This window comes from Bacillus sp. CH_48 (genome assembly GCF_038008465.1).
Taxonomy (GTDB): domain Bacteria; phylum Bacillota; class Bacilli; order Bacillales; family Bacillaceae_G; genus Bacillus_A; species Bacillus_A thuringiensis_S.
Genome location: NZ_JBBOZF010000001.1, coordinates 2,110,001 through 2,225,343 on the forward strand (window position 1 = coordinate 2,110,001; position 115,343 = coordinate 2,225,343).

A 115,343-nucleotide genomic window follows, 5' to 3' on the forward strand; every position below is an offset into this window, starting at 1 on the left:
ACAGCTCTCTGCGAAGCCGTAAGGCGAAGTATAGGGGGTGACACCTGCCCGGTGCTGGAAGGTTAAGGAGAGGGGTTAGCGTAAGCGAAGCTCTGAACTGAAGCCCCAGTAAACGGCGGCCGTAACTATAACGGTCCTAAGGTAGCGAAATTCCTTGTCGGGTAAGTTCCGACCCGCACGAAAGGTGTAACGATTTGGGCACTGTCTCAACCAGAGACTCGGTGAAATTATAGTACCTGTGAAGATGCAGGTTACCCGCGACAGGACGGAAAGACCCCGTGGAGCTTTACTGTAGCCTGATATTGAATTTTGGTACAGTTTGTACAGGATAGGCGGGAGCCATTGAAACCGGAGCGCTAGCTTCGGTGGAGGCGCTGGTGGGATACCGCCCTGACTGTATTGAAATTCTAACCTACGGGTCTTATCGACCCGGGAGACAGTGTCAGGTGGGCAGTTTGACTGGGGCGGTCGCCTCCTAAAGTGTAACGGAGGCGCCCAAAGGTTCCCTCAGAATGGTTGGAAATCATTCGTAGAGTGCAAAGGCATAAGGGAGCTTGACTGCGAGACCTACAAGTCGAGCAGGGACGAAAGTCGGGCTTAGTGATCCGGTGGTTCCGCATGGAAGGGCCATCGCTCAACGGATAAAAGCTACCCCGGGGATAACAGGCTTATCTCCCCCAAGAGTCCACATCGACGGGGAGGTTTGGCACCTCGATGTCGGCTCATCGCATCCTGGGGCTGTAGTCGGTCCCAAGGGTTGGGCTGTTCGCCCATTAAAGCGGTACGCGAGCTGGGTTCAGAACGTCGTGAGACAGTTCGGTCCCTATCCGTCGTGGGCGTAGGAAATTTGAGAGGAGCTGTCCTTAGTACGAGAGGACCGGGATGGACGCACCGCTGGTGTACCAGTTGTTCTGCCAAGGGCATAGCTGGGTAGCTATGTGCGGAAGGGATAAGTGCTGAAAGCATCTAAGCATGAAGCCCCCCTCAAGATGAGATTTCCCATAGCGTAAGCTAGTAAGATCCCTGAAAGATGATCAGGTTGATAGGTTCGAGGTGGAAGCATGGTGACATGTGGAGCTGACGAATACTAATAGATCGAGGACTTAACCATATAATATGAAGCGATGTTATCTAGTTTTGAAAGAATATAAAAAACTTGTTGACTTTAAAAGTTAAATGAGTTACAATGATTCTTGTCTTAAATGAATACAGTCTGGTAATGATGGCAGAGAGGTCACACCCGTTCCCATACCGAACACGGAAGTTAAGCTCTCTAGCGCCGATGGTAGTTGGGACCTTGTCCCTGTGAGAGTAGGACGTTGCCAGGCAAATGGAGGATTAGCTCAGCTGGGAGAGCACCTGCCTTACAAGCAGGGGGTCGGCGGTTCGATCCCGTCATCCTCCACCATTTAGCCGACTTAGCTCAATTGGTAGAGCAACTGACTTGTAATCAGTAGGTTGGGGGTTCAAGTCCTCTAGTCGGCACCAGAAAATCATGGCGGTTGTGGCGAAGTGGTTAACGCACCGGATTGTGGCTCCGGCATTCGTGGGTTCGATTCCCATCAGTCGCCCCATTTTTTCTTAAAATATTAATATGCGGGTGTGGCGGAATTGGCAGACGCACTAGACTTAGGATCTAGCGCCTTTGGCGTGGGGGTTCGACTCCCTTCACCCGCACTTTTAATAAAATATCTCAAACATGTCTTGCGGAAGTAGTTCAGTGGTAGAATACAACCTTGCCAAGGTTGGGGTCGCGGGTTCGAATCCCGTCTTCCGCTCCAATTTTCAATATGACATGCCGGGGTGGCGGAACAGGCAGACGCACAGGACTTAAAATCCTGCGGTGGGTGACCACCGTGCGGGTTCGACCCCCGCCCTCGGCACCATATGCGCCCGTAGCTCAATTGGATAGAGCGTTTGACTACGGATCAAGAGGTTAGGGGTTCGACTCCTCTCGGGCGCGCTTTTATTAACGGGAAGTGGCTCAGCTTGGTAGAGCACCTGGTTTGGGACCAGGGGGTCGCAGGTTCAAATCCTGTCTTCCCGATATTCCCAAAAACATGGGGCCTTAGCTCAGCTGGGAGAGCGCCTGCCTTGCACGCAGGAGGTCAGCGGTTCGATCCCGCTAGGCTCCACTTATTTTAATATCATTTATGGCGGTGTAGCTCAGCTGGCTAGAGCGTACGGTTCATACCCGTGAGGTCGGGGGTTCGATCCCCTCCGCCGCTACCATAAAGGACCTTTAGCTCAGCTGGTTAGAGCAGACGGCTCATAACCGTCCGGTCGTAGGTTCGAGTCCTACAAGGTCCACCACTAAAGGTTTATATCTCGGAGGTATACCCAAGTTCGGCTGAAGGGATCGGTCTTGAAAACCGACAGGCGGCGAGAGTCGCGCGGGGGTTCGAATCCCTCTACCTCCTCCATTTTTTCTTAAATTACATATTATATCATCGCGGGGTGGAGCAGTACGGTAGCTCGTCGGGCTCATAACCCGAAGGTCGCAGGTTCAAATCCTGTCCCCGCAACCAAATGGTCCCGTGGTGTAGTGGTTAACATGCCTGCCTGTCACGCAGGAGATCGCCGGTTCGACCCCGGTCGGGACCGCCATTTTAATAAGGCTCGGTAGCTCAGTCGGTAGAGCAGAGGACTGAAAATCCTCGTGTCGGCGGTTCGATTCCGTCCCGAGCCACCATTTTGAAGTCGCAAGCCGGCTTAGCTCAATTGGTAGAGCAACTGACTTGTAATCAGTAGGTTGGGGGTTCAAGTCCTCTAGCCGGCACCACTTTCAAAATGAGCCATTAGCTCAGTTGGTAGAGCATCTGACTTTTAATCAGAGGGTCGAAGGTTCGAATCCTTCATGGCTCACCATTTTCAATTTTATGCGGGTGTAGTTTAGTGGTAAAACAAGAGCCTTCCAAGCTCTGGTCGAGAGTTCGATTCTCTTCACCCGCTTTTCAATTATGGGCCTATAGCTCAGCTGGTTAGAGCGCACGCCTGATAAGCGTGAGGTCGATGGTTCGAGTCCATTTAGGCCCACCATAATTGTTCCGCAGTAGCTCAGTGGTAGAGCTATCGGCTGTTAACCGATCGGTCGTAGGTTCGAGTCCTACCTGCGGAGCCATATTTATAGAGAAGTACCCAAGTGGCTCAAGGGGCTCCCCTGCTAAGGGAGTAGATCGCGAACGCGGTGCGAGGGTTCGAATCCCTTCTTCTCTGCCAGAACTGGCCCGTTGGTCAAGTGGTTAAGACACCGCCCTTTCACGGCGGTAACACGGGTTCGAATCCCGTACGGGTCATACTAAAAGAGATAGCATAATCTGCTATCTCTTTTTTGTTGTGTATAGATATAGAAGAAGCTATGACAGATTATAAATAATAAGTTTAAAATAGGATTACCTTTTCTCATACATAAGAAAAGGCAATCCTATTTTTTGAATATGTTTTAACTTTCTATTGAATGTTCATCTTGTTTAATAACAACATGACTATATGCGGAGTGAAGAGTTTTGTAGCCTAAAAGTGCAATAGTTAAGGCAAGGCCTCCTGCTATAATAGCCACATTAAATCCTACATGGGCTCCAAAGTTATCAATAACTAAACCAGCTATCGCTGATCCTAGGGAGACTCCAATTCCAAGTCCTGTAATTGCCCAAGTCATTCCTTCGGTTATCTTTGATTCAGGTACGATTTTTTCCACAAGCCCCATAGTAATAATCATAGTAGGAGCGACAGATAGCCCTGCAAAGAAAACAATAACTACTAGCCAAGTAATACTGTTTACAAAAACTAGTGGCAGCATTGTTATCATGGAAAGTGTGACCGCTATTAAAAACTGATTATAGGGTGGGGTATTGAGTTTAAGAGTACCGAAAATAAGGCCTGCCAGGCATGAACCGATTGCATAGACAGAAAGTACAAAGCTAGCAGCTACTGTGTTTCCTTGCTGCTCAGCAAAAGCTACACTAACGACATCTATTGTGCCGAAGATAGTACCTATAGCAATGAGTGTGAATACTAGTACTCGCAAAGAACCAATTTTAAATACTGTTCCGTTGTTTGTAATGTCGCGAGGGTGTACAGGCGGTTCTGTGCTTTTTTGCATAGTAAATAGGCATACCCCGATTGTAAGAAAAACAGATGATAAAAGTGGCGCTGCTTCTGGGAAGAACATAACACTTAAACTGACAGATAATACAGGACCAATTATGAAGCAAATTTCGTCGACGACCGATTCGAAGGAAAATGCTGTATGCAATTTATGGGATCCGCGGTATAGTTTAGTCCAACGTGCACGTACCATAGCTGACATATTTGGCATACAACCTGCACATAAAGCGGATAGAAATAGCGTCCAATAAGGAGCTTCATATTTCGTACATAGAAGTAAGAGGATTGTAAAGAAAACGCTAATACCTGTAGTCGGAAGAAGTATGCGAGATTGCCCTAATTGATCAGCCATCCGAGAAATATGAGGAGCTAGTAAAGCTGATGATAATGTAAAGGTAGCTGCAACAGCTCCAGCAAGCCAATAGTCACCACTTACTTGAGATAACATGGTAACAATACCAATACCCATCATTGATATGGGCATACGAGCTATAAATCCTGCTAATGAGAATCCTTTTGTACCAGGAGCACTGAAAATCTCACGGTAGGAATTAAACATGATAATCACCACAATATTTGACGTGTACATATACATTCTTCATTCTTTTAACTCCTCCTCTGTTTCATTAATACCTTCTATAAAAAGGGACAGTGAGTCAATGTAGGGTATAGGTAAGAAGTTATATTATCTTGTAAGCTAGAAATAATTTACATACGCACCGTATGCCAATATCATATTAACATACGAAGCGTATGTCAATTGAAATGTTTTATCTCTGGATAGAGCCGATGTTTAAAGGAGTTATTCTTTTATATAGAGAACGATACTATAGTGCAATTCATTTTGAATAAAGAGAATGAATAGAAGTAGGAGGAAAAGATGATTAAAAAAACGAGAGCAGAAATGATTACTGAAACACGTGCTAAATTGCTGTGGGCAGCAAGAGAGGCTTTTGGTACAGTTGGATATGTAAATACGTCTATGGATGATTTTACAGCATCTGTCGGTTTAACACGTGGTGCAATTTATCATCATTTTGGTGATAAAAAAGGATTGTTAGAAGCAGTTGTAAAAGAAATTGATATGGAAATGGATAATAAATTAGGGAAAGTATCAGATGAAGCGGAAGGAAAATGGGAAGGGTTTGTTGGGCGTTGTCGTGCATATTTAACGATGGCACTTAATCCAGAAATTCAGCGAATCGTACTTCGAGATGCACCAGCAGTATTAGGAACTAGTTATTATCAATCATCACAGTCACAATGTTTAGTGACGATGGCTGAGATGCTTCAGCAATTAATGAAGGACTGTATTATTGAAAAGACGGACTGTGAAGCTTTAGCAAGATTTATAAATGGCGGACTAGTGGACCTTGCTTGTTGGATTGCGAATTCTGAAGATGCAGAGGCACGGTTGTCTAAAGCTTTGCATAGCCTATCACTTATATTGAATGGTTTATTATTAGAAAAGAATGCATAATTTTAACGGATATTTTTTAATATATAGTAATGATTAAAAGGGAGGTGATAAAGTATAGGCTAATTCATTTATTTAACCGTATTCTATATAAGCTAATTGACGTCCATCTTGTAAGGGAATGATGTGATCAGTCAGTTTAATCTTATAATGTGATTACATTTTTTGTGAATGTTAGGATTTTTATTATAGAAAGTGAATTTAGTTACAGTGAGTAATTGAATCATACATTTTTATTCACAATCTAAAGAAAACACCTAATTTGGTATGGATTCCACACCTGATCTAACAACTTTACACTCTATGTGAAAAAGTTCACAAATAGGTCATAAATTGTGAAGTAATTCACAATAATACGTGCTACAATATGAATGTAAAGAAGTTAAACAACATTAAATTAGTATTTTAATTAATTACTTAAACAATCATAAAAAAATATATGTGAACAATAGAGAGGGGAAATTACCATGAAAAAAGGTATCAATCGTGTAGTATTAGTAGGAACAGGAGCTGTAGGTTGTAGTTACGCTTACTCAATGATCAACCAAGGTGTAGCTGAAGAATTCGTATTAGTAGATGTTAATGAAGCAAAAGCAGAAGGGGAAGCAATGGACTTAAGCCATGCGGTACCATTCTCTCCATCACCAACAAAAGTTTGGAGCGGTAGCTATGCAGATTGTAAAGATGCAGATCTAGTTGTTATCACTGCTGGGTTACCACAAAAGCCAGGTGAAACTCGTTTAGACTTAGTTGAGAAAAATACAAAGATCTTTAAACAAATCGTTCGCGGCATTATGGATAGCGGATTCGATGGAATCTTCTTAATCGCAACTAACCCGGTTGATATTTTAACTTACGTAACTTGGAAAGAATCTGGTTTACCGAAAGAGCGCGTAATCGGTTCTGGTACTACTTTAGACTCTGCTCGTTTCCGTTACATGTTAGGTGACTACTTAGATGTAGATCCACGTAACGTTCATGCTTACATCGTTGGTGAGCACGGTGACACTGAACTTCCAGTATGGAGCCACGCTACTATCGGTGTACAAAAACTAGAAACAATCTTAGCTAACAACGAACAGTACAAACAAGAAGACTTAGATAAAATCTTCGAAAATGTACGTGATGCAGCTTACCATATCATCGAACGTAAAGGTGCAACTTACTACGGAATCGGTATGTCACTACTTCGTGTAACTAAAGCGATCTTAAACAACGAGAACAGCGTATTAACTGTATCTGCATACCTTGAAGGTCAATACGGTGAGAAAGATGCTTACGTAGGTGTTCCAGCTGTTATTAACCGCGAAGGTGTACGTGAAATCGTAGAACTTGAGCTAAATGAAGAAGAAAAAGCGAAATTCGCTCATTCTGTAAAAGTATTAAAAGAAACTATGGCACCAGTACTATAATTAATTGCTAAATAATCCGGAAGTGGGGACCTGCTTCTTACTTCTGGATTTATATATAATTCAATATAAATTCCTTTTCCGGTTTCCCTTGTATATCCCCAATATACCCCTTTTGCTGGATAAGGGTCATTTATAGAAAAGAGCACTCTATTTTATATAGAGTGCTCTTTATGATTATTTTTTAGGTGTTAATCCTAACTTCTTTAAAATATCTGTCAGTGTACCGCTTTTTGATTTTTCTACAGGTGTTTGTGATTTAGATGCATCTGGACCTTTTTTCAAGAAGTTCTTTTCAACGAAGCGAATATCTTTTTCGTCGACAATTCCATCTTTATTAAGATCTCCGTCTTTTACAGTTAGTCCTTTTTTAATGTAGTTGCTAGCGATAATTTCAGCATCTTTAATATCGATTACTTTATCACCATTTACATCGCCGGCAAGGTTTTCGTCAGGTCTTGCATAATAATATTGGCCAAGCAGCTTACCGTCTTTTTCAGTACCAAGTTTCGTTGTTAGGCGGCTTGAAATGAGTTACTCGATGTTTCTGAATCACTGAAATAGGCGAATACACCTCCGAATGTAAGGGATAAACCAAGTGAAGCGGTGACAACTCCCATTCCTACTTTTTGTTTTAATGACATAAGAAAGCCCTCCTAGTTAAATTTTCATAGTGACCGTTCGCAACAAGGATAAATAAGTAAACATAGTAGTCCACTATGAATTATAGTTACGGAAGATCTAAGTTCTTTATTGAGAGCGAGTATATGCTTATGAATTTTGCATTTCAATAAAATTGTGACAAAAAATGTTGAGAAACATTTTTTTATGACAGATTATTTTATTTTGATTTTGAATGAAAAATAGCATGAAAAATAGGATAAATCTAATAAAATAAAGGTTGAGAAAAAATAATAGGTAAAAATATAGAAGAATAATAAAGCGTTTTCAATGAATATTCGTCAAAATTCGATATTTTACACGGAAATGTGAAGAAAAACTAACATTTTTAAGAAAAAAACGAATGTTTTTTATAAATCAACAAGGATATTGCAGTTTTTCGCAGAAATAATTAAAGTATAAAAAATTCTGTCATCTAAGTGAGGTGAGCATATTGAGTGTAATAAATTGTGAAGAAGTGAAACGAGATGAGTTTCATACAGAAAAGTACTATGAAAGTTATAACATCTTTGGCGCACATGTTGTGACGGAAGATGAGATTCAAGGGGTACGATTTACAGTGTGGGCTCCTCATGCGAAAGCAATGAGTGTTGTTGGAGATTTTAATGAGTGGGATTATGAGCAACATAAGATGCTACAAGTGACAGAAGAAGGCATTTGGTCCTTATTTATACCGCATATTGAAGAAGGAGAAATATATAAATATGCGATTGAAACGTTGGCTGGTGACGTCATTTTAAAGGCAGATCCGTATGCTATATATGCAGAAGTAAGACCGAATACGGCATCTGTAGTTTTTGATATAAAAGGATATGAATGGAATGATAAAAACTGGAATCGTAAGAAAAAGAAAAAACCGATTTATAAAGAAGCGATGACAGTTTATGAATTACATTTTGGTTCTTGGAAAAAGAAAGAAGATGGAACGCTGTATTCTTACAGGGAAATGGTAGAAGAGCTCATCCCGTATGTGGTGGAACATCAATTTACACATATTGAAATTATGCCGCTTGTTGAGCATCCATATGATCGTTCTTGGGGATATCAAGGAACGGGATATTATGCAGCGACGAGTAGATTTGGTACGCCGCATGATTTAATGTATTTTGTCGACGAATGTCATAAATATGGAATCGGTGTCATTTTAGATTGGGTGCCGGGGCACTTTTGTAAAGATGCTCACGGTTTATATTTGTTTGATGGCACACCGACCTATGAATATAAAGATAAAGATGTACAAGAAAATCCAGTATGGGGAACTGTCAATTTTGATTTAGGGAAGAGAGAGGTACGTAATTTCTTAATTTCAAATGCGTTATTTTGGATGAGATATTTCCATATTGATGGTTTCAGAGTAGATGCAGTTGCGAACATGTTGTACTGGAATAAAGAAGGACAAGAGCAAAGTAATGAGCATGCTGTTTCATTTTTAAGAGAGTTAAATGAAGCAGTGTTTGCAGAGGATGAAGATTTTCTTATGACGGCAGAAGATTCAACAGCTTGGCCACTTGTAACAACTCCAACGTATGAAGGTGGGCTTGGGTTCAATTACAAATGGAACATGGGCTGGATGAATGATGTACTGAAATATATGGAGTGTGCGCCTGAATATAGGAAACACATTCATGAGAAAATGACGTTTTCTTTACTATATGCGTACTCTGAAAACTTCATATTACCACTTTCTCATGATGAAGTCGTTCATGGGAAAAAGTCGTTATTAAATAAAATGCCAGGTGATTACTGGGATAAGTTTGCTCAGCTTCGTTTATTATATGGATACTTCTTTACTCACCCAGGAAAGAAGTTACTTTTCATGGGAGGAGAATTCGGACAGTTTGATGAGTGGAAAGACCTTGAAGATTTAGATTGGAATTTACATGATTTTGAAATGCATCGTTATATGCATGATTACTTTAAAGAGCTCATAGCATTGTATAAGCGCTCAAAACCACTTTGGCAGCTTGACCATTCACCTGAAGGCTTTCAGTGGATTGATGCTAATAATAATGAGCAAAGTATTTTCTCTTTTATCCGCCAAGGGGATAAACAAGAAGATGCGTTAGTTGTCGTATGTAATTTTACGAAAGCTACATATGAAAACTATAAAGTAGGTGTACCAGATTTCGAGTATTATAACGAGATTTTAAACAGTGATGCTGAGCAATATGGCGGTTCGGGGCAAGTGAATAAGAAACGTCTTAAGACGATTCTAGAACCGTACCATAATCAAGCAGCACATGTAGAGATTACAATTCCACCATTTGGCGTATCCATATTACGACCAGTGAAGACGAGAAAGGGGAGCAAAAAACAAGATGGCTCAAAAACAAAAGTGCGTAGCAATGTTACTAGCAGGGGGAAAAGGTAGTCGTTTAAGTGCATTAACAAAAAATTTAGCCAAGCCAGCTGTTCCATTTGGTGGTAAATATCGCATTATTGATTTTACGCTAAGTAACTGTGCGAATTCTGGTATTGAAACGGTTGGGATTTTAACACAATATCAACCACTTGAACTTCATAATTATATCGGAATTGGAAATGCGTGGGATTTAGACCGAGTAAACGGTGGAGTCACAGTATTACCTCCTTATGCGGAGTCTTCAGGGGTGAAGTGGTATACAGGTACGGCAAGTGCCATTTATCAAAATTTAAACTATTTAAGTCAGTATGAACCGGAGTATGTTCTTATTTTATCAGGCGACCATATTTATAAAATGGATTACAGTAAGATGCTAGATTACCATATTGAGAAAGAATCGGACGTATCCATTTCTGTTATTGAAGTACCTTGGGATGAAGCGAGTCGCTTTGGCATTATGAATACAAATGAAGAGATGGAGATTGTTGAGTTTGAAGAGAAACCACAATTTCCAAGAAGTAATCTTGCATCAATGGGAATTTATATTTTTAACTGGGCAATTTTGAAAGAGTATTTAGAGATGGATGCAAGAAATCCTGAATCTAGTAATGATTTCGGAAAAGATGTACTTCCACTTTTATTAGATGAAGGGAAGAAGCTAATGGCGTATCCATTTGAAGGATATTGGAAAGATGTTGGAACGGTGAAAAGCTTATGGGAAGCGAATATGGATTTACTTCGCGATGAAACATCGCTGAATTTAAACGATCGTAATTGGCGTATTTATTCTGTGAATCCAAATGAGCCACCTCAATATATTGCAGAAAAGGCAAAAGTAGAAGAATCACTTATTAACGAAGGATGCGTCATTGAAGGGGACGTGAAGCATTCTGTGTTATTCCAAGGGGTGACGGTGGAAGAAGGTAGTATGGTTATTGATTCTGTCGTTATGCCAGGAGCAAAGATTGGTAAAAATGTTGTGATTGAAAGAGCGATCGTTGGTTCGGAAATGGTTATTGAAGATGGAACAATTATTCGTCCAGAAAAAAATGTCGACGATGTAGTACTCATTGCTGAAGGGAAATAGAAAAGGGGGATGAAATGAATGGGAGAAAAAATGTTAGGAATTATTAATGCAACGGGAAGTTTTCCTTCCTTAAAGAAAGTAACAGGGCATCGTTCATTAGCGGCGTTACCGTTTGGGGGCCGTTACCGACTCATTGATTTCATGCTTTCAAATATGGTGAATTCTAATATTCATAGTGTAGCGGTTTTTACAAGTCATAAAAATCGCTCACTAATGGACCATGTTGGTTCAGGAAAACAGTGGGATTTAGATAGAAAACGAGACGGACTATTTTTATTCCCGCCAAATTGCCAATGTGACCAAGATGAGTTTGGGTCTTTTGCACACTTTAGAAGACATATTGATTATTTTCTAAGAAGCAGAGAAGAGTACGTTGTTATTACGAATAGCCATCTCGTAACAGCATTAAATTTCCAGGCGGTGTTAGAGCGACATATACATACGGCAGCTGATATTACGGAAGTTTGCCATGAAGGGGTTTCGCTTCAAACATACGTGTTAAAGAAACAATTATTGTTAGATTTATTTGAGACATATAAAGATGTGGAGCAATACAGTTTATTTGATGTAGTGAGAGAAAAGCGCGGAAAATCACTGCATATTGCTACGTATGAGCATACAGGATATGTAGCTATTATTGATTCGATTGAAAGTTACTATAAACATAGCTTAGAAATTTTGCAGCCTGCTATTTGGAAGCAATTATTTAAGAAAGAAGCGCCGATCTTTACGAAAGTAAAAGATGAGCCGCCAACTCGTTATCTAAAGGGTGCAGTCGTGAAAAATACAATGATTGCAAATGGCAGTATTATTGAAGGGGAAGTCGAAAACAGTGTTGTTTCCCGTTCGGTTAAAATTGGAAAAGGTTCAATTATTCGTAACAGTATTATTATGCAAAAGAGCCAAATTGGAGATAACTGTATAATAGACGGTGTTATTATTGATAAAGACGTGAAAATTGGCGACGGTGTCGTATTAAAAGGAAACATCGATGAGCCATATGTTGTAGAAAAAGGAAGCGTACAAAACAGTACGATTAATAGTTATTCCTAAAGAATCAGTGGGGGCTTTTTCTCCCACTGATTAAAGTTTTAATTTAAATGAAAACTCGAAGGGAGGAAGCTGCAAGAGGAGTATAAAAACTTTTCGCGCAGTGGGACAACAAGTGAATATTTTATTTGCAGTATCAGAATGTGTACCGTTTGTGAAATCGGGAGGATTAGCTGATGTAGCGGGTGCGCTCCCAAAAGAGCTGAAAAAATTAGGAGTGGACGTTCGTATTATACTTCCGAATTATAGTCTCATTCCGCAAAAGTTAAGAGATGGATGTACGTTACATAAAGTAATTAACGTCCCGCTTGGGTGGAGAAATCAATATTGCGGAATTTTAAAAGGTGAGCAAGACGGAATTACGTATTACTTAATAGATAATGAATATTATTTTAAGAGAGATTCTCTGTATGGTCATTATGATGACGGGGAGCGTTTTTCTTATTTCTCAAAAGCAGTGTTAGAGTGTATTCCGCATCTTGATTTTGAAGTGGATGTTCTTCATAGCCACGATTGGCATACGGCTATGGTTAATTTCTTACTTCGTGAAAAGTATCAAGATAACCCGTTATATGAGCGTATTAAAACGGTATATACGATTCACAACTTGCAGTTCCAAGGAGTATTTCCTTCTGAAGTGATGTACGACTTGTTAGAGCTTGGTGATGAATATTTTCATAGTGAGCAGCTAGAGTTTTATGGAAACATAAACTTTATGAAAGGCGGTATTATCGCTTCGGATCAAATTACAGCGGTGAGCCCGACGTATAAAGAAGAAATTCAATATGAATTTTTCGGTGAGAAGTTAGATGGATTACTGAGAAAATATAATGATAAGCTTAGTGGCATTGTAAATGGTATTGATACGAGCGTATATAATCCAGAAACGGATTCATATATTAAGGCTCAGTATGATGCAGAGTCATTATATGAAAAGAGTGAAAATAAACGCGCTTTGCAGCGTTATTTTGGTTTGCCAGAAAAAGAGGATACACCAATTATTTCAATGGTAACGAGATTAACGAAGCAAAAAGGTCTTGATTTAGTACGCACTGTATTCCGCGAAATAATGGAAGAAGATGTACAATGTATTATTTTAGGTTCAGGTGATTCGGAATATGAGCAATTCTTTGAGTGGATGGCATATGAGTATCCGGAGAAGGTAAAAGTTTATATCGGATTTAATGAAGAATTAGCGCACCAAGTGTATGCGGGAAGCGATTTATTTTTAATGCCATCGCTGTTTGAACCGTGTGGACTTGGACAACTTATCGCATTGGCGTACGGTACGATTCCAATTGTAAGAGAAACAGGTGGATTAAACGATACGGTACATTCTTATGATGAAGAAACAGGCGAAGGAAATGGTTTCAGTTTCACGAACTTTAATGCACATGACATGCTGCATACGGTTCACCGTGCAATTGAATTTTATCACGATAAACCAGTGTGGGAGCAGCTTGTAAAACAAGCGATGACTGAAGATTATAGCTGGAGGCAATCGGCTCTTGCTTATAAGGAATTGTATAAAAGTCTCATGGAATAACATGTAGGTGGTGAAAAAATGTTTACTCATGTTGAAAGTTTTAAATCAACTTTTCTAGAAAAGTTAGAGACGATGTATGGGAAAAGTTTCAAAGATTCTACAAATCGTGATCAATATAATACGCTCGGCCATATGGTACGTGAGTATATGAATAGTCAATGGATTGCAACGAACGAGAGTTATCGATCAGGAGAGCAAAAGCAAATGTATTACTTGTCTATTGAGTTTTTGCTTGGACGTTTGCTTGGAAGTAACATCTTGAATTTAGGTATTAGAGATGTATGCGAGCAGGGGTTATCTGAACTAGGGATTTCGTTACAAGAGTTAGAAGAAGTGGAAGCAGATGCAGGCCTTGGTAACGGTGGACTTGGACGCTTAGCAGCCTGTTTTCTTGATTCACTTGCATCTTTAAACTTACCAGGACACGGCTGTGGAATTCGTTATAAACATGGTTTGTTTGATCAGAAAATTGTTGATGGTTATCAAGTTGAATTTCCAGAACAGTGGCTTCTTCATGAAAACGTATGGGAAGTAAGAAGACATGATCAAGCTGTAGAAGTAAGTTATTTTGGCAGTGTTGAACCGCTAGAAATTGACGGGCGTTTAGAGTTTAGGCATACAAATGCAGAAGTCATTATGGCGGTGCCATATGATGTGCCGGTAGTAGGCTATGAGACGAGTACTGTAAATACACTTAGACTTTGGAATGCTGAACCAGTTCCTTTCCCGCAAAACTGCAAAGATATTTTGAAATATAAGCGCGAAACAGAGGCTGTATCGGAGTTTTTATATCCAGATGATACGCATGATGAGGGAAAAATACTTCGTTTAAAACAACAGTATTTCCTCGTATCAGCAAGTTTGCAAAATATCGTTCGAATGCATAGAGAAAGATATGGTGACCTTCGTCAACTACATGAAAAAATTGCGATTCACATTAACGATACACATCCGGTTTTAGCAATTCCAGAACTGATGCGTATTTTACTAGACGAAGAAAAGTTAACATGGGAAGAAGCTTGGCACATAACGACGCAGACGATTTCTTATACGAATCATACGACGTTATCAGAAGCGCTCGAAAAGTGGCCAATTCACATTTTTAAACCATTATTACCGAGAATTTATATGATTATTGAAGAGATTAATGAACGTTTCTGTCATGAACTTTGGGAACGTTATCCTTATGAATGGCATCGCATTGAAGACATGGCAATTATTGCGCATGATCTTGTGAAAATGGCTCATTTAGCAATTGTCGGTAGCCATAGCGTAAACGGTGTAGCAAAAATTCATACGGAAATATTAAAGCAGCGGGAAATGCGATTGTTTTATGAATTTTATCCAGATAAGTTTAATAATAAGACGAATGGAATTGCTCATAGGCGTTGGCTTATGAAAGCAAATCCACAGTTAACAAATCTCATTTCAGAGGCGATTGGACCAGAATGGAAGAAAGAACCGATTAAGCTTCAATCGTTGCAAACAGTTCAATATGATGCTAGTTTCCAAGAGAAGTTTGCAGAGGTAAAACAAGAGCGTAAAGAGATTTTAGCGGAGCGCATTCAGAATACAATGGGGATTACGATTGATCCAAATTCTATTTTTGATGTGCAAGTGAAAAGATTACATGCTTACAAACGACAATTATTAAATGTTCTTCATATTTTATATTTGTATAACCGTTTGAAAGAGGATGCTAGTTTTACATTTTATCCGCGTACTTTTATTTTTGGAGCGAAAGCATCACCTGGTTATTATTACGCGAAAAAAATTATTAAATTAATAAATGAACTCGCAAGAAAAGTAAATAATGATCCGTATGTTAGTCAATATATGAAAGTTATCTTTCTAGAAAACTATCGAGTTTCTTTAGCTGAAGATATATTCCCGGCGGCGGATGTAAGTGAGCAAATTTCAACGGCGAGTAAAGAAGCATCGGGAACAGGCAATATGAAATTTATGATGAATGGTGCGATTACACTTGGAACGCTAGACGGAGCTAACGTTGAAATAAAAGACCGGGTCGGTGATGATAACTGTTTCATTTTCGGTTTAACAGCAGAAGAGGTTCTTCATTACCATCAAAATGGTGGATATCGTGCAAGTGACTATTATCACCACAATAGGCACATTAAAAAAATAGTAGATCAATTAACAAATGGTTTCTTTGCACAATCGGGTGCTGAATTTGAAGCGATCTATGATTCTCTCGTTATTCAAAATGATGAATATTTCGTTCTGCGAGATTTTGGTCCATATGCTGAAAGACAAGAAGCTGTTGGTAGAGCTTATGAGAACCGAACAAAGTGGCTAGAAATGTCGATTTTAAATATTGCACAGTCTGGTCATTTTGCGAGTGATCGAACGATTTTGCAGTACAGCAATGAAATTTGGGGTATTGGTAATGCAGTTAAACAGTTTTAAAGAGGTTGCTACGTTGGGGGATATATTATCGATTTACTAACAAAAATTGATATTAATAAATAAAACGAGCTTACTTTTTTAAGCTCGTTTTATTTATTTTGCTTAAGAAAGAAATGGAATAGTGGTATATATTATACCTGCCCCATCATACTCTCCTGTCGCAAAGTATGAAAATGTAAAGAAACCTGTGACCGTAAAAATTACAATAAGAAAAAGTGTGAAGATAAATTTTAACATGTAAGGTCCCCTCATCCAAAAATAACTTCATAGAGTATTATAGTATATGAATATTTTATTTCCAATTGTTTACTGGTTAAAAATGAGAAGTCAGACATGTTTTGTATGTTGTAATGGAATGATTATTTGTAATGGATTTTGTGTTTTTTGTAAATGTCATATTGTGATGGACGTGTGCATACTCCCAATCATGATCATTAAAATTTATGTTTCGGGGAGGGAGAAGTGGAACGACATCGAACAAGTTGACGAAACGAAAGCTACTAGCTACTTGTAGTTTATAATAATTTCGAAAAGCGATATCTCCTACTTTTGGGGAAGCGAATGAATAAAGTCCATACTGTGCGAAGGCAGTATTTATACGTGCATCTAATATGTGTAATGTGGCAAGCGCGCCACCTAGACTATGCCCAGTAGCTAGCAGTTTTTTATGTGCTGGCAATGATACGAGCATATCCATAATAGAATCACGGCAAGACTCATAAATAGAGAGAAAGCCGTTATGGACATTTCCACCATTTAAAGCATAAGGATAAGGTTTTTGATTGACAAGAGAGTCAATAATCCAATCTGGGTCTGTTTGAGTGCCCCTAAAGGCAACGATAATTGTATCCTCAGATTCTAATATAAATCCGAACCATTCTGTTGTTTGAATGGCCTTTCCTTGAAACCCTTGTACATATTGAAAACCATCTGGTATTTCGAAAATACCATTTTGTTTATATTGTTCATACGTTAACTCACAACAAGAAGCTAACAGTATGGCAGTGTCTTTATCAAAGGATAAAGGAGTACGCATTAAGGAAGCCCTCCTTAAGAAAAGGTATAGTTTAATATATGCAGTGAGGAACTTGATTCATTCTTTTGGAAAAAAGCTTGAACCTACAGTTACGTGAGGGAGTATGATTTTTGTAAACATATTGTTAGGAGGAGTGTAAGATGAGCAAAAAGGAAGGCTGTTCAATTGGTGAGTTTTCAAAGAGAACAGGCACATCAATACGGACACTACAATATTACGATGAAATTGGACTACTTAAACCTGAAAAGAACGTTAGCTCTGGTCACCGTGTGTACAAAGGAAAAGATATATTAGAGCTACAGAAAATAGTCAGTCTTAAAGTATTAGGATATAGTTTAGAAGAAATACGCGTCATGCTTACAATTCCAAGTTTGAATGTAAGTTTAAAAGAAACGTTGGAACAACAAAGAAAAGCCTTTGAAGAAAAGAAAAAACACATTGAAGTTTCGATAAAGGCGCTTGAACGAACAAGGGTATGTCTTGAGGAAGATGAAGAGTTGGATAGTGACATATTAATGAGTCTAATTAACAGCATTCAAAAAGAAAACGAACAAAGTTTATGGCTTGAAGGATATGTATCAAAAGAATTGGCTAATGGATTATATAATAAGCCGGAAGAAGAAGGCATAGCACTTGATAAAGAGTTTGTGCGTTTAGCAAAAGAAGTGAAAAGGTTATTTGGAAGAGAAATTGAGGATTCAGAAGTGCAAAAATTGGTTGATGAACATATGAAGGCGACTCTTAAGTATGTTGGTGAAGAGACAATGTATTCTTTAGGTAAATTAGAGAATGTAGAAGAACAATATAATAATATGATGCCATCTCCTTACACGGAAGAAGAAGAGGCATGGCTTAATGACGCGATGGAGTATTATATGATTCGAAATGGTATGTATAGCCCTCCGCAGTAAAAATAAAATGCCATATTCATAAACTTTAGAGAAATGCCTCCGATGTTTTTTGCATTGGAGGCATTTTTTACTCTTTTCCATCTAAAAGGCGAACAAGGCCACCTAATATACTACTTTCACCAGTACTTTATAATGCTGGGCTTGTAAGAGGTTTGAAAAAATAGCCTGTATATATTTGAAAGATGAATAAATCACCTATTTTCTTGTGTTTGTTCGTACTATATACAGAAAATTTCGGGAAACAAAACATATTATTTATCTGTTTGTTTTTGCTTCTTTTTCAAATACTCCGCACGCAATTGTTCAAGTTGCTGCTTTTTATCAAATTTGGCAGGCTTCTGTTTTTCATGAAACTTTGCCACAGCTACCTGACTTTTGGAATCTAATTGATATTTTCCCACTTTGTTCACCTACTTTTCTTGTCTTGAAAGAGAATCTATTCAATAAATATAATATACCTTATTTTACTGAAGTAAACCTTATTACTTTATTTCATCTGCTTTTTCTCGTTTGTAGACGTAAATTAAAACACCCTTTCACTGCATTACTGCAAGCAAGGGTGTTTAATTTTAGTATTATATTAGTGGATGGACAAGCCTGCATAAGGGCCCTTTTTACTCTTTCCCATCCAATAAACGACCAAGTCCACCTAATACACTACCTTCACCAGTACTTTGCGCTGCTGGGCTTGTAAGGCGTGCTGCTAATCGGCTAAGTGTTAAGGACTGAATCCAAACTGTTCCAGGACCTTCTAATGTTGCGAAGAATAAACCCTCACCGCCAAATAGAGCTGTTTTTACTTTTCCAACGAATTCGATATCATAGTTAATATCCTTTGTCATGGCAACGAGACAACCTGTATCAATGCGAAGTTTCTCACCAGGTTTTAATTCACGTTTATATACAGTTCCGCCTGCGTGCATGAAAGCGAGGCCGTCACCTTCAAGTTTCTGCATGATGAAACCTTCACCACCGAAGAAACCAGTTCCTATTTTTTTTGTAAATTCAATTCCAATAGAAACACCTTTTGCGGCACAAAGAAAGGCATCTTTTTGACAAACGATTTTCCCTTGGTATTCTGTTAAATCTACAGGAATAATTTTACCAGGATAAGGAGCAGCAAATGAGACGTGGCGTTTGCCGTGCCCTGTATTTGTAAATACAGTCATAAACATGCTTTCACCTGTAACGAGACGTTTACCTGCTCCCATTAATTTTCCGAATAGACCGTTAGATGGGCCAGAACCATCACCGAAGATTGTCTCCATTTCGATGTAGTCTTCCATCATCATCATTGCGCCCGCTTCTGCGACAACGCTTTCCTTTGGGTCTAATTCAATTTCAACAAATTGCATATCATCGCCATATAACTTATATTCGATTTCATGTGCTTGCATTTTTTCACCTCATAAATATGTAGTAATTATATTGTACAGAAGTTAAAAGAATTAGAACACTATAGTTTTGTTAATTTTCGAATAAAAGTAGAATGAAAATTTAAGGTTATACTAGGATTATAAAAAATGATGGAATGAAAGTGTTCTCATTTGACGTTTTCGACATAGCATGATATAGTGAAAACACTATTGAGCTACATAATGTGGTACGGAAATAAAGCACGTTGTATTAAAGGCTGTAAGCTTGTTATACATTCATGTCCTTTATATCCACCTTTTCATGTGGATTCATAGTTTCATTTTTATTTAGGAGGTACATGACATGCAAACAGGTAAAGTTAAATGGTTTAACGGCGAAAAAGGTTTTGGCTTCATCGAAGTTGAAGGCGGAGAAGACGTATTCGTACATTTCTCAGCTATCCAAGGCGACGGCTTCAAAACTTTAGAAGAAGGTCAAGAAGTTTCTTTCGAAATCGTTGAAGGAAACCGCGGACCACAAGCAGCTAACGTTACAAAAAACTAATTAGCTAGCGATAAAAAGCATTCCGATTTTCGGAATGCTTTTTTTTATTCTTTGGAACTAGATTCATTTGAAGATAATTCGCCCTTAAAGGTACGCTCTTCAAAGTCATCAAGCATTTGTTCATATTCTTCATGTTCCTCTGTAGCGAAAACTTGTGGGTTTTTCCCGTACATATCCGTACCGATAAAGTTTTCAAAATCCTCCACGTAGCCTACGTTTTCTTCACTATTTACATACATGCCATTATAGTTTTTTGAATCTTGTCTTTCTAAATCAGACGGCGTTTCAGATGTTCCGTAATTTGCGACATCTTGCCACGCATCTTCCGCATCGTACTCAACAGAATGGTCCTCATCATGCTTGTGGAAAGAAGGAGACAACACTTCTTCTTCAACTGGTCGTGTATTCATATTTAACTTATTTGTCGCGTGCTGGATGCATGTTGTAGCAGTCGGCATTGCTTCTAATCTTTCAAATGGAATTTCTTCGCCAGACACTTCGCAAATGCCGTACGTACCCGCTTCGATTTTTTGCAGTGCATGTTTTGTATCATCTAGTTGTTTATGCCAAAATTCGATGAGTCCGAAATCTTTTTCTCGTTCGTATAATTCTGTAGCCATATCACCTGGATGGTTGTCATAGCTAGACAGTTCTCCTACTGAATCGCGTTCAGAAGCACGATCTGTATTTTCATGAGTTTGTATCGTTTGCTCTAGTTCTTGTTTTTGTTTTTCTAAAATGGATTTAAATTGACCTATTTGTTGTGGAGTTAACATAGTCGTCCACCTTCCTACAATTCAGTTTCTTTACATAGTATGAGCGTTGAGAGTAGGAATTATGAGATGAATTTCAGATATGAAAAAGGAGCCGCATAAGCAGCTCCTTCTTACCCCGCTATTTGCCGGGCAGTAAAACTCCCACCTACAAATTCGGCTGGAGCAAAGAAGCTAGGTGAGAGATTAACTGCCCGTAAACGCCCGATTGGTGAGGGCTGATAATCAGTGGAAATGAACAACCCCTCCATTGATTAAAGTTTCACTTTATAGGAAATATCCAAGTAATAATCCGATTCCCATTAGGAAACCGAAGATTGTATTTGTTTTTGCTGTTGCAATCATCGCAGGTACCATTTCCATTGGAATGCTTTTGCCGATAAAGCCTTTCGTCGCTTTAAATGCTTTCGGTGCACTTAAAAATACGATAAGCATCCATGGTGATACGATGCCCACGATAATTAAAGCAATTGTCCAAATGTAGGAAACGATGAACATCGAAGCAAGTACACCAACAGCTCTTTCACGTCCAACGAGAATTGCTAACGTTTTACGACCGTTTTCTTTATCGCCATCCAAGTCACGAATATTATTAGCTAGTAAAATGGCACCAATTAAAATGGAGCTTGGAATAGATAGTAAAATGACTTCTGATGTTACAGTGCCAGTTTGAATAAAGAATGAAATCCCAATAATAATGACACCCATAAATAATCCGGCTGTCAACTCTCCAAATGGTGTATATGCAATTGGAAGTGGGCCACCTGTATAAAGGTAAGCAACGGCCATACAAACAAGACCGATTGCAGCAAGCCACCAACTAGAATTCATACAAATATAAACACCTAATAGTATTGCGATGCCGAAAAATCCAAATGCTAAGTTAAGCACTGTTTTTGGCTGAATGCCATCGCGAACGATAGCGCCGCCGATACCAACTGAACCTTCGTGATCAAGTCCTCTTTTATAATCAAAGTATTCATTAAACATGTTTGTTGCTGCTTGAATGAGAAGACAAGCAAGAAGCATCATAAGGAAAAGAGGAAGATGTATTTGATTTATACCTCCGACCTGCATCGAATATGCTGTTCCGATGAAAACAGGTACGAAAGCGGCTGTTAATGTATGGGGACGTAGTAAACTCCACCAGATGCGCCAGCCTGTTTGCTTACTTGGCTTTGGCGCCGTAGGAGAGGAATTCGTTTTGACGTTCATTTCCATGTTGAATCCTCCTTTGGTCACATATTGTACACAACTAAGTGTAGAAAAAGCATCATTTAGTGTCAACGTTTATTTTCTAGGAAGAGAAGGTGAATTTCTCAGAAATGCTAAACGTTGACAGGCCTTTCGTTTGAGGTGTATCTTAAAATCAAGCGTAATTATGACTATTTTTCGCCCATAGGGGGGAGACAATTGTGATTCAAACGAAACAAATAGGCTTGCAAGAAGCTCTTAGTGCAGCCATTAAGCGTGCAACTGATGAAAAAATATTGGTTAGCTTCGTAAAACAAATAGACTGGATGGATCCGCTTCTGTTTTATGCAGCAGGAAAAAGGATTGCATTCGAAAATAGATGTTATTTTGCAGACCCGGCTCAGCATGTAATATTTGCTGGAATTGGCTCTGTTTTCACTATAGCAACTGCTTCTCACAAACGCTTTCAAACTGCTCGTGACGAGTGGGATAAAGTAAAAGAGAAAGCATTTGTACAAAGAGAAAAATACGAATTTGGAACAGGTCCTCTTTTATTTGGTGGATTTTCATTTGACCAAGAAAAAGAGAAAACGGACTTATGGAAAGAATTTGATGATACGACATTTTCACTACCAGCATTTTTATTAACTGTAAAAAATGAAAAAGCATGGTTAACGATGAATACATTTGTCTCAGCAACAGATTGTGCAGAGACTCTTTCTAACGAAATGATTTCTTTAGAAGAGAAAATTTTTTGGGAGAGTAAATGTGCATTAGAAGGATCGAAATTAACAGTTACTTCTAAAGTAGAAGTGGATCCGAAAGGCTGGATGGAGGCCATTGAGAAAGTACAAGATGAAATGAAGCTGGGGAACGTGCAGAAGGTTGTATTAGCGAGGGAGTTAAAAGTAGAGATGGATCATCATATTGATTCTGCTCTTGTCTTAGAAGCACTTCGCATTGGGCAACCGGATTGTTACGTATTTTCTTTTGATTATAAAGGAGCATGCTTCTTAGGAGCGACGCCAGAGAGGTTAATTCGCAAAGAAGATGAGAAGTTTACTTCGATGTGTCTTGCTGGTTCAACTGGTCATGGTCAATCTATAGAAGAAAGTAAGCGAAATAGTAATGCGCTTCTTCATGATGAAAAGAATTTAGCTGAACACGGTTATGTTGTGAATATGATTAGGTCGGTATTAAATGAGCACTGCGAATCCGTTAATATTCCGGAAAGTCCGGGCTTATTAACAACGAAAAACTTAATTCATTTATATACGCCTGTAGAGGCAAAAGGCGATGCGAGTCTTTTAACAATGGTAGAAGAATTACATCCAACACCAGCTCTTGGCGGGACACCTCGTTTGGAAGCGATGAAACTGATTCGTGATGTTGAATTGTTAGACAGAGGATTATATGGCGCACCGATTGGCTGGATAGATGATGAAGGAAATGGTGAGTTTGCGGTTGCACTCCGCTGCGGGTTATTAAATGGCGAGAAAGCATCCTTATTTGCCGGTTGCGGGATTGTAATTGATTCTGTACCGCAACTTGAATATGAAGAAACAAGTTTGAAGTTTAGACCGATGCTTGGTGCTTTGGAGGAATTAATGAAATGAACAATCATATAGAAGCATTATCATATTATTTAGGCGCGTTCGTGGATGAACTGACGCGTCTAAATGTATGTGATGTTGTCATTAGTCCAGGCTCACGGTCAACGCCGATAGCTCTACTAATGGAACAACACGAAGGAATGAACACATATTTACATGTAGATGAAAGATCTGCAGGATTTTTTGCGCTCGGTATCGCAAAAGCGAAAAAACGTCCTGTTGCATTATTGTGTACATCAGGAACGGCAGCAGCTAATTACTATCCAGCTGTATGTGAAGCTTTTCATTCACGAGTGCCGCTTATCGTCTTAACGGCAGATAGACCGCATGAATTAAGAGATGTCGGTGCACCACAAGCGATGAATCAATTCAATTTATACGGTACATTTGTGAAGCAATTTACAGAGATGGCTCTTCCAGAAGCGAGTGAAGCGATGTATCATTACGCTCGCATGACAACGCAGCGTATGATAGCGAATGCTTGTTTAGCGCCGCAAGGACCTGTTCATCTTAATTTTCCAGTACGCGAACCGCTTATCCCGGATTTCTCATTAGAAGGTTTATGGGATAAAGGACGCGGGGAATATACAGGAGTAGTTCAGCAAGGGAACGTGACGATGCCGAGTGAATATGTAGATTCGCTTGTAGGGCGCCTTTCACATATGGAGAAGGGGCTTATTATTTGTGGAGACGATAGTCATTCAGAACTCGCAGCATTTGCGGCAGAATTAGCTGAAAAAACTGGATATCCAATATTGGCAGATCCGCTTTCTAATATTCGTAGCGGACATCACGATAAAACGATGGTAATCGACTGTTATGATACATTTTTACGAAATGAACTGTTAAAAGAAACGTGGAAGCCAGAAGTTATGATTCGCTTTGGTGGTATGCCTGTTTCCAAATCATTAACGCAGTTCATAAAAAAACAAACGAAAGCAGTTCATATCGTTGTTGATGAATCTGGACAATGGAGAGATCCAGCTCTCGTTGCGACAGAAGTTGTCCAAGCAAATGATATTGTATTTTGCAGTGCATTAATAGAAAAAATGCCAGTTATGAAAAAGAATGATTGGTTCGGAATGTGGCAACATATAAACGAAAAAACGAAGGAAACGCTTCGTGAAATGGAAACATATGATACTGCATTTGAAGGGAAAGTTATTACGGATATTGTCCGCGTACTACCAGACGGGGCAACATTCTTTGCGAGTAATAGTATGCCAATTCGTGATACGGATTCATTCTTCTTCACATTGGATAAAAATATTCAAGTTATGGCAAACCGCGGTGTGAATGGGATTGATGGCATCATTTCGACAGCTTTAGGAGCGAGCATTATTTGCGATCCGCTCGTATTAGTGATCGGTGATTTATCCTTTTATCACGACTTAAATGGACTGTTAGCCGCGAAATTACATGAATTAAATATAACAATTGTCGTTGTAAATAATGACGGTGGCGGTATTTTCTCATTCTTACCACAGTATGAGAAAAAGGAACATTTCGAATCATTATTTGGAACACCAATTGGTCTTGATTATGAACACGTTGTTAAAATGTACGGTGGTTCATTTAGCCGTGTAAATGGTTGGGAAAGCTTCCGAGAAGAGGTACAAAAAGGAACGACTACAGAAGGTTTACACGTTGTGGAAATTTGTACGAACCGTGATGAAAACTTAATATTGCACCGGACATTATGGGCAAAAACGATGGACGTGATTACTACATCTTTACAAGGTGAATCGAAATGAACGTAACGCTGCAAGGTGTATCGTATGAATATGAAGTAGTCGGAAGTGGGGAACCACTTCTACTTCTTCATGGTTTTACGGGAAGCATGGAAACGTGGCGTTCTTTTATCCCTTCATGGAGCGAGCAGTTTCAAGTTATTGTAGTAGATCTTGTTGGGCATGGAAAAACAGAAAGTCCCGAAGATGTGAATCATTATGATATTCGAAATGCGGCATTGCAAATGAAAGAACTACTAGATTACCTTCATATTGAAAAAGCGCACGTACTTGGCTATTCAATGGGCGGTAGACTGGCGATTACTCTGGCATGTCTATATCCAGAGTATGTACATTCTCTTTTATTAGAAAATTGTACAGCTGGGCTTGAAAGTGAAGAGGACCAAAAAGAACGTTGTGAAAAGGATGAGCGACTTGCTGATAAAATTGAGCGAGAAGGCATCCGAAGTTTTGTATTAATGTGGGAAAATATTCCGCTATTTGAAACGCAAAAAAGTTTAGCAAAAAACGTACAAGAAGCAGTGCGAAAAGAACGACTTGCTAACAATCCAAAAGGACTTGCCAATAGCTTACGCGGCATGGGAACAGGGGCTCAGCCTTCATGGTGGGATGAGCTACACAACTTGAAAATGCCTGTTCTTTTAATGAACGGGGAGCATGATGAAAAGTTCTTTCGCATATTAAAAGATATCGAAAAATGCGTCTCTGACGCGAAATTTGTCAAAATTGATGGTGCTGGCCATGCAATTCATGTGGAACAACCGGAAAAGTTTGATACAATAGTAAAGGGATTTCTAAAAACTATGCAGTGATACTTTTTTCAGCAAGAAGGAAGCCACGCTTATAGATGAAATCAGAAATATACAAGGAGGTAGTTGTAATGGCTATTGAATGGGTAAAAGAAGGCAATTACGAAGATATTATTTATTCAACATACAATGGTATCGCAAAGATTTCGATTAACCGTCCTGAAGTACATAACGCATTCCGTCCAAAAACGGTAATGGAGTTAATCAACGCTTTTGCACACGCTCGTGATGATGCAAATGTTGGCGTTATCATTTTAACAGGTGAAGGTGGACGTGCATTCTGTTCTGGCGGCGACCAAAAAGTTCGCGGTCATGGTGGATATGTAGGTGACGACCAAATCCCTCGTTTAAACGTATTAGATTTACAACGTCTAATTCGTGCAATTCCTAAACCAGTTATCGCAATGGTAGCAGGTTATGCAATCGGTGGAGGACACGTACTTCATATCGTATGTGACTTAACAATCGCTGCAGACAACGCTGTATTCGGACAAACAGGTCCTAAAGTAGGAAGCTTTGACGGTGGATACGGAGCTGGTTACCTAGCTCGTATGGTAGGCCACAAGAAAGCTCGCGAAATTTGGTACCTATGCCGTCAATATAGTGCACAAGAAGCGCTTGATATGGGCTTAGTAAACACAGTAGTACCATTAGAAGAACTTGAAGCAGAAACAGTACAATGGGCACAAGAAATCTTAGCAAACAGCCCAATGGCACTTCGTTTCCTAAAAGCTGCATTCAACGCAGACACAGACGGTCTAGCTGGTATTCAACAACTAGCTGGAGATGCAACATTATTGTATTACACAACTGACGAAGCAAAAGAAGGTCGCGACGCGTTCAAAGAAAAACGCAGTCCGGACTTCGGTCAATTCCCTCGTTTCCCGTGATCAAACCAAAAGCAGAAGCGGCTTGCTTAGAACAAGAGGGCGTTGGAACTCCTGACATAGAGGCGCTTTTTGCCTCGTAGGAAGGCGTGAAACGACCGACTGTTCTAGCCGATGTAGCTGGATGAAATCAAAAGCGAAAGCAGCTCGTTCAGAATGTGAGGGGGATGGAGCTTCTGACGTAGAGGCGCTTTTTGCCTCGTAGGAAGAAGTGAAGCCACCGAACATTCTAGCTACTGTAGCTGGATGTTTTAAAAGCAGAGCCGACTGTTTAGCCTCGTAGGCTAAGGTTCTTTCGCACAGAAAGTGTACTTTACTTTCTCGTGCGGAAGGTTCTTAGACGGAAGGGGCTAGGAGGCGCAGCTAGATGAGATCAAACCGGAAACAAAACAACTAAGAGACTTGATGTCATATCAAGTCTCTTTCTTTCATGAAAGGAGAATGTATGATGGAGACGATGCCAAATTGGTTAAAGCAACGTGCATTTTTAACACCAGATCGCACTGCAATTGAAATAGAGGAAGAGAAAGTTACTTTCGTGCAGCTGCATGAAAAAGTAGTATCTGTTTGTGAACACCTCACGTATGTAGGAGTGAAGCGTGGGCAAAAGGTGGCTGTTCTGATGAAAAATGGTATGGAGATGATTACAGTTATTCACGCCCTATCTTATGTAGGGGCAGTAGCTGTACTTTTAAATACGCGTCTTTCAAGAGAAGAGCTACTTTGGCAAATGGAGGATGCTGAGGTTGTATGTTTAGTAACGGATCAAGATTTTGAAGCTAAAGATGTTCCTGTATATCCATTCGCCGAAGTGATGAATGGACCGAAGGCGGAAGCCTCTATACAAGAAGAATTCACTTTAGAAGAAGCGATGACAATTATTTATACGTCTGGGACGACTGGGAAACCGAAAGGCGTTATTTTAACGTACGGTAATCACTGGGCAAGCGCGGTAGGCTCTTCGCTTAATTTAGGGCTTCGTGATGATGATTGTTGGTTAGCCTGTATGCCGATGTTCCACGTTGGCGGGTTATCTCTTTTAATGAAAAATATTATGTACGGAATGCGCATTTTACTCGTTCCGAAATATGATGCTGACTTTATTCATAAAGCACTTCAAACGAGAGGCGTAACAATTATTTCTGTCGTTTCTAAAATGTTAACTGACTTATTAGAGAGACTTGGAGAAGAGACATATCCATCTTCTTTACGATGTATGTTACTTGGCGGAGGACCAGCGCCGAAACCGTTACTCGAAACATGTGTAGATAAAGGAATTCCTGTATATCAAACGTACGGTATGACAGAAACGTCGTCGCAAATTTGTACGTTATCCGCGGATTACATGTTAACGAAAGTAGGGTCTGCCGGGAAACCACTATTTCAGTGCCAACTTCGTATTGAAAAAGATGGTGTAGTAGTGCCGCCGTTAGTGGAAGGCGAGATCGTAGTAAAAGGACCGAACGTAACAGGCGGTTATTTTAACCGTGAAGATGCGACGCGCGAAACCATTCAAAATGGATGGCTTCATACTGGTGACCTCGGTTATTTAGACGAAGAAGGATTTTTATACGTATTAGATCGACGCAGTGATTTAATCATTTCTGGCGGAGAGAATATATATCCGGCCCAAATTGAAGAAGTGTTGCTTTCTCATCCGATGGTAGCGGAAGCAGGTGTCGTCGGTATGACTGACGATAAATGGGGACAAGTACCAGCTGCTTTTGTTGTAAAAAATGGGGAGGTAACAGAAGAAGAAATTATTCATTTTTGCGAGGAGAAATTAGCGAAATATAAAGTGCCGAAAAAAGCGTGTTTCTTAGAGGAATTACCACGAAATGCTTCGAAAAAATTGTTAAGACGAGAGCTAAGACAATTAGTGGAGGAGATGTAGTGGAAATAAAAAAAGCGACACTGTATATAACGGAAATGCCACTCGTAATCCCGTTTGCTGCGAGCTACGGGACTTACGAAAAGCGTGAGAGTATTGTTATTGAATTAGAGGATACAGACGGGTACATCGGATTTGGGGAAGTCGTTGCATTTTCTGAACCGTGGTATACGGAAGAAACGGTGAAGACAGCACTACATGTACTGCAAGACTTTTTGTTACCTGATTTATTAAAGGCTGAAATTTCTCATCCGAATGAGGTACCGGGTCTATTTCAACATATAAAAAGAAACCGAATGGCAAAAGCCGGAATAGAGGGGGCTATTTGGGATTTATATGCGAAGCGTCAAAAGAAATCGCTAGCGACAGTTCTTGGAGGAGCTAGCCCTGAAATTGAAGTCGGCGTTGTAATTGGGATCAATACGATTCCGGTTATGTTAAAACAAATCGAGAAGTACGCAGAAGAAGGGTACGAGCGTTTTAAAGTGAAAATAAAGCCAGAGCATGATTACGAATTATTGAAAGAGATTCGTAAAGAGTTCCCGCACATCCCGTTAATGGCTGATGCAAATTCAGCGTATACATTAGCGGATACAGAGAAACTGAAACGACTAGATGAATTTCAATTGATGATGATTGAGCAACCGCTAGCAGATTACGATTTTCTCGATCATGCACAGCTGCAGAAGAAGATTGAAACGCCAATTTGTCTAGACGAAAGTATCCATAGTTTAGAAGACGCACGCGTTGCGATTACACTTGGTAGTTGCCGCATCGTTAACATTAAACCAGGACGATTGGGTGGATTAACAGAGTCAATCCAAATCCATAATTATTGTATGGAGCATAATATACCAGTTTGGTGCGGCGGTATGGTAGAGATGGGGATTTCACGAGCGCAAAATGTGGCCCTTGCCTCATTGCCGAACTTTACGATTCCAGGCGACATATCTGCTTCTAGTAGACATTGGCAGAGGGATATTATTTCACCGGAAGTGACGCTTGAGGGCGGGAAAGTGATGGTGCCGCAAAGCGTTGATGCTGAGTATGAAGTAGATCGCGGAAGGCTGGCGGAAATCACGAAGCAGCGGATTGTGTTTGAACGGTAAATGGAAGTTTCATTAGGATGCCCGCAAGTAGCGAGAGGATTTTGTCGTTCATTGTCGGTAAGTCGATATATTTCAATAATCGCTGATATAATTTTATTTACCAAGGTTACTGTAACGAGTAGCCTTTTCGTATTGTACAAATTGGATAGACTAGTTTACAATCGAGCGTATAAAAATGGAATGAAAAAGGGGGAGTAAAATGAAGCGCATTTCAATTTTAATAGCTGATGATGAGGCGGAAATTGCTGACTTAATTGAGATACATTTAGAAAAAGAAGGGTACCATGTTGTGAAAGCAGGGGATGGAGAAGAGGCGGTTCATATTATTGAAACGCAGCCAATCGACTTAGTAGTTTTAGATATTATGATGCCGAAAATGGATGGTTATGAGGTGACGCGTCAAATTCGCGCGAAACATCATATGCCGATTATTTTTTTAAGCGCGAAAACTTCGGACTTTGATAAGGTGACAGGTCTTGTACTAGGTGCGGATGATTATATGACGAAGCCTTTCACACCAATAGAATTAGTTGCACGTGTAAATGCACAACTGCGTAGGTTTTTTACGTTAAATCAACCGAAAGTAGCGGAGAGTAAATCTGCTTTAGAAATAGGCGGAGTCGTAATTAATCCCGAGCGCAGGACGGTTGATGTGTATGGTGAGCAAATTGAATTAACGCCGAAAGAGTTCGATATTTTATATTTATTAGCGAGTCATCCGAAGAAAGTATACAATGTGGAAAATATTTTTCAGCACGTATGGGCAGACGATTATTATGAAGGTGGAAATACAGTAATGGTACATATTCGTACTTTGCGGAAGAAACTTGGAGAAGATAAAAGAAAGGATAAATTAATAAAAACAGTGTGGGGAGTAGGTTATACTTTCAATGGCTAATATGATGAAAAGTTTTCGATTTAAAATGATTGCCTTATTTGCGTTAAGTATGGTGCTTGCAGCAACTGTAACTTATATAATTTATAAAGGATTGCAGCTGTATTATAAAACGATGGTTCGCTACGAAGAGCCTTTAGCACAATTTAGGTCAATGGTAAGGGAATTTGGAGACATTAACTTCTTTTTAATTTTCTTTATTCCGTTGTCTATTATCTTTTTCTTCTTTTTGACAAAACCGTATTTAAAATACTTTGATGAAATTTCTAATGGGATTCATCATCTTGCGAACGGTAACTTTACGAATAAAGTTCAAGTTTCATCAAATGATGAGTTTGGAAATATCGCGCGTGAAATAAATGTTGCAAGTGAAAAGTTAAAAGAAGCTGTTGAAAGAGGAGATTTTGCTGAAAGTAGTAAAGATCAGCTTGTTGTAAATTTAGCTCATGATTTAAGAACGCCATTAACATCCGTGTTAGGATATTTAGATTTAATTCTTAAAGATGAAAATTTAACAAAAGAACAAATTAAACATTTCTCCACAATTGCATATACAAAATCGCAAAGACTGGAAAGTTTAATTGATGAGCTATTTGAAATTACACGTATGAATTATGGCATGCTAAAGCTGGATAAAAAGCCGATTGATATAAGTGAGTTACTTATACAGTTAGAGGAGGAATTGTATCCGTTATTAGAAAAACATCATTTAGAAGCTAGATTGAATGTGGACCCTCATTTACCGATGCACGGTGATGGAAAATTGTTAGCTAGAGTATTTGAAAACTTGTTAACAAATGCCGTTCGTTACGGATATGATGGGCAATTTGTTGATATGAATGGGTATGTTGATAATAGAGAAGTTGTCGTACAAATTATGAATTATGGAGATAGCATTCCAGAAGAAGATTTACCGTATCTTTTTGATATGTTTTACACAGGTGATAAAGCGAGAACTGAGAACCGTGGCGGGACAGGCCTTGGACTATTCATTGCGAAAAATATTGTCGAGCAGCATAATGGTACGATTTCTGCTGAAAGCAATGTAGTTAGAACGATATTTGAAGTACGATTGCCAAAAGACGAGAATGTAACAATTTAATAAAAATTTAAACTTTACCCCACTTTTTATTTTAATAGTTTTTTCTATTCTATACGTAAGTTACGTTAAGGAGGAACTAGAAATGAAAAAGTGGGTATTTATTTCTTTTTTTATAGCATGCACAGTATGTGTAGGCGTTTATATATCACCTTTATTTCAAAAGGAAATCGATGTTAAAATTGTCGGGAAAGATGAGCTAGTAAAGGCGGCAAACACTGAGAGGAAAGAGATTACGAAGGAACAAATTTATAAGGGTGATTTATTATTAGTTAACAGGGATTATCCAGTAAAAAAAGATAGTATTAGGTCTGATATTATAAATATAAATCATAATAGTGAATTAGTAAGAGGCTATGTAATATTTGATAGAAAACTTCGTTTATCAAAGGATGTTGTGAAAAAGTTTTTGAACGTTGTCGATGCGGCTGGAAAAGAAAGTGTTAACCATTTTTTGATTAGTAGTGGTTATAGAGATTTCCAAGAGCAAAAACAGCTATATGAAAAAATGGGATCTGATTATGCACTTCCAGCAGGATACAGTGAACATAATTTAGGATTATCACTGGACATTGGGTCTACTCAAAAAAAAATGGAGAAAGCGCCTGAAGGAAAATGGATTGAAGAGAACGTATGGAAGCATGGCTTTGTATTACGTTATCCGAAAAATAAAAGTAACATTACTGGAATTCAATATGAGCCATGGCATATCCGTTATGTCGGCCTACCTCATAGCGCAATTATGCAAAAAAAGAATTTTACACTAGAGGAATATTTAGAGTTTTTAAAAGAGGAAAAAGAGGTTTCAACTGAAGTAGAAGGTAAGAAATATACTGTTTCTTATTATAAAGTTTCTGAGAATACGAAAGTGAACGTTCCAGCAAACAAGCAGTATGAAATTTCCGGTAACAATATGGATGGGGTTATTGTGACGGTTCAGGAATAGAGAAAAAGGCTGTGCCATTTGGGACAGCCTTTTCTTATATAAGAAAGGAATTGACGTTTTTTGTCGGTAAATCGATATTCCTTGTCGAATCGTTGATATATTTTGAGTTACGATAGATATAATTAAAAAATCGTTGATATATTGTAAGTTATGATAGATATATTCGAAAAATCGTTGATATAATTTCCTGTACTATCAACATTTTGGAGGAGCATCTTTTTATTTACTTTTAAACATTATAACGTTATATTTACTTCTCCCTTTTTTTGTGTTACGCTAAGCGTGTGAAAGAGATATAAAAAATGAAACTTAAATGTAAGCGTATTCTTATGGCTTCTTATAGAAAAGGGTGGAAATACAATGACAGAACGATTCGTACTACGTAATGTGAAACGTGTGAACGGGGAAGAGATTGACATTGTAATTGAAAATAATAAAATCGCACAGGTGACGAAAGCTGGTGCTGGCGAGGGTGGAACGGTTCTTGATTACTCAGGTACTTACGTATCGAGTGGCTGGATTGATTTACATGTGCATGCTTTTCCAGAGTTTGATCCGTATGGCGATGAGGTGGATGAAATTGGCGTTAAGCAAGGGGTAACGACAATTGTTGATGCGGGTAGCTGCGGAGCTGATCGCATTGCAGATTTAGTAAAAAGTAGAGAACAGGCAAAAACGAATTTATTTGCCTTTTTAAATATTTCTCGCATCGGTTTAAAACGAATTGATGAATTATCCAATATGGAATGGATAGATAAGGAGAAAGTAATAGAAGCAGTAGAAAAGTATAAAGATGTAATCGTTGGGTTAAAGGCGAGAATGAGTAAAAGTGTCGTTTGTGATAGTGGAATTGAACCGCTTCATGTTGCACGCTCTTTATCTCGTGAAACATCATTACCGATTATGGTACATATCGGTTCAGCGCCTCCTCGTATTGAGGAAGTTGTACCTCTTTTAGAAAAAGATGATGTTATTACACATTACTTAAACGGGAAAGAAAATAATTTATTTGATGAAGAAGGCAAACCGCTACCTGTGTTATTAGATGCAGTGAATTGTGGTGTTCATTTAGATGTTGGTCACGGTAATGCTAGTTTTTCTTTTAAAGTAGCAGAGGCGGCGAAGCGTCACGATATTGCTTTTAATACAATTAGTACAGATATTTACCGGAAGAATCGTATACACGGTCCAGTGTATAGTATGGCTCACGTTCTTTCGAAATTCCTTTACTTAGGGTATCCGCTAGATGAAGTAATTGATGCGGTGACGAAAAATGCGGCAGAGTGGCTGAAAAAACCAGAGCTTGGCCGTATTCAAGAAGGCGATATTGCAAACTTAACTTTATTTACGGTGAAAGATGAGAAGGTTACGTTAATTGATTCCGAAGGGGATCAGCGCATTGCTGAAAGAAGAATTGATACGAAAGGGGTTGTAATCAATGGGTCATTCATTGAATGCTAAGTACGGATTAAAAAGAGTAATTAATGCGAGCGGTAGAATGAGTATTTTAGGTGTATCCGCTCCTACAGATACAGTTATGGATGCGATGAAGCATGGTGGACAAAATTATGTAGAAATTGCTGATTTAGTAGATAAAGCGGGAGACCATATTGCGAGAATTCTAGATTCAGAGGCAGCAGTCGTTGTGAATTCAGCATCGAGCGGAATTGCACTTTCTATCGCTGGTATCGTTACAGAAGGAAATCGCCGTAAAAGTGAAAGACTTCATCAAGAAGTGATTGCGAAAAACGAAGTGATTATGTTAAAAGGCCATAACGTTCAATACGGTGCTCCTGTTGAAACGATGATTTATTTAGGTGGCGGTAAACTTGTAGAAGTTGGCTACGCAAATGAAGGGAAAGCAGAGCATATTGAAGATGCGATTGGTGAAAATACAGCAGCGATTCTGTATGTGAAATCCCATCATGCCGTGCAAAAAAATATGATTTCTGTTGAAGAAGCATGGGAAGTTGCGCAGCGAAATAACGTACCACTGATCGTCGATGCAGCAGCTGAAGAAGATATTCAAAAATATGTGAAGTATTCAGACCTTGCCATTTATAGCGGATCAAAGGCGATTGAAGGACCGACTTCTGGTATTGTCGGTGGTAAACGAAAGTATATCGAATGGCTGAAAGTGCAATTACATTGCATTGGAAGAAGTATGAAAGTGGGGAAAGAAACAACTTTCGGCTTACTTCAAGCGCTTGATGAGTACGGAGTAAAAGAAGATAAAAGTGAGCAAGAAAAAGAGTTGTTACAAGTGCTTATGCCGCTTAAAGAATTAAACGGTGTCAATGTAACGATCGTTCAAGATGAAGCAGGAAGAGCGATCTTTAGAGCACGTATTCACATTAACGAGAACGAGTTAAATAAATCAGCAAAAGACGTCGTAACAGCATTACGCGAAGGCGAAATTGCCATTTACACACGTGATTACGGCGTAAGACAAGGATTCTTTGATATTGATCCACGTCCACTTCAAGGTGATGACATACATGTAATTGAAGAAAAAATGAGAGAAATTGTAGGGGGAAACTAAAATGACAAACATTCAAAAGCGTTTTTATAAAGGCCGCGTAGCATTAAATGTATTAGCGAACAATACCCGAAATGCGAAAGATATTTTTGAAGCAGCAGAAGGGTATGTAGTAGTGGGAGTGTTATCAAAAGACTATCCGACAGTAGAAGAAGCAGTAACTGCAATGAAAGCATACGGAAAAGAAATTGATGACGCTGTATCAATCGGGCTAGGGGCAGGAGATAATCGCCAAGCAGCAGTTGTAGCTGAAATTGCGAAGCATTATCCTGGTAGCCATATTAACCAAGTGTTCCCTTCAGTTGGAGCAACGCGAGCAAATCTCGGCGAAAAGGATAGCTGGATTAATAGTTTAGTATCACCAACAGGAAAAGTAGGTTACGTAAATATTTCTACTGGCCCAATTAGTGCGGCTGGAGAAGAAAAAGCAATCGTTCCAATTAAAACAGCGATCGCACTTGTACGTGATATGGGCGGAAATTCATTGAAATACTTCCCGATGAAAGGGCTAGCTCACGAAGAAGAATATCGCGCAGTTGCGAAAGCTTGTGCAGAAGAAGGATTCGCATTAGAGCCAACAGGTGGAATTGATAAAGAAAACTTTGAAACAATTGTACGTATTGCGCTTGAGGCAAATGTAGAGCAAGTTATCCCGCACGTATACTCTTCTATTATTGATAAAGAAACTGGTAATACGAAAGTAGAAGATGTTCGTGAATTATTAGCAGTCGTGAAAAAGCTAGTTGATCAATATGCGTAAGAAAATTGCAGCGTTCGGTGAAGTAATGATGCGCCTGCAAGTACCTGGATATGAATTGTTGTCGCAAGCTAACACGTTAAATTACTCATTTTCAGGTACAGGTGTGAACGTTGTAGCGGCACTTTCTCACTTAGGGCATGAAGGGCTTCTTATTTCAACTTTACCGGAAAATTCGGTTGGAGATGCAGCTGTATCTTACATTCAAAAGTTAGGGATTCAAACTTCTCTTGTTTCAAGAGGTGGTAAATATGTAGGTATGTATTTTTTAGAAAATGGATTCGGTGCACGTGCAAGCCGCGTTACATATTCGAATCGATTAGAAAGTAGCTTCAATACGGCATGTGAAGAAATGTATCAATTTGAAGAAATCGCAAAGGAAATTGATATCGTTCATTTTTGCGGTATTACACTTGCGATGAATGATACTGTGCGTCATCATATGAAATCTTTAGCGAGAGCAGTTAAAGAAAACGGAGGAACCGTCGTTTTTGATTGTAATTATCGTCCCTCACTTTGGGGAGAAGACGGATATGAACAGGCAAAACCGCATTATGAAGAAATGCTAGGGCTTGCTAATATCGTTATGATGAATGAAAAAGATGCGATGTTCGTTCTTGGGATGAAAACAGAAGAGATGGAGCGTGAGGCGCAGCTGCTGGATCTCATTCCAAAGGTAGCTGAAACGTATCATATTGCTACAATCGCTGGTACTCATCGCTCTATTAACAGTGATAATACACATTCGCTTCGCGGGTTTATATGTAAAGATGGATCGTTCACTTTTGCAAAAACACTTACGTTTTCTGTATATGATAGAATAGGTGCTGGAGATGCTTATACGAGCGGAATTATTCATGGCGAGATAAAAGAGTTCGCACCAGAGAAAGCTGTTTCATTTGCGTCAGCAGCTGGAATGCTAGCACATACAATCGTCGGTGATACGCCAATGTCATCAGAGAAAGATATACTTCGGGCAATGACGGCATCAGTAGGTGATGTAGAAAGGTAGTGGGTGTAACAGTGAACGTAACGAGGAAAAAAGGACCATTATATTTACAAATAAAAAATATTATTCGTGATCGCATATTACATGGTGTATATGCGATTCATACGAATATTCCTTCAGAACCGCAATTAGAGGAAGAGTTCAAAGTTAGCAAGATTACAGTACGAAATGCCATTAAAGAACTCGCTCAAGAAGGATACTTGGAAAAAAAAAGCGGTAAAGGAACGAAAGTAATTCGTAATACTTCGGCGACAAAGTTGTCAAAGGGTAAGAAATTTACAGAAGTGTTAGTGGAAGAAGGATATAAAGTACAGAAGAAATTGCTAAAAGCAGAAGTCGTACATAATGAGGAAGGAACAGTGCCATTTCGATTATTCGGGAAAGAGAGTTTCCGTATCGAACGTTTATATACGTTAAATGATACACCGTACATTCATTATACGCACTATTTCTCAGCACACATGGCAAGTACAGATTTATCGGACTTTGATTTACAATCGCTTTATGATTTAGTTGAAGACCGAGGTATACATTTAGAAAACTTCAGAGATGAATTCGCTGTTGGGCTTGCGCCTAGCTTCGTTGCAGAAGTGCTAGGTGAAAAAGAGGGGACAGCGTTATTAAAACGTATGCGCTATTCTTATGATGAAGTTGGCGAAGTAATTGAATATAGCGAAGGCTACTACAATACAGAAATGCAGCATTATGTAGTGAATTATGACGTATAAAAAGAGGGGATGTTCCCTCTTTTTTTATAAAGTAAAACTTTAATTAGTGGAGGAGGGCATCACCCACTAATTATTAGCCCACACCAATCGGGATAAAAGTAAGGAGAATGAGAGATGGATATATACTTATTAATCGTCACGTTACTTGCGATCACAATTGTTATTTTAGGGGTATCATGGTGGAAATGGCATGCATTTATTAGTTTAACAGTTGCGAGTTTGTTTTTAGCTATTATGTCTGGACTGAACTTAACGAAAATAGTGGCTGCCTATGAAACTGGTGTTGGTAGTGTACTAGGACATTTAGTTGGTATTTTGGCACTTGGAACTATATTAGGGAAAATGATGTCTGATTCAGGGGCAGGCATGCAAGTTGCAGATTTCTTTATTCGATTTTTCGGCGTAAAAAAATTACCTTGGGCTATGTTATTTGCAGGGTTTGTTATAGGGATTCCTGTCTTTTTTGAAGTAGGGATCGTCATTTTATTACCACTTGTTATTTCCATTCGAAAAACGACGAAGCAAAATATATTATTAATTGCGTTACCTGTTATTGCGGGATTATCTATCGTACATGGGCTAGTACCACCACATCCAGGTGCCATGACAGCAATCGGTATTTATAACGCGAACTTAGGAAAGGTACTTTTATATTCATTACTTATCGCGTTACCAACGGCTATTATAGCAGGGCCAATATTTGCAAAGTGGGTACATAAGAGGGTTATACCGGAAAATGAACCGGAGCTTGTTCGAGTTACGACAGTATCAACTGATTTGCCAAGTCGTAAAGTATCATTCTTTATTATTTTATTACCAGTTGTATTGATGATTTTATCAGTAGTTGCACCATATATTTCATTACCGGAAAAGTTAACTGAATTTTTTGTTTTTATAGGGAGTCCAGTAATCGCTTTACTTATTTCATGTTTCGCAGCATTTTATTTACTTGGAATAAGACAAGGAATTAATAAAAAGATAATTAAAAAATTAACGGATGAAAGTTTATTACCGGTCGGCTCCATTATCTTAATTATTGGTGCAGGCGGTGGATTCAAACAAATATTAATTGAAAGCGGCGTTGGAACGGCTATTGCACAAATGGCAGAACACATTTCGTTATCACCAATTGTATTAGCTTTCATGGTAGCTGGATTAATTCGAATTGCAACAGGTTCAGCGACAGTCGCACTAACGACAGCAGCAGGAATTGTTTCACCGGTTATTCAGCACATGTCTGGTGTGAATTTAGAGCTTCTCGTTATTGCAACCGGTGCAGGTTCATTAATGTTTTCTCACGTAAATGATGCAGGCTTCTGGCTTGTAAAAGAGTATTTAGGATTAACGGTGAAGGAAACATTTAAAACGTGGACGGTGCTGGAAACATTGTTGTCATTTATTGCATTCGGTTTTGCCCTTTTGTTGAATATGTTTCTTTAAAAGATACCTGAATAGGTATCTTTTTTTTGATTAAGCCCAATTGCTAAAACAAGCCCGTTTTTAGGTAAGCCAAGCTTCCTATTCGCCCTGAAAACATAATATAAATGGAATCCCCTCATTTAGAACAAGAGGAACTTGTTATGAATGATACTAAAGGAGGAATAGGGTAATGAGCGAAAAGTGTGAACACAGACATGATGATTGTAACCGCAGAAATGGTTGCGGAGGCGGTTTTGCGCTTCTAATCGTATTGTTTATTTTATTAATTATCATCGGTGCTAGCTGCTTCGGCGGAGGCGGCTCTTGTGGATACGGTGGTTACGGCGGTTATGCTGGCGGCTATGGTGGATATTGCTGCTAATTAAAAACTATTGAAAATGGCCTTGTGCAATACGCACAAGGCCATTTTATTCATATTTTTATATGCTGTGATAATTTATTAATGTACAGAGAACGGATTAAGAAGAAGAAAATGATCTCGATAATCCCGAAAAAGGTGAGTACGATACATGTCTCTTTTAGTAAGGAGAAAGAAAACATGCTTTGTAAAAACTTAACCGCAAATAACGTGTGAACACCAGCAACGATGTAAGGAACAAAAAATAAAATTCCTAATTGAATGGTTGCAGAGCGAAACATTTCTAATTCAGTTAAGCCAAGTTTTGTAATCGTAATATACTTTTGTCTTTCAGTTGTTAAGTCATTATACATACGGAAATATAAGACACTAGCCGCACCGATAAAGAAGATAAAACCAAGAAATGCCCAAATAAAGAATTGAGCAACTGCATTTCCTTTACCGTAAATGAGTTCATCCGTAGCCGTATGTATGAAGAAAGGAACTTGAGCGTTCTCTTCTGTATGCTTTTTGTAGAACTCACGTGCATCACCACTAATAACACGTAACATATTTCTGGTTGGAACTATTGCATTTTCCCAGTTTTCTACGAAGTAGTTATAGATTACGGTTGTTTCAATATGAGGAATCATATTATCAAATACATAATCTTGTACGACAGTTAAATGTGGGAATGCAAAGGATGGTTCTATTCCCTTATTAATAAACCCTTTAATATAAAATTCTTTTTTATTAGATCCGAGTGTAATCGCATTTTGCTTTGCAAATGGATTAGATACGAGATCGAGAAGTTCTGGTGAGTGGCGAGAAATAATATACACTTCTGTAGAATCGATTGTTATTTCCGGTCTTTTCAATTGTTGAGCGATTGCGTTATAATCGCTCATCTTCATAAGCATAATATCTTCTTTTGAAGCTATATCTTTTAAGACTGTAAACTTATATTTTTTGTACTGAAAATTACTAGTTGTAAGCTCCGTTTCAATTGTAGAAATATGCTTTTGTTCAAGGGAATTGTCACCTTCTGATGTATAAGTGAAGGGGATGGGATATCGCTCTAGTACTGATGCCTTCGTATTGTTATTAGCAGCGAATAACCCAATAATAATTGTAAATGCAAGTGCAGATAGCATAGAAACGATAAAGAGTACGTTAATATTACTACGGGTACGAGCAACTAAGTCCGAAATCCATAACATATTTATTTGTTTCAAATAAAACTTTCTACGCTTCTTTAAAATATAGATAAAAAGAAGAAATGTTTGTGAAAAGAATAAATATGTCCCAACTACTACGAGCGGTAAAATAGATAACATAATAAAAAAGACAGATCCATTTTGCACATTTTTTTCCGTTACGTAGCCTCGCGGATAACCAGCGATATAATAGCATAGCCCTAAACAAATTAAAGCAAATAAAGAGATGAGTATAGATGGTCTTTTTTCAGCTGGTATTTTCTTGTTCCCTTTAATAAGGTGGGCTGTTTTTCGAGTACGAATAAACATTGGTGTAAACGTAGAAACGATTAAAAATAAAATGATAAACGTTACGGTTGTCACGATAATCGCTTCTGTTGGCCAATATAAATAGAGACCTTTAGCACTTGTTAATTTCGAAGTGACTAATAAGAAAAAGTTAGAAAATACAAGGCCACCTTGAATGCCGATAAAGATAGACAATATCCCGATTATCATATTTTCAGTAAATAACAGTCTTTTTAATTGTCGCTGTGAGATACCGAGAATTGTGAGTATCCCGAATTGCTGCTTCCGTACATTTAAAAATGTTCCAATTGAATATAAGAGAAAGAAGAACGAGAACATAACAATCACAAGCTGTGCTGTACTAGCTAAGTTCATTAGAGGATCACGTTCTTGAAAGTTTTGTACACTCTGTAACCGCGGGTGATACGCGTATACAGTAAATGAAAAGAAAACCATGATAGAAAAGGCACTACTGACAAAGTAGGCGAAATATGCTTTCGAATTACGCGAGACATTTTTAAATGCAAATTGCCAAAATGTCATCCACGTCTTCCTCCTAATAACGCTAGAACATCTAATATTTCTTGATAAAATTTCTCGCGATATAATCCGCGGTGTAGTTCGTTGTAAAGCTCGCCATCTTTAATGAAAATGACGCGGTTACAATAACTTGCTGCAAACGGATCGTGCGTAACCATTAAAATCGTTGCATCTTCTTCTTTATTTAATTTCGTAAATAGCTCCATTACGTCAATTGCTGCTTTTGAATCTAAGTTCCCTGTTGGTTCATCAGCAAGTAGAAGTGAGGGATGATGGATAACAGCACGTGCTACTGCGGTACGCTGTGCTTGTCCTCCAGAAACTTCAAAAATACGTTTGTCCAAAATATGATCAATTCCAAGCTTTTTTGAAATGTTATCAAGCTTTTCATCCATTTCTTTTAACGGAACATTATCTAATGTTAAAGGTAGTACGATATTTTCACCGATTGTTAGTGTATCTAGTAGATTAAAATTTTGGAAAACAAATCCTAACTCTTGGCGGCGGAAAATGGCTAACTTCTCTCTACGAAATGTGTGCGGTTTTTTTCCATTAATAACGACATCACCAGAAGTAGGGGAATCAATTGTAGAAATAACGTTTAAAAACGTAGATTTACCGCTACCAGATGGCCCCATGATAGCAACAAATTCACCTTTATCTACGTGTAAATTTATATTTTTTAAAGCGGTATGAGGTACTTTTCCCTCATACACTTTTGAGACGTTTTTTATGTGTAATACTTCTTCCATAATAATCACCTTTCTATTCTCTAAAACTTAATGTGTTGTGATAATTTTTGCATATAGAAGGAACGAATTAAAAGGAAAAATAGAATTTCAACCGTTCCAAAAATCATAAGTACGACTGTAATCTCAGCGAAAAACGAGAGATGTAATATTTCTTGTAGCATCTTTGTCGCAAACATCGTATGGATCGATGACATAATGTAAGGCACGAAGAAAAGAATCGCAAGCTGAATTGTCGCTGAACGTTTCATTTCAGTCTCAGTTAAGCCAATTTTCGTAATCGTTATATATTTTTCTTGCTCATTTGTTAAATCTGTATACATTCGGAAGTAAAGAACACTGCCAGCACCGATAAAGAAAATAACCCCTAGGAAAGTACCAATTAAGAAGAACGAAGCGACATTTAGTTTTGTTTTATATAGAGAATCGCTCGCTTCACTTGCATGGAACGGTGGATGCTCTGCTTGAATCGCTGCATTGTCGTTATCGATTTTTGTTATAAACGCTGAACCGATATTATGTGCTTTCTCCCAATCTGTAACCTTGAAGTTATATACACTCATTTGTTTGGAAACGGTGGATAAGGCTTCTACATTTTCATCAGATAGTATGAGTACTTGGTATATTAAGCTGTTTGGGAATGGGTTATAACTTTTATATTCTTTCACTTGTAGTTGTAAATTGTTTTGAGTAAGTGTAAGAGTATTTTTCTTGTCTTTATTGTGAAGTGTTCCAATAACTTGATCATCTAAGTCTTTCATAAGGATATAAGATTCATTCTTATTCACCGTGAGTTTTTCCCAATTTAACGCCTTAGCAAGTACATTATAGTCACTTTGTTTAATTGCGTAATAGAGCTGTGTGTTATCTTCAGCTGAAGATACTTCATATATATCTGTTTTAAATTTTGTATAAGTAAAGTGCTCTTCATTAAATTTCTGCTCTAACCAGTTTAAATGTTCATCAGCTAATGTATTTTCAGTATGTGATAAATAAGTAAACGGGAAAGGGTTTTGTCTAATCGCATCAAACTTTGTAAATTTCCCGAATCCATATAAGAATGTAATCATTGTAAAAGCGAGCGTCGATAGCATCGCCACAATAAAGAGCATATTAATATTCGTACGAATGCGTGATGCTAAATCAGAAATCCAAAGCATATTAATTCGTTTCATATAAAACGTTCTTCGCATTTTTAAAATACGAATAAGTAAAAAACTAATTTGTGAAAAGAAAAAGTATGTTCCAGCTGCAATAAGCGATGGGATGACAAATATACTAGAGATGGCATATAAAAGCCCAATGATGTCACCTAGCGACATAAAATACAGCGGATTTGCGGCTAACGCATATCCACATATTAAACACATCGCACCAAATAGAGAGATGAGAACGGATGCTTTTCTTTCTTTTTGTTTTGTTCCTTCTTTTAAAAGACGTACGGCTTTTCTCGTACGAATGAGCATGGGTGTAAAAGATGATACGAGAATGAAGAGCCCAAGAAAGATGATGATAGTTAAAACGATAGCACTTGTAGGCGGATATAAATATAAACCAGGTACGTGTGTAATTTTGGCGGTAACTAATAAAAAGAACTGTGAAAAGACGACTCCAAGTTGAATGCCAAAAAATATAGAAAGAGCACCAATTAACATATTTTCTATAAATATGAGTCGTTTTAATTGTTTTTGAGATATGCCAAGTACTGTTAAAATCCCGAACTGTTTTTTTCGTACTTTTAAAAACGTACCGATTGAATACAGTAAAAAGAAAAATGAAAAGAACACAATGACAACTTCTGAAATTGTCATTAATATGTTCAGAGAATAATTCACGTCTGTCATATGCAATTTAGGATGAAATAAATAAACTGCAAATGAGAAAAAGATTGCGATGGAGAACGCACTGCTTACAAAATAGGCGAAATAAGCTCTGGCGTTCCGCGTCACGTTTTTAAATGCAAACTGCCAAAATGTCATTCACCTAGCCTCCTAATGGGGTGAAGATGAGAAGAGCATAAGAAATACTCTTTTCATCAAGTTTGTTTTAAATATTTTGTCCACTCGTGTACTGTGATAATTTTTGCATATAAAGTGAACGAATAAATAAGAAAAATACGATTTCAACGAATCCAAAAATAATAAGAACGGCTGAAACTTCTTTGAACAGAGATAAACCAATTACATCTTGTAGCATTTTTGTTGCGAACATTGTATGAATGGATGCCATAATGTACGGAATGAAAAATAAAATACTAAGTTGAATGGTTGCAGATCGTTTCATCTCTGTATCTGTTACACCGATTTTAGAAATCGTTATATATTTCTCTTGTTCGTTCGTCAAATCCGTATACATTCTAAAGTAAAGAACGCTACCAGCTCCAATGAAGAAGATAACTCCTAAAAATGTCCCGATTAAGAAGAATGCGGCACTACCAGATGTTATTTTGTATAACGATCCTGCTGATTCAAAGGATCGAATAAGAGGTCCTTCATACTGGGATTTATTTCGATCTTTTTGCACCTTTTCTATAAAATTATCAGCAATTTCATATGTCTGTTCCCAGTTTTGAATTTTGTAATTGTATGCTGATATATGTTTTACGGTGTTAGGTAAGTTATTTACGATAATATCAGGCAACACTATCGTTTGATATGAAAAGTCAGATGGGATTGCGTTTACATGCTCATAGCCTTTCACTCGTAATTTCGTATTTGTACTAGAGAGTGTAATGTAATCTCTTTTGTAGCTTTGCTCAAATTCGTTGAATATGGTGATATAAGATGTCCCTGTTAGCACATATGCTTCGTTATCATCCATAAATAGTTGTTTCATTCGTAAAGAATCTGCAAGTTTGTTATAGTCACTTTGCTTAATTGCGTATACGTCATTATAAATGGCTATATCTTTATCTTCTTTTAGTGGTGTTTCATATATATCAGCTTCTATTTTTTGATAAGGGAAATGCTCTTTTTGTAATTGTTGCTCAAGCCAATTTAAATGCTCTGTAACAAAAGGGTTCGCATCATAAGAAAAATAAGAAATTGGAAAAGGAGAAGTTCTATTAACTTCTAGCTTAATAAATTTCCCGAATCCATATAGAAACGTAATCATTGTGAAAGCGATCGTAGATAGCATCGCTACAATAAAAAGCATATTAATATTCGTTCGAATACGGCTCGCTAAATCCGAAATCCAAAGCATATTAATCCGTTTCATATAAAACTTCCTTCTTTTCTTTAAAATATAAATCAGTAAGAAACTAATTTGTGAAAAGAAGAAATATGTTCCGATTGTAACAAGCATTGGGATAACGAAAATACTTGAAACCATATATATAACACCGATTTGCGGGCTTACTGATACGAAATATTTAGGATTTCCAGCTAACGCATAACCACCAAATAAACAAATCGCACCAAATAATGAAACAAGTATGGAGGGTTTTCTTTCTTTTTGTTTTCCACCATTTGTTTTTAAAAGGTGTACCGCTTTTTTTGTACGAATAAGCATTGGTGTGAATGCAGATACAATGATAAAAAGACTAAGGAAAACAATGGTTGTTAAAATAAACGCGTTAGTAGGACCGTATAAATATATTCCTGGAACATGCGTAAGTTTGGCTGTTACTAATAAAAAAAATTGAGAAAAAACAACTCCAAACTGCATGCCGAAAAAGATAGATAAAATCCCGATTAACATATTCTCCATAAAAACAAGACGATGTAATTGTTTTCTCGATATTCCTAAAATGGTCAAAATACCAAATTGTTTTTTTCTAACTTTAAAAAAAGTACCAATAGAATATAGTAAAAAGAAGAAAGAGAAAAATACAATTACTACTTCTGAAAATATCATTAATCCTGAAATTTCAGAGGTCATGCTAAAATTTTGTAATTTCGGATGAAACAAATAAACAGCAAATGAAAAGAACACAGCAATGGAAAAGGAACTACTTACAAAGTAAGCAAAATAAGCTCTTGAATTACGCGTTACATTTTTAAATGCAAATTGCCAAAATGTCATAGATTATACCTCCGGCTAGAAGATATAGAAGTAGTTGTATTGCAAAAAATGTATGAGATTGAGTTCTCATACATTTTGCTTGCATATGTTACGATCATGCTTCGGTCACCTTCTCCGTATGTTCTGCTTGATTATTTGCAGCGTTGTGGAAGATGATTTTAATCGTCGTTCCTTTACCAACTTCAGAATCTAGTTTGACAGAGTGACCTAAATAATCACAAATTTTACTTACAATATAAAGTCCCATACCAGTAGATTCTCCGAATGCGCGACCGTTTTTCCCAGTGTAAAACGGTTCAAATACTCTTCGAATATCTTCTTGCGGAATACCAACACCTTCATCACGAACTTCTAAAATAATATCTTTTCCGTTTCGATAAGCAGATAAGAAAACTTTCTTTCCGCGTTCACCAGAGTAACGAACAGCATTTGTCATTAACTGATAGATGATAAATTTTAGCCATTTCGCATCAGAAGCAACTTTTAAATCAGAATGGACTTCTAAAACAGGGAAGACACCATTACGAATGAATAGTTCTTTTAATCCGTTAATATTTTTTGTTACCGTATCTTTTAATGAAATCGTCTCGACATGGAAATCTTCATGGAAGTTATTTAACCTAGCCATGTATAAAGCCATATCAAGCCCTTGGTTTAGACGCTCTAATTCTTTTTTAAACTTTGGAATTAAATGCTCGTCTTCCATTTCTAGCACCATAAGCTGCATAACAGAAACAGGTGTCTTCATTTGATGTACCCAATGGTTAATAAATAATTGATGTTCTTGTTGTTTTACTTCATACGATTGTAGTTCTTTTTGGAAGAGGCGGTACTGCGTACGCACGAGTTCATTGACACCGTGAGGCATCGGAGCAGTCGCTCTTTCAATAAACGCATCTTCCATTTTTTCTGGTTGCTCACTTAATCTATGGTACATTCTACGATTGCGAACGTAACGATAAGCGAGGAAACAAATAAATAAGTATAAACTTAAAACAACGAAGTAAAATTTATTGTTTTGAAATCCATCTACTGCATCATAAAGAACGAAGATGATACCGAAGTTTAATACGTACAGTAGGAAAAATGCAAAATGATCACGTAAAAATAGCTTCATGCTTATTCACTCCAAGTTGCGTTAAAGCGATATCCAAGTCCACGTACTGTTTCAATAGAGTTCTCAATACCAAGCTCATTAAACTTTTTACGAAGACGCGTAATGTTTACGTTCAATGTATTTTCCTCAACGAAACTTTCATCATCCCAAAGCGCAGCTAATAAATCTTCACGGCTCGCTGTACGAGGGAATTTTGATAATAACATTTCTGCTAAAATAGCTTCTTTCTTCGTTAAAAGAACTTGTTCAGATCCAAAATGAATTTCTGGACGTTCTGGAAATAGTTTTAACCCTTCTACTTCAACGATACGTTCAGAAATATTTGGTGCATAATCACCGTAAATACGGCGTAATTGTCCTTTGATTTTCGCCATTACAACGTCGTAGTGGAACGGCTTTGTAATGTAATCATCCGCACCGCTTTCAATCGCCATAATTTGTTCCATCTCACCAGCACGCGCTGAAATGAAAATAATTGGACAAGTAGATTCATGACGAATTTGACGGCACCAGTAGAAACCATCGAATTTCGGTAAGTTTACATCAAGTAAAACAAGATGTGGTTTCACAGCGTTAAACGATTCCATAATATCATCGAAATTCTCCGCTACAACAGCCTCATAACCGTACTTCTGAATGTGAGATTGCAGTAATGATGAAATATTTGGATCGTCTTCAACGATTAAAATTTTATACATATGTATATTCCTCCTCAAAAAAAACAATTGTAGCTATAGTGTATCATGTGTTTCAAGTCTTTTCATTATGTTGAAAGATAAGCTAGTAAACAGTATAGGTTAAAAGTTAGAAAAGTAAAAAGTATTATAGGAATAATTCAATATATTTTCCTTTTAAATATATGAATGAATAAAAAGTATTATATTTTTTATGAAATTTGGAACTTTATTTTGCTTACCGTCCAATATATAGTGAGAACATCGTTAAGGAGGGGGCACTACTTGGCAAGTAATGAAGATATACATATTTGGATAGAGCGTTTACTAAAAGGTGACGAGGAGGCTTTTGAATTTATATTTAACTTAACGAGTCAGAGAGTCTATGAAACCGTCTTTGCTATAGTTAAAAATCGGCATGATACAAATGAAATCGTAAATGAAATCTACTTTCAACTTTGGAAATCTATTTCAACATATGATCAATCTAGACCGTTTCTATTTTGGTTGAATGGAATTGTTTACAAACAGATTAGTCAATGGAGAAAACACATATGGAAGAGGCTGCGCTTATTTGAAAAACAACAACTAAGTGATGAGACAGTTGTAGAAGTTCCAGAAAAAGTATTATTAAGAAAAGAAACAGAAGAGCTGCTTTCCTTTTTAACCTGCGTAATCTTTAGATTTTATTCAATATAGAGTAATTGGCGTAGGGTACAAAATAAAAAAGGGCGTATAGATGATTGACAATTAACTAAAATCATTTTAACATTTAGATAAATATCTAAATGTCTAATTAATGAGGGGAAGAAAGACATTGAATCAAGCATTCAAAGCATTAGCAGATCCAACAAGGCGAAAAATTTTAGATTTATTAAAAGAAGGCGATCTAACCGCTGGTGAGATCGCTGAACATTTCAATATGACAAAACCAAGTATTTCACACCACTTAAACGCACTTAAAAATGCTGAACTTATTCAAGATGAAAAGAAAGGGCAATTCGTTGTGTACTCTTTAAACACAACGGTCTTTCAAGATTTGTTGACTTGGGTGTTTACATTTACGAATAAGGGGGAAGAGGGGAAATGAAAAAACATCTTTTTGCAATCTTATTAATCGTTATAACTTGTTTAGCTTGGGCGTTTGCTTGGCCGCATTTGCCGGATACAATTGCGACACATTGGAGCGGCGGTAAGGTAGATGGCTATTCGTCTAAATTTTACGGAATGGTTTCTATGGTCGGAATTATGATTGCATTATATATATTTCTAAATGTGATACCAAAGATTGATCCAAGGAAAGCAAATTACGAGAAATTTTCTAAAGCCTTTATGATGATGAATAATGGGGTACTATTGCTACTATTTGTAGGAAATATAGATATTATTACAAGTGGATTAGGATATAACTTATTCATTAATCGGGTGCCTGAATTATTAGTTGGTGTTTTATTTTTAGTAATGGGTAATTATTTACCACAGTGTAAGCCAAACTTTTTTGTCGGGATGCGTAATCCATGGACGTTAAGTAATGAAGAAGTATGGCGGAAAACACATCGGTTTAGCGGAAAAGTATTTGTGGCGTTAGGAGTTATTATGATTATAAGTGTTTTCGCTCCGGCTGATTGGAGAACTTATATAATGCTTGGGATTATAGTAGTTGCTGTCATTATAACGAATTTATATTCTTACGTTTTGTATAAAAAAGAAATACAAATGTGAGTTATATTAGTCAAATTTTATATTTATAGTTTCTATGTGTTAAGGGATTTTAATACTCAGTGGGAATAATGAAAAGCTCACTGAGTAAATTTTTCGTTTTAAGGTCTGAAAATTCAATCGAAAAGGTGATTTGGGGGGGATTTACATGTTAGAAATTATAAATTTTAGCAAGACATATAAAGACGGTAAGAGAGCAGTTGATCATTTGAATATTGCTGTTAAAGCAGGGGATATCTTTGGATTTATTGGACATAACGGTGCGGGGAAAAGTACAACAATTAAGTCGTTAGTAGGAGTTATAGATTTTGAAGAGGGTGAAATTTTTATTGATGGACATTCAGTAAAAAAGGATCCGATTGCATGTAAGAGAGTAATGGCGTATATTCCTGATAATCCAGATTTATATGAGCAATTAACAGGAATTCAATATTTGAACTTTGTTGCGGATGTGTTTAAAGTGCCTGCGAGGGATCGGGAAGAACAGATACAGAAGTATGGGGATGCTTTTGAGATTACACCGTACTTAGGGGACTTAATATCTTCTTATTCACACGGTATGAAACAAAAAGTAGCGATTATATCGGCGGTTTTACATAAACCAAAATTATTAGTTTTAGATGAACCTTTCGTTGGTCTTGATCCAAAGGCAGCCGTAGTATTGAAAGGTATTATGAAAGAGCTTTGTGAAAAAGGAAGTGCGATTTTCTTTTCTACGCACGTTTTAGATGTAGCTGAGAAGTTATGTAATAAAGTAGCGATGATTAATAGAGGGAAATTAGCACTTTCAGGAGAAGTAAATTCTTTAATTAAGGAAGGCTCATTGGAAGAGCTCTTTATGAAGGAGCTTGCTAATGAATACTAATAGTTTAGGTCTTTTGAAAATTCGGTTGATAACGCAGCTCGGTTTAAACACCTTTAAATACGAAAAAGATAAGAAAAAGAAGCAGAATAAGATTTTGCTGACAGCATCTATTGCTCTAGTTGGTGTCATGTTAATGTTATATTGCGGAGCTTCGGCATATGGGTTGGTAAAACTAGGAATGAGTGAAATTATTCCCGTCTATGCACTAGTTATTAGCAGTGTATTAACGTTGTTTTTCACTATATTTAAGGCAAATGGAGAAATTTTTGCTTTTAAGGATTACGACTTTTTAATGTCATTGCCGATTCGCGTAAGTACTGTTATTGCAAGTAGATTTTTGTATTTATACCTGCTGAATACAATCTTTTCAATCATAATCATGCTACCAATGGGAGTTGTGTATTGTATACATGAAAATCCATCAGTTTCTTTTTACTTTATGTGGTTCATCAGTATGTTTATCGCATCTTTAATCCCAACAACAATCGCAGCAATCTTTGGAGCTTCGATTACGGCAATCGCTTCTAAATTTAAAAATACGAATAAAATAACTACGATTTTAAGTTTTATAGTAATTATTACATTCGGTTCCTTTATGCTAAAAAACGGAAATGCTCAATATAGCCTTAATGATATGAACGGAATTGGTGCAATTGTTTCGGAGCAATTAACTAAAGTGTATCCATTAGCTAACATGTTTCAAAAAGCAATTGTTAATGCTGATATGGTAGCTTTCATCTTATTTGTGGGGATATCAGTGATTTGGTATTATCTTTTTGTAAAAATACTTTCGTTAAAATATAAGCAAATAAACACAGGGATCACCACTTATCATATGCTTTCAAATTATGAGATTAATAGCATGAAAAAAGAGAGTGTATTGGTCGCATTGTATAAAAAAGAGCTGACACGTTTCTTCTCTTCTACAGTGTATGTTATAAATAGTGGAATGGGAGTCGTGATGGCGCTAGCTTTCTCGCTAGCTATAGTTGTAGTAGGACCAAGCCAATTAATAGCGTATCCTGGAATTGAGCCCCTGTTGCAAAAGATTGCCCCATTTGCTATTGCAGCAGCGATTTCGATGACATGTACAACATGTGTGTCATTGTCTTTAGAAGGAAAAAATGTATGGATTATTAAATCATTGCCTATAGCGCCAAAGGTGATTTATGATAGTAAAATTCTTATGAATCTTTCATTGAGTATACCTGCATCACTTATTAGTGCTGTATTACTAATAATCGGGTTAAAGCTAGATGTTTGGAGTTCTCTTTTCATCGTCATAACACCGATAATATATTCATTATTTTCAGCAGTATGGGGGATTTTCATTAATAATCGATTTGGTTATTATGATTGGGTATCAGAAACTCAAGTAGTAAAACAAAGTATAGGATCGTTTGTTGGTATGTTTGGTGGCTTAATTGTGGCGGTTATACCTGCCTTGTTAATTGGTACTGCTACTATCTCGAACTACAGAGTATTTACTTTTGCAGTTATTATAGTGCTTACGATTATTACTATTTTCTTGTATAAGAACGAGTCGAGAAGAAGTATAAAATAAAGGAGCTGCTTTTCCTTTAAAAAGGAAGAGTAGCTTCTTTATTTTGGAAAGGTTAGATTCTTATATTACTTTTTTAAAACAGGTACCCATATTTCACTTCTGAAATTCGGAGAGGATACGTCTTTACTTTCATTCCACAATATCTCTGGTCCTTCCGCTAGTTCATAGTTCGAAGAAGGGAACCATTCAGAATAAATACGTCCCCACACATTTTGTAATGCATCAGGAAATGGATCGACAGCTTCAAATATAGCCCATGTTGAAGCTGCGACTTCAAGTTGCGCGAATTGCTCTGGACAATCTTTCGTTGTGGCTACTCCAATATAGTGATCAAGTTCTCCTTTTTCCTCCATTCTCCCTTCAGAAAAATTAGTAGAGGCACTAATAATTCCAGTAGGTTCAATGTTTGAAAGGGACTTTAATGTTTGAATGGAGTCTGGGTTTAAACTTTTCCACATAGAAGCGATTTCTTCATTTACACCATTGAAAACGATTGATACTCGTTTTGTAATACCTATAATTCGAAATGGCTCTTTTTCTTCAATTCGATAATTCATTTCATTTCCTCCTTGAATGGATAACTGGAAGGTCATTGGTGAATAAGCCTTCAAAGAATGGCTACTATTTCGGGCCTCTGAAGGTGTTATACCGTGCAAGTTTTGAAATGCACGAGCGAATGAATCTGGTGAGTTGTAGCCATATTTTATAGCGACATCAATGACTTTTACATTGCTGTTTTTTAGTTCAAAGGCAGCGAGAGTAAGACGTCTACAGCGAATATAATCAGATAGTGATATGCCTGCTAAAAACGAAAACATTCTTTTAAAGTGATACTCAGAACAGAGAGCTAGCCTCGCAACTTCTTTAAAATCAATTTCATTCGTAAGGTTACCTTCAATATAGTGCATTGCATTATTCATATTTTTAAGTGAATCCATATTATGACCTCCTCTGTACATAGAATAACAGGAACGAAATAACCCCATCCGACATTTCGTGCACAACTTTGTAGGTGCATTTTTTACCTTACAAAATTGTAATGTTCCTGTAAGGAGAATGAATGGATGGTATGATATCCCAATGTTATAGTAGCAAAGTACTTTAATTCATTATGTTAACTTTTTGATGTCTTTACTTATGTGCCTTACATAACTGTCATGTTTGTGTAAGAAACATCGATAGTGGCAAGAGTAGAGAGTGTATATAGTTGAAAATAGAGAATAGAAGAAATGAGGGATGTCGAGATGAAAACAGTGTTAGAAGCAAAAAATATCGAAAAAGTGTATGACACGGGTGGTAATAAATTTGCAGCGTTAAAAGGTATTAACTTACAAGTAAAAGAAGGTGAATTCGTTGGAATTATGGGACCTTCTGGTTCTGGTAAGACGACTTTACTAAATGTTCTTTCTACAATTGATAATGCGACGAACGGTGAAATTTTAATTGATGGAAAAGATATTGTGAAGATGAATGATGATAAGTTAGCGTTATTCCGCCGCGATCATTTAGGTTTCATTTTCCAAGATTATAATTTATTAGATACGTTAACAGTGAAAGAGAATATCGCTTTACCACTTGCGTTATCAAAGGTGAAAGCGAGTGAGATTGATCGCCGCGTTCTTGAAATCTCAAAGAAATTCGGTATTGATCATATTTTAAGTCAGTTCCCATATCAAGTGTCGGGTGGACAGAAGCAGCGCTGCGCAGCATCACGTGCAATTGTTACGAATCCAAGTATGATTTTCGGAGACGAGCCAACTGGAGCGCTTGATTCTAAATCTGCAACAGATTTACTTGAAAGTATGAAGTCATTAAATGAATATGATAACTCAACAATTTTAATGGTAACGCATGATGCATTTGCAGCAAGTTATTGTAAACGAGTTATTTTCATTAAAGATGGTGAACTATATAAAGAATTGCACCGCGGTGAATCAACGCGTAAACAGTTCTTCCAAAAAGTCGTTGACGTAATGTCTTCTATTTCTGGAGGTATGGCCGATGACCTTATCTAGCATTGCCCTCCGCAACATACAGCGGAACTTTAAAGACTACTTTGTATATTTCGCATCTATGATTTTTAGTATTGTTATTTATTTTACATTTAAAGCACTGCAATATAATTCACAAATGGAAAAAGCAGCAGAAGCTTCTAAAAAGATTAGTGGTGCATTTCAAGTTTCCAGTGTGATGCTTATCATTTTCGTAGCAGTGTTTATTATATATTCGAACGGATTCTTTACACGTAAACGTAAAAAAGAAGTTGGCTTATATTCGTTATTAGGTATCCGTAAAAGACAAATTGGTAAAATGCTCTTTTATGAAAATATGTTAATGGGATTAATGTCATTAGTAATCGGGATTGCAATCGGTAGTGTCCTTTCAAAATTATTCCTTGAGTTATTAGTAAATATGATGGGATTAAATTTAAACGTTCATTTTGAAGTACCAATGGCAGCAATTATTGATACAGCAATTATTTTCTTTGTGATTATTTTATATACATCACTCCAAGGATATCGTTTAATTTATCGCTTTAAGTTAATTGAACTTTTCCGCGCAGAACGTGAAGGAGAAGCACTGCCAAAAGGATCTGTCATTATGGCGTTAATTTCAGTTTTCTTAATCGGCTCAGGTTATTTCTTAGCGTTAATGTTTATGAAAGCAGTTATGTATGCAAACTTTATGGCAGTCGCACTTTATATATTACTTGCGACAGTATTAGGTACGTATTTACTATTTATGTTCTTTACAGTATTCGTATTGAAACGTGCAAGAAATAATAAATCATCGTTTTATAACGGTATGAATATGGTAACGACGTCACAGTTACTATATCGTATTAAAGGAAATGCAAAGTCACTTGCGACGATTTCTATTTTAAGTGCGGTAACATTAACAGCGGTTGGTACGTCAGTTACGATGTATTACAACACATTTACACAATCAAAAGCAGCTATGCCATACAGTTATTCTTACGAGAAAAAAGATGCAGAGCTTGATAAGAAAGTAAATGCGATTTTTGCAGAAGAGAAGAAAGATCATCCGATCAAAGATCAAGTTGAAATTGAGACAGTTCCTGTAAAAGGGAAGTTTGAAGGAGATAAAGTTGATTTCATTCTTAATATGAATTACACGATTTCAGAGAAATATCAATTTATGTCTCAATCTGAATTTAACAAGCTTGCTAAAAAAATTGATGCGGAAACAGTGAATGTAGCTACTGGCGAAGCATTTATATATGATAGTTCTTATATGGAAGGGTATGAGTTTAGCCCCGAATATAAAGGAAATAAAGCGGTATTCCAAATTGAAAATGAAACGAAGACGTTGAAAATCCAAGGTGCAAATAATAATGCAATTACAAACTTAGGTGAACTAGTTGTTGTCGTTTCAGATGAAATGTATGAACAAGCGAAACAAGCATTTGGAACACGTATTGTAAAAAATATTGATGTAAAAGATGAAAGAAACAGTAAAGTGTTAACGGAAAAATTAGCAAAAGTGATGCCAACTGGTGTATCAGAAATGGCACCACCATTTAGAGACTTCTATACTGGTTTCCATATGGGACTGGAAGCAACTGGACTAATGATGTTCATCGGACTATTCTTAGGTTTAGTCTTCCTATTAGCGACAGGCTCAATCATTTACTTTAAGCAGCTTACAGAAGCAAGTGCTGACCGTGATCGTTACATTGTCCTTCATAAAGTCGGGGTAACGAAACAAGAAATGAAAAAAGCTATTGCAAAACAAGTGAGCTTTATCTTTGCAATTCCACTAGTAATCGGAATTCTGCACAGCTTGTTTGCATTAAAAGGTTTAGGGAACATACTGCCATTTGAAATTATGATTCCGCTTTTAATTAGTATTGGAGTATATAGTGTTATTTATATTGGATATTACTTCATCACAGTTCGTTCTTATTATAAAATCGTGAGTGCGAAGTAATAAAGGGACAGCTATCGTAATAGGGATAGCTGTTTTTTTATTCTTCATAAAATCTTAAGAAACTTCCTCAATTTTTATTAAGAAACGATAGTTATACTTAGAAACAAGTTAAAAACTATTGAACGAATGGGGAGAAGGTTACATGCAACTCATAACATTCTTACATGAATTTATTAAACATCCGAAACATACTGGTGCAATTGCGCCAAGTTCAAAAATATTAGCAAAGAAGATGGTAGATGTAATTGATTTTAATAGAGCGAAATGCATTGTAGAGCTAGGGCCGGGTACAGGAGCTTTTACGAAAGAAATTATGAAGAGAAAGAAGAAGGAGACATTATTTCTTCTTATTGAAATTAATGAAGTATTTTTCAAAGAGTTAAAGAGAAAATTTAAAGATGAGCAGAATGTGATTGTTATACATGGCTCAGCGGAAAATATAAAGAAGTATAGGGAACAATTGAATATAGAATGTATTGATTACATCTTATCAGGATTGCCTTTCACTTCTTTACCAGAAGAGGTTTCAAAGCGCATTTTAAACAGCGTAATGGAAACGATACATGAGAATGGAGAATTTATTACATTTCAATATTCACTTGTGAAAAAAGGATTTATACAGCATTTCTTCCCTGAAATTACACTAGAAAAAGTGTGGTTCAATTTCCCGCCAGCTTACGTCTTTAGCTGTAAAAAAGAGCTAAGGAGAGCATATGCATAATGGAGCTAAATGAATTAATGTCATACATTGAGCAGTATGGTTATTGGGCTTTATTTTTCTGTTTATGGTTAGGTATTATCGGTATGCCGATTCCAGATGAAATGATTGTAATGAGCGGTGGATTAGTATCATCGATGGGTATATTGGATTTGATTCCCGCCTTTTTACTAACGTATTTAGGCGTTGTATCCGGCCTTTCTTTAGGGTATATACTCGGGAAAATTTTTGGCATAAAAATACTTAATAAATTGATGAAAAAGAAAAAGACGAAGTATCTTTTAAAATCGCAAGAGATGATAGCAAAATATGGTCATTATACATTAGTTATAAGTTATTTTATACCTGTTGTGAGGCATATTGTACCGTATTTAGTAGGAATGAATAACATGTCTTTTAAAACGTATGCGATTTATTCATATGTAACAGGATTTGTATGGACGTTAGTTTATTTCTTACTAGGTTCTATATTTGGAAAGCATATAGAAGTAATAGTAACACTTGCGACCGAGTACGGTATATATTTTGGTGGCATTGTTATTGTAGTTTGTAGTATTTCTTATATGTATATGCATAAGAAGAATGCCGTAGTGAGTGAAATAAAGCAACATTCATAGTTTGGTAAATGATGCTGGAGGAGATTTTGTGAGTAAAGGAACGATACTTATCGTGGACGATGAGAAGGAAATTAGAAAACTTATCGCCAGATATTTAAAAGTGAAATCTAAATGGATTGAAAGTATGAAATAGGAAAAAGTACAAGATGAAGAAATACCCGCTAAAGCAAAAGAAAAAGTAACAATAAAACATGCTGATTTATAGAAATGATAAGTCGGATTTGATAGAAAAAGTAACGAGAAAAATTTGAATGTTTTGGGGTTTTGTGGTGATTTCTAAATTTTTTATAAAGAAGATAAAGTTTATCATAACTTTATTTAAACTGCATTTCTTCTGTGTACGATGACTAGTATTCTATAGTATGTAGATAAAAAATAGTAAGGAGTAGCAGGATAATTAAGCAGGTTTCTAAGAAGAAAATATTATTATTTCTTTCAATTATTCTTTTGGCTTTATTGGCGGTGTATGTATGTACAAATAATAAGCATGTCCAAAATATTGTTCATAATATAGAAGACATTTATAAAGTATATAAAGAGAATCAAGCATTGAAAGGGAAAATTGAACATCAAGAATCATTAAAGGGTAAAGTGCAAATGTTAAGTGAGGAGAAAGAAAATCTTACTAAACTTATCAATAAAACGAAAGAATTAAAGGAACAAGGAAAATACAATCTAATTCAAGCTACAGTAGTAAGGCGTGAAGCAGAAGATTGGTATGGAAAAATCTCTCTTGAGAGAGGGGCACAACATGGTGTAAAGGTTGGTATGGCTGTTATTACAGTGAACGGTTTTATTGGAAAGGTAGATAGTGTAGATCAATATACATCTGTTGTGAAATTAATTACGAGTGATGAACGAACGAATCGTTTAGCAATCACCCTTCAAAATAATTCATCCATTTTAGGATTTGTTACAGGGTATGATAAGAAAAAACAGGCCCTTCGAATTGATAATATCCCATCAGATAAAGTGAAAGAAATAAAAATAGGTGATAGCATTATTACCTCTGAATTGAGTCAGAAAATACCACCAGGTCTTGAAGTAGCAGAGGTACTAGAACAAGAACAAGATCAATATGGTCTTACTTATACTATTTATGCAAAACCAAAGGCGAATTTATATGATTTAGAATATGTTATTTTAATACAACCTAAATAATAGTTTTATATAGAGTCCATCAGAGGTGGATTAGAAACGAAGAGAATTAATGTAAAGTAAAGAGTGAGAGGGATAAGGAAAGGTAAAACGGTACTAAATTTAATAACATGTGGGTATATCTTTATATCGTTGTTATCTTATCTTTATCTCGGACAATTATAATGAAGAGGTAAACTGATGATAAGTGCAAAGTTATTAAGTATTACAGAGGGGCTTTTTTTGTCCATTTCTAATGTTAATGATTTATATAACTTTTTAAATAGACTAGAAAACCTATAAAATATCCTTCGAATTTATATTTATAAATATATTATTTAAGTGTGAGAATATTGATGTCATCTTCGTGAGAACAAAGTAAAGGTATATGAATCGGATTGTGAAACTAATAATATTAATATAATGATTTTCAGGTAGTATACATTACAAAAATGTAAGGATAATGTAAGAGGAATCAATATTGCTGTTTGTCGGGAAAAGATAAAATGATAGTTAGTGGCTATGAAAATAGCATGATCGTAGCACTAGCCACATGACAGGAGGCAATATGAAAGCTTTAATATTTGAAGAGAACGTTGTACAAAGAGGGGATAGTAAAAAGGTGAATGTAGTATACCACGCTGTAGAGAATCGTGGGTGTAAAGTGTGTTATTAAAACTTTCTATTTCCAGTATGAAAAAAATGATAAAGGATTACATCGTTTTACTAATAGGTCTTGTAATCTCAATTTCTATTTTTTATATGTTTCAAACGCTTGCGTTAAATAAAGAGTTTACAATGAATAACAGTATTATTGGTTCAATTGTATTTGTATTTCAAATAGGCTCTGTTTTGGTAGCGTTTATTACATTCTTTTATATTTTTTATGCAAACTCTTTTCTACTTTCACTCCGGCAGAAAGAGCTTGGTATGTACCTTGTATTAGGGGCGAAAAAGAGTAAAATTAGTCAACTTTTATTTTTTGAGACGTTCATTATGGGAATGATTTCACTAGTGCTAGGTAGTGTATTCGGAGCCATTCTTTCTAATTTCGTTAGCAAATTTCTAACGAAACAATTGGAAATTTCAGCGGAAGGTTATCAAGCATTTTATGGTCCTGCATTCAAAATAACATTTATATTCTTTAGTGTGTTATTTCTACTTACATCCGTTGTGAATGTGATTCGTATAGCACTTAAAACAGAACTAGATTTAATTCGTACAGAGGAGCAAACGGAGCGCATACGAATGAAAGGACCAGCCACAATATTGTTACTTTTATGTAGTTTGCTAGGACTAGGTGTAGGGTATTATTTCGTACTCTTCGTAGGAATAAAGGGCGCTGGAGCCATTATGCTTCCACTATTCACGATTACAATCGGGACATATCTTATATTTATTTCGTTCTTACCTATGATTGTTAACAGGTTAAAGAAAACGCGCTATTTAAATGAGAAGAAATTAAATGCATTTACATTTGCACAATTGCAGTTTCGTGTAAGTAGTTTGGCGAAAATATTAGGCACGGTAACGATGCTAATTGGACTGGGTGTGGGGGCAATGGCTGGTGGCATGTCTTTACAGAAAAACGTAATCCTTACAGCAGAAAGAATGTCAGGTTATGATATTACAATTCATGATCCAGAAGCAGAGGATTATAAAGCTATGGAAAAAATGAAAATTGTAGATAAAAAACAATATAAATATAAAGTTAATAATGAGGCTGTTTACTATTTAAAAGAAGAATTATTGGAGAACCCTCCACTGTTATTTGGAAAGAAAGAGACAACACATATTACTGAACAACTTCCATCTTCGAGCTATAGGATGTTTAAGAGGGAGGAAGTTGATCCATCTAGTTCTACGTTACCACTGAATTGGGATAAGAGTATGGATAGTGATTTTAGATCGAATATTTCTGTATATGATCGTAAACCTGTCTATATCGTCGATGAAAAACGTTATGAAGCGATCCAAGGGAATGAGCATACATTTTTTATTGCTAAAGTAGATAATATTTTAAGGTATAAAACAGAGTTAAAAGAGATGGATGATCGTCAAATCGAAAAAATAGCCGCTACTATTAATAAGCCTAAGGAAGATGTATATTTACCGACAAACTATAGTGATTATGAATCTATGCTTGCCTTTTCAAAAGGAACTTCCTTTATGGGATTCTTTTTAGGCCTTGCTTTTTTAGCTATGATGGCAAGTTGTTTAATGTTTAAGATCCTTTCTGGAGCTACGAAAGATATAGGGCGTTATGAGATGCTTCGGAAAATTGGGGTACGTAAAGAATTACTTATAAAATCTATGTATAAAGAATTAGGCATTGTATTTCTATTTCCAGCTATATTGGGTCTTATACACGTTTTGGTAGGAATGAATGTATTTACATTTGTTAAATTTTTTGTGAATCCATATGTGAATATTGGACTTCCGATTTGTATATTTTTAATTATTTACGTTGTTTACTATTTGATCACTATTCAATTATATAAGGGGATTGTCCTCCCAAAGAAAAAATAGAATATAGAATTCAAGGGTCTCAAACTTATTATAGTTTGGGACTTTTGAATATTATTAAGGAGAAATCAAGGAATCCCTCTACTATTTTTAAGGAAATACATCTATACATAGAGATTAGTGTAATTAATTACACTAATTGAATTTTTAAGTGAAATATATCGTATCTGCATCTTATATTTATATAGCTTGTTTAGTCTATAAATACCCCCAAGCTGGTATTTAAAAAAGTATACAGGGAGAAAATGAAATGAGAAAAAAATTTTACCAATTTGTGCGATGGCACTTTTATCAATAGGATATTCATCGTTAGCTAGCGCATCTACTGGAACAACGTCAAAGGGAGAGGTATCAGCACAAGCATTAGAAAAAAAGGAAGCAGAATTTCATGCTTGGCAAAAAGAGGCGTTAGAGAAGAAGAAAGCAGCAATGCAGGAGCAAAAAAAATCATTAGAACGAGCAGAAGCCGTGATTCAGGATCAACAAAAAGAAGTATTAGGGAAAAAGAAAGCAACGATTCAATCACAACAAAAGAATGATATAGAGAAAAAAGAAGTAGCGAAACAATGATGATACCAAGTGCATGTTTTGTGGCATTAGGATCTGTATTTGGATTTATTCGTCGTAAGATTAAAGTATAAAATTTGTATTAGCCTATAAAAAATGGATGAATTAAAAGTGAAACTTGTAAATTTTATTGGATTTCCTTTTATATTAATTTGGTTATTGAGCATATAGGTGAACAGTAATCATTTGGATAGGAACTATGGTTGGAATGAGTTTGAGATATTGAAAAAGCTTTGCGAGGATACGCAAAGCTTTTTGTATAGTTTATTTTCTTTCGATTCACATTGCAAATAAGGAGAAAGAGGATCCTCTATGTTTGAGTTTATAAAAGGTGAAGAGGAAAATTTATTATAACTTTTGTAATAAGCGTTCGCTGCTTTCCATATCTCCTTTACATAAAGGACATTGCGGCTCTTCTTCTAACGAAAAGTTTTTACGCATCCACCCACGGCAGTTTTCTTCTTGGCATTCCCATACAGCAATTGCTTCTGGTTCTTCTACAGGTTTATCATTTTTTCTCCAATACATGTGATCGCTCCCTTAAATTGAAAAGTTTTTCGGAAAAAACAAAAAAGGTTGTTAACGATTTTGTTAACAACCTTTTTATATTAGTTTATTATACTTTATTTTTTGAAAAAATGCGAAGTTTAGTAATTGTTAAAGTATAGCAAAATAAGGATTATAAATCACTGTTGAAAGCTTTGATAATAATTCAATTTGACACGGTGTATGCCCCGTCAACCTTCTCGATATTTTTCTAGCTCTTCTTCATGCTATTGTTTTGTTGACTTTGGAATTTCTATATCATCAATTAGGCGTCGCTGCTGTTGTGTCTTCCAGAATATGCTCGTTGTATGGAAGACTTTTTGTTTTGAAAACACTATGAAGTTTAATAAATTTATCCAGCATAAACGGGTAGTAGGGATCCCAGCTCAAAATTTGGTTGGAGCGAAGAAGTTAGGTGGAAATAAAGGTTTTGAATATACAGTTAAAGCTTATGATGAGAAGGGAGAAGAGAAAGAAGTAACAATTGATGGCGTAGATAAATTACAAAAAGGCTCGTACTGGCATGTCATTACAAGAGGGAAGTTTTTACATGATAAAGTAGAAATAGAAGTAGATAAAATTCCTGATGGTGCGAAGGCGAAGTTAGGATTATAAAGATAAAACCGATTCTCAATGTGGGAATCGGTTTTGTTATTTTATGGTAAAATATAGAAAGGGAGTGAGAGATATGCTACTCGTTGTTAGCCTTATATTAATTGGGGTTATGTGCAGTATGAGAATAGTATCCTTACATATGATAGAACGAGAAAAGATAGAAGAGAGAGATGTATATTGTCCAAAACGTAATGCGAAAATTTGAAGAGGAAATTCTGCTCCTTTTTGTTCGAAATGTAATTTAATATTTTAACTATAGGAAATCCGAAATCATTTTGTATGGTTTCGGATTTTTTATGCTGAAAATAGAAGAAATAAAGAGCGGAAAAAAGTTTGAACAAGGGATTGAGTATATGAATATTATTGAAGGATATCCCATTATTATGAAGTATTTCGTAGAGATGGATCGAGAAGTTTTGAGGGTTTTATTACCTGATGAAAGAGGGATTCTTCCTACGAGGCCAGAGTGTGATGAATGTTATAAGACTCAATTGGATGGTATTGAGGAGAGTTGATAAAAAAAGAGCTTGAAACTATTCAAGCTCTTTTTTATGACTATTTATGTCCTAAAATATGCTCAATCTCATGCAAACTTAATTTACTTGCCTTAGCAATCGTTTCAAGTGGTATACCAAGATCATACATATTTTTAATCATTTGAATTTTTCCCTGTTGGACTCCTTCTTTTCGACCTTTTTCAATGCCCTGTTGAATGCCTTTTTCAATGCCTTTTTCAATGCCTTTTTCAAGCCCTTTTTTTATCCCTTGTTCCATCCCTCTTTTTATTCCTTCTGTCTCTGCGTGGGCGAATTTTGCTGCTTCATCCATTAAAACTTTCTCCCTTGCGTCATAGGCTTGTCGGAAAGAAGAATCTTGACTCATACGTTCCCATTTATTTATCGCTTTTTGTAAAATAGGGTCTTGGTTCATAGCAATATCCTCCAATAGTTTAGTTAAGTGCTCATCCTCATTTGCTGAAAGCAATAAAAGCCAACGAACAAATGGATCTTTCCACGGATTTACTTTTTCTTCATACCATTGTTCAGTTAACTTTGGAATTTCTATAGTGTGGATTTCTATGTCGTCACTTAGGAGTTTTTTTGTTGTGTATTCCATAATATGCTCGTTGTATGGAAGGCTGGGTGTTCCGAAAACATTACGAAGTTTAGTAAGTTTATGGTGATGGTTTTGTGAAGTGCACTGTAGGGCATCCCTTTTTGTAGTTGAGATGTGTATAGTCTTCCCCAATAATATAAACTGCGTTTAACCATATCGTGATTATTATTGAGTTGTATTTCTACATTGACTTTTGTTCCTGTGTTTAATGTCGCTGAAATGTCTAAAATAGATAACTTATCCTCTTCATATTCCCTGTGTAAATGTGGATCTTCTAGTTGTAGAGAAGCAATGGGCGACTCTAAAGAATCTTGTAACATAGCGTTTAAAAATGCAATTAGAATATCTTCACTACCATTCGTACCAAACAATTGTTTAAATGCAAAATCAATGCGTAAATTAACTAACTGTTGGTTGAACAAAGTTTGTCCTCTCCCTTATATGAAGGTGCTTCTTTCCTTCATTGTACATAAAAAGAACTAGAGTATGCAAACTAGTCATTCTACTATTTTTTAGTAATATTATTAGAAAATGAAAGGTAAGTATGTTTATGGTATACTCTAGTGAAATTGTAAATAAGGATGCTAATACGAACTGGGAAAATTGGGTGGAGTTTGGTTGTGACTGAAAAAGATAGGAGAAAGAATAATAAATGAAAAGAAGAAGAAAATCTGGAGAAAAAGTACAAATGAGTCATTTTACACTTCCTTTATGCTACGGAAGTGAAGCACCATATTATTATTACGAGGTAGCGCCCCATGAAAGAGAGGGACGCTTCCATTTAACATCAGAACTTTGCGTAATGGACGATGAACATTACTTTATTAGAGGTTGTTTAGAGATTCCTATCATTGATTACCACGAAAATTTCATATGGACTGTGTGGGTATCGCTTAGTAAAGAAAGTTATGATGAAGTATTAGAAAAGTGGGATGAGAGAGGCCGAGAAAATAGTGATCCTTATTTTGGGTGGTTATCTGTAGAAATACCAGTTTATCCAGAAACATTAAATTTAAAAACAAATGTACATATAAGAGAAGTTGGAATGGCACCGTATGTTGAATTAGAGCCAACCGACCATCCTTTAGCGATCGAACAAAGAAATGGAATTACTTTAGACAGAGTTAAAGAAATAGAGGAAATTATTCAACGACATAACTAGATTAGAAGAGAAAAAACGAGTGCTAGCACTCGTTTTTTTCTTTACACAACCGCAGGATTATAAATCATCGTAAAGTGTCCTGGTAATAATTCAATGTGACAAGGTGTATGAAGCGAACTTTCTCCATCTGTATCTACTTCTTTTTCTTCCTCTGTTTCGATATGAATGGATTTCGCTTTTACGTGGAAGATGTCATTTTCATTTGAGTCTTCAAATAATTTCTTTCCGATGTAATCTTTAAATGCTTGAATCCCTGTTGATTTGACTACGAAAATATCAAGTGTTCCGTCATCACATTTTACGTTCGGAATAAAGGATGGAATACCACCAAGATATTCACCATTTCCAACCATGACAAGGACAGCTTCGTCTTCATATACTTGTCCGTCATAAGTAATTTTTACCGGGAATGTTTCAGCATTTTTTACAGTTCGAATTGTACTTAAATAGTAACCGATTTTACCAAGCTTTGCTTTTTCTTCTGCATCGATATTGTTTGATACTTCAGATACGAGACCAATCCCCCAGAAGTTTAAGAAATGTTGTCCATTTGCTTTTGCAACGTCAACTGGTTTTATATGTTCTTTTGTAATAAGTTTTGCCGCTTCTGCAATGTTTTGCGGAACACCAAGTGTGCGAGAGAAGTCATTGCAAGTTCCACCTGGAATAATTGCAAGTGTAGGTCTAGTTTCGAGAGGTGCTAAGCCATTTGTGCATTCAAATACTGTTCCATCACCACCAAAGACGATAATTAAATCTACTTTACTAGCAAACTCTTGGCAATATTTTGTTGCATCACCTTGTTTTTTCGTATGAAGGATATGTAGATCAGGAAAAGCTGCGGCAAGAGGTGGTACGATTTTTGTTAAATTTGTATGTAAGTCACCTTGACCAGCTTTCGGATTTACGATGAGGAGTACTTTTTCAAATTTTGTCTTTGTCATTTTTATTCTCTCCCTTTGTCTTTTACGAATCGTGATAGAAAATAAACTTCCATCAGTAACTGATGGAAGTTTATCCCGCATTAACGGGCATTAAGCCCCCCCACCTCAAAATTCAGCGGAAGCAAAGAAGTTAGGTGGGATCAACTGCCCGTAAAAGCCCGATTGATTCAACTAATAATCAGTGGGGGATGAACAAAACCCGCACTGATTAAAGTTTCACTTTATCCTATTATATTATTCCGTTACAACTGAAGCAATAAATGGTAAGTTACGATATTTTTCCGCACAGTCGATACCGTATCCAACGATGAATTCGTCTGGAATTTGGAAGCCAACATATTCAGCTGTTAAGTCTACTTTACGGCGTTCTGGCTTATCAAGTAATGTACAGAACTTGAGTGCCTTTGGTTTATGCATAAAGAAGTGGTCTTTTAGGAAATGAAGTGTTAAACCAGAATCGATAATATCTTCTACAACAATTACGTTTTTTCCAGTAATGTTTACGTCAATATCTTTTAGTAGTTTCACTTTTCCTGTTGTTTCTGTTTGATTTCCGTAGCTAGATGCAGAAATAAAGTCAATTGTTACATCATTTTTGATGTGACGAATTAAATCAGCAGCAAATACGAATGAACCTTTTAATACTGCGATAACTACGACTTCTTCTCCTTCAAAGTCACGTTCGATTTGAAGTGCTAATTCTTTCACTTTTGCTTGTAATTGTTCTTCAGAAATTAAAGTGTCTTTTATTTCAATATTCATTGTAATCCTCCTACAGTGTAAAACTTGCGAACATTTCGACTGTAAAGGATAGAATAGAAAAAGTCAAAGGAGATAGTAATTTTTTACAAAGATAAAGACAAAATCATCTGATGATATGATATACTAAGTACATTAAGAAAACGCTTCCAAAAAGGGTGAATATGATGAAGAAGAAACAGTACACAAGTGTAACATTTATAAAAGCATTACTTTTAACAATTGTTCTTGGCCTGTTGGCTTACGTAATTGATGTACCTGCGATTCGTATTTCATTAATTGGAATGACTTTAGTGTTAGGAGCAATTTCGCACGGTATGATGTCGCAGCTAAAAGAAGCTGGACTTGATGATATGAGAAATCATATAGATAAAAAGTAAGAAACCTTCATTATATAGAGTGAAGGTTTTTTGTTTCTTACAAAAATGTAAGGTAGTTGTAAGGCAAATCGATAGTTGCATAATAGCATTTTGGATAAACTATGGGTGTAAGGTAAAAGGCAAGCATATTTTAGGTAAATTAAGTTTTAGGCACTCTATATGTGAAAAAGGAGTAGGAGGGCATGGAGAAACGTTGGACGACCTTTTCTTTTTTAGCGACTAGTAATACCGTAATGCTAGATGGAAAAATGGATTTTTTGCACTTGTTTGATCGTGAAGATGATCATTCTTCTTCTAAATTTACAATGAAATGGAATAAATGGAGCGAAAGTTGTAGGTTTGAAGAAGAGGCCCCTAACGAAGAGCAAAAGATTATTTTGACAAACCCTATTAAAGCGTGGGTTGTTCAACGTCGTAAGTGTAACGTCAAAAATCACTTCAAGAAAACTGAGCCGAGACAATTAGTTATCGCTCCGGCCCGTTCTACTTCCAAATCGCGCGAAAGTAACATGTAAATATTGAGACACACACCCGAAAAAAACATCGTATATATTGCGATGTTTTTTTCTTTTTCTACAATGAAATCTTTAAATGAATTATATTTCATCTGCATCTTATATTTATATCTCTTGCTTATTCTAGTAATACATCCGATGCGAGTTGATGTGAATAAAATATAAGGAGAGAATGAAGATGAAAAAGAGACTATTACCAATTTGTGCAATGGCACTTTTAACAGTAGGATATTCTTCAGTAGCGAGTGCTTCAACAGGAACATTGACAAAGGAAGAAGCAGCGCAAATGCAGCAAGATAAAGCTAAAAAAGAAGAAGCAATTAAGGAACAGCAAAAAAGTGAAATAGAGAAAAAGGAAGCGGCACAAGTACAAGAAAAAAATGATATGGCTAAAGAAGAGGAAGCAATAAAAGCTGAGAAAAAAAGTGAAGAAGAGAAAAAGAGAATAGCGCAAGAAAAGTTAAAAAACGATATGGCCAAAAAAGAAGCAGCTATAGAAGCTGGGCAAAAGAATGAAGTAGCTAAAAAAGAAGTAGCCAAGCCAGTTGTACAAGGTGAAAAATTGCCAAACACGGCATCGAATAACGTGGTAATGATGGGATTAAGTGCAGCCCTTGTAGCACTAGGTACATTATTTGGTTTGAATCGTCGCAGTAAGTTTAAAGCGTAAATAAAATATTGTCCTATAAAGAATGGGATAATTTCATATATTAAAAATGGTAGGTTACTCCTACCATTTTTGGCATGGAGGGATGAAACATGAAGTTACTCAATTATATCGGTATCATATTGATGGCTATAGGGCTATTCATGGGATCCTATTACGCTGTGGAATGGTATAAAGGAAAGAGCTCTGCCGGGCAATTAACAGCAGAAGAAATAAAGAGCCTTAAAAATATACAAGATACTCAACTTTCTCATGAAACACCTGTAACCACTCAAGTGCCTTCTTCTCAAACAGAACATAAAGAAGGAGAAAAGGTAGCGATGTTAAACATACCGAAAATAAAGAAGAAGTTTTCTATATATTGGGGAGCGGATGATACGACTCTGAAAAAAGGAGTTGGTATGTTTGTTAGTGATTTAACGACAACTCCATCTGGAGGGGGACATACTGTACTGAGTGGACATCGAGATACTGTATTTACAGATTTAGGAGAGTTGAAAGAAAAGGATACCCTTGTTTTAGAGTATGATAATAAAACGTACACATATGAAATTCAAAAGACATGGATTACTCATGCGGATGATCGTACTGTTATTATAAAAAAAGAAGAACCGATATTAACACTGACAACTTGTTATCCATTTGATTATATAGGGGATGCACCAGATAGATATATTATCGAGGCGAAGTTAACTGGCAGTTATTCAAAATGAAATTATAGTTTCTGAAAGCAGGAGGGGGATATATAAGTTATGTCAAAAAACATTTTAATTGTTGAAGATGAAGATATATTACGTGAAATATTAAAAGATTATTTTTTAAGTGAACAATATGTAGTGTTTGAAGCGAGGGACGGGAAAGAGGCTTTAGTTGTATTTGAAGAAGAAGAAGTTGATTTAGTTATTTTAGATATTATGTTGCCAGAACTCGATGGATGGTCTGTTTGCCGAAGAATTAGGAAGACGTCCGAGGTGCCTATTATTATGCTGACGGCGCGCGTAGATGAAGATGATACGTTACTTGGTTTTGAACTTGGGGCAGATGACTATGTGACGAAGCCGTATAGTCCACCCATTCTATTAGCAAGAGCGAAACGATTATTAGAAAGTAGAAAGGCATCGAAGAAACCTTTAGAGAATGAAGATGATACGTTATCGATTCATGGCATCCAAGTTCATTTTCCGTCACGTACTGTTACTGTTGATGAGGCAGATGTTAGTTTAACGCATACGGAGTTTGAAATATTAGTGTATTTCATGAAAAACCAAGGAATTGTACTAACAAGGGAACAATTAATTTCAAGAATTTGGGGATATGAATTTGCTGGTGATGATCGAACGGTTAATAGTCATATTCGTAATTTAAGAAATAAATTAGGAGAGAAGGCAAAGTACATTACAACTGTAGTACGAACAGGTTATAAATTTGAGGGAAATGTATGAAGAAAGGAATTGTACTAAAATTATTTACTCTTACAACAGCATTATGTATGTTGATTTTAGCGACGATATTTATTGGACAAACGATATTTTTTAAACAATATTATGCGAATCGAAAAGTGGAAGATATTAAAGTGAATTTAAATTCCTTTGAGAAGAATTATCTAAACTACACAGGAAATGCAGAAGGAATTCAGAAACTTGAGCAAGACTTTTTTAGGGAAAATAATACGTGGATTACGACACTAGATCAGAATGGGAATTTAAAACATGTGGATGATTTTTATTTTGAGGTAACGATAGATCGTAGGCAACAAAAGAGCTTTGGACAACAACTATTCAAGATACCCTTATACAATCTCGTCAATATAGAGGAGATTGATAATAAATCATTAGAGCAGTTTTTAGGACAAGAGATTTATTTTTCTGGAGTGAGAAAAGAAGATAGTTTTATTCCATTCTCTTTTTCTTTATCTAAGCAGAATTTAAGTGGATCTAATAAACCGTTAGAAAAAGCATTTCAGGAGAAAATAAAATTAGATGAGGAGAAAAAGAGAGCGGCTGGGGAGCAACTTGCTAAGGAAAAGAAACCAGCCGTACAGGAAGAAGCTGCTCAGGAATTAGGCGTTTACATAGGAGGACGTGTTACAAAAGTACAGTTACCAGATGTAAACGGTCCTGTGAATCCAATTTATAAAAATAGCATATTTTTAGATAATATTAAGGGTTTTCAAACCGATTTATTATTAAAAGAAAGCAATAAAATACGATATACAACACAAACAATAGATTATGAAAAGAATGATATAAAATATAAATTATTAATTAAGCCAATAAAAGAAAAAGACGGATCAGTAGCATATATATATGCAATGGCTTCTTTACAGCCTGTAGATGAAGCTGTACAAATGGTGCAAGATTATTACATATACATCATTGCATTTGTAGTCGTTCTTATTTTTTTAGCTTCGTTTTATTATTCAAAGCAAATTGCCAAACCGTTATTAAAAATAAATGATACGACGAAGAAAATAGCGCATTTAGATTTTACAGAAAAAATACCGATTACTTCAAAAGATGAAATTGGTGATTTATCGAAAAATATTAATATACTTTCTAACAAATTAAATTCTCATATCGGACAGCTTGAACAAGATATTGAAAAGGAAAGAAAGTTAGAAAATACACGGAAAGAATTCATTTCTGGTGTTTCGCATGAATTGAAAACACCGCTGAGTATTATGAAAAGTTGTATTTCCATTTTAAAAGACGGGGTAGCTGAGCATAAAAAAGAGTATTATTTTCAGGCGATGGAGAGAGAAGTAGACAAAATGGATACTTTAATTTTGGATATGCTTGAGTTAGCTAAATTTGAATCTGGTACATATAAAATGAAAAAGTCTTCGTTTTATATTGATACAGTAATTGAAGATATATGTGAACATCTATCTGTGGAAATAGAGAAAAAAGAACTTCATGTTCATAAAAATATACGTTCATTTGAAGTGATTGCAAATCAAGGCCGAATTGAACAAGTCATTGTGAACTTCATTACGAATGCAATACGTTATACACCAAATAAAGAGGATATTATTATTTCGACAATAGATGATAAAGATCGTATAAAAGTGTGCATTGAAAATAAAGGTACTCACATTGAAGAAGAACAATTAGATAAAATTTGGGATCGCTTTTATCGCGTGGATGCAGCTCGGCAGCGTTCACAAGGTGGGACGGGACTTGGGCTTGCTATTTCTAAAAATATTTTAGAATTACACGATGCTGAATATGGAGTAAAGAATACAGGAGACGGTGTATTATTTTACTTTTACTTACCGAAAAAAGCGTAGATAATGCATGCTACGCTTTTTTTAATTTATTTTCATACTATCTTTACCTAATCTTTATTTTTAAACGATATAATCTGGTTAGAAAACGAGGTTATGTAAGGAGTCGATGAACCGTGCATAGCAATTGGCTAAGTATAATGGTATTTATTTTCTTTTGTGCATTTATTGTATTTTTAATTGATATTACGATATGAAAAAAGAGCGCTCATTAAGCGCCCTTTTTTTGTGTATTCATTTGATAAGCACTGATGCTTTTGAATAAACGTGGTGAAGTGATAAATAAAAATATAAGTAAAACGGTACATAGAATATAGGAACCAATCATTGTACTACCGTTAAATATTAAAGAATATAGAACTGCTGATTGTCCTTTTGGTGCATATTGTCCCCAGAAAATGATACCAGCGATAAAGTGACAGAAGTAACGAGCTAGACTACCGATAAAAGTAGCGACGATAATATATCCAATTACTTTCTTCCCTTGGTTTGGTTTTGATGAAGGTTTGTCTTTACGGCTACCTAAGTTTGATTGTTCTTCGTTATTTTCATTGGATGTTAAAAGCGCCTTTTGAATTGGACGATAGAATAAACCAGCAAACCCAATGAATGCGAAAGCAATGAAGTATTCAATTAATACTTGAATTGGTGTTACGATAATGGCATCGCCTACGACAATTTGTAATAATCCCCAAATTAAGCCTCCTAAGAAAGCCATTTTGAAACCCCAGCGATAAGCGATAATAAAAATAGGAATCATTGCAAAAGATATAGAACCGCCTGTAGCTGATATTTTTATTGAAAGTGGTAAAATGTCGATGACCATGGCGAAGGCTGCAAGAATAGCAGATTCAATCATCGCTTGTAAATTGGTGTTACGCATGTTGTCTCCCCCTAAATCCAAGTTGTACAAAAAAGAATAGATATCATAGGAGGATACGAAATACGTAAATGAAAAGAGGTATGTATTTCGGACGTTTGCACAATCCCTGCGTTAGCATTAACTAACAGGTTCGAAGGGTCGGAACGAAGTGTTCCCTCTCAGCGGCATGGCTCCCCCAGTGATAACGAGATTCTTTATTTGTTATTGTTTATTGTAAGCGAAATGGATGAGAATGGCAAACGAATCTGTTATGACAATTATTGAAATAGAATTGTAGCGAAATGTTAATAAATATGAAGCAAAAGGGTATAGTACAAGAGAAATAGAGTGTGCTATAATTCTTCTGAAAATAATTATCATTCTCTTCGGAGGGGGAAGGTTATGAGCTTAGTAGATATTAAAATCGGTGAGAAAGTGCTAGTGAAAAGTGTTCAGTCTTTAGATTATTTACTAAAGAGAAGATTGGCTGCTTTCGGTCTTTCTGAAGGAAGCGAACTTCGTATGAAGCAAAAGGCGATGTTCAAAGGTCCTTGTACATTGGAGTGTCGTGGACAGTTAATTAGTATTCGTCATTGTGACGCGAAAATGATAAAGGTGGAATTAGCGTGAATAAGGTTGCTTTGCTAGGGAATCCAAATACAGGAAAGACATCATTATTTAATGCACTTACTGGTTCTTATGAATACGTAGGAAACTGGAGCGGTGTAACAGTAGAAAAAAAGGTTGGTAAATTAAAAGATAGACAAGGAACATTAATTGATTTACCAGGTGTTTATGATTTAAATCCAGTTTCACGTGATGAAGGTGTTGTAACAAACTTTCTATTAACAGAAGAATTTCAGCATATGTTAAATATTGTGGATTCTTCGCAGTTTGAACGAAATATGCATTTAACGTTGCAGTTGCTCGAATTTGGCAAGCCAGTTTCAATTGGTCTAAATATGGTTGATGTGGCGAAGCAAAGAGGAATTGTGATCGATGTAAAACGTTTATCCGAATTATTAGGCGTAACAGTCGTTGCTGTCGTTGCAAGAAGTGGAAAAGGTTGTGAAGAACTACTTGCGACCCTTAAAGAAAATGACAAAAACGAGAAAAAACCATTCATTATTTCATATGGTGTACAAATGGATGAAGGAATTGAAGAGGTAATTTCTCTTTTAGAGAAAGCGAATTACGAGCATCCGAGATGGTTAGCACTTCAATTTTTAAGCAATAACGAAGTAGTAGAAAAAGAAATAAAAGCATTACCAATTTATAAGGAACTTGTAGCCATTCGATCTCGCCTAGAGGGAAAACTTGATTGTACGTTGGAAGAGCACATTTACAAAACTCGTGAAGCGTATATTGAAAAGTTAAAAACAAATGTTATGAAGCATGAGAAAGAAGGGAAAATTCCTTTTTCGGAAAAAATTGATAGACTAATTACGCATAAAATTTTAGGACTTCCAATCTTTTTAGCAGTTATGTTTTTTATTTTTCAGGTTACGTTTACGTGGATTGGGACACCTTTATCGGATATGTTAGATGAGTTTTTTGGTGGCCAGCTTACGGATTGGGTGACGGTTGGACTTACAAGTATTGGAGCTTCTCATTTTATTCAAGCGCTCGTTACAGAAGGTATTATTGCCGGTGTTGGTGCTGTATTAGTATTCGTACCACAAATCTTTGCACTATTCTTTTTTATTTCATTATTAGAAGACTCAGGATATATGGCGCGAATTGCAGTTGTTATGGATCGAATTATGGAGTTCTTCGGTTTAAACGGAAAAGCGTTTATTCCGATGATTATCGGTTTTGGATGTAACGTTCCAGGTATTATGGCAGCGAGAACGATTGAACAAGAAAAAGAACGTTTACTTACAGTTCTTGTAACACCATTTATGTCTTGTTCGGCACGTTTGCCTGTATACGCATTATTTGCGGGCGTATTCTTCCCTCATAGTCAGGCAACTGTTGTATTTTCTTTATATGTTGCAGGTATTGTTCTTGCATTACTAGTTACAAAAATTATGTCTCTTACAATTTTAAAAGCGGAAAAGTCTATTTTCGTAATTGAACTACCTCCTTACCGCGTGCCACAAGCGAAAACGTTATGGCTAAGCACGTGGGAGAAAGGGAAAGGATTTGTTCGTAAAGCAGGTACATTCATCTTTGGTGGTTCTGTTGTCATTTGGTTATTAAACTATGCAGGTCCATCAGGATTTGGTGTTGATATGGGAGACAGTTACTTAGCGATGATTGGTGGGTTTATCGCACCGTTATTTGCACCGCTCGGCTTCGGAACGTGGCAAGCTGCAGCATCCCTTTTAACAGGATTTTTAGCAAAAGAAGTTGTCGTTTCTACAATGGCAATTATTTATGCAGTTAAAGAAGATGTGCTTGGAAACGTAATGGGAGCACATTATACAGCATTATCAGCTTATGCATTTATGTTCTTTATTTTATTATATGTTCCATGTTTAGCGACGGTCGCTGTTATTAAACGTGAAACAGGATCAGCGAAATGGACGATTTTCTCAGTCGTTTATCCACTCGTTGTTGCTTATGTATTAACGCTTATTATATACCAAGTTGGATCTTTACTAGGATTCTAAAAGGAGATGTATAATGATGGTCAATATTATAATTGGAGCTATCATTTTTGGTTATGCAGCATACACTTTAGTTAATTTTGTAAAGAGAAGTAAAAAAGGAAAATGCGCAGCATGTTCTTTAAATAAGTCATGTCAGTCGAAAACTTGTAATCCGGATATGGAACAAATTGCTCATAATAAATAGAAAAAAGCTTTGCGAATTGCAAAGCTTTTTTGTTTTACTTTTTAATTTTTACAAGTTGAGAAGCTTCGACGCCTTTGTAACCAGGGAACTCTTTACTTGGGTCTTTATCAAATTTTAATACACCTACAGATTTTTCATCACCTTTTACACTGTTGTAAGTTGCGTCATCGACAATCGCATACATATCTGTATATGCACGGCCACTTCCGATAATTGTGTTGCCTTCATATTTTAATTTTGCCCCATCAAGTGTAGCATTTTCTACTTTTTCTTTTGCAAATAATAAACCTTGTTCTGTTGTTACAGCTGGTAATTTATCAAGTGGTTTCGTGTCGTCTTTTTCATCAACTTTGCTAAGTAACTCTTTTTTCACTAGTTCTTCACCAGTTTTCTTATCCATTACAAGAACTTTTTTACCATCTAATGTTGTCATTTTCATTTTATAGAAGTCTTTTTCTTTCACTTCTTTTTTGTTTTTATCTGTAATTTGCTGAACTTGTTCTTCTGAGCCGTACAGTACAAAACCGTTCGCTTTCTCTCCTAATAAAGAACAACCTGATAATGCACCAAATGAAATTGCTGCTGCTAATCCGATTCCTACTAATTTTTTCATGATGATTTCTCCTTTTATATGTTTTATAGTAAATACAATTTTTGTATTATTGCTTACATGTGAAGAAGCTTGTTTGTTGCTTCTGGTATTAGTGTATAAGAAATATCAGAATGCAACTATCGAGTTAGCTTACAGTAACATTACACTTATGTAATTTAGTGAAATCGCACAAAAGTAAGTTAATTTCAAAGAGGGATAATGAGAATATATTATAAATACAATATTGTATATAGAATGTCATATTATAATGGATGTATTTTGGAAATAACATGTAAGGACATATTAGTTTTGTTATAATAAACAAATAGGCTGTAAAATGAATATTCTTTACTGTAAAGGGAGATTTTTCAGTTTTCCAAGTAGTGAATTTGAAATATGAGGTTTATCATAGGAGGAATTTAGATGTCTGTATTTAAACGATTAAGAGATTTAACAATGTCAAATGTGTATTCATTAATTGAAAAAGCGGAAGATCCAGTTAAGATGACGGATCAATATTTACGCGATATGCAAGCCGATGTACAAGAAGCTGAGAAAAGTGTAGCAGCTCAAATCGCACTTGAGAAGAAATTCAAAATATTATTTGAAGAGCAAGAAGCACTTGTGAAAAAACGTGAAGAGCAAGCTCATATGGCTGTTCAAGCTAATAACTTAGATCTTGCGCGCCGTGCATTAGAAGAAAAACAAAATGCAGAGCAAAAAATGAATGAATATAAAGCAAGCTACGAGCAAAATAAAGCTGCTGCTGATAACCTGCGCCTTAAGCTAGAAGAAATGCGCAAGCAATTAACAGAGCTGAAAAATAAACGTGAAACACTTGTAGCACGTGTAAATGCAGCGAAAGCACAGAAAAATATTAATCAGGCAATGTCTGGATTTGATTCAAATTCAGCAAAAGCTGGTTTAAGCCGTATGGAAGAGAAAGCTCTTCAATTAGAGGCTGAAGCGGAAGCAAGCGGTGAAGTTTATAAGAAAGAAAAGTCATTAGATGATGAATTCGCAAGCTTAAACAAAAATTCTGCTGTTGACGATGAATTGGCTCGTATTATGAAGCAGTATGAGAAATAATATAGAATAAAGACAAATGAACCGACATGTCTAAACAAATTCATGTCGGTTTTCTATTACCCCGCTATTTGCGGGCAGTAAGACTCCCACCTCTACTTTTTGTGAAAGCAAGGAGGTGGGGGGAGAGCTACTGCCCGTAAATGCCCGATTGGTGGGGGCTAATAATCAGCGGGGAATGAACACCTCCCCACTGATTAAAGTTTCACTTTATATTTAGAGGAGGTTTTGCAATGACATGGATTAATGTAGTTGCCATGCTTGTATGGACTGGAGCGAGTGCAGTACTTTTATTTGCAATTATGTGGGTTGATTCAATTTTTACAAAATACAATGATTTAAAAGAAATCAAAAATGGAAATACAGCTGTAACAACTCGTTTTATTATGAAATTATTTGCACAAGGGTACATTTTATCTCAATCAATCACGAAAGCAAATGACTTATGGCAGGCGCTTCTTGCTTCAGCAGTTTCTTTCGTTATTTTATTAGTTGTAGAAATGTTTATCGAATTTGTGTTAAAGAAAATGTCTGGCTTAGATTTAGAAGAAGGTACGAAAGAAGGTAGCGTTGCACATGCGATGTTAGCTGGATCATTACATATTGTTGGTGCACTAATTTTAGGTGCTTGTTTATAAAGAGAAAAGGAGGGGTAGATCATGAGTTTATTTAAACGAATTAAAAATATAATGAAAAGCCCAGAGCCACCGAAGCCGGAAAAGAGTCTTTTAACGTTAGCTCCTGGCGATATGATTGAAGTTTCATTAGTTATGTACGAATTGACTGGGAAAACGAGTATGCATTCTCGTAAAGAAATTGTTTTAACACTGCAAGATGGAAAAGATATTCGTTATTTAAAAATTGAAGATCGTGAAAATATGTATTACAAATTATATACTCCAATTGATGGTCGCTTAGATTCAATTGATGAAATTCCGACGACAATTGAAATGGATGATACTGAGTACCATATGGAAGAACAATATAACGGACGTGTTGTTGTGATGGGGAAAACACCATTCTCAGCTTCAGAGGAACAGTACGTATGGGAATTCCAATCAGATAATCGAAAATTATTGCGTATTGAATGGCAAAATGGTCGCACAATGATGTATGAGGGAGAAGCAATCATTCCTGCTGATGTACAAATTATAAGAGCAACGTAAGGGGGCGTAATCATGTCAAACCGATTGTTTACCATGATTAAATCGTTTGTGATCCCTATACTTGCTATCGTTATATTACTTGTTGTTGCTGGTTATGCCTTATCAGGTTGTCAAGGCGGGCAGACAAAGTCGATTCAAGACCGTTATCCACTTGAGTCTGTCGCAAAGGAAGGTAAACAAGAATCTTACGTGTATAGGGCCGCCAATCGGTCAGTTCCTGAAGTAGCGAAGGAACTCATTAACGAAAGAGAACCGAAGCAAGCATCTAAAGAAGACGAAAATCAAATGTTCCTCGTTTATTCTGACAAGATTTATAACTTGCAAAAGGATAAAGAGAAACCATCGGATACGTTAATTGAAATAAGTAATAAAGAATTTGTCCGTCAAAATTATCAACCGTCCTTCTTGCAAGGATATATTATGGGTAGCATATTAAACGATATATTTGGTTCACGAAAATCATCATACGGTGATTATCGAGGATATAACGACAGACAAAATCATAAACCAGTCATTCCAGAGAGACCACCTACGAAAGAAGAAAAGAAAACCCCACCTCCAATTACGAAGGAAGGGAAAGGGTCTATTATTAAGCGAGGCGATAATGTAGATTCGAAACCATCAGTAGGTGATAAGGGAAGTATTACTGAAAAAGGAAGTAATACGACGCCCCCACCCTCTACTGGAAGCAAGGGTAAAATTACAAAAACACCAGGCGGTTCAAGCGGATCAGATGTGAAGCCGAAATCATCTATTAAAACTCCGCCAAGGAATACATCTCCCCCGAAAACGAGGGTCGGTGGTTCAGGAAAGATTACGAAGAGAAGATAGTGTAGAGACCGAAAAGTGTAAATTACTTTTTGGTCTTTTTTTGTTATGGGAATTAATTCCTTATAACTGGTACAATTGAAGTATAAGGAGGGGATAGTATGACTACGTATAAAAGATTTAGTGTAATTATGTTCCTTGTATTATTCCTCAGCTTGTTTATTAGCACGACAATGAAATTTCATTTTGTAGTAGGTATTCTATGGATACTGTGTACATGCACTTTATTTTTGTATATCCCGCTGCGTTTTCAACATGAAGTGACGGCTTTTCAAAAGTATGTAGCGTGGATTAAACGTGGGAGTCGGTGGGGCGAGTAAAAATATATCTACGTACTGAAAAAAACTGACAACTATAGCAATTTAATAATAAGAAGAGGGTGTGCCAAATTGTTGGCCCACCCTCTTTTTCATAATGATTAATGAATATCACGTTTCTTGAAATTACCGCCTTTTACTTCTGCTACGTCATAAACTGTAATAAAGGCGTGTGGATCGATTTCATTAATAAGTTCTTTCATTTTACTTTCTTCTAAACGGTTAATTACACAAGAAATTTCTTTGAATTTCTCTCTTGAATAACCACCGTATACTTCGTTATATGTTGCACTTCGGCCTAAACGATCGCGAATTGTTTCTACCATTAATTCAGGCTCTTTTGTGATAATTTTAAATGCTTTTGAACCACTTAAACCAACTTCAACGATATGAATCACTTTCGAAGCGATAAAGTAAGCAATTGCCGAAAGGATAGCTCCTTGAAGGCCGAATACCGTTGATACGAAAATAAATACGAACATGTTTAAGAATAAAATAAGGTCACTCGTTCCAAATGGTAACTTACGAGAAAGCAATACAGCTAGCATATCGATTCCATCTAATGCCCCACCGTTACGTAATGCTAGTCCCATACCAAAACCGATAATAATACCACCAACAACTGTAACTAATAATGTATCGCCTTCGATAATAGCTGGTATTCCGTGCATGACAACGGTACCTATTGCTAATGAAGCGATTCCAATAATAGAATAAATTGCAAAGCTTTTACCGATTTGCTTATATCCTAACCAAACGAAAGGAATGTTAATAACTGCGATTAGAGCTCCTAATGGCAATCCAAATAATCTTGAACTAACGATACTTAAACCAGTCACACCACCGTCTGATACGTTATTTGGAATTAATACTGCTTCTAATCCGTACGCTGTGATAAATGCCCCAATAATAATCATCAAAGCTTTCGAAGCAATTTTTAGCTTATTGGGCTTGTTTTTGATAATTTTCTCCATATAATTTCCTCGTTTCAAACTAGTTTCTTGTTTGTTACATAATTCACACCTAAATTTTATTTTAACATTTAATTTGAAAAAATTCTCCTTTAATGGATGTATGCAGGGAATATTATGACCATATTATTATTTTAAATACAACTGTAGAAGATTAGAGAGTGGTCATAATTTTAATATGAAAAAGTAGAATGAATAGTATGGATATATACATTTGGGGCACTAACCTTAGGGAGGGGGTTATGTGGGATACTGTACGAAATGTGGAAATGAAACGAACGAGGGCAACAAGTTTTGCGGGCAGTGCGGGGAGAGTCTTAGCTATAAAACGGTAGGGGGAAGTTTTCCGAATAGCAGTTCTAATAGTAGTATAGAAATTTTTTCTTTAGTCGGTTTCATCACTGGATTAATATCTTGGTTTATAAACTTATGGGGGCTTATTGGTAGTGTAGCTATCGTATTTTCTATATTGGGTTTAAACAAAAAAGTGACGGGTACGAGTAAAACATTTGCTATTGTTGGAGTGATTTCTGGAATAATTAATGTGTTGTATGCTGTTACGTTATTTATTTAAATTTGATGAACAAAAAGGTATAAAAAAGTCCCCTGTGCATAAAGCATTCAGAGGAATTTTTATTTGATAGCTATTAAGAAACAATAAAACTAATTACTGTTAGGAATAAAGCGAAGCCTAAAATAGTTCCACATATTTTCATATGGCGCTTACGTCCCATAACAACAATTGCGACATATTCACGAATCATTGCGTTAGGCCAGTAATAAAATGCAGTTTTTGATCCGATTCCTTGGCTATTAAGGCCAGCTTGTCTTGCATATATACCAGCGCGGAAAAGATGGAAATTATTCGTTGTAAAAATACTTCTATACTTACCTTCTGTTTTTAAAGAATCCATAATTTCTTTAGAGAACAACATATTTTGATATGTGTTTACAGAGCGATTTTCTTGCACTGTATGTTCAAGAGGAATTCCTTTTTCAACAGCATAATTTTGCATCGCTTCCGCTTCTGGAAGGCCTTCATCTGGACCTTGACCACCAGAGAAAATAATTGTTGGTGGTGTATTCACAGCTGCTTGTTTCCAATAAAAGTCGATAGCTTTATTAATACGACTTGCAAGTAAAGGTGGTACTTTATCATTAATTAAGCCGCTACCGAGAACGATGATGAAATCTTGATTACGTCTTGGTCTGTTGAATTGATATAAAAAATATGCGCTTAAGAAGTTAGATAAATGCACAAAGAAATACATAGTTATAAGAGAGATAGCAGCAAAGATAAATTGAAAATGCTCTGAGAATAAATTTGCTGGATTTATGATAGGGAGCATTATAAAGAATAAAATCCCTAAAGCAGCAATTAAAGTTAAAGAGTTTGTGAAGCGTCTTCCTTCACGTTGCATTAAAATTTTTGCATTAAGAAAGAGTCCGAACATTAAAGCGACTATAGCAAAAGGAATCATTACAAGTAGTGCTAACATGGGGATGATAACGATAAAATGTAAATCGTTATTACCAGACTCAAATGAGGCTATAGCGCAAAATAATAGAAATGAACAGATAAAGGCATTAAATAAAAAGCCGTTTATTATTTTCCGCGGATCTTTTAAATACGAGATAAGAAAAATAATAAACAATATAAGAGGAATAATTCCAAAATACAGCATAAATATAGTACACCTCAACTTGTATAAGAATTTGACATACCTTTTATATTACATGATTATATAAGTAAAAATGAAAGAAAAAGGATTTTGAATTTTCTCAATAAAATATATGGATACATATGTTACAATATATTCAAAGCGATATATTAAAAGTAAAATGGTTGAAGAGGCACTCAGTAGAGTGCTTTTTCTTTTTGTATGTAATTGTGCATATTATATTTTTTTTCAAATGAAGAGGATTACAATATAAGTTGTAGACAGACTTTATAAAGCAGAATTTAATACAAACATTTCCCTCGACTTTTTGTATCTAACAATCGTATAACAATAAAGAATTCTGTTTTATAGTGTCTGTTTTTGAAAGGTGTCTTCTTTGAAGGCGCCTTTTTGTTATTAGTATAGATAGTTTTCACTGTTAACATAGTGGAAACTATCTATACTAAACATTAGCAATCTTCCGTATAAATATTATCAATTTACTATATATTCCAGTGGTGTTAACCTACATATGAAAGGCTTTCTTTTTCAAAATATTACCCCTAATAAAATTTTGAAGAAGTCAACTGTCTCCAAACTTGTCTTTATGCTTAAGGAAAAAGCACTCAATTTGAGTGCTTTTTCTTATTAAAACATGCTATTTTTCTAGGCGATTTTCATAAAATAAAAGTAAAGAAATGAAAGTGGGTGACAAAATGCCAGCAGTTGTGGAAGGTGTTATTATTGAAAACTGCAATGGAACAATTAATGTAGGTGATAAATATAACGTACAGCCGATTGAAAAGACGAAAGCTTACAATGGATCGGGATCATCAAATACAGGAATGAAAGTACAAACGTTTAGCGGAATTAGTACAGCTGATGTATGGGATAATGATGTGAATGATCAGGGGATACAGTTTACTTTATAGCACAATATGTAAAATTGCATAAAATGATGAAGTTGCCCTATGATACAATCTAGCTGTGAGCTGTTAATGATTCTTCTGTATTATAGTTGTTAAATTAGAAATATAACATCTTATTAAAAATCATACGTATAAAAAAGACACTTCAACCGAAGTGTCTTTTTTTATTTTAGTGATACCCTTTAGCAGAGTCTTTATGAATTTTATTTTTAAAGATACTGTAGCTCCAAAGCTGATATCCAATAACGATTGGTACCATGACCATTGCAACGAAGAACATAATCTTTAAGTTTAATTGACTACCAGCTGCGTTGTATAACGTTGTACTGTATGCATCGTTAATACGAGATGGTAACATTCTTGGGAACATACCTGCAAAGCCAGTTGTCATAAACATTGCGATTGTTAGGCAAACGAATGTGAATGCAAGGCCAATTTTATGTTTGTACACCATAATAAGTGCGAGTACACTCATTAACATTGCAAGTACTGGAAGAATGAATAGTACCGGATATTCCGTAAAGTTTTGGAACAAGTTTGTCCGATTAGCAGTTGCTACATAGAAGATAGCTAAAATAATAGCTGCTGCCATTGAAAACGGTCTCGCGATTTTATAAGCACGGTCGGATACTTCACCAGTCGTTTTAATCATGACCCAAAGGGCACCGGATACGACAAATATAGCAGTGAAGAACAATCCTCCTAAAATACCGTAATGGTTTAATAAGCTAAGTAAATTTCCTTCATAACCATTTTTTTCGATTTGTAGTCCGTAATAAAGATTAGCGAACGTAACACCGAATAGGAAAGCAATTAAAAAACTCCCAATTGCAAATGCCCATTTACAAGTTTTTTGCCAAATCGGTGAATCATCTTTATGCATGAATTCCAGCCCAGCGGCACGAGCAAATAGTGCAAGTAATACTAAGAATAACGGTGTATAGAGATAACTAAACATATTTGCATATGTGACTGGGAAGGCAGCAAATGTTGCGCCACCAGCTGTAATTAACCATACTTCATTACCGCCCCAGAATGGACCAATTGCTTCTTGTAATTGATTTCGTTCTTGTCGATCTTTCGTAACGAAAGGGAAAATCATTCCGTTACCAAGTGCATACCCATCAAGAATGAAGTAAACTGTCCAAATCACGCCCCATAAACCAAACCAGATGATTGCAAGCATATCATGAGACATGAGCCACACCTCCCTCAGTAGCAGGTTCTTCTAATGCTGCAGGTCCTTTTTTCGCGAACTTCAGCATTAAGTATACGTCTGCAATTAAAAGTAAAGTGTAGAACAAAATTAAACTAATTAATGAGAACCAAATTTGTGGAACTGATATAGGCGATACAGATTCTGCTGTACGCATTAGTTTATATACTGTCCATGGTTGACGACCTACTTCAGCGACAATCCATCCTGCGTTAATCGCGATATAAGGAAGTAAGACAGACCATATTGTAATTTTTAAATAACGTTTTGAGTTTTCTAGTTTTCCTTTTCGGTTTAAATAGAAGCCGTACCAAGTTAATGCCATAAAGAACATACCAAGTGCAACCATTAAGCGGAAGCTATAATACACGAGGTTAACATTTGGACGTTCATCTTTCGGAATATCTTTTAAACCAACAATTTCGCCATCAAATGAGTTTGTATAGAAGAAGCTTCCGAGTTTTGGAATCGTAAGGAATTCAAAGTTCTTCTCATTTTTTACATCAGGAATTTGAACAATTGAGAAGCCTTGTCCTTTTCCAGTTTCCCAAACTGCTTCCATCGCAGCTCCTTTTGCTGGTTGATATTTAGCTGCTGATACACCAGATTGATGTCCCATAAACGGTGTAATTGTTGCGGCGAATAAACCTAGCATTAAACCAAACTTAAATGATTTTTTGAAGAATTCCACTTCGTTTTTACGTAATAAGTGATAGGCACTAATTGCCATAACGAAGAAAGCACCTACGATATAACAACCAATGACAGTATGGAAGAACATATTCCAAGCATATGGATTTGTAACGAGTGCCCAGAAGTCATTTAATTCAGCGCGGCCGTTACGTACTACGTAGCCAACAGGGTTTTGCATAAAGCCGTTTGCTGTAATAATCCAAAGTGCGGAAATATTTGTTCCAAGTGCAACCATCCACATACAGAAGGCACGGAACTTTGGTGAAATTTTGTCTTTACCGAATAACCATATTCCCATGAAAGTAGATTCTAAGAAGAAGGCAACAAGTGCTTCAATTGCGAGAGGTGATCCGAAAATATCTCCCATATATTTGGAGTACTCAGACCAGTTTGTTCCAAATTGGAATTCCATCGTAATCCCGGTTATAATCCCCATTACGAAGTTAATTGTAAATAATTTACCCCAGAAATTTGCCATTTTACGGTATGTTGGATTCAATGTGCGGGCGTATTGAGTTTCCATACATGCTACTAAAATGACAAGTCCGATTGTCAAAGGTACAAATAAAAAGTGATAAAAAATAGTAATTGCAAATTGAAAACGACTCAGTAACAGAACGTCGGACATAATGAATATTCACTCCTTTTTTACATTATCTACAATCAGTTTATAGTGAAAATACGTTTGAAATAGAGGTGACTTGTTACAAAGGTGTGTGTATATTTTGAAAGAATTATGTCGATTATCTGAAAATATCCTATTTTTACTATAAAGCGATATCCTTTTTGAGTTTTTCATATTTTGGTACACTATATAAGTAATGTAAATGAGAGAAAAGAGGGTTTTTTACTATGAAGTCATTAGAAGAGATTTTACAATACAATGAAAAATTTGTTGAAGAGAAAAGATACGAAGAGTATGAAACGGGAAAATTCCCGAATAAAAAAATGGTAATTATCTCTTGTATGGATACTCGTCTTGTTGAATTATTACCAAAAGCAATGAATATGCGTAACGGTGATGTGAAAATTATTAAAGTAGCAGGAGCTGTTATCTCACATCCATTCGGAAGTATTATGCGTAGTATTTTAGTTGCTGTATATGAACTTGGTGCTGATGAAGTTTGTGTAGTTGGTCACCACGATTGCGGTATGGCAAAAATTCAGGCAAGCAGTACAATTGAGAAGATGAAAGAGCGCGGTATAACAAATGAGAAATTAGATACACTCCGTTATTCTGGAATCGATTTAGAAAGATTCCTACAAGGGTTCTCTAGTGTAGAAGAAAGTGTAGAACATAGTGTATCAATACTTCGCAACCATCCATTACTTCCAGAAGAAGTACCTGTTCACGGTCTTGTTATAGATCCTGATACAGGAAAATTAGATTTAGTTGTGAATGGTTACGACAATTAAGAATTTACTTTGTCATCCTTTTTATCTGGGACAGGATCAAATCCTCCCGGGTGGAAAGGGTGACATTTTAATATACGCTTACAAGTAAGCCAAAAACCTTTGAGTGCACCATGTTTTTGAAACGCCTCTAATCCGTAATGAGAACAAGTTGGATAAAAGCGGCATGTTGGTGGTGTCATCGGAGAAATGAACTTTTGATAAAAGCGTATAATCCCAATAAAAATCTGTTTCATAATGGTCTCCTTTTCAGCATACTCTTAAAGTATTATAGCACGACTGTACATAATACTTTACTAATGTGCATTTCCGTTATATCATATTGGATATAACGGAATTAAATTAAAAGCGGGAGAGATGTTGTATGCCATCAGTAGAAAGCTTTGAATTAGATCATACGATTGTAAAGGCACCTTATGTAAGACATTGCGGAGTTCACAATGTAGGTAGTGACGGTATTGTAAATAAATTTGATATTCGTTTCTGCCAACCGAATAAACAAGCAATGAAACCAGATGTTATTCATACGTTAGAGCATTTATTAGCATTTAATTTACGTAAATATATTGATCGTTATCCGCATTTTGATATTATCGATATTTCACCGATGGGCTGCCAAACAGGATATTATCTTGTAGTGAGCGGAACACCGACAGTTCGAGAAATCATTGATTTATTAGAACTAACATTAAAAGATGCGGTTCAAATTACAGAAATTCCGGCTGCAAATGAAACGCAATGTGGTCAAGCGAAGCTTCATGACTTAGAAGGAGCACAACGCTTAATGAACTTCTGGCTAAGCCAAGATAAAGATGAACTTGAGAAAGTGTTTGGATAAAGAAAAACTGCCTGTTAAAGGGCAGTTTTTTTATTTGTAAAACAGGAGTTTTTTGTGTGAATGGAGTATTGACTTTAACGTATACGTCAAAGTTTATAGTGAAGATAAATAAGGCGTGAGGAGGAAACGATGGATAAGTATAGCATTGGTGAAATTTCAAAAGAAACGAATGTAACGACGAGAACACTTAGATATTATGAGGAAATTGGATTATTAAAACCGTCGTACGTTGCTGAGTCAGGATATCGTTACTATTCAAAAGATGATGTAATTACATTGCAACAAATAACAACGTTTAAAAAGCTTGGTTTTAAGCTTTCGGAAATAAAAAAAGTGTTAAAAGAGGAAAAGGGGAATTCAGAAGAAAGATGGAAAAGTGCAATTCAAAATGAAATTCAAACAATACAAGCGGAAGTAAAAAGATTAAAGGACTTAGAAAAACTATTATATACAGCATTTCATTCCATTGAATTAACAGGAGAGCTTAAAACAGAAGATTTAATGTTATTCATAAAATCAGTACAGGGAATTGAGCAGAGAGAAAATTTCCGACAAAAATATTTTACGGAGGAAGAACAGAAGGTTATAGAGGATTTACCAACACTTGAAGAAAACGATGAAAGAACAAAAGAATGGTTACAAGTATTAAGAGAAATTCGTCAGCGTATAAATGAACCAGTAGATTCACCGGAAATTCAAATGTTAGCGGAAAGGGTAGTGGCTTTTTCAATGCACGTATTTCATGAAGATGAACAATTAATAAATAAGTATTGGGATTTAATTAAACCTGAAGAGGGAGAGATTGCAAGAGTATACGGACTTGATTTAGAAACGATGAATTATATAGAAAAGATGATAGATTGTTATTTAAAAAAGGAGGAGGGTAAATGACTGGCGCGGGAAAAGAGAAGCTATATGGAATTAAGCATGCGCGGATGGAGAGGCAATATTTTTATAAGCATCTGGGGATTTTCATTTTTGCACAGATTCTATTTATTTTTATAGTAGGGCTTGTACCAGCTCAAGAGTTGCCAAGCGGTTCCTATTTCCTTCATATGAAAGAGTGGATTTTAAATAAACAAATTGGATTTTATAAAAATGAAACGATTAATACGATTACAAGTGTCTGGACATCAGTGCTTATTATTCATTTTATATGGGCGATGTCTTACATTCTTTTTCCGAAAAAGAAGCGTAATTCTTCGAAACAAGAAACAAGAGAAGAGATAAAAGAAGAAGTGAAAAAGAAAAAGGAGATTAGCATAAATAGGGCGTGGATGTATTTAGTATTTGGGGGCTTAATTGAAATATATTGGGCGACAGGATTAAAAACAAATTCAATGAGTATTTTGACACTCATTGCAATTTTAGTGAGCTTTCAACTACTAATTGAAGCAACTAAAAAAATTCCAATTGGTACGGCATATGCAGTATTTACTGGAATTGGTACAGTTGGAACGATATTGGTAGATATTTTATATTTCAAAGAACCATTTTCGCTCATCAAAATTTTCCTCGTTTGCTTATTGGCACTATTTATTATCGGATTGAAATTTAGTGGGAATAAGGAAGAGGTGAAATAAAGTGGCATGGATCTATTTAATTATAGCTGGGCTCTTTGAAATTGTCGGTGTAATTGGGATAAAGAAAGTAGCAAAAAATAATAGTTGGACGAATAATATTATTTTAATAGGTGGTTTTATTATTAGTTTTCAATTTTTAACGATGGCGCTTCAAGAAATTCAGTTATCGATCGCATATGCAGTTTGGACTGGAATCGGAACGCTCGGGGCAGCAGTTGTCGGTATTTTATTTTTTCAAGAACCTAAAAACGCTTTTCGGATTATTTGTATTGTTGGGATTATGGGGACGATTATTGGATTGAAAGTAGTGAGTTAAAGAAGAGCACACAAGCTCTTCTTTTTTATGGAAGTATGTCAGAAATCCCAACGAAGAAAGTGATTATCCCAACTATAAAACAAAAGATAGCTTTCGATTTTTGCTTTTGTTGTATTTCAGCAACTCCCGAAAGAATAAATGTGATGCTTAAAAGGATAAATACATAAGAGAAAAGAATAGAAATTCGTGTAAAAAGACTAAAAAAAGCAAGAATAAAAGCAATAGCAGATAGTAAGATTCGAAGGTTTGTTAGCATAGTATCCTCCAATTTATTAACTGTTTAAAAAATCCAAATTAGTGAGAGGTAATGGTCAGTAGGTGATTGGAAATTACATGTTATCTTTAGTGAAAGTAGTTCGATATTACAATGAAGAGCATAAGACTAGAAACGAAAAAATGCGAGATACCCATTGATTTTCTTCCGGATTTCAGTTCATTAATTCCTAGAAGAATAAAGAAACAACTGAGAGCAAATTGCATGTATGGGAGAAGTGTGAAGTTGTCGGTAGCAAGAGAATAAGTGCAAAGAGAGAGTGTGAGAAGCATGAAAAAATAGCGTAATCCAGTTAGCATTGTATACCTCCTTTAAAGGGACTATTTATCGAAATATTTCTGAGAAGCCAAGAAATAAAGCACCAGCTCCTGCTAACAGAGCAAGTATACTACCACCTTTTTGCTGCTTTAAGATTTCCTCTATACTAATAACGAAAGCCATCATCCCTAAAAAGATGAACATATAAGGCATAATTTCTCTATTACTAGTAAAGAAACTATAGATTGCTATACATAAAGCAATAAGTGATAAAGTAATCCGTACTCCTTTTAGCATGCATGTACCTCCTTTTATTTTATATAGCTAATGATGAGAACAATCCAAATGAAAGCACCGGAAATAATACAAATAAGCCCAGTTGCTGCCTCCTTTTTCTTTATTTGTTCAAATGCGATGAGAAACATTAAAGCCCCTAATAGAAATTGTGAAAGAGGTAGAAAATTATTTTGACCTGTATATAATCCAATTGCCGACATAACGAACACAGTGAGTGCGATTGTGATGCGGAGTATACGAAGCATATTAGGAATTCTCCTTATTCTTTTTTGTATAAGGATTATCTTCTAGTTTATCGACGTAATGTTTATAAGCATAGCCTTTATTAATTGTCATGATGGAGAGTACGAGGATGATTAGGACGATGATAATACCGATAATTAATATTTTGAACATAAAACCCCTCCTTTTCTTTATTTTACATAATTTTGTAATTGATGAAAACAATAGAAAATAAAAGGATGAAAGAAGGGTGTTACATGGAAACGAAAAAAACATATTATATATCAATAGGAAATGGTCAAATTTCACAAGTGAAGACGGCGGATACGTATAATTTTGAAATTTATGCAAATGATGAGGAAATTACGGAATTAAGAGAGCACTTCGATCAAGCATATGTAGAAGATTTAGGTTCATTTGTACGCTCCCACGTTCCATTTGTTGAGTATCATCACGATTCAAATAATGACCGATATGATGAACAACTACAAAAAGCATATAAAATGATTTACGATTTAGGAAATCATGAGACGAAAGAATTAGTCGCGCAAATGGGAATAATCAATGGATTGTAATTGGATAATATTATGCAGAAAAGCGAGAATATGCTACAATTTGTGGTAGGAAAAACTTGTAACCATCAATAGGGGAGTAATGGCATGTACAAATTTAAAGATTATTACCACAACACTGTACAATTATCGTTTGAACGTTATCCATTTTCTCCTGAGCCAAAGCATGTTTGGGTTGTATGCCGGTACGGGGATCAATGGTTATTAACACATCATTTACGTCGTGGTCTTGAATTTCCAGGTGGTAAAGTAGAACTAGGGGAAACACCGGAAGAAGCGGCAGTTCGAGAGGTTCATGAAGAAACTGGCGGCATAGTTTCTGATTTAACTTACTTAGGACAATATAAAGTATCTGGAAAAGACAAAATAATCATTAAAAACATTTATTTTGCAACAATTAGTGCGGTAGAAGAACATACGCATTACGAAGAAACGAAAGGGTCTGTTTTATTAAAAGACATTCCTGACAACATTAAAACGAACAGAAAATTTAGCTTTATAATGCGCGATGACGTATTAGCGCGTACGATGAAACATATAGAAGAAATCGGCTGTTTTACGAAGTAAAGTAGCCGGTTTCTTTTTTTGTATGTAATAATAAATGTAAATATATCTTTATGTTATTTTTGGGTATATTATACAATTTTGCGAAGATATACTTACATTTTAGGAGGGGGAAGATGGATAAAAGAAAAGAAACGACTGTTACTGTTTCGATGGTTAAATTAAACTTTTCTTTATTTTTTATAATAATTGCTTTGTCGTTTGGAATAGGTTATTTGCATATATTTCTTTCAGGTGGGGTTCAAGTTGAAGTTACATTATTAACGATGTTTCTGTTTATTATTGCAATGATTGTTCTCGTCTGTATTCATGAAGCGATACATTTAATAGGATTTCGCTATATCGGAGGTATTCCGTGGAGTGAACTAAAATGGGGCGTTAATTGGAAATTAGGTGTTGCATATGCTCATTCTAAACAGGCGGTTACAGTAAAGCAAATGAAGAAAGTGTTAATGCTTCCGTTTTTACCAACTGGAATTTTGCCAATTGTATTGGGATTAGCTATGAATCTGGAGCCACTCTCATTTTTAGGAATTCTACTAACAGCAGGTTGTATCGGTGACATTGCCTTATATCAAAAAGTTTCAAAGTTTCCAGATGATGCGCTAGTAAAAGATCATCCGAGTAAACCACAGTTTACAGTATATGAATAAAGAAAGAGGAGGCGTTTTTGAGCAACGGCCTCCTCTTATTATGGTCACTTTTTGTTGGTAAATCGCTGATATAATTTATTTGCTATTATTGTATTTTTATCTCTACCTCTAAAAATGAAAGAACCTCTAATAAATCATCTACGATACGTGAATGCTTAAAATCACCCCAAAACGAATCTTTTTTCCAAACACCAAGAATCCCTACTTGTTCAGAACCAAGCACATCGTTTTCTGGATGATCTCCAACATAAAGACATTCTTCTGCCTTAACATCTAGTCTTTGCAAAGCACGTTCGAAAATTTCAGGGTGAGGTTTTTTAATTCCTTCAGTTTCTGAAACGAGAATGGTGTTTGTATACGTATGTATATGTAGTGCTCGAAGGTTGCTCATCTGAAATTCAGTAAAACCATTTGTGATAATACCAATTTTAATGTTTCGCTGTTTTAACTGTTGAAGTAGTTCATGCGTGTTTTTGAAAGAAATACAATGATGTTGGAAGTTTGTAATATAGTCGTGTAGCAGTTGCTCTTGCGTTAAAGTAGTAATGTTGTATTCGGAAAGGAGAGTAGCATACACTTTACCCTTCCACGTATAGCCATTATTATCAAGTTCAAGAAATCGAGAACAATACTCGGATTTTTCTATGCCCATCAAATGTGAGGCGAAGCGATTATATTGGTCACAAATAAATTGTTCTAAAGATTGGCGCCGATCTAATAGTGTGCCATCTAAGTCGAATAAGATTGCACGAATCATGGGAAACCTCCTTGCAGTTTTTATAATTAATTATCGCATATTCACAAAAAAATGATTATGATATTTTGTAGAATGGAATAATGGGGGATTGTATGAAGAAACTGTATGGCAAGTTAATGTGTTGTATGATAGCAAGCAGTTTAGTTGCAGGATGCGATAGTGCTATTGAGGTTACGAAAGAAAAAGAAATTTGTAAAACAGAAGAAGAGTGCACGCAAATAGGAGATAAAACATTACAAAAAGTATATAAAAAGATAGAGGGACTTTCAGAACTTGAAAAAGTAGAGGATTATGACATAGAAGAGTATGAAAGTATGAATATGAAAGAGGCGGAACAGAAAAAAGAAGAGGATGACAATTATTTCTTTTTAGCTTCTTATTATATCGATGATGATGAAATTGTAGATCCTTATTTTGAGAAATTGGATCGTAAGAGATTGAATAAAGCTTTTGCAGATGACGAAGTAGCAAAAGATGATTTGTTAAGCCAGCGGCAAGATAGAGAGTATCATGAAACTTTATGGGACATGTATCGCACTCTCATTCCAGTGAAATATCGTGAGAATATAACAGGGTTTGATCTAATAACGGATGGTTATGATGGCGTTGTTGCTCATGTCATGCCAAGTATGGATGACCCGAGAGATTGGTTGCTTAGTTTAGACGTGCTCGATTCTGGGGTGAATATAGATGAAGTGATGAAAACATTAATTCATGAAACGGCTCACGTATTAACGATTGGGCATAAACAAGTACCAGTGGATAGGAAATATTTAGAGGCGTTTGATGAAGAGAAAGACATTTCATCATATCGAAATAAATGTAAAACGGTGTTCTTGAAAAATGGATGTGCGAGAAAAACTTCGTATATTAACCAATTTTATAATGAATTTTGGAAACCAATTGAACAAGAGTGGACAGAAAAGAAAGTAGAAGAAAGTGAAGAGGCACAAATTAAATTTTATAAAGAAAAGCATGATGAGTTTGTATCGCTGTATGGAACAACAAATGTAACGGAAGATATCGCAGATACATTTACAGCGTTCATTTTACAAGATTCAAAAAAAGTGAAAGAAGGAACAGAGTTAAAATATAAGAAAATTGCTTTCTTCCATCAGTTCCCTGAGCTTGTAAAAATGAGAGCGGAAGTGCTGTCAGGATTATATGATGTTTCGAAAACGATAGAACAACAAAGTGGAGACTAATGTGAGTTATGCGTTCGATATAGTTTCGTTAAAGTAAAGCGTGAAGAATTTTTAATTCTTTACGTTTTTTCATGTTGATAAAATTGAAAATTCTGTATTTTTATCGAAAAGAAGAAGGAACTGGCGGTATAAAATAGAATTAGTATAAAAATGTCACAATTTAGACACAATTATAATGCGCGTGTTGTAGGGACTATAAGTTTACTCTCGAGGAGGTAATGAAACGTATGAAAACGATTCTTGCTGTTGCTGGTCTCATTTGGGTAATGTCTCACGGTTTTTCGATTTTTGAAGGGGAGCAAATTCGTAGTGCTTTGAATGAAAAGTTTAATGATTATCATGTGATAGATCGAAAAGATAATGTCGTTACAGTACGTGTGAAAGAATGTTTCCATACAGTTACGGTTGCGGATGGAAACATTACAAATGAAACGAAAATGTGTGATAAAAGGTAAAAGAAAGAAGCTGACTATAGCGCACTGTTTTGAGTCAGCTTCTTTTTCTTTTTCCAATTAGAATTTTTTCAAATGCCTCGACAAATACATACATAAGAGTTGCGAGAACACATGTGAGTAGTACGCTAAGTAAGACGAGTGTGAAGTTAAAGACTTGGAATCCGTAGCTAATTAAGTAGCCAAGTCCTTGTTTGGAAACGAGAAGTTCTCCGAAAATAACACCGACCCAGGATAAACCAACGTTTACTTTTAACGTTGAGATAATTGCTGGAAAGGATGCAGGGAGAACGACTTGCTTATAACATTGCCATTTATTTGCGCCAAATGTGTCCATCACTTTTATATAGTTAGAATCGACTTCTTGAAACGCACTGTAAATAACGAGAATGGTAATGATGATGGAAATGATTACTCCCATTGCGATAGAAGATGAAATGTTTGGACCGAAAATAACGATGATGATTGGACCGAGTGCAACTTTTGGCATTGCATTTAGGACGACGAGATAAGGATCAAGTACGCGGGCTAGAAGTGGCATCCACCAAAGAAACGTTGCAATAATAGCACCAAATACTGTTCCGAGAATGAAGCCTACTCCCGTTTCCAGCAATGTCGTCCATATGTGGACCCAAAGTGAACCGTCGATCCATTTCGTTAAGAAGAGATCCCAAATACTTGAAGGAGAGCTAAAGAGTAAAGGATCAATCCATTCTCTTTTGCTAGATATTTCCCATAGTGCAAAGAAAAGAATAAGTAGTAAAAGTTGTAGAGAGCGAGCAATCCAAGCACGCCTACGTTCTTTCTTTCGAAATTGTTCATGTAGTTGTTTTATATTATCCAAGTCGTTCCAGCTCCTTCCATATATCTTGAAAGAGGGCTGGGAAATCGTAGTGATGGCGTGCTTCTAACGGTGATAAAGAACGGATACTTTCCGGGACGATAAAGGTTTTTGCGATTTTTCCAGGATTCGCTTGCAGTAAATAAATACGATCACTCATCGCGATCGCTTCTTCAATATCGTGAGTAACAAGTAGTGATGTTTTCTTATATTTATTTAGCAAGTTGAAAACGAGTTCTTCTAGTTTTAATTTCGTTTGATAATCGAGTGCGGAGAATGGTTCATCTAGTAATAAAATTTTTGGATCAGTCGCTAATGTTCGAACGAGAGCGGCACGTTGACGCATACCGCCGGATAGTTCACGAGGATATTGTCCTTCTACCCCATGTAGACCGACTTGTTTTAAAAGATTTAAAGTATGTTCTTTCATCTGTTCATCATAAATCTTTCGAATATGAAGTCCAAGCATAATATTTTCTTCAATCGTTTTCCAAGGGAATAAGTAATCTTGTTGCAACATATATCCCATAGATGAAGTTTTCGTTGTAATCGGTTCACCATCTAAAAAGACGATACCGTCAATTGGATCAAGTAGCCCAGCAATGATTGAGAGGAGTGTTGTTTTACCACAACCACTTGGACCGAGTATAGAAATAAATTCGCCTTCTTCCACTTGTAAGCTCATATCTTCGAGAATAAGTTTGGCATTCTCTTTTGCAAAAAAGCAGTGAGAAACGTTACGTATTTGTAAAAAACTCATACACTTCGCCTCTATTTCTTAATAACGCTTTCGGCAATTTTTGTATTGACGAGCGCTTCATGTGGAACTTCTTTTTGTAATTCGCCAGCGTCTTTCATAATAGTTTGGAGCTGTTTCCATTCTTCCGCATCTAGTAGTGGATTTGTCGCATAAGAATGCTGTTTTTTATACCGTTCAATTACTTGTATTGTTATGTCTTTTGAAGTGTCTTTAAATAGCGGAGAAACAGCATCAGCAATCTCTTCTGGGCTATGTGTATCAACCCATTGCTGTGCTTTATAGAGCGCACGTGTGAACTTTTCAGCAGCAGCTTTATCTTTCTTTAAGAAACTTTCTTTTGCCATGAACGTTGTATAAGGAACAGTACCAGATTCATTTCCGAATGAAGCGACGATATAACCTTTACCTTCTTTCTCAAGTATACTTGCAGTCGGTTCAAAGAGCTGCACAAACTCTCCAGTACCAGATGCGAAGGCATTTGCAATATTAGCAAACTCAATATTTTGAATTAAGTTTGTATCTTTATGAGGATCAATGCCATTTTTCTTTAAAACGTATTCCCCAACCATTTGCGGCATGCCGCCTTTACGCTGTCCTAAAAATGTAACACCTTTTACGTCATTCCAATTAAAAGAGTCTAGTTTTTTACGTGAAACTAAAAATGTCCCATCTGTTTGTGTAAGCTGTGCAAAGTTAATGATAGGGTCTTTCGCTCCTTGTTGATGAACGTAAATAGACGTTTCAGAACCGACGAGAGCAATATCAATTCCGCCAGATAATAGGGCGGTCATCGTTTTATCGCCACCGGCTGTTGTTTGTAGGTCAATATCTAGTCCTTCATCTTTAAAAAATCCTTTTTCAATCCCGACATATAACGGGGCGTAGAAGAGAGAATGGGTAACTTCGCCGACACGAATGTTTTGAGTTTGTTCTTTCGTACCTTCTTTTTTATTACTACAAGCAGCAAAAGTAAAAACAGCTAGTAACATGATGCAAAAAATCGCGATTAATTTTTTCACTATATAACACCTCCTAGAAGTCACTCTACAAGCATGATATGTAGGTAAGTGCCTATATGTGAGTGTAGATAGCAGGAATTTTTTGGATGGTAAAGAAGTACAAATATAAGGGGTGATAAAATGGAGTACGAATACGATGATAGCGTACATTTACATCTTGATTATTTTGGGACAGAATGTGACATGGGATCGATTGCTTATAAGAGGAAGAATGAAGACGTATGGGATGTGTATTTTAATTTTGGAGTATACGGTATTCAGAAAGACGATGTAGAGTTAGGGAGGTTTATGGACGAATATGCTGGTCATTACGTTTTTTCTGTACATGCTCGCGATCTTAGTTGGGAATTTGGAAGTGCCCAGTTTGAAGAGTGGGTTTTGAAAAATCGGATAGTAGAAAAAACGCTACAAAAATAGGAGGAATTTTGTGATTGGATTTCTCATCTTATTATTTATTTTTGTGGCCGGATTTTTTATCATGCAAATGCTTATTTACCGATTTGCCAAGAAAAACATTCATAAATATACGAAAATAAAATGGTTTCATATGTGGCTACATATGAATATGAAAAAAGGTCCGAGATTAGATTTTTTTGATTTTGTAGTTATAGTACTCGTATGTATCGTATGGAAAATATGGCTGCTTCCTTTTATATAATACACATGCTAATCATTTTCTCTTTTATCATAAAATAACGAAAAGAACCTGTCTTGTGGCAGGTTCTTTTCGTTATATTAATAGTTGTTAAAAACGTGCAACGCCTTTTTATTAATTCTTTCGTATTTTCATGTGAAATCTTGGATAGCATTAAGGATTTCTAAAAAATAGTTATTATATCATAAAGTGGAATGCTGAAATTAAGCTTTTCAAGAATGAGTAATTTGTATGCCACAATTTAACTATTGATTAAGGAAGTATTAAGGAAATATATTTATAGTAGAAGCAAGTTTGCAGACGAAATATAGGATATATGTTATTTTAATACAAATAGTTTTTTTGATGCGGGGTGAAATTAATACATAGAAAAGAGGGAATGAATTGAAGTATGGTTCTACACTTTTTCATCTTCCGAAAAGAAGTATATTAATTTCTAGCATTATAAGTAGTATGGTGACTTTATTAGTAATAACTATGCTGTTTATGATTTTAAAGGTTTTTAATTTAGACATGATGAAAGATCATTTAAATCAAAAGCTTGTTTTAAGTGTTATGATGATTTTCATATGGGGCATAACATTTTATATTACGCATTTCAATAAAAAAGAGATGTCTATACCTAGGGTATCCCTGCGAGTGCATTTTATATTATTTTTGCTAGCTCATGCAGTAGCATTATTTTATATTGTAATGCAAGTTAATATGAGTTTCATAGAGACAATGAATTGGATTTACATTTATAATATGCAGTTTATATTAAGTTTTGTAGTAATTTATGCAATATATATTCTTGTATATAATTTAATAGGTAAGGTTTTTCTAAGTATGGTTTTATCTAGCTGTACGTTAGTCATTTTAGGTATTGTGAATTATTTGAAGCTTATTTTCAGAGGGGATCCGTTATATCCTTCTGATTTCACACAAATTACGCATATGCAATCTGTTATACCGATGGTGATGGACTATTTTAGCTGGAGTTATATTTTAATCATTATTGTAAGTATCGTAGCTTGTATTGTAGCAGGGATATATATGAGAAGGTATATTCAAAATGTAAAGATTCATCTAGGAATAAGAGCCTTATTAGTAGTAGGATCTATTTTTGTTCTATATGCGTACGGTAATTTTGCGAATACATTTATGAATAAAGTATTTAAAAAATCAGGTGTAGATTTTGTTTTGTGGAATCAAAATGAGAACTATGCTTCAAATGGTTTTGTACTGGGGTTTATTAGCAATTTAGATACAACAGTTATGGAAAAACCAAAAAATTATTCTAAAGAAAATATGCTTCAAATAGCAAACGATATAAAAAAACAATATAGTGGAAATATAGGGAACGAAAAGAAAAAAGAGAAACCGAATATTATTTTTGTAATGAGTGAATCGTTTTGGGATCCGACGAAAGTAACCAACCTTTCTTTTAGTGAAGATCCTGTACCAAATTTACATCATTATATAGAAAACTTTCCTGGTGGACAAACTATTTCTCCTACATTTGGGGGAAACACGGCGAACGTTGAATTTGAGGCATTAACGAGTTATTCAATGAGTTTGTTAAAGCCAGGTTCTATACCATATCAGCAGGTTATTACAAATAAGAAAGAAATTCCATCAATCCCGACGGCTTTGAAAAAAGAAGGCTATTACACAAGTGCAATTCATTCATTTGGACGCACATTCTTTAAACGTGATGATGTATATAAGGTGTTAGGATTTGATAAGTTTAATGCAGAGGACACGATGGAAAATGTGGATATTGATGGAGATTATATTAGTGATTTAGCGATGAGTGAAGAGATAATTGCTGAGTTAGAGAAACAAAAACAACCTACATTTATTCATGCAGTTACGATGCAAAATCATTTTCCATTTACAGAGGGCCGATTTGGTGAAAATCTAATAGAAATTAGCGGGCTAGAAAATGAAGAATCAAAGGGAGAATTAGAGACGTATACAGAAGGGTTAAGACGTTCAGATGAGGCTCTTCAATATTTAATAGAGCAACTAGATAATTTAGATAGACCTACATTATTAGTATTCTTTGGAGATCACCTTCCATCATTAGGAACAAATAAATCTTTTTATAAAGAAAATGGGTATATAACGAATGAAAAAACACCGAGTGAACGTTTAGCAATGGCGCAAACGCCGCTATTAATGTATGCAAACTTTGATATGCCAAATGATAATTTAGGTTTAGTAAGCCCAATTCATTTTTCTAATCTTATTTTTGATTATGCAGGGTTAAATAAATCCTCATTTTATCAATTTTTATCGGGACTTTACAAGGAAATACCAGTGCTTAGAGATGAATTAAAAGTTGATAAAAATGGGGAAGTAATCAATGATTTAACAAAGAAACAAAAAGAAATGTTAGAGCAATATAAAATGCTTCAATATGATTTACTCGTTGGAAATCAATATAGCAAAGAAATCCTCTTTTAATAAAAGAAACAAAAAGAACTTGTATAACGATACAAGTTCTTTTTTCATAGTATTTAACGGGGTAACCAGACAAGCTGGGTTTAGGGAGTATTACTTGTACATTTAGTATATATGAAAATGTAATCGTTTTATTTGTATATTTGTGAGAAATGTGTGAATTTTATGTTTTGTAAAAAATCGATTATGTTAACTTTCAATCTTGTATTGCAGTTGTTATGCATGTAAAAATTTTATCAGTTCTTTATTTAATTCATCCGCTTGATCGATTGGTGAACCATGGCCACTATTTGTAAGAGCATGTAACTGAGAATTTTTAATTCGTTGTTGCGTAAGCTCAGCACTTTTGTAAGGAATTAGTTGGTCGTGAACGCCGTGGAAGATTTTTGTTGGGACGTTAATTTTATTTAAATCTTTCGTTACATCTTCATTTGCAGCTGCTTGTAAAATTTTGATAAGGGCATAAGAAGCGGACTGCATACCGAGATAAGAAAACCATTCAAGGGTTGCAGCTCCTAAGTTTCTATTGAAAAAGGATAAAGATACATCATTTAAAAATTTTGGTAAATTAGCATACATTTGATTAATGAGAGCATCTGCTTGTTCTTTCGGTACACCGTAAGGGGACTCTTGATTTTTAACGAAAGAGGGGGAGACAGCGTCAATTAATGCGAGCTTAGAAATGCGGCGCCCATTATAGCGAGACATATAGCGAATAGAAAGAGCACCACCAACTGAGAAACCGACTAATGTAGCGTTCTCTACTTCGAGTGCTTCTAGAACAATTGCGATATCATCGGCTAATCGATCATACGTGTAACCAGTCCATGGCTTATCAGATTGCCCATTCCCTCGTATATCCATGGCGATACAGCGAAAGCCATGCTCTGGTAAAACATTGAGTTGATATTGATACATTTGATGATTTAAAGGCCATCCGTGAACGAAGAAAACAGTCTTACTACCTGGACCAGGATTAACGTCTTGCACAAAAATATGCACATCTTTCTCGACAGTAACAAACATAAATGTCCCCCTATTTTATGAATATGCTCTATCCCAAAAGCGTTGTTTTGTCATAGCTTTAATAAATTCATTTGCTAGTCGCGTAGGGTCTTGTTCTATTAAAACACCAGGCTTTCCTTCTATATTTAAAGATTGAATAATAGAAGAGCCGTTTTGGAAGGAGCCAATCGGCTTAAAGTGATTATATGATTCTACGACAAAGGAACTTGCTTTGTTAAGAAAATGATCATCCATCTTTCCGCCGATAAGAAGTAATCCATCATAAAGGAGTGGTGAGCCTGTTAAGAAAGTATCATTTACTTCCCAATGTCCATTTGACGTCCCCTGCACTATGCCTAATCGTTCGGAAACGATCACTGGTTGAAGACCTACTTGTTTGAACTGATTTATTATATATTGTGCGCTTGGCCCATCATATCCATTTGCAACAATGACACCTACTCGTAATGTATTAGGACTAAAGGTCGTATTTGCCATACTGAGTGCTGGAGATGATTTTGTAACGTTGGATTCTTGCACATTTGGGACTTTTGCTCCGAGAGCTTCTGCAACTAAAGTAGCCAATTCTGTACTAATATGTCCAATCATATCAACGACTTGTTGGCGGACAGATTTACTTTTGACTTTTCCTAATTCAAAGGAGAAAGCTTGTATAATATGGATTTTTTCGACGTGACTCATACTATTCCAAAATAAACGAGCTTGAGAGAAGTGGTCTTTGAAGCTAGCAGCAGTTTCCCTTGTTTTATGACCAGATACAGTAGAAGGATATGTAACGAACCCCCCTTTTGTCCCAGGTACAGTATAAGGAGAATTATTTGCTAAGGAATTGTTATGGTAGGCAACGTTTCCTTTGTCGATTATATATTTAGACGCACCATCTCTTTGATTGTTATGAAATGGGCATATTGGACGGTTAATCGGTAGTTCTTGATAATTTGTACCAACGCGTGCTAATTGTGTGTCTGTATAAGAAAAGAGTCTACCTTGTAAGAGAGGGTCATTGGTAAAGTCAATACCACGAATGATACTTCCAGGGTGTAGTGCCACTTGTTCAGTTTCAGCGAATACATTATCTACATTGCGATTTAAGGTCATTTTCCCAATGATTTTAACGGGAAAATCTTCTTCAGGCCAAATTTTCGTTGCATCTAATATATCGAAGCCGTATTTAAATTCGTCCTCTTCTTCTAAAATTTGAATGCCAAGTTCGTACTCAGGATAGTTTCCAGCATTAATATTTTCCCACAAATCACGGCGATGGTAATCTGGATCAGCACCACCTAGTTTTTGTGCTTCATCCCAAATTAACGAATGAACGCCGAGCTTTGGCTTCCAGTGGAATTTCACGAATCGTGACTTTCCATTTTTATTAACGAAACGAAATGTATGAACGCCAAATCCTTGCATCATTCGAAAGCTTCTTGGAATTGTACGATCGGACATAATCCACATCATCATTGCAGCTGATTCTTGATTATTGGCGATGAAGTCCCAAAAAGTATCATGTGCTGTTTGTCCCTGTGGAATTTCATTATGCGGCTCTGGTTTAAGGGCGTGAATAAGATCAGGGAATTTAATGCCATCTTGAATAAAGAAAATGGGAATATTGTTTCCTACTAAATCAAAATTTCCTTCTTCTGTATAAAATTTAACGGCGAATCCTCTTACATCTCGATTCGTTTCATTTGCTCCTTTTGATCCAGCTACTTCAGAGAAACGAATGAAAAGCGGTGTTTTTTTTGAAGGGTCTTGTAGAAAATGGGCCATTGTTAGCTCTTCTAAAGATTCATATAACTCAAAAATGCCATGTGCTCCGTATCCTCGTGCGTGAACGACTCGTTCTGGAATTCGTTCACGGTCAAAGTGAGAAAGTTTTTCTCGCATAAGGAAATCTTCTAGAAGGGTAGGGCCACGATCTCCAGCTGTTAAAGAGTTTTCATCATTTGAAATTTTAACACCTGTATTTGTTGTCATCTCCTTTCCTTCATTTTCACGCGTGAAAGATTGGAGTTGTTCTATCTTTTTATTTTTTTTGCCGTCCATAAAAACACCTCCCATAATATACGTATTATTGTTTATGGTTTTTATGCTTGTATATAGCATGAAGATGTTGCATCGTTGGGATGATTTTCCTCAAATGTGCGATTTATCTTTGTTTGTCTATGAAAATCATTTATTATAATAAATGGTATTCTTTGAGATGTTATTTTGAAGGGGTGTTGAAGTGAAAGAAAGTTTTCTATCATATAAAGAAGAAGAAAGGAATGCAAAAATCCTTTTATGGGTGTTATATGTTATTGTTATTGTATATCAAATTTTCTATGCAATTGTATTAGACAATAAATCAATAATGGATAAGGGATACAACATAGTATGGCAAGTTATTTGCGGAGTAGCAATACTGTGCGTGAATATATATTTAATGAAAAAAGAGAAGGCAAACCTTGTTAAATATGCATGGATATTTGCATACATAGGGATAGAAATCGCTAATATATTTTCGTATATTTTTTATAATAAGGCGGCGTTTGATGCGACAAATATAATAGAAATTATTCTCATTTTCTTTGTACCCATATTTTTAAATAAAAAATTTTATGTAATCTTACTTTCTTCTATTGTAGGAAAATATTTAATTTATTTATTTGTATTAGAGGAAATAAAAGCATTTATGTTCCTTATTATGTGTACACTTATGTTAATAGCTGCATATATCATTTTAAACCGATTTTTACAATATCTTTCAGCTGTAAAGGAAAGTATTGCGATTGCTAGTGAATCACAAAAATTAGCAGTAATCGGAAAAATGGCAGCGACGGTTGGACATGAAATTAAAAATCCACTCGCTTCATTAAAAGGATTTACGCAATTACAAAGAGAGAAGCATGAAGAGGATCCTGTTTATAAACGTATGATCTTTGAAATAGAAAATATGAATAATATGATAAGTGAGTTGATGGAAGTTGCTACATGCAAGCCTTCTATTTATAAGAAACATGATCTGGGAAAAATTGTATTACAAGCAACAACAACTCTTCGCGAAAAAATGAATGAATTAAATGTGCAGCTTATTTCTAATGTGGGAGAACAAACAATAGAAGTTGAATGTGATGAACGAAGAATAAGAGGAGTCTTTCTATATACGATAAAAAATGCTTTAGAAGCAATGGAGCAAGGTGGCATATTACATTTACGGTTAGAAAATAAAGGGAAAGAGTATGTGATGATCAGCTTAATTGATAATGGTCATGGTATTAAGCAAGAAAACTTAGCCCGTGTTACAGAGGCCTTTTATACAACGAAACAAGATAAAATTGGTCTGGGTCTTACAGTAGCAAATCGAATTGTCGCCGAGCACCTTGGTGAGTTACATATTTCAAGTGAAAGAAATACTGGAACGAGAATAGACATTATTCTGCCAAGGAAGTGTGGAAATACTGAAATTCAAGTGGAAGAAAAGCTAGGAGTTACCATATGAATAAAGGCTATATATTTAAAAATGAAGAAATAAAGGCGTTGAAAGTATTTTTAAGTTTATTTTTTATTATATTTTTTGTGTATGATCTTGCCTATGAATTTATCGTACCTTTAATCGCGGGAGAGCAAGAAGGCGTAGGAAAGTTTGAAGATGGTTTAGGTTTATGGCTTTACTTTTTGATGGTAGTATTGTTTTGCATTGGAATATACTTTATGAAATGGAAGAATGTTTTTGCGGTAAAGTATATTATTCTAATTGGCTATAATGTATTAGATTGTATCCACAACATTATGATTTATTATGGTAGCGATGCGGAATTTGACGGTGGAAATATAGTAGAAGTATTTTTTATTTTGTTTGCACCAATCTTTGTGAATAAAAGATATTTCTGGTTAGTTCCAGCGATACTTGTCGGGAAGTACGCTTTTACAGGAATCATTATTCAATCTTCTCTCGTTTTAATCCCAATGGCATTATATAGTGTATTTACTATTATATGTTGGATTATATTTTTGAGGGTTCAGTCTTACGTTCGTACGCTTGAGATGATGGACAAAGAAATAAAACAAACAGAAAAACTAGCAGCTGTTGGAAAGATGGCAACGGTTATTGGTTATAAGATTAGAAGACCTTTAGCAAACTTAAAAAAACTTGTGAATAAACAAGCAGACAAGCATCCAGAGGATAAAATTTATAGTGATATTATGAAACAAGAAGTAGATCGGATTCATATAATTGCTACAGAACTTAGTGGATTTGAGAAATCTAAATCACTAGAATCAGAAACTCATAACATACAAGAAATTATCTCTTATGTTATTCGAGTTATGGAAAAGCCTGCTTTAAAACAAGGAGTCCACATACAAGGTATTTACAGTAAAGACTTACCATCAATTACATGTGATGAAAAACGATTAAAACAGGTCTTTTTTAATTTAATTAAAAATGCAATTGAAGCAATGTCAGTTGGCGGAACAATTACGATTAAAGTTACTGTAAAAGAAGGAATCATCGTTCAAGTGAAAGATGAGGGATGCGGCATTCCGAAAGATAAAATTCCAAAGTTAAACGAAGCCTTTTATACAACGAAAGAAACAGGAACTGGTCTAGGTTTAGTAGTTACAGAAAAAATTATTAAAGATCACAACGGTAAAATGAGTTTTGAAAGTGAAGTTGGGGTTGGAACGACGGTTGAGGTTATGTTACCACTGCATTAACTACAAAAAACATCACTTATTTGGAAGTGATGTTTTTTTATTTTATCCCGCTATTTGCCGGGTAGCCCGATTGGTGAGGGCTGATTAAAGTTTCACTTTATCTATAAAGAATATATGATGTGTTTCTAACATCAAAATGTTTTTTGAAAGTTTTCATTATGGATTTTCCGGGGGGAATTTAGACTATAAAAATTAATTATTTTTTTCTAAAAAAACTATTTTCTTTTTTGGGTTTTAATGGTATATTCAAAACACGATAAATAAATTCCTATATTTGGCACACTATTCGAAAGGATAGGTCGCAAAGCTAAGAGTCTAAAGTAATGAAAATTACTATGATAGTCTGGTTGCAGTTTGGATTTTCACACATAGTTGTATGTATGAAAATCGAAGAGGCAACTGGACTTTTTGTTTTCTCAAAAAAAAATAAATGGGCACACTGTTCGAAAGAATAGGTCGCAAAGCTAAGAGTCTAAAGTAATAAAAATTACTATGATAGTCTGGTTGCAGTTTGGATTTTCACACATAGTTGTATGTATGAAAATCGAAGAGGCAACTGGACTTTTTGTTTTCTCAAAAAAAAATAAATGGGCACACTGTTCGAAAGAATAGGTCGCAAAGCTAAGAGTCTAAGGTAATAAAAATTACTATGATAGTCTGGTTGCAGTTTGGATTTTCACACATAGTTGTGTGTATGAAAATCGAAGAGGCAACTGGACTTTTTGTTGTCTCAAAAAAAATAAATAGGCACACTGTTCGAAAGGATAGGTCGCAAAGCTAAGAGTCTAAGGTAATGAAAATTACTATGATGGTCTGGTTGCAGTTTGGATTTTCACACATAGTTGTGTGTATGAAAATCGAAGAGGCAACTGGACTTTTTGTTGTCTCAAAAAAAATAAATAGGCACACTGTTCGAAAGGATAGGTCGCAAAGCTAAGAGTCTAAGGTAATGAAAATTACTATGATGGTCTGGTTGCAGTTTGGATTTTCACACATGTTGTGATATATGAAAATCGAAAAGGCAACCAGGCTTTTTATTTTTTCAGAATACACATTATGATTGTAAATTTAGTCGATTAATACATTTAATGTTCTGAATATTCGGTACATAAAAAGCAAGGGAGGGAAGTACATTGCAAAATCAAATAGGGAAATTTGGGCGTATACTTCTCGCTGGAGGAATATTATTTACACAAGTTGGTGTGCTAGACTACTCTGCAACGAAAGTTTATGCGGTTACAAATGACGAGCAAGGACGTTTTATCGTTCATATGGATAAACAAGAAATAAAAGTTGATGAAAATGTAGTATTAAAGATTACAAATACAAATAAACAAGATGCTAATATCGAGCTGAAATTATCTAATGAGCAGCTCTTTAATGAAGAAGAAACGAAAAAAATGAATGAAAATAATAAAGCGATTCAAAACATTTCAGTAACAGAAGATTACATTGTAAAAATTGAAAAGAATGAACAAAGTAATTCTATCGGTGACGTATATGTAGTCATTCAAATGAAAAAAGCTGGAGAGTACAAATTTGAACCGATAGTGAAATTTGAAGGGAATGAAAAGAAAATTGAATCTCCTTCTCTACATGTTGTAGAGAAAAAAGAGGCTTTAAATGTAGCTATTTCTGATGAAAATCCAAAGGCTTCAGAGGAAGTTGTGAAAAAAGAAAAAAATGAAAAAGTAAAAGTATCGGAAGAAAATAAAAAACAAGAAATAAAGCCTACTAATGCTGAAGTTCCAAAAGAAACGAATACTTTAGAGAAAGAAAAGGTTAATGAAGAACTCGTATCAAAGGAAAATGAATTAAAAGAGAGCAATAAGGTAAACGAAAATAATCAGGAATTACCTGCTATTCAAGCTGAGAAGGTATTAAAGAGCCAATCTCTACTAGCTGCTAGTCCTGTTACAAGTATTCTTAGATATCCAAATGTAAAGGTAATAAATAATAGAACAGGTGAAGGGCCTTCTATCCCGGGTAAATATGCTTTTAGATTTGTTTGGAGCCCACAAGTAACATATGAGGTAAAGGGTAGTAGCAATGACAGAACTGGTCAAAGTCAATATACATTTAGAAATTCAAATAGAGAACAGTACGTATTAGTAAAAAAAGCTGGTGAATATCAAGGGAAATGGATTGATGTCCGTATTAATATTCACTCTATGACAGCTTCATCTGTAGATGTTAAAACACCAATAACTAAAGGTGATGCAAAAAACTTTTTACAATTATATGGGAACGGAAGGTCAGGACAAACTTATAATGCTTCCTTTGAATTTTATGAACACGGAACAAGTAAAAAAGTACCATTAACGGCAATGTGGAATTTCAAAAGGATAAATAGTTATAAAAATGTAACGTTACGTAATGATGGTAGTCATTTAACGAATTTATACGTGTATGATACGAGTTCAATTAGGTATCAAGACAAAGGGAATAATAAAATAGAGTTTTCTGGAACAGCAGGCCCAGTAGCTACTCCAGAAGCAGATATGACAATTACATTTGATAATTTAACAGAATTACCGCTAGAAGTTAGATTAAATGCTTCAGGTGTTAATGTATCATACGACCAATTAGCGATTGCACAAATTGAAATTCCAGCTCCAAGTGTAATAGGAGATATCGTGGAAGATAATTCCCGTCAACTTTCTTATAAGGTATATCAAAATATGCCTGCTCAATCGAAAGATATTCACTATGCGAAATCTTTTGTATTAGAAAGTGAAGTGAATAAGGATTTTACTGTGAATGATGTTTCCATTCAAGATGTGGAAAGTGGAGATGATGTAAGTAGCTTCTTTGATATTAGCAGGAAAAACAATAAGGTCACTGCGGTTGCGAAAGCAAATGCGCTAAAAACAGAAGAATTCAACGGGAAAATTTACGAGATGACAATTACAGGTTCTCCTGTAAAAGGTGCTGATGTAATGAAATATTATAAAGATGGTTATCTTGAAATACCGGTGTCAGCTAAAAACTATTTAGATGACGATAAGAATGGGCAAGATAGTAATCGAGATGGAATCGCAAAAATAAGGTATAAAGGTATTCCGACTGGGAAACCAGTCCCACAAAAAGTAGTGCAAGGAACAGATTTAACAAAAATGGATATTTCTAAATTTGTGACAGATTTATCTGTAGATACGAATTTGGATGTAGATAAACCAATATCAGTAATGAAGTTAATCAATATTCCGGATACAAAAACAATAGGGAATCATACTGTAACGGTTGTAATTGAAACGAAGCAAGGTGTACAAGCGGAGATTCAAGTACCGGTTACTGTCGTTGATGGGACTTTAAAGTTAGTAGACGTACCAAAAGAAATTACCTTTGGAGATGTAACAATTCCATCGAAAACAACGACATACACACCGAAGGCGATTTCAAATTCTTTAAAGGTAACCGATAATCGTGTTAAAAAGCAAAAATGGAGTGTATATGTAAAGGAAATTACACCATTAACTTCAGCGCAAAATGACACATTGACGGGAGCATTGATTTACAAACGAAATGGAAAGGATACACCTTTAAGTAATTCTAGTATAGAAGCATTCTCGTATACTTCTAAAAACGACGAGGAGGTTTCATTAAATTGGAAGGAAAACGAGGGAATTCATTTACAAGTAAAACCAGGGCCGAATGTCAAAGCAAATACAAAATATGCTGGACAGCTAGAATGGACATTAACCGATGCTCCTCTCTAAAAATATATGAAATATATAAATTTTAGAAAGGAGAGAGTAATGAAAAAAATAGTTGGTATTATCGTTTCCACAGTTATATGTGTGCCGTTTCTTATGGCAAATGTAGTAACGGCTACAAGTACGAATTCAAAAGCGGGTATTACATTTTCGAATAGCTATACACCAAATACATCAACTGATCCGACAAAGATAAATACAAAAAAAGAGACAGTTGATAAAAATAAAAATGGAGATAAATATTTACCGAAAACAGGAGGCCAGACACGGGACTTCAAACAATATATAGGATTGTTTTCGATTGTTTTATCTCTATATGTATTCAAAAGAATTAGGGGAAAGCAAGTGTATTCAAAATAAAAAATAGATGAAAACAGAGAAAAGGGGAAGGTACATATGAAACTAGCAAAATTAGCATTAATCGGTGCAGTATCATTAACATCAGTTGCAGCAGTAGGAACTTCAGCATTTGCGGAAGAGAAAGCAAATATGAAATCAAAAACCGATGTAACGTTTATTGAAGATACAAGCACAACAGATCCAAACAATCCAGAAAATCCAAATGAAAAAGTTACACCAGAGAACCCTGATGACCATGAAAAAGGAACAAAAGGTCCATTAAGTATTAACTACGTTTCTAACTTACACTTCGGCGAGCAAGTTATCTCTGGTAATGATCAAACGTACTTTGCAAAATTGGATAAAGTGAAACAAGGGAGCAAAACAGTTGAAGTACCTAACTTCGTATCTGTAACAGATAACCGTGGTACAAATGCAGGATGGAAATTGAAAGTAAAGCAAAATGCACAATTTAAAAGTGGTAATAGTGAGTTAACAAATGCAGCTTTAAGCTTAAGTAACCCAGCTGTAAATTCTGTAACTGATGCACAATATGCACCTACAACATTTAAAAATAAAGTAACGCTAGCTCCAGGTGGAGATGCGGTGGAAATTACTACTGCCGCAAAGAATAAAGGTATGGGTGATTGGACGACTGCATTTGGTAAAGGAACAGAACAAGGTAAACAGAGTGTGAGCTTATTCGTACCAGGTACGACGGCGAAAGAAAAAGGTGCGAAATATTCAGCTGAGTTAACTTGGACTTTAGAAGATACACCAAACTAAGCTTATACAAGATTGAAAATTAAGAATGACTAAATTTTAAAAAATGATTATAAAGGGGTATAAAACTATGAAACTAGCAAAAATAGCATTAATTGGAGCGGTAACATTATCATCAGTATCAGTAGGGACGTCTGCATTTGCAGCTGAGAAAGATGGCGGGAAATTAGACTCAAAAGCATTTATTAAATTCGAGAAAAATACAGATAAAATTGATGTTGTTAATCCAGAGAATCCAGATGAAACTGTAGATCCAGTTGATCCAGATAAAAAAGGTACAGATGGTCCACTAAGTATTGATTATGTATCTAACTTCAACTTTAAAACACAAAAAGCATCAGGGAATAACGAAATCTACTTTGCAGAATTAGATAAAGTAAAGAAAAAAGTAGACGGTTCTGTAATTGACGTGCCGAACTACGTTCAAGTAACAGATAATCGTGGTACAAATGCTGGATGGCATTTAACAGTAAAACAAAATGGTCAATTCAAAACTGCAGATGATAAAGCGTTGGATGGTGCAGCATTAACATTAAAAAATTCAGCTTTGAAATCAAACGCAGGTAGCGACGCACCAACAGCAGAACAATCTATCACATTAAATCCAAGTGGTGCAGCATCTGATTTAATCGATGCAAAAGAAAACCAAGGTATGGGTACATGGGTAAATACGTTTGGTAAAGATGCAACAGAAGCGAAACAAAGCGTAGAGTTATCTGTACCAGGTAAAACGAAAAAAGAACAAACACAATACACAACTTCACTAACTTGGGAACTAACAGACGCTCCTATGTAAGTAAGAGGAATTTTAAGATAAAAGAGGAAAATGAGAAGAGATAAGGGAATGGCTTTAACCTTATCTCTTTCTTGTCTATAAAATGGATATGAAGGGGACTACATAAGAGATGGTAAAAAAACTATTTACTAGCTTACTATTAATTACATTCTTCATAGTAAACGCTTTTTCAGTATATGCGGCTGAAATGAAATTCGCTGTGACAGCAGTTATACCAGAAAATCAAATTGATAAAAATCAAACGTATTTTGATTTGAAAATGCAACCTGGACAAAAGCAAACAATTCAAGTCCAAATGAAAAATGATACGAATAAAGAAGTTGTGGTAGAATCGTTTGCTAATACAGCAATTACGAATAGCAATGGTATTACAGATTATAGTACAGTAGAACCAAAAACGGATTCTACTTTGAAATATCCGTTTTCTAAAATTGCTAAAATGCCAAAAGAAACGAAAGTCCCAGCTAACAGCATAGTGACAGTTGATATAAACTTGGAAATGCCAAGTGAGTCGTTTGATGGTGTTATTTTAGGTGGTTTATACTTTAAAGAAAAAGAAGATGAGAATGCAAAGAAAAAAGATGAAGGTGTGCAAATTGAAAATAAATATGCATACGCAATTGGCGTTGTTTTAAAAGAGACGGATGCTGAAGTAAAACCAGACATGAAATTAAACGAAGTAAAGCCAACACAAATTAACGGGCGTAACGTTGTTACTGCAAATTTACAAAACGTAAAGCCAGCAATGTTAAAAAATTTAAGTGTTGATGCAAAGGTATATAAAGAAAAAGGTACAGACGTTTTATTTGAAGCGAAAAAAGAAAATTTAAGAATGGCGCCAAACTCAAACTTTGATTACGCTATTAGCTGGGAAAACAAAGCGTTTGATCCAGGAATGTACCGAGTAGAAGTGAAAGCCACTGATGGCGATCAAAAGTGGGAATGGACGAAGAAATTTACAATTGAAGGAAAGACAGCCGATAAGTTAAATGATACAGCGGTAGAAGCGAAAAAAGACTACACGCTATATTACATTATCGGCGGAGTACTACTGGTAATTATATTATTAGTTCTTGTGTTCTTCTTAGGTAGACGTTCTAAAAAAGAGGACGATAACGAAAAATAATATATTGATAGTGTAAAAAGAAAATAATGGATGTTTTACTATGAAAAATATATAATGGCTTTGTCTGTTATTTGTTGTAGTTCATTTATATTTCTATTTGTTGACCCGAATCTCGGGTCTTTTTTTATGGAATGAATTGCTATATATCAGTAATGAGAAAAACAGAGTATACAGCACTTGCAGTAATTCCAGGGGTAATATAAAGGGATATAGCATCTCCTCTGACAATTGGGTTTCCAGTTGTAATACTAGTCCAAGTTACAGTAGCGGGACCTACTGCTGGAGTAGGATTAAATACTTGAATTTGTCCTGCTCCGCTATCCGTTGGTTTAATAGAAAATACCATAGTTCCGGTAATTTTGTCAGTAGTAGTTAAGGTAATAGTAGATAGGATGTAGCTAGAAGTAGGGGATGTGAGGTTTGTTGGGACATTTCTGCAAATATTAATCGTATAAACAGCAGCAGGTAAATTATTTATATTTATAGACGCAGAAAAGCCAACTATACTACCGGCTCCAGCAGTGACATATGGGATAACATTGGAGTCAATTCCAGGAGAACCCGCTATACGTTGAAAACCAGCATTTGTTCCCTGAAAAACAATACTTTTTGCTGAAGCACTACCGGCAGATCCCATGGGTCCGGTGTTCCCCGTAGGTCCGGTACTACCGGTAGGTCCACTTTCTACTAATATGATATAATCCGGAGATACATTTGGAAATCCTTGAGGTGCATCCTTTTTTACAACATAGCCACTGCCCGTATAAGTGACAACTTGTCCTTTTTTATAGTTGGGGGCCGCTGCTAGACTGAAGGTGGTAGTACTTTGGAAACCAGCTCCGGAAGGTCCAGCACTACCAGTAGGTCCGGTAGCCCCAGTAGGCCCGGAAGGTCCAGTACTTCCGGTAGCCCCGGTGCTACCAGTGGGCCCAGTGTTTCCGTTAGAACCACCACTATTGCGTCTGCCATCGCAACTAAAACAATTACGTTGATACATGTACGTTCTCCTTTCTATATTTTGAAAATCTAGTTTTAAAAATAGAACTACTATATGTATATTACGGATTCTATATTTTTGTGTGGCTGATCGTATTTTGTGTCTAGATTTCAAAAATAGCGGTAGGAGAATTAAGTAGTGTTAGAGCCACCATTTCTCCTGAGGAAGCAAAATAACATCCACATCAAAATTCTCTTTAAACCAATCATACATCAATGTCTCTTTCACTAAATATTCAGAGGCAGAGTGTGACACCCCAATTAGAGACATATTTGTTTCTTTTACATAATCCATAATGAGCGAGTATTTATGTCGCCCGTAATCATTGTCGATATGGCAATGGATTTCTCCTGTAATATATGCTTCGGCACCTTTTTTTTCTGCTTCCTTCATTAAAGATACAACATCGCCACATCCAGCGATAATTGCGATTTTTTTGATGGAATCATGTCGTTTACCTTCGAAGTCTGTGTAAGGGATCTGGAAGAGTTGTTTTAGATGTTTTTGGAGTGCTTCTGTTGATGTTTCATCTATTTCACAAATAAGGCCAACTGGTTCTTGTTCTGGACCTCCATATGCAAAGTCGTTCACTACAGTAGCGTTTAATGCTTTTGCAATTGAAATACTCGTTCCATGCGTTTGATGAAAATCCATTGGTACGTGACATGTATATATAGAAAGTTGTTTTTCTTTTATTCCTTGCAAATATTTTTCAGGAATTGGTATGAAACCGCGGCCTGATCTTCCAATTGGATCACCGCACTCCATTACAAGGGGATGGTGCATAAAGAGTAAATCACCGGGTGTGGATTGTGAAATGAATGTTTCAAGAACGTCATCTGTAGGGAATACAGCTAAAAATACTTTGTTTACATTTTCAGATCCGTGCATCATAAGGCCGTTAAATAAATCTACAAAATTTGCTTCGAAAAATTGTTGCCAAGGAAATTTGATAGGATCATATACGGCTGGGATAAATCGACTAAAGGCACTATCTTTTCCGTATTTTTCAATTTGAAATAAGTGATCGAGTGATTGCTCTATTTTTTTTAAGGCTGGCATGTTTAATAATCCTCCTTAAGATGATTCTTGCTTTATGAGTTGTTTGTATTCTTCGTAGCGAAATAAGAAGCGGATAGGAAACAAATAAAGCCTAGAATCCAGCCGATAGAAGGAGAATAGGGAAGTACATGCTGTAATAGCATTCCGCTAGAAATGAAGAAACTACCAAATAGACTTGATAAAATAGGATATCGTTGTAGTTTGAACACGGATAGCAAACCTCCTTTCTCCTGCATGAACTACTCATAAAAGCTCGATTGCTGAAACTTTATCACATACATTGTATATTAGTCTTAATTTTCTGTATATAAATTTTAAGAAAAATGGTGATACAATATATGAATGATAAGAGAAGAGAGGATGAAGATTAACATATGTACGTTACTGTAACAGAAGCAGCATATAAAAAGATTATGGATACGATTCCAAGTGAAGCGAAATATATAAAGTTATTTTACGATAATGAGGGTTGCGGTTGTGTCATGAGCGGAATCATCG

General features: G+C 35.9%; 112 protein-coding genes, 22 tRNA genes, 2 rRNA genes, 6 pseudogenes and 6 riboswitches (2 of these 148 running past the window's edge). Of the genes and pseudogenes, 102 read left to right on the top strand and 40 right to left on the bottom strand.

All coding sequences use genetic code 11. The features are described 5' to 3' along the window. The 24 genes from N2V92_RS10390 to N2V92_RS10505 all read left to right on the top strand — a co-directional run. Positions 1-1,111 (top strand): 23S ribosomal RNA (locus tag N2V92_RS10390) (it extends 1,811 nt beyond the left edge of the window). 101 nt (positions 1,112-1,212) lie between these two features. Continuing rightward, a 5S ribosomal RNA gene (gene rrf, locus N2V92_RS10395) occupies positions 1,213-1,328 on the top strand. A gap of 4 nt (positions 1,329-1,332) precedes the next feature. Further along, positions 1,333-1,408 (top strand) — tRNA-Val (locus N2V92_RS10400). Between the two features lie 4 nt (positions 1,409-1,412). Further along, positions 1,413-1,488 (top strand) — tRNA-Thr (locus N2V92_RS10405). Between the two features lie 10 nt (positions 1,489-1,498). Continuing rightward, positions 1,499-1,574 (top strand) — tRNA-His (locus tag N2V92_RS10410). Between the two features lie 22 nt (positions 1,575-1,596). Beyond that, positions 1,597-1,677, top strand: a tRNA-Leu gene (locus N2V92_RS10415). Positions 1,678-1,706: 29 nt separating this feature from the next. After that, positions 1,707-1,781 (top strand) — tRNA-Gly (locus tag N2V92_RS10420). Positions 1,782-1,797: 16 nt separating this feature from the next. Beyond that, positions 1,798-1,886, top strand: a tRNA-Leu gene (locus N2V92_RS10425). 3 nt (positions 1,887-1,889) lie between these two features. Continuing rightward, positions 1,890-1,963, top strand: a tRNA-Arg gene (locus N2V92_RS10430). A gap of 10 nt (positions 1,964-1,973) precedes the next feature. Continuing rightward, positions 1,974-2,047, top strand: a tRNA-Pro gene (locus N2V92_RS10435). A 15-nt stretch (positions 2,048-2,062) separates the two neighbouring features. Continuing rightward, positions 2,063-2,135, top strand: a tRNA-Ala gene (locus N2V92_RS10440). A gap of 20 nt (positions 2,136-2,155) precedes the next feature. Continuing rightward, positions 2,156-2,232: transfer RNA gene (locus N2V92_RS10445), tRNA-Met, on the top strand. A gap of 4 nt (positions 2,233-2,236) precedes the next feature. After that, positions 2,237-2,313 (top strand) — tRNA-Ile (locus tag N2V92_RS10450). A 17-nt stretch (positions 2,314-2,330) separates the two neighbouring features. Further along, positions 2,331-2,423: transfer RNA gene (locus N2V92_RS10455), tRNA-Ser, on the top strand. A 28-nt stretch (positions 2,424-2,451) separates the two neighbouring features. Then, positions 2,452-2,528, top strand: a tRNA-Met gene (locus N2V92_RS10460). Positions 2,529-2,531: 3 nt separating this feature from the next. Continuing rightward, positions 2,532-2,607 (top strand) — tRNA-Asp (locus tag N2V92_RS10465). A gap of 9 nt (positions 2,608-2,616) precedes the next feature. Beyond that, positions 2,617-2,692 (top strand) — tRNA-Phe (locus tag N2V92_RS10470). A 14-nt stretch (positions 2,693-2,706) separates the two neighbouring features. Next, positions 2,707-2,782 (top strand) — tRNA-Thr (locus tag N2V92_RS10475). Positions 2,783-2,792: 10 nt separating this feature from the next. After that, positions 2,793-2,868 (top strand) — tRNA-Lys (locus N2V92_RS10480). A gap of 13 nt (positions 2,869-2,881) precedes the next feature. Further along, positions 2,882-2,952, top strand: a tRNA-Gly gene (locus N2V92_RS10485). 10 nt (positions 2,953-2,962) lie between these two features. After that, positions 2,963-3,039: transfer RNA gene (locus tag N2V92_RS10490), tRNA-Ile, on the top strand. A 7-nt stretch (positions 3,040-3,046) separates the two neighbouring features. Further along, positions 3,047-3,121 (top strand) — tRNA-Asn (locus N2V92_RS10495). Positions 3,122-3,128: 7 nt separating this feature from the next. Next, positions 3,129-3,219: transfer RNA gene (locus N2V92_RS10500), tRNA-Ser, on the top strand. 5 nt (positions 3,220-3,224) lie between these two features. Next, positions 3,225-3,296 (top strand) — tRNA-Glu (locus N2V92_RS10505). A 146-nt stretch (positions 3,297-3,442) separates the two neighbouring features. On the opposite strand, the gene N2V92_RS10510 is transcribed toward N2V92_RS10505, so the two are convergent. Further along, a complete protein-coding gene (locus N2V92_RS10510; RefSeq protein WP_015945917.1) occupies positions 3,443-4,666 on the bottom strand; it encodes an MFS transporter in 1,224 nt (407 codons plus the stop codon). 321 nt (positions 4,667-4,987) lie between these two features. On the opposite strand from N2V92_RS10510, the gene N2V92_RS10515 reads away from it, so the two are divergent. Together N2V92_RS10515 and N2V92_RS10520 are read left to right on the top strand one after the other, a co-directional pair. After that, positions 4,988-5,587, top strand: coding sequence for a TetR/AcrR family transcriptional regulator (locus tag N2V92_RS10515; RefSeq protein WP_000592777.1), 600 nt, complete (start codon positions 4,988-4,990; stop codon positions 5,585-5,587). A 464-nt stretch (positions 5,588-6,051) separates the two neighbouring features. Beyond that, a complete protein-coding gene (locus N2V92_RS10520) occupies positions 6,052-6,996 on the top strand; it encodes an L-lactate dehydrogenase (protein WP_000715339.1) in 945 nt (314 codons plus the stop codon). A 174-nt stretch (positions 6,997-7,170) separates the two neighbouring features. On the opposite strand, the pseudogene N2V92_RS10525 reads toward N2V92_RS10520, so the two are convergent. Together N2V92_RS10525 and N2V92_RS10530 are read right to left on the bottom strand one after the other, a co-directional pair. Next, positions 7,171-7,524 (bottom strand): annotated as a pseudogene (locus N2V92_RS10525) (dockerin type I domain-containing protein); the annotation flags it as partial. Then, positions 7,515-7,637: pseudogene (locus N2V92_RS10530) on the bottom strand (TasA family protein); the annotation flags it as partial. The pseudogenes N2V92_RS10525 and N2V92_RS10530, both read right to left, overlap by 10 nt. A 470-nt stretch (positions 7,638-8,107) precedes the next feature. On the opposite strand from N2V92_RS10530, the gene glgB reads away from it, so the two are divergent. The 5 genes from glgB (at position 8,108) to glgP (ending at position 16,146) form a co-directional block, all read left to right on the top strand. Beyond that, a complete protein-coding gene (gene glgB / locus N2V92_RS10535) occupies positions 8,108-10,045 on the top strand; it encodes a 1,4-alpha-glucan branching protein GlgB (RefSeq protein WP_000111399.1) in 1,938 nt (645 codons plus the stop codon). Beyond that, positions 9,993-11,123 (top strand): glucose-1-phosphate adenylyltransferase, encoded by a 1,131-nt coding sequence (gene glgC, locus N2V92_RS10540; RefSeq protein WP_000057602.1) that lies wholly within the window; start codon positions 9,993-9,995, stop codon positions 11,121-11,123. Before glgB ends, glgC begins: the two co-directional genes overlap by 53 nt. Before the next feature lie 18 nt (positions 11,124-11,141). Then, positions 11,142-12,176 (top strand): glucose-1-phosphate adenylyltransferase subunit GlgD, encoded by a 1,035-nt coding sequence (gene glgD / locus N2V92_RS10545; RefSeq protein ID WP_000504159.1) that lies wholly within the window; start codon positions 11,142-11,144, stop codon positions 12,174-12,176. A gap of 112 nt (positions 12,177-12,288) precedes the next feature. Beyond that, positions 12,289-13,719, top strand: a complete 1,431-nt coding sequence (gene glgA / locus N2V92_RS10550) for a glycogen synthase GlgA (protein ID WP_002081949.1) — start codon at positions 12,289-12,291, stop codon at positions 13,717-13,719. 18 nt (positions 13,720-13,737) lie between these two features. Beyond that, the gene (gene glgP / locus N2V92_RS10555; RefSeq protein WP_042596323.1) at positions 13,738-16,146 is read left to right on the top strand and encodes a glycogen phosphorylase; all 2,409 of its coding nucleotides are present in this window, start codon (positions 13,738-13,740) and stop codon (positions 16,144-16,146) included. 102 nt (positions 16,147-16,248) lie between these two features. Here glgP and N2V92_RS10560 read toward each other — a convergent pair whose 3' ends face one another. After that, positions 16,249-16,383 (bottom strand): hypothetical protein, encoded by a 135-nt coding sequence (locus N2V92_RS10560; protein WP_000911076.1) that lies wholly within the window; start codon positions 16,381-16,383, stop codon positions 16,249-16,251. Positions 16,384-16,459: 76 nt separating this feature from the next. Continuing rightward, entirely contained in the window at positions 16,460-17,182 is a 723-nt protein-coding gene (locus N2V92_RS10565) for a lipase family protein (protein ID WP_001260110.1), read from the bottom strand. Positions 17,183-17,322: 140 nt separating this feature from the next. On the opposite strand from N2V92_RS10565, the gene N2V92_RS10570 reads away from it, so the two are divergent. Beyond that, a complete protein-coding gene (locus N2V92_RS10570) occupies positions 17,323-18,093 on the top strand; it encodes a MerR family transcriptional regulator (RefSeq protein WP_000037218.1) in 771 nt (256 codons plus the stop codon). Between the two features lie 251 nt (positions 18,094-18,344). Here the strand turns inward: N2V92_RS10570 and N2V92_RS10575 are convergent, their stop codons facing one another. Next, positions 18,345-18,494 (bottom strand): hypothetical protein, encoded by a 150-nt coding sequence (locus N2V92_RS10575; RefSeq protein WP_000521642.1) that lies wholly within the window; start codon positions 18,492-18,494, stop codon positions 18,345-18,347. A gap of 213 nt (positions 18,495-18,707) precedes the next feature. Next, complete coding sequence (locus N2V92_RS10580; RefSeq protein WP_001147844.1) at positions 18,708-19,490, bottom strand: TIGR00266 family protein; 783 nt, start codon at positions 19,488-19,490, stop codon at positions 18,708-18,710. A gap of 322 nt (positions 19,491-19,812) precedes the next feature. Here N2V92_RS10580 and cspD point away from each other — a divergent pair, with 322 nt between their 5' ends. Then, positions 19,813-20,013, top strand: a complete 201-nt coding sequence (cspD, locus tag N2V92_RS10585; protein ID WP_001193052.1) for a cold-shock protein CspD — start codon at positions 19,813-19,815, stop codon at positions 20,011-20,013. Between the two features lie 44 nt (positions 20,014-20,057). Here the strand turns inward: cspD and N2V92_RS10590 are convergent, their stop codons facing one another. Together N2V92_RS10590 and N2V92_RS10595 are read right to left on the bottom strand one after the other, a co-directional pair. Continuing rightward, entirely contained in the window at positions 20,058-20,789 is a 732-nt protein-coding gene (locus N2V92_RS10590) for a yteA family sporulation protein (protein ID WP_000957354.1), read from the bottom strand. A gap of 264 nt (positions 20,790-21,053) precedes the next feature. Further along, entirely contained in the window at positions 21,054-22,007 is a 954-nt protein-coding gene (locus N2V92_RS10595) for a 1,4-dihydroxy-2-naphthoate polyprenyltransferase (protein ID WP_000425770.1), read from the bottom strand. A 194-nt stretch (positions 22,008-22,201) separates the two neighbouring features. Here N2V92_RS10595 and N2V92_RS10600 point away from each other — a divergent pair, with 194 nt between their 5' ends. The 16 genes from N2V92_RS10600 to N2V92_RS10675 all read left to right on the top strand — a co-directional run bounded on the left by N2V92_RS10600 (position 22,202) and on the right by N2V92_RS10675 (position 39,814). Next, a complete protein-coding gene (locus N2V92_RS10600; protein ID WP_000616702.1) occupies positions 22,202-23,596 on the top strand; it encodes an isochorismate synthase in 1,395 nt (464 codons plus the stop codon). Beyond that, positions 23,593-25,347, top strand: a complete 1,755-nt coding sequence (gene menD, locus N2V92_RS10605) for a 2-succinyl-5-enolpyruvyl-6-hydroxy-3-cyclohexene-1-carboxylic-acid synthase (protein ID WP_001059211.1) — start codon at positions 23,593-23,595, stop codon at positions 25,345-25,347. Before N2V92_RS10600 ends, menD begins: the two co-directional genes overlap by 4 nt. Then, positions 25,344-26,156 (top strand): 2-succinyl-6-hydroxy-2,4-cyclohexadiene-1-carboxylate synthase, encoded by an 813-nt coding sequence (menH, locus tag N2V92_RS10610; RefSeq protein ID WP_001103350.1) that lies wholly within the window; start codon positions 25,344-25,346, stop codon positions 26,154-26,156. Before menD ends, menH begins: the two co-directional genes overlap by 4 nt. Positions 26,157-26,224: 68 nt before the next feature. Further along, on the top strand, positions 26,225-27,043 hold the full coding sequence (menB, locus tag N2V92_RS10615) for a 1,4-dihydroxy-2-naphthoyl-CoA synthase (protein ID WP_000963888.1): 819 nt from the start codon (positions 26,225-26,227) through the stop codon (positions 27,041-27,043). Between the two features lie 445 nt (positions 27,044-27,488). Further along, positions 27,489-28,934: an o-succinylbenzoate--CoA ligase gene (locus N2V92_RS10620; protein WP_000449560.1), complete on the top strand. Its 1,446-nt coding sequence runs from the start codon at positions 27,489-27,491 to the stop codon at positions 28,932-28,934. After that, a complete protein-coding gene (gene menC, locus N2V92_RS10625) occupies positions 28,934-30,040 on the top strand; it encodes an o-succinylbenzoate synthase (RefSeq protein ID WP_016077165.1) in 1,107 nt (368 codons plus the stop codon). Before N2V92_RS10620 ends, menC begins: the two co-directional genes overlap by 1 nt. 199 nt (positions 30,041-30,239) lie before the next feature. Then, positions 30,240-30,938 carry a response regulator transcription factor gene (locus N2V92_RS10630; RefSeq protein ID WP_016077166.1) on the top strand — a complete coding sequence of 233 codons (699 nt, stop codon included), beginning with the start codon at positions 30,240-30,242 and terminating at the stop codon, positions 30,936-30,938. Continuing rightward, complete coding sequence (locus N2V92_RS10635; RefSeq protein WP_000002603.1) at positions 30,931-32,037, top strand: sensor histidine kinase; 1,107 nt, start codon at positions 30,931-30,933, stop codon at positions 32,035-32,037. Before N2V92_RS10630 ends, N2V92_RS10635 begins: the two co-directional genes overlap by 8 nt. Positions 32,038-32,119: 82 nt before the next feature. Then, a complete protein-coding gene (locus N2V92_RS10640) occupies positions 32,120-32,980 on the top strand; it encodes a D-Ala-D-Ala carboxypeptidase VanY (RefSeq protein ID WP_016077167.1) in 861 nt (286 codons plus the stop codon). Positions 32,981-33,340: 360 nt separating this feature from the next. Beyond that, positions 33,341-34,441, top strand: a complete 1,101-nt coding sequence (locus N2V92_RS10645) for an amidohydrolase/deacetylase family metallohydrolase (protein ID WP_016077168.1) — start codon at positions 33,341-33,343, stop codon at positions 34,439-34,441. After that, the gene (locus N2V92_RS10650) at positions 34,419-35,522 is read left to right on the top strand and encodes a DgaE family pyridoxal phosphate-dependent ammonia lyase (RefSeq protein WP_016077169.1); all 1,104 of its coding nucleotides are present in this window, start codon (positions 34,419-34,421) and stop codon (positions 35,520-35,522) included. Before N2V92_RS10645 ends, N2V92_RS10650 begins: the two co-directional genes overlap by 23 nt. Position 35,523: 1 nt before the next feature. After that, positions 35,524-36,279, top strand: coding sequence for a 2-dehydro-3-deoxy-phosphogluconate aldolase (gene dagF, locus N2V92_RS10655; RefSeq protein ID WP_000181937.1), 756 nt, complete (start codon positions 35,524-35,526; stop codon positions 36,277-36,279). Beyond that, a complete protein-coding gene (locus N2V92_RS10660; RefSeq protein WP_001227513.1) occupies positions 36,272-37,288 on the top strand; it encodes a sugar kinase in 1,017 nt (338 codons plus the stop codon). The genes dagF and N2V92_RS10660 overlap by 8 nt, the downstream gene beginning before the upstream one ends. Beyond that, positions 37,288-38,013: a GntR family transcriptional regulator gene (locus N2V92_RS10665; RefSeq protein ID WP_000539294.1), complete on the top strand. Its 726-nt coding sequence runs from the start codon at positions 37,288-37,290 to the stop codon at positions 38,011-38,013. The genes N2V92_RS10660 and N2V92_RS10665 overlap by 1 nt, the downstream gene beginning before the upstream one ends. Positions 38,014-38,127: 114 nt before the next feature. Continuing rightward, on the top strand, positions 38,128-39,453 hold the full coding sequence (gene gntP / locus N2V92_RS10670) for a gluconate permease GntP (RefSeq protein ID WP_000356190.1): 1,326 nt from the start codon (positions 38,128-38,130) through the stop codon (positions 39,451-39,453). 169 nt (positions 39,454-39,622) lie between these two features. Then, positions 39,623-39,814, top strand: a complete 192-nt coding sequence (locus N2V92_RS10675) for a YjcZ family sporulation protein (RefSeq protein WP_001290406.1) — start codon at positions 39,623-39,625, stop codon at positions 39,812-39,814. 50 nt (positions 39,815-39,864) lie between these two features. Here N2V92_RS10675 and N2V92_RS10680 read toward each other — a convergent pair whose 3' ends face one another. From N2V92_RS10680 to N2V92_RS10705, 6 genes are all read right to left on the bottom strand, one after another. Then, positions 39,865-41,838 (bottom strand): FtsX-like permease family protein, encoded by a 1,974-nt coding sequence (locus N2V92_RS10680; protein ID WP_042596312.1) that lies wholly within the window; start codon positions 41,836-41,838, stop codon positions 39,865-39,867. Next, the gene (locus N2V92_RS10685) at positions 41,835-42,587 is read right to left on the bottom strand and encodes an ABC transporter ATP-binding protein (protein WP_000393250.1); all 753 of its coding nucleotides are present in this window, start codon (positions 42,585-42,587) and stop codon (positions 41,835-41,837) included. The genes N2V92_RS10680 and N2V92_RS10685 overlap by 4 nt, the downstream gene beginning before the upstream one ends. Before the next feature lie 20 nt (positions 42,588-42,607). Then, positions 42,608-44,563: an FtsX-like permease family protein gene (locus N2V92_RS10690; RefSeq protein WP_000145001.1), complete on the bottom strand. Its 1,956-nt coding sequence runs from the start codon at positions 44,561-44,563 to the stop codon at positions 42,608-42,610. A 67-nt stretch (positions 44,564-44,630) separates the two neighbouring features. Continuing rightward, a complete protein-coding gene (locus N2V92_RS10695) occupies positions 44,631-46,610 on the bottom strand; it encodes an ABC transporter permease (RefSeq protein ID WP_000145076.1) in 1,980 nt (659 codons plus the stop codon). 94 nt (positions 46,611-46,704) lie between these two features. Continuing rightward, positions 46,705-47,727, bottom strand: a complete 1,023-nt coding sequence (locus N2V92_RS10700; protein WP_000765341.1) for a sensor histidine kinase — start codon at positions 47,725-47,727, stop codon at positions 46,705-46,707. Positions 47,728-47,729: 2 nt separating this feature from the next. Beyond that, positions 47,730-48,425, bottom strand: coding sequence for a response regulator transcription factor (locus N2V92_RS10705; protein ID WP_000276738.1), 696 nt, complete (start codon positions 48,423-48,425; stop codon positions 47,730-47,732). Positions 48,426-48,686: 261 nt separating this feature from the next. Between N2V92_RS10705 and N2V92_RS10710 the strand changes: the two genes are divergently transcribed. The 5 genes from N2V92_RS10710 to N2V92_RS10730 all read left to right on the top strand — a co-directional run bounded on the left by N2V92_RS10710 (position 48,687) and on the right by N2V92_RS10730 (position 52,549). Then, positions 48,687-49,100, top strand: a complete 414-nt coding sequence (locus tag N2V92_RS10710; protein WP_000157858.1) for a sigma factor — start codon at positions 48,687-48,689, stop codon at positions 49,098-49,100. Between the two features lie 118 nt (positions 49,101-49,218). Next, a complete protein-coding gene (locus N2V92_RS10715; RefSeq protein WP_001070526.1) occupies positions 49,219-49,491 on the top strand; it encodes an autorepressor SdpR family transcription factor in 273 nt (90 codons plus the stop codon). After that, positions 49,488-50,123 carry an SdpI family protein gene (locus tag N2V92_RS10720; RefSeq protein WP_000716351.1) on the top strand — a complete coding sequence of 212 codons (636 nt, stop codon included), beginning with the start codon at positions 49,488-49,490 and terminating at the stop codon, positions 50,121-50,123. The genes N2V92_RS10715 and N2V92_RS10720 overlap by 4 nt, the downstream gene beginning before the upstream one ends. 145 nt (positions 50,124-50,268) lie before the next feature. Further along, positions 50,269-50,985: an ABC transporter ATP-binding protein gene (locus N2V92_RS10725; RefSeq protein ID WP_042596308.1), complete on the top strand. Its 717-nt coding sequence runs from the start codon at positions 50,269-50,271 to the stop codon at positions 50,983-50,985. Further along, entirely contained in the window at positions 50,975-52,549 is a 1,575-nt protein-coding gene (locus tag N2V92_RS10730) for a hypothetical protein (RefSeq protein ID WP_042596306.1), read from the top strand. Before N2V92_RS10725 ends, N2V92_RS10730 begins: the two co-directional genes overlap by 11 nt. A gap of 65 nt (positions 52,550-52,614) precedes the next feature. On the opposite strand, the gene N2V92_RS10735 is transcribed toward N2V92_RS10730, so the two are convergent. Next, positions 52,615-53,487, bottom strand: a complete 873-nt coding sequence (locus tag N2V92_RS10735) for an AraC family transcriptional regulator (protein WP_042595996.1) — start codon at positions 53,485-53,487, stop codon at positions 52,615-52,617. Between the two features lie 306 nt (positions 53,488-53,793). Here N2V92_RS10735 and N2V92_RS10740 point away from each other — a divergent pair, with 306 nt between their 5' ends. From N2V92_RS10740 to N2V92_RS10770, 8 genes and pseudogenes are all read left to right on the top strand, one after another. Beyond that, positions 53,794-54,564: an ABC transporter ATP-binding protein gene (locus N2V92_RS10740; protein ID WP_000859656.1), complete on the top strand. Its 771-nt coding sequence runs from the start codon at positions 53,794-53,796 to the stop codon at positions 54,562-54,564. Beyond that, positions 54,551-56,500: an ABC transporter permease gene (locus N2V92_RS10745; protein ID WP_000176144.1), complete on the top strand. Its 1,950-nt coding sequence runs from the start codon at positions 54,551-54,553 to the stop codon at positions 56,498-56,500. The genes N2V92_RS10740 and N2V92_RS10745 overlap by 14 nt, the downstream gene beginning before the upstream one ends. Positions 56,501-56,642: 142 nt before the next feature. Then, positions 56,643-57,221 (top strand): class I SAM-dependent methyltransferase, encoded by a 579-nt coding sequence (locus N2V92_RS10750; RefSeq protein WP_001176071.1) that lies wholly within the window; start codon positions 56,643-56,645, stop codon positions 57,219-57,221. Next, a complete protein-coding gene (locus tag N2V92_RS10755; RefSeq protein WP_000422376.1) occupies positions 57,221-57,835 on the top strand; it encodes a DedA family protein in 615 nt (204 codons plus the stop codon). Before N2V92_RS10750 ends, N2V92_RS10755 begins: the two co-directional genes overlap by 1 nt. A gap of 28 nt (positions 57,836-57,863) precedes the next feature. Further along, positions 57,864-57,935 (top strand): annotated as a pseudogene (locus N2V92_RS30020) (DNA-binding response regulator); the annotation flags it as partial. 293 nt (positions 57,936-58,228) lie between these two features. Beyond that, entirely contained in the window at positions 58,229-58,996 is a 768-nt protein-coding gene (gene mreC, locus N2V92_RS10760) for a rod shape-determining protein MreC (protein ID WP_033668709.1), read from the top strand. Positions 58,997-59,638: 642 nt separating this feature from the next. Next, complete coding sequence (locus N2V92_RS10765) at positions 59,639-61,501, top strand: FtsX-like permease family protein (protein WP_042595993.1); 1,863 nt, start codon at positions 59,639-59,641, stop codon at positions 61,499-61,501. Positions 61,502-61,777: 276 nt separating this feature from the next. Further along, a pseudogene (locus tag N2V92_RS10770) lies at positions 61,778-62,139 on the top strand (cell surface protein). A 274-nt stretch (positions 62,140-62,413) separates the two neighbouring features. Here N2V92_RS10770 and N2V92_RS10775 read toward each other — a convergent pair. Beyond that, on the bottom strand, positions 62,414-62,593 hold the full coding sequence (locus N2V92_RS10775; protein WP_000289928.1) for a cold-inducible protein YdjO-related protein: 180 nt from the start codon (positions 62,591-62,593) through the stop codon (positions 62,414-62,416). A 423-nt stretch (positions 62,594-63,016) separates the two neighbouring features. Here N2V92_RS10775 and N2V92_RS10785 point away from each other — a divergent pair. Both N2V92_RS10785 and N2V92_RS10790 read left to right on the top strand, forming a co-directional pair. Then, a pseudogene (locus tag N2V92_RS10785) lies at positions 63,017-63,226 on the top strand (DUF1093 domain-containing protein); the annotation flags it as partial. A 296-nt stretch (positions 63,227-63,522) separates the two neighbouring features. After that, positions 63,523-63,741 (top strand): hypothetical protein, encoded by a 219-nt coding sequence (locus tag N2V92_RS10790; RefSeq protein WP_002081958.1) that lies wholly within the window; start codon positions 63,523-63,525, stop codon positions 63,739-63,741. Positions 63,742-63,781: 40 nt separating this feature from the next. On the opposite strand, the pseudogene N2V92_RS10795 reads toward N2V92_RS10790, so the two are convergent. Next, a pseudogene (locus N2V92_RS10795) lies at positions 63,782-64,764 on the bottom strand (Rpn family recombination-promoting nuclease/putative transposase). Between the two features lie 230 nt (positions 64,765-64,994). On the opposite strand from N2V92_RS10795, the gene N2V92_RS10800 reads away from it, so the two are divergent. After that, on the top strand, positions 64,995-65,504 hold the full coding sequence (locus N2V92_RS10800; RefSeq protein ID WP_000830226.1) for a DUF2199 domain-containing protein: 510 nt from the start codon (positions 64,995-64,997) through the stop codon (positions 65,502-65,504). A 41-nt stretch (positions 65,505-65,545) separates the two neighbouring features. Here N2V92_RS10800 and N2V92_RS10805 read toward each other — a convergent pair whose 3' ends face one another. Beyond that, on the bottom strand, positions 65,546-66,448 hold the full coding sequence (locus N2V92_RS10805; protein ID WP_000167900.1) for a diacylglycerol/lipid kinase family protein: 903 nt from the start codon (positions 66,446-66,448) through the stop codon (positions 65,546-65,548). Between the two features lie 234 nt (positions 66,449-66,682). Beyond that, positions 66,683-67,210, bottom strand: coding sequence for a hypoxanthine phosphoribosyltransferase (gene hpt / locus N2V92_RS10810; RefSeq protein ID WP_042595990.1), 528 nt, complete (start codon positions 67,208-67,210; stop codon positions 66,683-66,685). A gap of 161 nt (positions 67,211-67,371) precedes the next feature. Here hpt and N2V92_RS10815 point away from each other — a divergent pair, with 161 nt between their 5' ends. The 6 genes from N2V92_RS10815 to N2V92_RS10840 all read left to right on the top strand — a co-directional run bounded on the left by N2V92_RS10815 (position 67,372) and on the right by N2V92_RS10840 (position 72,058). After that, positions 67,372-67,587, top strand: coding sequence for a hypothetical protein (locus N2V92_RS10815; RefSeq protein ID WP_002081963.1), 216 nt, complete (start codon positions 67,372-67,374; stop codon positions 67,585-67,587). 182 nt (positions 67,588-67,769) lie between these two features. Further along, positions 67,770-68,102, top strand: coding sequence for a hypothetical protein (locus N2V92_RS10820; protein WP_000415613.1), 333 nt, complete (start codon positions 67,770-67,772; stop codon positions 68,100-68,102). A gap of 178 nt (positions 68,103-68,280) precedes the next feature. After that, on the top strand, positions 68,281-68,772 hold the full coding sequence (locus N2V92_RS10825) for an LPXTG cell wall anchor domain-containing protein (protein ID WP_016077175.1): 492 nt from the start codon (positions 68,281-68,283) through the stop codon (positions 68,770-68,772). Positions 68,773-68,861: 89 nt separating this feature from the next. Then, positions 68,862-69,482, top strand: a complete 621-nt coding sequence (locus N2V92_RS10830) for a class D sortase (protein WP_000771574.1) — start codon at positions 68,862-68,864, stop codon at positions 69,480-69,482. Positions 69,483-69,521: 39 nt separating this feature from the next. After that, a complete protein-coding gene (locus tag N2V92_RS10835) occupies positions 69,522-70,211 on the top strand; it encodes a response regulator transcription factor (protein ID WP_000041850.1) in 690 nt (229 codons plus the stop codon). Then, complete coding sequence (locus N2V92_RS10840; RefSeq protein ID WP_000715418.1) at positions 70,208-72,058, top strand: sensor histidine kinase; 1,851 nt, start codon at positions 70,208-70,210, stop codon at positions 72,056-72,058. Before N2V92_RS10835 ends, N2V92_RS10840 begins: the two co-directional genes overlap by 4 nt. Positions 72,059-72,266: 208 nt before the next feature. On the opposite strand, the gene thiT is transcribed toward N2V92_RS10840, so the two are convergent. After that, a complete protein-coding gene (thiT, locus tag N2V92_RS10845) occupies positions 72,267-72,938 on the bottom strand; it encodes an energy-coupled thiamine transporter ThiT (protein WP_001246589.1) in 672 nt (223 codons plus the stop codon). Positions 72,939-73,023: 85 nt separating this feature from the next. Next, a riboswitch (TPP riboswitch) is annotated at positions 73,024-73,125 on the bottom strand. Positions 73,126-73,319: 194 nt separating this feature from the next. Between thiT and N2V92_RS10850 the strand changes: the two genes are divergently transcribed. Genes N2V92_RS10850 through N2V92_RS10860 form a run of 3 tightly spaced genes read left to right on the top strand, consistent with a single transcriptional unit; the run spans position 73,320 to position 75,716 of the window. Then, positions 73,320-73,547, top strand: coding sequence for a FeoA family protein (locus N2V92_RS10850; RefSeq protein ID WP_000060521.1), 228 nt, complete (start codon positions 73,320-73,322; stop codon positions 73,545-73,547). After that, the gene (gene feoB / locus N2V92_RS10855; RefSeq protein ID WP_016077176.1) at positions 73,544-75,532 is read left to right on the top strand and encodes a ferrous iron transport protein B; all 1,989 of its coding nucleotides are present in this window, start codon (positions 73,544-73,546) and stop codon (positions 75,530-75,532) included. Before N2V92_RS10850 ends, feoB begins: the two co-directional genes overlap by 4 nt. Positions 75,533-75,545: 13 nt before the next feature. Next, a complete protein-coding gene (locus N2V92_RS10860; protein ID WP_000989591.1) occupies positions 75,546-75,716 on the top strand; it encodes a FeoB-associated Cys-rich membrane protein in 171 nt (56 codons plus the stop codon). Positions 75,717-75,750: 34 nt separating this feature from the next. Here N2V92_RS10860 and N2V92_RS10865 read toward each other — a convergent pair whose 3' ends face one another. Further along, complete coding sequence (locus N2V92_RS10865) at positions 75,751-76,329, bottom strand: lipoprotein BA_5634 family protein (RefSeq protein ID WP_042595987.1); 579 nt, start codon at positions 76,327-76,329, stop codon at positions 75,751-75,753. A gap of 402 nt (positions 76,330-76,731) precedes the next feature. Here N2V92_RS10865 and N2V92_RS10870 point away from each other — a divergent pair, with 402 nt between their 5' ends. The 5 genes from N2V92_RS10870 to N2V92_RS10890 all read left to right on the top strand — a co-directional run bounded on the left by N2V92_RS10870 (position 76,732) and on the right by N2V92_RS10890 (position 79,708). Then, positions 76,732-77,397 carry a PspA/IM30 family protein gene (locus tag N2V92_RS10870; RefSeq protein ID WP_000110281.1) on the top strand — a complete coding sequence of 222 codons (666 nt, stop codon included), beginning with the start codon at positions 76,732-76,734 and terminating at the stop codon, positions 77,395-77,397. Between the two features lie 230 nt (positions 77,398-77,627). Further along, positions 77,628-78,032 carry a DUF350 domain-containing protein gene (locus tag N2V92_RS10875; protein WP_042595985.1) on the top strand — a complete coding sequence of 135 codons (405 nt, stop codon included), beginning with the start codon at positions 77,628-77,630 and terminating at the stop codon, positions 78,030-78,032. Between the two features lie 21 nt (positions 78,033-78,053). Further along, the gene (locus N2V92_RS10880; RefSeq protein WP_000051747.1) at positions 78,054-78,560 is read left to right on the top strand and encodes a DUF4178 domain-containing protein; all 507 of its coding nucleotides are present in this window, start codon (positions 78,054-78,056) and stop codon (positions 78,558-78,560) included. A gap of 12 nt (positions 78,561-78,572) precedes the next feature. Further along, a complete protein-coding gene (locus tag N2V92_RS10885) occupies positions 78,573-79,391 on the top strand; it encodes a DUF4247 domain-containing protein (RefSeq protein WP_000071190.1) in 819 nt (272 codons plus the stop codon). Between the two features lie 98 nt (positions 79,392-79,489). Next, on the top strand, positions 79,490-79,708 hold the full coding sequence (locus N2V92_RS10890; RefSeq protein ID WP_000214757.1) for a hypothetical protein: 219 nt from the start codon (positions 79,490-79,492) through the stop codon (positions 79,706-79,708). 98 nt (positions 79,709-79,806) lie between these two features. Here N2V92_RS10890 and N2V92_RS10895 read toward each other — a convergent pair whose 3' ends face one another. Further along, on the bottom strand, positions 79,807-80,679 hold the full coding sequence (locus tag N2V92_RS10895) for a YitT family protein (RefSeq protein ID WP_000411240.1): 873 nt from the start codon (positions 80,677-80,679) through the stop codon (positions 79,807-79,809). 241 nt (positions 80,680-80,920) lie between these two features. On the opposite strand from N2V92_RS10895, the gene N2V92_RS10900 reads away from it, so the two are divergent. After that, positions 80,921-81,250 (top strand): zinc ribbon domain-containing protein, encoded by a 330-nt coding sequence (locus N2V92_RS10900; protein ID WP_000540175.1) that lies wholly within the window; start codon positions 80,921-80,923, stop codon positions 81,248-81,250. A gap of 73 nt (positions 81,251-81,323) precedes the next feature. Here N2V92_RS10900 and N2V92_RS10905 read toward each other — a convergent pair whose 3' ends face one another. Further along, positions 81,324-82,358 carry a YdcF family protein gene (locus N2V92_RS10905; RefSeq protein ID WP_057187512.1) on the bottom strand — a complete coding sequence of 345 codons (1,035 nt, stop codon included), beginning with the start codon at positions 82,356-82,358 and terminating at the stop codon, positions 81,324-81,326. 677 nt (positions 82,359-83,035) lie between these two features. On the opposite strand from N2V92_RS10905, the gene N2V92_RS10910 reads away from it, so the two are divergent. After that, positions 83,036-83,269, top strand: a complete 234-nt coding sequence (locus N2V92_RS10910) for a spore germination protein (RefSeq protein WP_002005871.1) — start codon at positions 83,036-83,038, stop codon at positions 83,267-83,269. 166 nt (positions 83,270-83,435) lie between these two features. Here N2V92_RS10910 and cydB read toward each other — a convergent pair whose 3' ends face one another. Both cydB and cydA read right to left on the bottom strand, forming a co-directional pair. Then, the gene (cydB, locus tag N2V92_RS10915) at positions 83,436-84,464 is read right to left on the bottom strand and encodes a cytochrome d ubiquinol oxidase subunit II (RefSeq protein ID WP_021728756.1); all 1,029 of its coding nucleotides are present in this window, start codon (positions 84,462-84,464) and stop codon (positions 83,436-83,438) included. Continuing rightward, the gene (cydA, locus tag N2V92_RS10920) at positions 84,454-85,803 is read right to left on the bottom strand and encodes a cytochrome ubiquinol oxidase subunit I (protein WP_001286166.1); all 1,350 of its coding nucleotides are present in this window, start codon (positions 85,801-85,803) and stop codon (positions 84,454-84,456) included. The genes cydB and cydA overlap by 11 nt, the downstream gene beginning before the upstream one ends. Positions 85,804-86,027: 224 nt before the next feature. On the opposite strand from cydA, the gene N2V92_RS10925 reads away from it, so the two are divergent. Further along, on the top strand, positions 86,028-86,591 hold the full coding sequence (locus N2V92_RS10925) for a beta-class carbonic anhydrase (RefSeq protein ID WP_000838173.1): 564 nt from the start codon (positions 86,028-86,030) through the stop codon (positions 86,589-86,591). On the opposite strand, the gene yidD is transcribed toward N2V92_RS10925, so the two are convergent. Beyond that, on the bottom strand, positions 86,588-86,824 hold the full coding sequence (gene yidD / locus N2V92_RS10930; protein ID WP_000809334.1) for a membrane protein insertion efficiency factor YidD: 237 nt from the start codon (positions 86,822-86,824) through the stop codon (positions 86,588-86,590). The genes N2V92_RS10925 and yidD overlap by 4 nt on opposite strands. A 128-nt stretch (positions 86,825-86,952) precedes the next feature. On the opposite strand from yidD, the gene luxS reads away from it, so the two are divergent. The 4 genes from luxS (at position 86,953) to N2V92_RS10950 (ending at position 89,325) form a co-directional block, all read left to right on the top strand. After that, positions 86,953-87,426, top strand: coding sequence for an S-ribosylhomocysteine lyase LuxS (luxS, locus tag N2V92_RS10935; RefSeq protein ID WP_001141371.1), 474 nt, complete (start codon positions 86,953-86,955; stop codon positions 87,424-87,426). A gap of 129 nt (positions 87,427-87,555) precedes the next feature. Beyond that, a complete protein-coding gene (locus N2V92_RS10940) occupies positions 87,556-88,317 on the top strand; it encodes a MerR family transcriptional regulator (RefSeq protein WP_000362242.1) in 762 nt (253 codons plus the stop codon). After that, positions 88,314-89,009 (top strand): DMT family transporter, encoded by a 696-nt coding sequence (locus tag N2V92_RS10945; protein ID WP_000145220.1) that lies wholly within the window; start codon positions 88,314-88,316, stop codon positions 89,007-89,009. Before N2V92_RS10940 ends, N2V92_RS10945 begins: the two co-directional genes overlap by 4 nt. Position 89,010: 1 nt before the next feature. Beyond that, complete coding sequence (locus N2V92_RS10950; protein ID WP_000312334.1) at positions 89,011-89,325, top strand: DMT family transporter; 315 nt, start codon at positions 89,011-89,013, stop codon at positions 89,323-89,325. A 25-nt stretch (positions 89,326-89,350) separates the two neighbouring features. On the opposite strand, the gene N2V92_RS10955 is transcribed toward N2V92_RS10950, so the two are convergent. The 4 genes from N2V92_RS10955 to ytzI all read right to left on the bottom strand — a co-directional run bounded on the left by N2V92_RS10955 (position 89,351) and on the right by ytzI (position 90,550). After that, the gene (locus N2V92_RS10955) at positions 89,351-89,581 is read right to left on the bottom strand and encodes a DUF3953 domain-containing protein (protein WP_000957185.1); all 231 of its coding nucleotides are present in this window, start codon (positions 89,579-89,581) and stop codon (positions 89,351-89,353) included. A gap of 342 nt (positions 89,582-89,923) precedes the next feature. Further along, entirely contained in the window at positions 89,924-90,154 is a 231-nt protein-coding gene (locus N2V92_RS10960; RefSeq protein WP_000912056.1) for a DUF3953 domain-containing protein, read from the bottom strand. A gap of 14 nt (positions 90,155-90,168) precedes the next feature. Then, on the bottom strand, positions 90,169-90,399 hold the full coding sequence (locus N2V92_RS10965; RefSeq protein WP_000944462.1) for a DUF3953 domain-containing protein: 231 nt from the start codon (positions 90,397-90,399) through the stop codon (positions 90,169-90,171). Position 90,400: 1 nt separating this feature from the next. Continuing rightward, positions 90,401-90,550, bottom strand: coding sequence for a YtzI protein (ytzI, locus tag N2V92_RS10970; protein WP_000472793.1), 150 nt, complete (start codon positions 90,548-90,550; stop codon positions 90,401-90,403). An 83-nt stretch (positions 90,551-90,633) separates the two neighbouring features. On the opposite strand from ytzI, the gene N2V92_RS10975 reads away from it, so the two are divergent. From N2V92_RS10975 to N2V92_RS10985, 3 genes are all read left to right on the top strand, one after another. Continuing rightward, on the top strand, positions 90,634-90,951 hold the full coding sequence (locus N2V92_RS10975; protein WP_000448411.1) for a hypothetical protein: 318 nt from the start codon (positions 90,634-90,636) through the stop codon (positions 90,949-90,951). A gap of 84 nt (positions 90,952-91,035) precedes the next feature. Beyond that, complete coding sequence (mutTA, locus tag N2V92_RS10980) at positions 91,036-91,515, top strand: antimutator 8-oxo-(dGTP/GTP)ase (protein ID WP_000276385.1); 480 nt, start codon at positions 91,036-91,038, stop codon at positions 91,513-91,515. Between the two features lie 113 nt (positions 91,516-91,628). Then, a complete protein-coding gene (locus tag N2V92_RS10985) occupies positions 91,629-92,165 on the top strand; it encodes a DUF3267 domain-containing protein (RefSeq protein WP_000361285.1) in 537 nt (178 codons plus the stop codon). 85 nt (positions 92,166-92,250) lie between these two features. Here the strand turns inward: N2V92_RS10985 and N2V92_RS10990 are convergent, their stop codons facing one another. Next, entirely contained in the window at positions 92,251-92,922 is a 672-nt protein-coding gene (locus tag N2V92_RS10990; RefSeq protein ID WP_000617247.1) for an HAD family hydrolase, read from the bottom strand. Between the two features lie 92 nt (positions 92,923-93,014). Here N2V92_RS10990 and N2V92_RS10995 point away from each other — a divergent pair, with 92 nt between their 5' ends. Further along, positions 93,015-94,127: a hypothetical protein gene (locus tag N2V92_RS10995; protein ID WP_000737815.1), complete on the top strand. Its 1,113-nt coding sequence runs from the start codon at positions 93,015-93,017 to the stop codon at positions 94,125-94,127. Between the two features lie 227 nt (positions 94,128-94,354). Next, positions 94,355-94,582: a hypothetical protein gene (locus tag N2V92_RS11000; RefSeq protein WP_042595975.1), complete on the top strand. Its 228-nt coding sequence runs from the start codon at positions 94,355-94,357 to the stop codon at positions 94,580-94,582. A 34-nt stretch (positions 94,583-94,616) separates the two neighbouring features. Here N2V92_RS11000 and N2V92_RS11005 read toward each other — a convergent pair whose 3' ends face one another. The 3 genes from N2V92_RS11005 to N2V92_RS11015 are packed head-to-tail and all read right to left on the bottom strand — an operon-like array spanning position 94,617 to position 97,199. Further along, positions 94,617-95,423, bottom strand: coding sequence for an ABC transporter permease (locus N2V92_RS11005; RefSeq protein WP_000368775.1), 807 nt, complete (start codon positions 95,421-95,423; stop codon positions 94,617-94,619). Continuing rightward, positions 95,416-96,180, bottom strand: a complete 765-nt coding sequence (locus N2V92_RS11010; protein WP_000009025.1) for an ABC transporter ATP-binding protein — start codon at positions 96,178-96,180, stop codon at positions 95,416-95,418. Before N2V92_RS11010 ends, N2V92_RS11005 begins: the two co-directional genes overlap by 8 nt. A gap of 11 nt (positions 96,181-96,191) precedes the next feature. Further along, positions 96,192-97,199 carry an ABC transporter substrate-binding protein gene (locus N2V92_RS11015; protein ID WP_000733138.1) on the bottom strand — a complete coding sequence of 336 codons (1,008 nt, stop codon included), beginning with the start codon at positions 97,197-97,199 and terminating at the stop codon, positions 96,192-96,194. Between the two features lie 120 nt (positions 97,200-97,319). Here N2V92_RS11015 and N2V92_RS11020 point away from each other — a divergent pair, with 120 nt between their 5' ends. From N2V92_RS11020 to N2V92_RS11030, 3 genes are all read left to right on the top strand, one after another. Beyond that, positions 97,320-97,616 carry a DUF3986 family protein gene (locus N2V92_RS11020; RefSeq protein WP_000455582.1) on the top strand — a complete coding sequence of 99 codons (297 nt, stop codon included), beginning with the start codon at positions 97,320-97,322 and terminating at the stop codon, positions 97,614-97,616. Between the two features lie 10 nt (positions 97,617-97,626). Continuing rightward, positions 97,627-97,857 carry a hypothetical protein gene (locus N2V92_RS11025; protein ID WP_000578981.1) on the top strand — a complete coding sequence of 77 codons (231 nt, stop codon included), beginning with the start codon at positions 97,627-97,629 and terminating at the stop codon, positions 97,855-97,857. A 381-nt stretch (positions 97,858-98,238) separates the two neighbouring features. Then, positions 98,239-100,305, top strand: coding sequence for an LTA synthase family protein (locus tag N2V92_RS11030; protein WP_000873641.1), 2,067 nt, complete (start codon positions 98,239-98,241; stop codon positions 100,303-100,305). Between the two features lie 213 nt (positions 100,306-100,518). Here the strand turns inward: N2V92_RS11030 and N2V92_RS11035 are convergent, their stop codons facing one another. Together N2V92_RS11035 and N2V92_RS11040 are read right to left on the bottom strand one after the other, a co-directional pair. Then, entirely contained in the window at positions 100,519-101,328 is an 810-nt protein-coding gene (locus N2V92_RS11035; protein ID WP_000498274.1) for an alpha/beta fold hydrolase, read from the bottom strand. A gap of 15 nt (positions 101,329-101,343) precedes the next feature. Continuing rightward, entirely contained in the window at positions 101,344-103,374 is a 2,031-nt protein-coding gene (locus tag N2V92_RS11040) for a catalase (protein WP_000348754.1), read from the bottom strand. A 181-nt stretch (positions 103,375-103,555) separates the two neighbouring features. Between N2V92_RS11040 and N2V92_RS11045 the strand changes: the two genes are divergently transcribed. From N2V92_RS11045 to N2V92_RS11075, 7 genes are all read left to right on the top strand, one after another. After that, positions 103,556-104,809, top strand: a complete 1,254-nt coding sequence (locus N2V92_RS11045; RefSeq protein ID WP_000664882.1) for an ATP-binding protein — start codon at positions 103,556-103,558, stop codon at positions 104,807-104,809. Beyond that, on the top strand, positions 104,806-106,026 hold the full coding sequence (locus N2V92_RS11050) for an ATP-binding protein (RefSeq protein ID WP_001032631.1): 1,221 nt from the start codon (positions 104,806-104,808) through the stop codon (positions 106,024-106,026). Before N2V92_RS11045 ends, N2V92_RS11050 begins: the two co-directional genes overlap by 4 nt. A 266-nt stretch (positions 106,027-106,292) precedes the next feature. Beyond that, positions 106,293-106,381: riboswitch (cyclic di-GMP riboswitch) on the top strand. Between the two features lie 68 nt (positions 106,382-106,449). After that, a riboswitch (cyclic di-GMP riboswitch) is annotated at positions 106,450-106,538 on the top strand. A 68-nt stretch (positions 106,539-106,606) separates the two neighbouring features. Continuing rightward, positions 106,607-106,695: riboswitch (cyclic di-GMP riboswitch) on the top strand. Between the two features lie 67 nt (positions 106,696-106,762). Continuing rightward, positions 106,763-106,851: riboswitch (cyclic di-GMP riboswitch) on the top strand. Positions 106,852-106,918: 67 nt separating this feature from the next. Then, positions 106,919-107,007: riboswitch (cyclic di-GMP riboswitch) on the top strand. A 152-nt stretch (positions 107,008-107,159) separates the two neighbouring features. Further along, entirely contained in the window at positions 107,160-109,745 is a 2,586-nt protein-coding gene (locus tag N2V92_RS11055; protein WP_016077179.1) for a WxL domain-containing protein, read from the top strand. 39 nt (positions 109,746-109,784) lie between these two features. Further along, on the top strand, positions 109,785-110,102 hold the full coding sequence (locus tag N2V92_RS11060; RefSeq protein ID WP_000724871.1) for a hypothetical protein: 318 nt from the start codon (positions 109,785-109,787) through the stop codon (positions 110,100-110,102). 36 nt (positions 110,103-110,138) lie between these two features. Then, entirely contained in the window at positions 110,139-110,867 is a 729-nt protein-coding gene (locus N2V92_RS11065) for a WxL domain-containing protein (protein ID WP_000761529.1), read from the top strand. 67 nt (positions 110,868-110,934) lie between these two features. Next, entirely contained in the window at positions 110,935-111,660 is a 726-nt protein-coding gene (locus tag N2V92_RS11070) for a WxL domain-containing protein (protein ID WP_000761506.1), read from the top strand. 109 nt (positions 111,661-111,769) lie between these two features. Next, positions 111,770-112,786, top strand: coding sequence for a DUF916 and DUF3324 domain-containing protein (locus N2V92_RS11075; protein WP_000239418.1), 1,017 nt, complete (start codon positions 111,770-111,772; stop codon positions 112,784-112,786). Positions 112,787-112,925: 139 nt separating this feature from the next. Here the strand turns inward: N2V92_RS11075 and N2V92_RS11080 are convergent, their stop codons facing one another. The 3 genes from N2V92_RS11080 to N2V92_RS11090 all read right to left on the bottom strand — a co-directional run bounded on the left by N2V92_RS11080 (position 112,926) and on the right by N2V92_RS11090 (position 115,054). Next, positions 112,926-113,783, bottom strand: coding sequence for a collagen-like protein (locus tag N2V92_RS11080; protein ID WP_000284871.1), 858 nt, complete (start codon positions 113,781-113,783; stop codon positions 112,926-112,928). A gap of 141 nt (positions 113,784-113,924) precedes the next feature. Then, complete coding sequence (locus tag N2V92_RS11085) at positions 113,925-114,845, bottom strand: Nif3-like dinuclear metal center hexameric protein (protein WP_042595972.1); 921 nt, start codon at positions 114,843-114,845, stop codon at positions 113,925-113,927. Between the two features lie 32 nt (positions 114,846-114,877). Continuing rightward, positions 114,878-115,054, bottom strand: a complete 177-nt coding sequence (locus N2V92_RS11090; protein ID WP_042595970.1) for a hypothetical protein — start codon at positions 115,052-115,054, stop codon at positions 114,878-114,880. A 165-nt stretch (positions 115,055-115,219) separates the two neighbouring features. Here N2V92_RS11090 and N2V92_RS11095 point away from each other — a divergent pair, with 165 nt between their 5' ends. Next, positions 115,220-115,343, top strand: the start of a protein-coding gene (locus N2V92_RS11095) for an iron-sulfur cluster biosynthesis family protein (protein WP_000289570.1). Its footprint extends 200 nt past the window's final position; only the first 124 of its 324 coding nucleotides appear in the window; it begins with the start codon at positions 115,220-115,222; its stop codon lies off the right edge, out of view.

Excerpts from the sequence above, each read along its gene's own strand:
- N2V92_RS10955 (WP_000957185.1), bottom strand. The coding sequence starts at position 89,581 with ATGCTAACAAACCTTCGAATCTTACTATCTGCTATTGCTTTTATTCTT.
- N2V92_RS10990 (WP_000617247.1), bottom strand. The coding sequence starts at position 92,922 with ATGATTCGTGCAATCTTATTCGACTTAGATGGCACACTATTAGATCGG.
- N2V92_RS10560 (WP_000911076.1), bottom strand. The coding sequence starts at position 16,383 with ATGTTAAAATTTATCTTCACACTTTTTCTTATTGTAATTTTTACGGTC.
- N2V92_RS10875 (WP_042595985.1), top strand. The coding sequence starts at position 77,628 with ATGACATGGATTAATGTAGTTGCCATGCTTGTATGGACTGGAGCGAGT.
- N2V92_RS10695 (WP_000145076.1), bottom strand. The coding sequence starts at position 46,610 with ATGACATTTTGGCAATTTGCATTTAAAAATGTAACGCGTAATTCAAGA.
- N2V92_RS10580 (WP_001147844.1), bottom strand. The coding sequence starts at position 19,490 with ATGCAAGCACATGAAATCGAATATAAGTTATATGGCGATGATATGCAA.
- N2V92_RS10645 (WP_016077168.1), top strand. The coding sequence starts at position 33,341 with ATGACAGAACGATTCGTACTACGTAATGTGAAACGTGTGAACGGGGAA.
- cspD (WP_001193052.1), top strand. The coding sequence starts at position 19,813 with ATGCAAACAGGTAAAGTTAAATGGTTTAACGGCGAAAAAGGTTTTGGC.
- N2V92_RS10890 (WP_000214757.1), top strand. The coding sequence starts at position 79,490 with ATGACTACGTATAAAAGATTTAGTGTAATTATGTTCCTTGTATTATTC.
- N2V92_RS10995 (WP_000737815.1), top strand. The coding sequence starts at position 93,015 with ATGAAGAAACTGTATGGCAAGTTAATGTGTTGTATGATAGCAAGCAGT.
- N2V92_RS10960 (WP_000912056.1), bottom strand. The coding sequence starts at position 90,154 with ATGCTAAAAGGAGTACGGATTACTTTATCACTTATTGCTTTATGTATA.
- N2V92_RS11040 (WP_000348754.1), bottom strand. The coding sequence starts at position 103,374 with ATGGACGGCAAAAAAAATAAAAAGATAGAACAACTCCAATCTTTCACG.
- N2V92_RS10630 (WP_016077166.1), top strand. The coding sequence starts at position 30,240 with ATGAAGCGCATTTCAATTTTAATAGCTGATGATGAGGCGGAAATTGCT.
- N2V92_RS10735 (WP_042595996.1), bottom strand. The coding sequence starts at position 53,487 with ATGGATTCACTTAAAAATATGAATAATGCAATGCACTATATTGAAGGT.
- N2V92_RS11060 (WP_000724871.1), top strand. The coding sequence starts at position 109,785 with ATGAAAAAAATAGTTGGTATTATCGTTTCCACAGTTATATGTGTGCCG.
- N2V92_RS10975 (WP_000448411.1), top strand. The coding sequence starts at position 90,634 with ATGGAAACGAAAAAAACATATTATATATCAATAGGAAATGGTCAAATT.
- N2V92_RS11085 (WP_042595972.1), bottom strand. The coding sequence starts at position 114,845 with ATGCCAGCCTTAAAAAAAATAGAGCAATCACTCGATCACTTATTTCAA.
- N2V92_RS10805 (WP_000167900.1), bottom strand. The coding sequence starts at position 66,448 with ATGACAAAGACAAAATTTGAAAAAGTACTCCTCATCGTAAATCCGAAA.
- N2V92_RS10635 (WP_000002603.1), top strand. The coding sequence starts at position 30,931 with ATGGCTAATATGATGAAAAGTTTTCGATTTAAAATGATTGCCTTATTT.
- N2V92_RS10750 (WP_001176071.1), top strand. The coding sequence starts at position 56,643 with ATGCAACTCATAACATTCTTACATGAATTTATTAAACATCCGAAACAT.
- N2V92_RS10620 (WP_000449560.1), top strand. The coding sequence starts at position 27,489 with ATGGAGACGATGCCAAATTGGTTAAAGCAACGTGCATTTTTAACACCA.
- N2V92_RS10830 (WP_000771574.1), top strand. The coding sequence starts at position 68,862 with ATGAAGTTACTCAATTATATCGGTATCATATTGATGGCTATAGGGCTA.
- N2V92_RS10705 (WP_000276738.1), bottom strand. The coding sequence starts at position 48,425 with ATGTATAAAATTTTAATCGTTGAAGACGATCCAAATATTTCATCATTA.
- N2V92_RS11080 (WP_000284871.1), bottom strand. The coding sequence starts at position 113,783 with ATGTATCAACGTAATTGTTTTAGTTGCGATGGCAGACGCAATAGTGGT.
- N2V92_RS10985 (WP_000361285.1), top strand. The coding sequence starts at position 91,629 with ATGGATAAAAGAAAAGAAACGACTGTTACTGTTTCGATGGTTAAATTA.
- N2V92_RS10515 (WP_000592777.1), top strand. The coding sequence starts at position 4,988 with ATGATTAAAAAAACGAGAGCAGAAATGATTACTGAAACACGTGCTAAA.
- N2V92_RS10835 (WP_000041850.1), top strand. The coding sequence starts at position 69,522 with ATGTCAAAAAACATTTTAATTGTTGAAGATGAAGATATATTACGTGAA.
- cydA (WP_001286166.1), bottom strand. The coding sequence starts at position 85,803 with ATGTCCGACGTTCTGTTACTGAGTCGTTTTCAATTTGCAATTACTATT.
- N2V92_RS10850 (WP_000060521.1), top strand. The coding sequence starts at position 73,320 with ATGAGCTTAGTAGATATTAAAATCGGTGAGAAAGTGCTAGTGAAAAGT.
- N2V92_RS10725 (WP_042596308.1), top strand. The coding sequence starts at position 50,269 with ATGTTAGAAATTATAAATTTTAGCAAGACATATAAAGACGGTAAGAGA.
- N2V92_RS10910 (WP_002005871.1), top strand. The coding sequence starts at position 83,036 with ATGAAAGTGGGTGACAAAATGCCAGCAGTTGTGGAAGGTGTTATTATT.
- N2V92_RS11070 (WP_000761506.1), top strand. The coding sequence starts at position 110,935 with ATGAAACTAGCAAAAATAGCATTAATTGGAGCGGTAACATTATCATCA.
- N2V92_RS10775 (WP_000289928.1), bottom strand. The coding sequence starts at position 62,593 with ATGTATTGGAGAAAAAATGATAAACCTGTAGAAGAACCAGAAGCAATT.
- N2V92_RS11020 (WP_000455582.1), top strand. The coding sequence starts at position 97,320 with ATGGAGTACGAATACGATGATAGCGTACATTTACATCTTGATTATTTT.
- N2V92_RS10510 (WP_015945917.1), bottom strand. The coding sequence starts at position 4,666 with ATGTTTAATTCCTACCGTGAGATTTTCAGTGCTCCTGGTACAAAAGGA.
- glgC (WP_000057602.1), top strand. The coding sequence starts at position 9,993 with ATGGCTCAAAAACAAAAGTGCGTAGCAATGTTACTAGCAGGGGGAAAA.
- N2V92_RS10940 (WP_000362242.1), top strand. The coding sequence starts at position 87,556 with ATGGATAAGTATAGCATTGGTGAAATTTCAAAAGAAACGAATGTAACG.
- hpt (WP_042595990.1), bottom strand. The coding sequence starts at position 67,210 with ATGAATATTGAAATAAAAGACACTTTAATTTCTGAAGAACAATTACAA.
- N2V92_RS10820 (WP_000415613.1), top strand. The coding sequence starts at position 67,770 with ATGGAGAAACGTTGGACGACCTTTTCTTTTTTAGCGACTAGTAATACC.
- N2V92_RS10680 (WP_042596312.1), bottom strand. The coding sequence starts at position 41,838 with ATGACATTTTGGCAATTTGCATTTAAAAATGTCTCGCGTAATTCGAAA.
- N2V92_RS10755 (WP_000422376.1), top strand. The coding sequence starts at position 57,221 with ATGGAGCTAAATGAATTAATGTCATACATTGAGCAGTATGGTTATTGG.
- N2V92_RS11065 (WP_000761529.1), top strand. The coding sequence starts at position 110,139 with ATGAAACTAGCAAAATTAGCATTAATCGGTGCAGTATCATTAACATCA.
- N2V92_RS10675 (WP_001290406.1), top strand. The coding sequence starts at position 39,623 with ATGAGCGAAAAGTGTGAACACAGACATGATGATTGTAACCGCAGAAAT.
- glgD (WP_000504159.1), top strand. The coding sequence starts at position 11,142 with ATGGGAGAAAAAATGTTAGGAATTATTAATGCAACGGGAAGTTTTCCT.
- N2V92_RS11075 (WP_000239418.1), top strand. The coding sequence starts at position 111,770 with ATGGTAAAAAAACTATTTACTAGCTTACTATTAATTACATTCTTCATA.
- N2V92_RS11010 (WP_000009025.1), bottom strand. The coding sequence starts at position 96,180 with ATGAGTTTTTTACAAATACGTAACGTTTCTCACTGCTTTTTTGCAAAA.
- N2V92_RS11050 (WP_001032631.1), top strand. The coding sequence starts at position 104,806 with ATGAATAAAGGCTATATATTTAAAAATGAAGAAATAAAGGCGTTGAAA.
- N2V92_RS10700 (WP_000765341.1), bottom strand. The coding sequence starts at position 47,727 with ATGAAGCTATTTTTACGTGATCATTTTGCATTTTTCCTACTGTACGTA.
- menD (WP_001059211.1), top strand. The coding sequence starts at position 23,593 with ATGAACAATCATATAGAAGCATTATCATATTATTTAGGCGCGTTCGTG.
- N2V92_RS10590 (WP_000957354.1), bottom strand. The coding sequence starts at position 20,789 with ATGTTAACTCCACAACAAATAGGTCAATTTAAATCCATTTTAGAAAAA.
- glgP (WP_042596323.1), top strand. The coding sequence starts at position 13,738 with ATGTTTACTCATGTTGAAAGTTTTAAATCAACTTTTCTAGAAAAGTTA.
- N2V92_RS10840 (WP_000715418.1), top strand. The coding sequence starts at position 70,208 with ATGAAGAAAGGAATTGTACTAAAATTATTTACTCTTACAACAGCATTA.
- luxS (WP_001141371.1), top strand. The coding sequence starts at position 86,953 with ATGCCATCAGTAGAAAGCTTTGAATTAGATCATACGATTGTAAAGGCA.
- N2V92_RS10690 (WP_000145001.1), bottom strand. The coding sequence starts at position 44,563 with ATGACATTTTGGCAGTTTGCATTTAAAAACGTGACGCGGAACGCCAGA.
- yidD (WP_000809334.1), bottom strand. The coding sequence starts at position 86,824 with ATGAAACAGATTTTTATTGGGATTATACGCTTTTATCAAAAGTTCATT.
- N2V92_RS10895 (WP_000411240.1), bottom strand. The coding sequence starts at position 80,679 with ATGGAGAAAATTATCAAAAACAAGCCCAATAAGCTAAAAATTGCTTCG.
- N2V92_RS10880 (WP_000051747.1), top strand. The coding sequence starts at position 78,054 with ATGAGTTTATTTAAACGAATTAAAAATATAATGAAAAGCCCAGAGCCA.
- N2V92_RS10800 (WP_000830226.1), top strand. The coding sequence starts at position 64,995 with ATGAAAAGAAGAAGAAAATCTGGAGAAAAAGTACAAATGAGTCATTTT.
- N2V92_RS10945 (WP_000145220.1), top strand. The coding sequence starts at position 88,314 with ATGACTGGCGCGGGAAAAGAGAAGCTATATGGAATTAAGCATGCGCGG.
- dagF (WP_000181937.1), top strand. The coding sequence starts at position 35,524 with ATGACAAACATTCAAAAGCGTTTTTATAAAGGCCGCGTAGCATTAAAT.
- ytzI (WP_000472793.1), bottom strand. The coding sequence starts at position 90,550 with ATGTTCAAAATATTAATTATCGGTATTATCATCGTCCTAATCATCCTC.
- N2V92_RS10860 (WP_000989591.1), top strand. The coding sequence starts at position 75,546 with ATGATGGTCAATATTATAATTGGAGCTATCATTTTTGGTTATGCAGCA.
- N2V92_RS10745 (WP_000176144.1), top strand. The coding sequence starts at position 54,551 with ATGACCTTATCTAGCATTGCCCTCCGCAACATACAGCGGAACTTTAAA.
- N2V92_RS10965 (WP_000944462.1), bottom strand. The coding sequence starts at position 90,399 with ATGCTTCGTATACTCCGCATCACAATCGCACTCACTGTGTTCGTTATG.
- N2V92_RS10870 (WP_000110281.1), top strand. The coding sequence starts at position 76,732 with ATGTCTGTATTTAAACGATTAAGAGATTTAACAATGTCAAATGTGTAT.
- N2V92_RS10565 (WP_001260110.1), bottom strand. The coding sequence starts at position 17,182 with ATGCGTACTCCTTTATCCTTTGATAAAGACACTGCCATACTGTTAGCT.
- N2V92_RS10730 (WP_042596306.1), top strand. The coding sequence starts at position 50,975 with ATGAATACTAATAGTTTAGGTCTTTTGAAAATTCGGTTGATAACGCAG.
- N2V92_RS10640 (WP_016077167.1), top strand. The coding sequence starts at position 32,120 with ATGAAAAAGTGGGTATTTATTTCTTTTTTTATAGCATGCACAGTATGT.
- N2V92_RS10685 (WP_000393250.1), bottom strand. The coding sequence starts at position 42,587 with ATGGAAGAAGTATTACACATAAAAAACGTCTCAAAAGTGTATGAGGGA.
- menB (WP_000963888.1), top strand. The coding sequence starts at position 26,225 with ATGGCTATTGAATGGGTAAAAGAAGGCAATTACGAAGATATTATTTAT.
- N2V92_RS10520 (WP_000715339.1), top strand. The coding sequence starts at position 6,052 with ATGAAAAAAGGTATCAATCGTGTAGTATTAGTAGGAACAGGAGCTGTA.
- N2V92_RS10865 (WP_042595987.1), bottom strand. The coding sequence starts at position 76,329 with ATGAAAAAATTAGTAGGAATCGGATTAGCAGCAGCAATTTCATTTGGT.
- N2V92_RS10570 (WP_000037218.1), top strand. The coding sequence starts at position 17,323 with ATGAGCAAAAAGGAAGGCTGTTCAATTGGTGAGTTTTCAAAGAGAACA.
- menH (WP_001103350.1), top strand. The coding sequence starts at position 25,344 with ATGAACGTAACGCTGCAAGGTGTATCGTATGAATATGAAGTAGTCGGA.
- N2V92_RS10660 (WP_001227513.1), top strand. The coding sequence starts at position 36,272 with ATGCGTAAGAAAATTGCAGCGTTCGGTGAAGTAATGATGCGCCTGCAA.
- N2V92_RS10825 (WP_016077175.1), top strand. The coding sequence starts at position 68,281 with ATGAAAAAGAGACTATTACCAATTTGTGCAATGGCACTTTTAACAGTA.
- N2V92_RS10720 (WP_000716351.1), top strand. The coding sequence starts at position 49,488 with ATGAAAAAACATCTTTTTGCAATCTTATTAATCGTTATAACTTGTTTA.
- N2V92_RS11035 (WP_000498274.1), bottom strand. The coding sequence starts at position 101,328 with ATGTTTGTTACTGTCGAGAAAGATGTGCATATTTTTGTGCAAGACGTT.
- N2V92_RS10740 (WP_000859656.1), top strand. The coding sequence starts at position 53,794 with ATGAAAACAGTGTTAGAAGCAAAAAATATCGAAAAAGTGTATGACACG.
- mutTA (WP_000276385.1), top strand. The coding sequence starts at position 91,036 with ATGTACAAATTTAAAGATTATTACCACAACACTGTACAATTATCGTTT.
- N2V92_RS11000 (WP_042595975.1), top strand. The coding sequence starts at position 94,355 with ATGAAAACGATTCTTGCTGTTGCTGGTCTCATTTGGGTAATGTCTCAC.
- gntP (WP_000356190.1), top strand. The coding sequence starts at position 38,128 with ATGGATATATACTTATTAATCGTCACGTTACTTGCGATCACAATTGTT.
- N2V92_RS10650 (WP_016077169.1), top strand. The coding sequence starts at position 34,419 with ATGGGTCATTCATTGAATGCTAAGTACGGATTAAAAAGAGTAATTAAT.
- N2V92_RS10815 (WP_002081963.1), top strand. The coding sequence starts at position 67,372 with ATGATGAAGAAGAAACAGTACACAAGTGTAACATTTATAAAAGCATTA.
- N2V92_RS10595 (WP_000425770.1), bottom strand. The coding sequence starts at position 22,007 with ATGGAAATGAACGTCAAAACGAATTCCTCTCCTACGGCGCCAAAGCCA.
- thiT (WP_001246589.1), bottom strand. The coding sequence starts at position 72,938 with ATGCGTAACACCAATTTACAAGCGATGATTGAATCTGCTATTCTTGCA.
- cydB (WP_021728756.1), bottom strand. The coding sequence starts at position 84,464 with ATGTCTCATGATATGCTTGCAATCATCTGGTTTGGTTTATGGGGCGTG.
- N2V92_RS10925 (WP_000838173.1), top strand. The coding sequence starts at position 86,028 with ATGAAGTCATTAGAAGAGATTTTACAATACAATGAAAAATTTGTTGAA.
- N2V92_RS10790 (WP_002081958.1), top strand. The coding sequence starts at position 63,523 with ATGCTGAAAATAGAAGAAATAAAGAGCGGAAAAAAGTTTGAACAAGGG.
- N2V92_RS10885 (WP_000071190.1), top strand. The coding sequence starts at position 78,573 with ATGTCAAACCGATTGTTTACCATGATTAAATCGTTTGTGATCCCTATA.